Annotated in this window: 67 protein-coding genes, 6 tRNA genes, 1 other RNA gene and 1 pseudogene (1 of these 75 running past the window's edge); 41 read left to right on the top strand and 34 right to left on the bottom strand. The window is 70.6% G+C overall.

Translation table 11 applies throughout. The features are described from left to right. The 7 genes from ACFY0T_RS25710 to ACFY0T_RS25740 form a co-directional block, all read right to left on the bottom strand. Positions 1-310: the start of a LytR C-terminal domain-containing protein gene (locus ACFY0T_RS25710; protein ID WP_388874880.1), read on the bottom strand. The gene continues 356 nt to the left of window position 1, outside the view; the window shows 310 of its 666 coding nt (coding positions 1-310); its start codon is at positions 308-310; its stop codon lies beyond the left edge, outside the window. 103 nt (positions 311-413) lie between these two features. Then, complete coding sequence (locus tag ACFY0T_RS25715) at positions 414-710, bottom strand: type II toxin-antitoxin system VapB family antitoxin (protein WP_003999914.1); 297 nt, start codon at positions 708-710, stop codon at positions 414-416. A 505-nt stretch (positions 711-1,215) separates the two neighbouring features. Further along, the gene (locus tag ACFY0T_RS25720) at positions 1,216-1,398 is read right to left on the bottom strand and encodes a hypothetical protein (protein ID WP_388875184.1); all 183 of its coding nucleotides are present in this window, start codon (positions 1,396-1,398) and stop codon (positions 1,216-1,218) included. 51 nt (positions 1,399-1,449) lie between these two features. Further along, positions 1,450-1,824, bottom strand: coding sequence for a hypothetical protein (locus ACFY0T_RS25725; protein ID WP_388874883.1), 375 nt, complete (start codon positions 1,822-1,824; stop codon positions 1,450-1,452). 101 nt (positions 1,825-1,925) lie between these two features. Further along, positions 1,926-2,588: an HdeD family acid-resistance protein gene (locus ACFY0T_RS25730; protein WP_388874886.1), complete on the bottom strand. Its 663-nt coding sequence runs from the start codon at positions 2,586-2,588 to the stop codon at positions 1,926-1,928. A 263-nt stretch (positions 2,589-2,851) separates the two neighbouring features. Beyond that, positions 2,852-3,445, bottom strand: coding sequence for an HhH-GPD-type base excision DNA repair protein (locus ACFY0T_RS25735; RefSeq protein ID WP_388874889.1), 594 nt, complete (start codon positions 3,443-3,445; stop codon positions 2,852-2,854). A gap of 127 nt (positions 3,446-3,572) precedes the next feature. Continuing rightward, positions 3,573-4,295, bottom strand: coding sequence for a siderophore-interacting protein (locus ACFY0T_RS25740; RefSeq protein ID WP_388874892.1), 723 nt, complete (start codon positions 4,293-4,295; stop codon positions 3,573-3,575). Between the two features lie 77 nt (positions 4,296-4,372). Here ACFY0T_RS25740 and ACFY0T_RS25745 point away from each other — a divergent pair, with 77 nt between their 5' ends. The 8 genes from ACFY0T_RS25745 to ACFY0T_RS25780 all read left to right on the top strand — a co-directional run bounded on the left by ACFY0T_RS25745 (position 4,373) and on the right by ACFY0T_RS25780 (position 16,055). After that, positions 4,373-6,463, top strand: a complete 2,091-nt coding sequence (locus ACFY0T_RS25745; RefSeq protein WP_388874895.1) for a penicillin acylase family protein — start codon at positions 4,373-4,375, stop codon at positions 6,461-6,463. Beyond that, positions 6,456-7,067, top strand: a complete 612-nt coding sequence (locus tag ACFY0T_RS25750; RefSeq protein WP_388875166.1) for a GNAT family N-acetyltransferase — start codon at positions 6,456-6,458, stop codon at positions 7,065-7,067. The genes ACFY0T_RS25745 and ACFY0T_RS25750 overlap by 8 nt, the downstream gene beginning before the upstream one ends. Positions 7,068-7,158: 91 nt before the next feature. Further along, complete coding sequence (locus ACFY0T_RS25755) at positions 7,159-9,087, top strand: copper resistance CopC/CopD family protein (RefSeq protein WP_388874898.1); 1,929 nt, start codon at positions 7,159-7,161, stop codon at positions 9,085-9,087. 373 nt (positions 9,088-9,460) lie between these two features. After that, positions 9,461-10,774: an ABC transporter substrate-binding protein gene (locus ACFY0T_RS25760; protein WP_388874901.1), complete on the top strand. Its 1,314-nt coding sequence runs from the start codon at positions 9,461-9,463 to the stop codon at positions 10,772-10,774. Then, positions 10,771-11,754 carry a carbohydrate ABC transporter permease gene (locus tag ACFY0T_RS25765; protein WP_388874904.1) on the top strand — a complete coding sequence of 328 codons (984 nt, stop codon included), beginning with the start codon at positions 10,771-10,773 and terminating at the stop codon, positions 11,752-11,754. The genes ACFY0T_RS25760 and ACFY0T_RS25765 overlap by 4 nt, the downstream gene beginning before the upstream one ends. After that, positions 11,751-12,638, top strand: coding sequence for a carbohydrate ABC transporter permease (locus ACFY0T_RS25770; RefSeq protein WP_388874907.1), 888 nt, complete (start codon positions 11,751-11,753; stop codon positions 12,636-12,638). The genes ACFY0T_RS25765 and ACFY0T_RS25770 overlap by 4 nt, the downstream gene beginning before the upstream one ends. 28 nt (positions 12,639-12,666) lie before the next feature. Beyond that, the gene (locus tag ACFY0T_RS25775; protein WP_388874910.1) at positions 12,667-14,052 is read left to right on the top strand and encodes a glycoside hydrolase family 36 protein; all 1,386 of its coding nucleotides are present in this window, start codon (positions 12,667-12,669) and stop codon (positions 14,050-14,052) included. Further along, positions 14,049-16,055: a beta-galactosidase gene (locus ACFY0T_RS25780; RefSeq protein ID WP_388874913.1), complete on the top strand. Its 2,007-nt coding sequence runs from the start codon at positions 14,049-14,051 to the stop codon at positions 16,053-16,055. The genes ACFY0T_RS25775 and ACFY0T_RS25780 overlap by 4 nt, the downstream gene beginning before the upstream one ends. Before the next feature lie 105 nt (positions 16,056-16,160). On the opposite strand, the gene ACFY0T_RS25785 is transcribed toward ACFY0T_RS25780, so the two are convergent. Further along, a complete protein-coding gene (locus tag ACFY0T_RS25785) occupies positions 16,161-16,973 on the bottom strand; it encodes a hypothetical protein (protein ID WP_388874916.1) in 813 nt (270 codons plus the stop codon). A 5-nt stretch (positions 16,974-16,978) separates the two neighbouring features. Continuing rightward, positions 16,979-17,365: a hypothetical protein gene (locus ACFY0T_RS25790; protein WP_388874918.1), complete on the bottom strand. Its 387-nt coding sequence runs from the start codon at positions 17,363-17,365 to the stop codon at positions 16,979-16,981. Positions 17,366-17,454: 89 nt separating this feature from the next. Here ACFY0T_RS25790 and ACFY0T_RS25795 point away from each other — a divergent pair, with 89 nt between their 5' ends. The 4 genes from ACFY0T_RS25795 to ACFY0T_RS25810 all read left to right on the top strand — a co-directional run bounded on the left by ACFY0T_RS25795 (position 17,455) and on the right by ACFY0T_RS25810 (position 24,216). Then, the gene (locus ACFY0T_RS25795) at positions 17,455-22,884 is read left to right on the top strand and encodes a CHAT domain-containing protein (RefSeq protein WP_388874921.1); all 5,430 of its coding nucleotides are present in this window, start codon (positions 17,455-17,457) and stop codon (positions 22,882-22,884) included. A 66-nt stretch (positions 22,885-22,950) separates the two neighbouring features. Continuing rightward, complete coding sequence (locus tag ACFY0T_RS25800) at positions 22,951-23,310, top strand: zinc ribbon domain-containing protein YjdM (RefSeq protein ID WP_388874924.1); 360 nt, start codon at positions 22,951-22,953, stop codon at positions 23,308-23,310. A gap of 327 nt (positions 23,311-23,637) precedes the next feature. Next, positions 23,638-23,988 carry an ArsR/SmtB family transcription factor gene (locus tag ACFY0T_RS25805; RefSeq protein ID WP_388874927.1) on the top strand — a complete coding sequence of 117 codons (351 nt, stop codon included), beginning with the start codon at positions 23,638-23,640 and terminating at the stop codon, positions 23,986-23,988. A gap of 69 nt (positions 23,989-24,057) precedes the next feature. Beyond that, positions 24,058-24,216 (top strand): hypothetical protein, encoded by a 159-nt coding sequence (locus ACFY0T_RS25810; protein ID WP_388874930.1) that lies wholly within the window; start codon positions 24,058-24,060, stop codon positions 24,214-24,216. A 355-nt stretch (positions 24,217-24,571) separates the two neighbouring features. Here ACFY0T_RS25810 and ACFY0T_RS25815 read toward each other — a convergent pair whose 3' ends face one another. Then, the gene (locus ACFY0T_RS25815; RefSeq protein ID WP_388874933.1) at positions 24,572-24,859 is read right to left on the bottom strand and encodes an SHOCT domain-containing protein; all 288 of its coding nucleotides are present in this window, start codon (positions 24,857-24,859) and stop codon (positions 24,572-24,574) included. 281 nt (positions 24,860-25,140) lie between these two features. Between ACFY0T_RS25815 and ACFY0T_RS25820 the strand changes: the two genes are divergently transcribed. The 5 genes from ACFY0T_RS25820 to ACFY0T_RS25840 all read left to right on the top strand — a co-directional run bounded on the left by ACFY0T_RS25820 (position 25,141) and on the right by ACFY0T_RS25840 (position 29,682). Then, positions 25,141-25,566, top strand: a complete 426-nt coding sequence (locus ACFY0T_RS25820; protein WP_388874936.1) for a hypothetical protein — start codon at positions 25,141-25,143, stop codon at positions 25,564-25,566. Positions 25,567-25,763: 197 nt separating this feature from the next. Beyond that, a complete protein-coding gene (locus tag ACFY0T_RS25825; protein ID WP_388874939.1) occupies positions 25,764-26,609 on the top strand; it encodes an SDR family oxidoreductase in 846 nt (281 codons plus the stop codon). A 45-nt stretch (positions 26,610-26,654) separates the two neighbouring features. Beyond that, a complete protein-coding gene (locus ACFY0T_RS25830) occupies positions 26,655-28,118 on the top strand; it encodes a cytochrome ubiquinol oxidase subunit I (protein ID WP_388874942.1) in 1,464 nt (487 codons plus the stop codon). Next, complete coding sequence (locus tag ACFY0T_RS25835) at positions 28,115-29,170, top strand: cytochrome d ubiquinol oxidase subunit II (RefSeq protein ID WP_388874945.1); 1,056 nt, start codon at positions 28,115-28,117, stop codon at positions 29,168-29,170. The genes ACFY0T_RS25830 and ACFY0T_RS25835 overlap by 4 nt, the downstream gene beginning before the upstream one ends. After that, entirely contained in the window at positions 29,167-29,682 is a 516-nt protein-coding gene (locus tag ACFY0T_RS25840; RefSeq protein ID WP_388874948.1) for a gluconokinase, read from the top strand. Before ACFY0T_RS25835 ends, ACFY0T_RS25840 begins: the two co-directional genes overlap by 4 nt. Before the next feature lie 15 nt (positions 29,683-29,697). Here the strand turns inward: ACFY0T_RS25840 and ACFY0T_RS25845 are convergent, their stop codons facing one another. Then, positions 29,698-31,443 (bottom strand): cation:proton antiporter, encoded by a 1,746-nt coding sequence (locus ACFY0T_RS25845; protein WP_388874951.1) that lies wholly within the window; start codon positions 31,441-31,443, stop codon positions 29,698-29,700. A gap of 128 nt (positions 31,444-31,571) precedes the next feature. On the opposite strand from ACFY0T_RS25845, the gene ACFY0T_RS25850 reads away from it, so the two are divergent. Beyond that, positions 31,572-31,940, top strand: coding sequence for a hypothetical protein (locus ACFY0T_RS25850; RefSeq protein WP_388874954.1), 369 nt, complete (start codon positions 31,572-31,574; stop codon positions 31,938-31,940). 16 nt (positions 31,941-31,956) lie between these two features. On the opposite strand, the gene ACFY0T_RS25855 is transcribed toward ACFY0T_RS25850, so the two are convergent. Next, positions 31,957-32,379 carry a DUF6325 family protein gene (locus ACFY0T_RS25855; RefSeq protein ID WP_388875169.1) on the bottom strand — a complete coding sequence of 141 codons (423 nt, stop codon included), beginning with the start codon at positions 32,377-32,379 and terminating at the stop codon, positions 31,957-31,959. A gap of 158 nt (positions 32,380-32,537) precedes the next feature. On the opposite strand from ACFY0T_RS25855, the gene ACFY0T_RS25860 reads away from it, so the two are divergent. Next, positions 32,538-33,875, top strand: a complete 1,338-nt coding sequence (locus ACFY0T_RS25860) for a hypothetical protein (RefSeq protein WP_388874957.1) — start codon at positions 32,538-32,540, stop codon at positions 33,873-33,875. A gap of 7 nt (positions 33,876-33,882) precedes the next feature. On the opposite strand, the gene ACFY0T_RS25865 is transcribed toward ACFY0T_RS25860, so the two are convergent. Next, the gene (locus ACFY0T_RS25865) at positions 33,883-34,851 is read right to left on the bottom strand and encodes a DUF389 domain-containing protein (protein ID WP_388874960.1); all 969 of its coding nucleotides are present in this window, start codon (positions 34,849-34,851) and stop codon (positions 33,883-33,885) included. Between the two features lie 124 nt (positions 34,852-34,975). Here ACFY0T_RS25865 and ACFY0T_RS25870 point away from each other — a divergent pair, with 124 nt between their 5' ends. Continuing rightward, positions 34,976-35,905 (top strand): cyclase family protein, encoded by a 930-nt coding sequence (locus ACFY0T_RS25870; protein WP_388874963.1) that lies wholly within the window; start codon positions 34,976-34,978, stop codon positions 35,903-35,905. Between the two features lie 48 nt (positions 35,906-35,953). Here the strand turns inward: ACFY0T_RS25870 and ACFY0T_RS25875 are convergent, their stop codons facing one another. Beyond that, complete coding sequence (locus ACFY0T_RS25875; protein WP_388874966.1) at positions 35,954-36,598, bottom strand: GAP family protein; 645 nt, start codon at positions 36,596-36,598, stop codon at positions 35,954-35,956. Between ACFY0T_RS25875 and ACFY0T_RS25880 the strand changes: the two genes are divergently transcribed. The 4 genes from ACFY0T_RS25880 (at position 36,576) to ACFY0T_RS25895 (ending at position 42,607) form a co-directional block, all read left to right on the top strand. Beyond that, positions 36,576-37,691: a YhjD/YihY/BrkB family envelope integrity protein gene (locus tag ACFY0T_RS25880; protein ID WP_388874969.1), complete on the top strand. Its 1,116-nt coding sequence runs from the start codon at positions 36,576-36,578 to the stop codon at positions 37,689-37,691. The genes ACFY0T_RS25875 and ACFY0T_RS25880 overlap by 23 nt on opposite strands. 84 nt (positions 37,692-37,775) lie before the next feature. Then, positions 37,776-39,356 (top strand): GMC oxidoreductase, encoded by a 1,581-nt coding sequence (locus ACFY0T_RS25885; RefSeq protein WP_388874972.1) that lies wholly within the window; start codon positions 37,776-37,778, stop codon positions 39,354-39,356. Beyond that, a complete protein-coding gene (locus tag ACFY0T_RS25890) occupies positions 39,353-40,771 on the top strand; it encodes a DUF2252 domain-containing protein (RefSeq protein ID WP_388874975.1) in 1,419 nt (472 codons plus the stop codon). The genes ACFY0T_RS25885 and ACFY0T_RS25890 overlap by 4 nt, the downstream gene beginning before the upstream one ends. 12 nt (positions 40,772-40,783) lie before the next feature. Then, entirely contained in the window at positions 40,784-42,607 is a 1,824-nt protein-coding gene (locus ACFY0T_RS25895) for a glycoside hydrolase family 15 protein (protein WP_388874978.1), read from the top strand. Here ACFY0T_RS25895 and ACFY0T_RS25900 read toward each other — a convergent pair. The 3 genes from ACFY0T_RS25900 to ACFY0T_RS25910 all read right to left on the bottom strand — a co-directional run bounded on the left by ACFY0T_RS25900 (position 42,555) and on the right by ACFY0T_RS25910 (position 46,225). Then, a complete protein-coding gene (locus tag ACFY0T_RS25900) occupies positions 42,555-43,862 on the bottom strand; it encodes a chloride channel protein (protein ID WP_388875172.1) in 1,308 nt (435 codons plus the stop codon). The genes ACFY0T_RS25895 and ACFY0T_RS25900 overlap by 53 nt on opposite strands. A 256-nt stretch (positions 43,863-44,118) precedes the next feature. Further along, positions 44,119-45,144 carry an ABC transporter permease gene (locus ACFY0T_RS25905; protein WP_388874981.1) on the bottom strand — a complete coding sequence of 342 codons (1,026 nt, stop codon included), beginning with the start codon at positions 45,142-45,144 and terminating at the stop codon, positions 44,119-44,121. Between the two features lie 40 nt (positions 45,145-45,184). Then, on the bottom strand, positions 45,185-46,225 hold the full coding sequence (locus tag ACFY0T_RS25910) for a substrate-binding domain-containing protein (protein ID WP_388874984.1): 1,041 nt from the start codon (positions 46,223-46,225) through the stop codon (positions 45,185-45,187). 304 nt (positions 46,226-46,529) lie between these two features. Between ACFY0T_RS25910 and ACFY0T_RS25915 the strand changes: the two genes are divergently transcribed. After that, complete coding sequence (locus ACFY0T_RS25915) at positions 46,530-47,291, top strand: ATP-binding cassette domain-containing protein (RefSeq protein ID WP_388874987.1); 762 nt, start codon at positions 46,530-46,532, stop codon at positions 47,289-47,291. Positions 47,292-47,400: 109 nt separating this feature from the next. On the opposite strand, the gene ACFY0T_RS25920 is transcribed toward ACFY0T_RS25915, so the two are convergent. Next, positions 47,401-47,488, bottom strand: a tRNA-Ser gene (locus ACFY0T_RS25920). A gap of 72 nt (positions 47,489-47,560) precedes the next feature. Between ACFY0T_RS25920 and ffs the strand changes: the two genes are divergently transcribed. The 6 genes from ffs to ACFY0T_RS25950 all read left to right on the top strand — a co-directional run bounded on the left by ffs (position 47,561) and on the right by ACFY0T_RS25950 (position 57,632). Beyond that, an RNA gene (gene ffs / locus ACFY0T_RS25925) (signal recognition particle sRNA small type) lies at positions 47,561-47,659 on the top strand. 135 nt (positions 47,660-47,794) lie between these two features. Continuing rightward, positions 47,795-50,065, top strand: coding sequence for a DNA polymerase III subunit gamma and tau (locus tag ACFY0T_RS25930; protein WP_388874990.1), 2,271 nt, complete (start codon positions 47,795-47,797; stop codon positions 50,063-50,065). A 526-nt stretch (positions 50,066-50,591) separates the two neighbouring features. Continuing rightward, positions 50,592-51,845 carry a phosphoribosylamine--glycine ligase gene (gene purD / locus ACFY0T_RS25935; RefSeq protein ID WP_388874993.1) on the top strand — a complete coding sequence of 418 codons (1,254 nt, stop codon included), beginning with the start codon at positions 50,592-50,594 and terminating at the stop codon, positions 51,843-51,845. Positions 51,846-52,245: 400 nt separating this feature from the next. After that, positions 52,246-54,078 carry a hypothetical protein gene (locus tag ACFY0T_RS25940; protein ID WP_388875175.1) on the top strand — a complete coding sequence of 611 codons (1,833 nt, stop codon included), beginning with the start codon at positions 52,246-52,248 and terminating at the stop codon, positions 54,076-54,078. Positions 54,079-55,059: 981 nt separating this feature from the next. Continuing rightward, positions 55,060-56,610 carry a N,N-dimethylformamidase beta subunit family domain-containing protein gene (locus tag ACFY0T_RS25945; protein WP_388874996.1) on the top strand — a complete coding sequence of 517 codons (1,551 nt, stop codon included), beginning with the start codon at positions 55,060-55,062 and terminating at the stop codon, positions 56,608-56,610. Between the two features lie 122 nt (positions 56,611-56,732). Beyond that, a complete protein-coding gene (locus tag ACFY0T_RS25950; RefSeq protein WP_388874999.1) occupies positions 56,733-57,632 on the top strand; it encodes a phosphoribosylaminoimidazolesuccinocarboxamide synthase in 900 nt (299 codons plus the stop codon). A gap of 55 nt (positions 57,633-57,687) precedes the next feature. On the opposite strand, the gene ACFY0T_RS25955 is transcribed toward ACFY0T_RS25950, so the two are convergent. From ACFY0T_RS25955 to ACFY0T_RS25990, 8 genes and pseudogenes are all read right to left on the bottom strand, one after another. Then, positions 57,688-57,763: transfer RNA gene (locus ACFY0T_RS25955), tRNA-Gly, on the bottom strand. Positions 57,764-57,786: 23 nt separating this feature from the next. After that, on the bottom strand, positions 57,787-58,389 hold the full coding sequence (locus ACFY0T_RS25960; RefSeq protein ID WP_388875001.1) for a response regulator: 603 nt from the start codon (positions 58,387-58,389) through the stop codon (positions 57,787-57,789). A 302-nt stretch (positions 58,390-58,691) separates the two neighbouring features. Then, positions 58,692-59,939 (bottom strand): annotated as a pseudogene (locus tag ACFY0T_RS25965) (sensor histidine kinase); the annotation flags it as partial. A 20-nt stretch (positions 59,940-59,959) separates the two neighbouring features. Continuing rightward, complete coding sequence (locus ACFY0T_RS25970; RefSeq protein ID WP_388875004.1) at positions 59,960-60,793, bottom strand: ABC transporter permease; 834 nt, start codon at positions 60,791-60,793, stop codon at positions 59,960-59,962. Continuing rightward, positions 60,790-61,683, bottom strand: coding sequence for an ABC transporter ATP-binding protein (locus ACFY0T_RS25975; protein ID WP_388875007.1), 894 nt, complete (start codon positions 61,681-61,683; stop codon positions 60,790-60,792). The genes ACFY0T_RS25970 and ACFY0T_RS25975 overlap by 4 nt, the downstream gene beginning before the upstream one ends. A gap of 330 nt (positions 61,684-62,013) precedes the next feature. Beyond that, positions 62,014-62,089, bottom strand: a tRNA-Gly gene (locus tag ACFY0T_RS25980). 79 nt (positions 62,090-62,168) lie between these two features. Continuing rightward, positions 62,169-62,240: transfer RNA gene (locus ACFY0T_RS25985), tRNA-Gly, on the bottom strand. 154 nt (positions 62,241-62,394) lie between these two features. Further along, the gene (locus ACFY0T_RS25990; protein ID WP_388875010.1) at positions 62,395-62,712 is read right to left on the bottom strand and encodes an Lsr2 family protein; all 318 of its coding nucleotides are present in this window, start codon (positions 62,710-62,712) and stop codon (positions 62,395-62,397) included. Between the two features lie 359 nt (positions 62,713-63,071). Between ACFY0T_RS25990 and purS the strand changes: the two genes are divergently transcribed. From purS to purL, 3 genes are read left to right on the top strand one after another with little or no spacing between them, the layout of a single operon-like run. Beyond that, the gene (gene purS, locus ACFY0T_RS25995) at positions 63,072-63,335 is read left to right on the top strand and encodes a phosphoribosylformylglycinamidine synthase subunit PurS (protein ID WP_005482678.1); all 264 of its coding nucleotides are present in this window, start codon (positions 63,072-63,074) and stop codon (positions 63,333-63,335) included. Beyond that, on the top strand, positions 63,332-64,012 hold the full coding sequence (gene purQ, locus ACFY0T_RS26000; RefSeq protein ID WP_388875013.1) for a phosphoribosylformylglycinamidine synthase subunit PurQ: 681 nt from the start codon (positions 63,332-63,334) through the stop codon (positions 64,010-64,012). The genes purS and purQ overlap by 4 nt, the downstream gene beginning before the upstream one ends. Then, on the top strand, positions 64,009-66,267 hold the full coding sequence (purL, locus tag ACFY0T_RS26005) for a phosphoribosylformylglycinamidine synthase subunit PurL (protein ID WP_388875016.1): 2,259 nt from the start codon (positions 64,009-64,011) through the stop codon (positions 66,265-66,267). The genes purQ and purL overlap by 4 nt, the downstream gene beginning before the upstream one ends. Positions 66,268-66,397: 130 nt before the next feature. Here the strand turns inward: purL and ACFY0T_RS26010 are convergent, their stop codons facing one another. Further along, a complete protein-coding gene (locus ACFY0T_RS26010; protein WP_388875020.1) occupies positions 66,398-67,888 on the bottom strand; it encodes an MFS transporter in 1,491 nt (496 codons plus the stop codon). A gap of 94 nt (positions 67,889-67,982) precedes the next feature. Here ACFY0T_RS26010 and ACFY0T_RS26015 point away from each other — a divergent pair, with 94 nt between their 5' ends. The 5 genes from ACFY0T_RS26015 (at position 67,983) to purM (ending at position 73,283) form a co-directional block, all read left to right on the top strand. Further along, positions 67,983-68,621 (top strand): TetR/AcrR family transcriptional regulator, encoded by a 639-nt coding sequence (locus ACFY0T_RS26015; protein WP_388875023.1) that lies wholly within the window; start codon positions 67,983-67,985, stop codon positions 68,619-68,621. Positions 68,622-68,702: 81 nt separating this feature from the next. Then, on the top strand, positions 68,703-69,497 hold the full coding sequence (locus ACFY0T_RS26020; RefSeq protein ID WP_388875025.1) for a sterol carrier family protein: 795 nt from the start codon (positions 68,703-68,705) through the stop codon (positions 69,495-69,497). Between the two features lie 250 nt (positions 69,498-69,747). After that, complete coding sequence (locus tag ACFY0T_RS26025) at positions 69,748-70,548, top strand: META domain-containing protein (protein WP_388875029.1); 801 nt, start codon at positions 69,748-69,750, stop codon at positions 70,546-70,548. Between the two features lie 61 nt (positions 70,549-70,609). Beyond that, entirely contained in the window at positions 70,610-72,139 is a 1,530-nt protein-coding gene (gene purF, locus ACFY0T_RS26030; protein ID WP_388875032.1) for an amidophosphoribosyltransferase, read from the top strand. A 43-nt stretch (positions 72,140-72,182) separates the two neighbouring features. Next, positions 72,183-73,283, top strand: coding sequence for a phosphoribosylformylglycinamidine cyclo-ligase (purM, locus tag ACFY0T_RS26035; RefSeq protein ID WP_388875035.1), 1,101 nt, complete (start codon positions 72,183-72,185; stop codon positions 73,281-73,283). A 141-nt stretch (positions 73,284-73,424) separates the two neighbouring features. On the opposite strand, the gene ACFY0T_RS26040 is transcribed toward purM, so the two are convergent. Both ACFY0T_RS26040 and ACFY0T_RS26045 read right to left on the bottom strand, forming a co-directional pair. Continuing rightward, positions 73,425-73,679, bottom strand: a complete 255-nt coding sequence (locus ACFY0T_RS26040) for a DUF3073 domain-containing protein (protein ID WP_095935302.1) — start codon at positions 73,677-73,679, stop codon at positions 73,425-73,427. A gap of 332 nt (positions 73,680-74,011) precedes the next feature. Next, positions 74,012-75,097, bottom strand: coding sequence for a Leu/Phe/Val dehydrogenase (locus ACFY0T_RS26045; RefSeq protein ID WP_388875039.1), 1,086 nt, complete (start codon positions 75,095-75,097; stop codon positions 74,012-74,014). 222 nt (positions 75,098-75,319) lie between these two features. Here ACFY0T_RS26045 and ACFY0T_RS26050 point away from each other — a divergent pair, with 222 nt between their 5' ends. Both ACFY0T_RS26050 and bldC read left to right on the top strand, forming a co-directional pair. Next, positions 75,320-76,168 carry a hypothetical protein gene (locus tag ACFY0T_RS26050; RefSeq protein ID WP_388875042.1) on the top strand — a complete coding sequence of 283 codons (849 nt, stop codon included), beginning with the start codon at positions 75,320-75,322 and terminating at the stop codon, positions 76,166-76,168. 565 nt (positions 76,169-76,733) lie between these two features. Next, positions 76,734-76,940, top strand: coding sequence for a developmental transcriptional regulator BldC (bldC, locus tag ACFY0T_RS26055; RefSeq protein WP_003949541.1), 207 nt, complete (start codon positions 76,734-76,736; stop codon positions 76,938-76,940). A gap of 468 nt (positions 76,941-77,408) precedes the next feature. Here bldC and ACFY0T_RS26060 read toward each other — a convergent pair whose 3' ends face one another. The 5 genes from ACFY0T_RS26060 to ACFY0T_RS26080 form a co-directional block, all read right to left on the bottom strand. Continuing rightward, entirely contained in the window at positions 77,409-77,600 is a 192-nt protein-coding gene (locus ACFY0T_RS26060; RefSeq protein ID WP_388875045.1) for a DUF6274 family protein, read from the bottom strand. Between the two features lie 202 nt (positions 77,601-77,802). Continuing rightward, positions 77,803-77,877: transfer RNA gene (locus ACFY0T_RS26065), tRNA-Asp, on the bottom strand. A gap of 96 nt (positions 77,878-77,973) precedes the next feature. Next, entirely contained in the window at positions 77,974-81,918 is a 3,945-nt protein-coding gene (gene hrpA / locus ACFY0T_RS26070; protein WP_388875047.1) for an ATP-dependent RNA helicase HrpA, read from the bottom strand. A gap of 83 nt (positions 81,919-82,001) precedes the next feature. Then, positions 82,002-82,367, bottom strand: a complete 366-nt coding sequence (locus tag ACFY0T_RS26075) for a hypothetical protein (RefSeq protein WP_388875050.1) — start codon at positions 82,365-82,367, stop codon at positions 82,002-82,004. Positions 82,368-82,662: 295 nt separating this feature from the next. Further along, a tRNA-Phe gene (locus ACFY0T_RS26080) sits at positions 82,663-82,736 on the bottom strand. Positions 82,737-82,810 lie beyond the last annotated feature (74 nt).

Raw genomic sequence — 82,810 nt, forward strand, 5'->3', positions numbered from 1 at the left:
TGATCTGGCCGGGCTTGGGCAGGGCTGTGGCGGCTGCTGCGGCTGCTGCGGCCGCCGTGGACGCCGAGGCCGATGGGGTGACCTTCGACGCGCAGTCCGCCTTGGGGCCCGCCGCCGTGGCCTTGTCGCCGCCGCCCGTGAAGACGTCGATGAGCTGCAGGGTCCCCCACCCGATCAGCCCTAGTGCGGTGACGGAGGCGACGACCAGGAACACGAGCCTGCGGCGCCCCTTGGGTCGGCGCATCCGCGGGTACTTGTCCCCCGTGATCCGGTACTGGCCGCCCATGCCAGGGGGAGTGAGCATGCTCATGGGCGCAGCGTAGTGCGCCTTGACGACGATAACTACTAAATGATCATTGCCCGGCGTGCAGTCCAACCCAAAAGGGTCAACACGACCTGTCGGTCGAGCCGCTTCAGTCGAGTTCGAGTACGCGCGCGTGGAGTACCTGGCGCTGCTGGAGCGCCGCGCGGACGGCGCGGTGCAGGCCGTCTTCCAGGTACAGGTCGCCCTGCCACTTCACGACGTGCGCGAAGAGGTCGCCGTAGAACGTCGAGTCCTCGGCGAGCAGTGTTTCCAGGTCGAGCTGGCCCTTGGTCGTCACGAGCTGATCGAGGCGGACCGGGCGCGGCGCGACGTCCGCCCACTGCCGGGTGCTTTCCCGGCCGTGGTCGGGGTACGGCCGGCCGTTTCCGATGCGCTTGAAGATCACACGGAAAGCCTACCGGTCAAGACCTTCCGGGCGCAGCCATGGCGACGGAGTGCGACGTTGGAAAAGACGCCGTTGGCGCCGTAAATCCGTGCAAATCGGGAACAGGGGCCCGATATGAGTGACAGCGAGAACGTGCCTCCGGCCCCCGATCCCCGGCCGGCCCCGGCCACTGCTTCCGGGCCGGCCCCGGCCACTGCTTCCGGGCCGGCCCCGGCCACTGCTTCCGGGCCGGCCCCGGCCACTGCTTCCGGGCCGGCCCCGGCCGCCGCTTCCGGGACGGCTCCCGCCACCGCTTTCCTCGCCGACATCAAGGGTGATGTTGTCGGGCATTTCTGCGCCGGGCGTGTCGAACGACAAATCCAGGCGCGCGCCCGGCCGGCTCGGCAACCGGGCGGGAGATCACCCGGTCGCTCTTCGGGACGGCTCGGCGTCGGCGGTAGGTGTCGGAGGTAGGTGTCGGAGGTGGGCGACCGCCCCGCCTCCGGGGAGGCGGTCGCCGTCGCGATCAGTCGCGGCCGTTTTCCTTGATGGGCGCCATCGGTTGCTGTCCGCCCGGAAGCTGCCCGTCTGCGCGCGGTCCGTCCGTCTGGTGTCCGTCCGGCTCGGGTCGGGGATCCGGCTTCGGTGCGTTGCGTACGGCCTCTGCGCGCAGGAGGGCGCGCAGGACCGCGTAGGGGTCGTTGGGCATGGGGGTGTCCTTGTGTTCGCTGGTGAGGGACCGGTCCGGAAGCCGGGTCCGTCAGCAGCGCAGGACCACGCAGCGGAGGGAGTGCAGGGTGGGGGAGTACGAGGGCGGCGCGGGTGCCGTTACGGGGCGGGGCCGGGGCTCCCGCTCCGGGTGTTCCGCGTCCGGGCGCAGGGTGGTGAGCGGGCGGTGTCCCTGGCGGGTGGGCGGGCGCAGGGCCGTGTCGAGTACGTCGTGTTCGGCGGTGCCGGATTCGGCGGTGGCCGTGGGGGTGGCGGCGGACGCGGCGAGCGCTTCGGGGTGGGCGCCCGTGGCGAGTATCGCGACGAGCAGCAGGACGAGAATCCGCAGCCAAGCGCGTGAGGGAGCCCCTCCCCGCGATCGCGCGCACCGGCGCAGCGGGTGCGGTGGGCGCGGGGTGGGGCTCATAAGAGGTCATCTCCCCGCCGGAGGCCGGTGGTTCATCGGGTTGGCCGGGAGATCCGCCCTGTTGGCGTACCTGGGGGGCGCGGAGTTGACGCCGGGGGCGGTCACAGCGCGTGGGGAACGCGTCGGGCGCCGGAGCGGATCCGGAACGCCGTGATGATCTCGGCGACGCCGACCGCGAGGAGCCAGCAGCCGCCGACGAGAGTGAGGACGGCGACCGACTCGAACGGGGACACGATCAGCACGATGCCGGCGAGGGAGCTGACGATCCCGAGGAAGACCTGCCAGCCGCGGGCCGGCACGCTCGGGTCGGACGCGGCGGCGAGGGTCTGGGTGATGCCGCGGAACAGCCAGCCGATGCCGATCCACAGCGCGAGCAGCAGGATCGACTGCATCGCGCCGCGGAAGCAGAACAGGCCCAGCAGAATCGACAGGGCGCCGCTGATGAAGGCCATCACGCGGAGGGAGGTCGCGGCGTGGGTGCCGAAGGCGGAGACGAGTTGCAGGACGCCGCTGAAGATCAGGTAGAGCCCGAAGAGCACTCCCGCGGCGAGGAGCGAGGCGCCTGGCCAGACCAGCACCAGTACGCCCAGCGTCAGGGTGGCGATTCCGGCGACCAGGACGGCTTGCCAGGCTGTGCGGGAGAGGAGGTGCAGGGGTCCCTCCGCCTGGGGCTCGCCCATGGGGTCGCGTGGGTCCCTCGCCGCGTGGACGCGACGGTCGTCGTACTCCGGCCCCCGGGGGGAGCCGCTCGGTGGCTCGGTCATGCCCCATGCTGCGAACGCCCCACCTCCGACCGCCACCGGGCAGACCCAAGCGGCGGATGCCCCTGACCCGGCGCACGCCTTGTTTTCTCGCCCCCTCCGCCCCTGCCCGTCCCGTACCAGGCTGTCGGCTGCGGGTGAGTGGGAACTGCGCAATCTTTTAGGGGGGGCTGGGGGCGCAGCCCCCAGGGGACGGGAATGGGTAGGGGCGGAGGGAGCGAGAAAACTTGGTTCGGCACCGATGCCGGGTGCCGGAGCTCGCGGGGCTATCGGCCGGAGGCCTTCGCTGCCTTGGCGGCCGCCTTCATCTCCTGTTTGTGGGCGCGGACCTTGGCCAGGGACTCGGGCCCGGTGATGTCGGCGACGGAGCGGAAGGACTTCGGTTCGCCGTAGGCGCCCGCGGCCTCGCGCCAGCCCTTGGGGCGTACGCCGAGCTGCTTGCCGAGGAGGGCCAGGAAGATCTGGGCCTTCTGCTTGCCGAACCCGGGCAGCTCCTCCAGCCGCTTCAGCAGCTCCTGACCGGTGTCGACGCCTTCCCAGATGGCGCTCGCATCGCCGTCGTAGTGCTCGACGAGGTACTGGCACAGCTGCTGGATCCGTTTGGCCATCGACCCCGGGTAGCGGTGCACGGCCGGCTTCTCCGACAGCAGGTCGGCGAAGGCCTCCGGGGCGTAGGCCGCGATCTCGTGCGCGTCGAGGTCGTCGGCGCCCAGCCGCTTGGCGATGGTCGCCGGCCCCTTGAACGCCCACTCCATGGGAACTTGCTGGTCCAGCAGCATGCCGACCAGAGCGGCGAGGTGACTGCGGCCGAGGAGCTCGTCGGCTTCGGGATCCTGGGCGAGATGAAGAGTGACGTCCATGCCCCGATAATCGCCCGACCCTGCCTTTTCTGCTCGGCCACGGCTCTCGGCGGTGCCGGACCTGCCCGCAGGGCTTCTGCCACGCAGCCCGTCGGTACCCCGGCTACGTCGCCCGCCGGTACCCCGGCTACGTAGCCCGCCAATACCCCAGCGCATGCGTCCGCTGCCGGGGAACGGCCAGCTCCTTGCGGACATATGACGACAGGGCCCGTGTCGTCGCGGTGTCGCAGGCGATCCACACGTACGGATCCGGTTCGCCCTTCAGCAGGTCGGGCAGACCGGCCCGTACTTCCTCGGCCAGGTGTGCGCCGGAGTTCAGCCGTGGCACGTGCCGTACCTCGTGCCGGGCCGGGTCCGCGCGGAAGGGGAGGCCGTCCGTCGTGCCCTCGAACCAGATGGTCGCCGGCGCCGAATCCAGGGCCCCGAGGAGGGAGTTGAGCGCGGGCAGCGACGCCGGGTCGCCGATGGCGAAGATGTGGGAGGGGGCGGGGCTGGGCTGTTCGAAGCCCGTGCCGTGGACCGTCGCCTCGATCGTGTCCCCGGGCTTCGCCGCCCGCGCCCAGTCGCTCGCGCACCCTTCGTGCAGGGCGAACTCCAGGCTGAAGGTCCCGGCCGCCGGGTCGGGGTCGACCAGGGTGTACGCCCGCTGGTGCGGCTTGCCCGCGTTGTCGAACCACAGCCGTACCCACATCGTCGGGTGGACCCCCGTCGCCGTGAGCATGCCGCCGTCGGTGAGGTGCAGCCGCCGGTAGTGCGGGGTGACGTCCTCGGCGCCGGTCACCGTGAACGTGAAGTCCTTGGCGCGCAGCAACTTGAGGACCGCGCCCTCCCAGCCGTGACCCTGGCCCATGCGGTCTTCACCTCTCACGTACGATTTCGCCGAATGAGAGTTAGGTTAGCCTAACCTGAGAAGAGTGGGGATGGATCGTGACCGTCGAGATCTACCGTGACGCCTGGGGCATCCCCCACCTGCGCGCGGACAGCGCACGCGAACTCGCCCACGCCCAGGGCCGTATCACCGCCGTGGACCGGGCCTGGCAGCTGGAGGTCGAACGGCACCGCTCGCAGGGCACCTCGGCCGCCTTCCTCGGCGCCGAGGCCGTCGCCTGGGACCGGTTCGCGCGTCAGGCCCGGCTCTACGACACCGCAAGACGTTGTTTCGCCGCCCTGGAGAGACGGGACCCCGAGACCGCCGCGTGGGTCGTCTCGTATGTGGAAGGGGTCAATGAGGGGCTCGTGGACGGGGCTCGGCGCGCGCCGGAGTTCGCCGCGACCGGGCTCTCCCCCGGCCGGTGGCAGCCCTGGAGTCCGCTCGGCGTATGGCTCGGCACGCACATCCTGTTCGCCGGGTTCCCGGCCAAGCTGTGGCGGGAGGAGGTCGTACGGCGGCTGGGGGCGGACGCGGTCGAGCTGTTCGCCATGGACGGCCCCGGCACCTCGGGGAGCAACGGGTGGCTGGTGAGCGGCGAACGGACCGTCACCGGGCAGGCCGTCATCGCTGGTGATCCGCACCGCTTCATCGAGGACCCCGGCGTCTACCAGCAGATCCGCCTCTCCTGCCCCGAGTTCGACGTCGTCGGCCTCGCCGTCCCCGGCGTCCCGGGCATCGCCCACTTCGCCCACACCGGAACGGTCGCCTGGGCGATCACCAACGCGATGGCCGACTATCAGGACCTGTATCGGGAGCGCCTGAGGCCGAGCGGTGCTTCGCTTGAGGTCCTCGATCCGGACGGCACGTGGCGGCCCGCGGCCCGGCACGTCGAGACCGTCGAGGTCGCCGGGGGCGAGCCCGTCGAGGTCGAGGTGATCGAGACCGGACGGGGGCCCGTGGTCATCGGGGGAGCCGGTGCCGAGGAGGCCGTCAGCCTGCGCTATCCGCCCCGCGTCACCGAGGACCTCGGCTTCAGCGCGCTCCTCCCGCTGCTGCGCGCCCGCCGAGTCGCCGATGTGGACCGGGCGTTCGACCTGTGGGCGGAGCCCGTGAACGTCGTGCAGGCCGCCGATACCGAGGGCGGGCAGCTGCACCGGGTCGCGGGCCGGGTCCCGGTCCGGAGCGAGGACAACCGCACGCGGATCGTGGCCGCCTGGGAGCCCGGGCACGAGTGGCTCGGCTGGCACGAGATGCCGTACGGAACCGTCGAGGACGGCGTCGCCGTGATGGCCAACCAGCGCGGACCGGCCACCCCGCTCGGCGTCGAGTTCGCCCCGCCGCACCGCGCCACCCGCATCCGCCACCTCCTCGACGCACCGCACGAGAAGTGGTCCGCCGATGCCATGCCCGCCCTCCACATGGACACCCATCTCGCCTCGGCGGCAGCCCTGTTGGACCGACTGGCCGCCCTTGAGGAGGCGGGGCTCAGCGCCGAGGCGGTCGCGCTCAGGGAGCAACTCCTGTGCTGGGACCGGCGGATGGACGCCGACAGCACCGACGCGGCGGCGTACGCGGCGGTGCGCGGCGCGGTCGTACGGCGGCTCGCGGCACACCCCGCGCTGGCCGTCCTGGCCGACCCGCCCGCGTACCCGGAGGTCTTCCTGCCCTGGCTCGCCCTCACCCCACGCGTCGGCCTCGCCCTCGAAAACCTGCTGAAGGCCGAGGAGTTGTACGGCATCGACCGCGACGCCGCTGTGCGGGAAGCCGTCGAGGAGGTGGCGGCGGACAGGGCGGATTCGGGTGCGGGCCGCACGCCGACTACCTGGGGCGACACCCACCGGCTCGCCCCCTGGCGTGCGCTCCCCGACCCTTCGTACGAGGCTCCGGGGCTCTCCGGCGACCACGACTGTGTGCTGTGCACCTCGGCGGTGCCCGGCGTGACCGATCTGAGCGCGCGCGGCCCCGCCGCCCGTTACGTCTGGGATCTCGCCGACCGCGACAACAGCCTCTGGGTGGTTCCCCTCGGCGCCGACGGCGTCGCGGGCTCGGACCACCACCGCGACCAACTCGCCTTGTGGCTCAAGGGAGATCTCGCCCCGGTGACCACCGACTGGAACACGCTGACCAAGGAGAACCATGATGAGTGAGCCGTACGCCTCCGACCGCGCGGCCGTCCACGAGCAGCTCGTCGACGGCTTCGGCACCGTCCGGATCCTGCGCCTCGACCCGCACGCCGATCTCGACGTCGTCCACGGCTGGGTGACGCAGGAGCGGGCCGGGTTCTGGGGGATGAACGGGTTCGCGAAGGAGCAGGTCCTTCAGACGTACGTCCATCTCGACTCGCTCGACACCCATCACGCCTTCCTCGCGGTCAAGGACGGCGAACCGGCCGCGCTCTTCCAGACGTACGAGCCCGAGGCCGACCGCGTCAGCGAGTGCTACGACGTCCAGCCGGGCGACATCGGCATCCATGTGCTGATCGGCCCGGCCGGACCCGGTGGCGCGCGGCCGGGTTTCTCCTCTTCACTGCTGGCCGCCATCGCCACGTACGTGCTGAGCGGCCTGGACCGGAAGCGGGTCGTGGTCGATCCCGACGAGCGCAACGAGAAGGCGATCGCCCGCTTCAAGCGGCAGGGCTTCGAAGCGGGACCGGCGGTCGTGCTGCCCGAAATCGACCTTCCTGACGTCTATCTGCCGGAGAAGCGCGCCCAACTCGCCTTCCTCACCAGGGAGGCGGCGTTCCGGGAGTAATCTCCCGCTGCGACGGGTGAGCACGGTGCCGGGTTCGTCCGTACGTATCCAAGACTCTGGAAACGCGGATACCGAGACACGGAGACGGCGTGTGAGCGGACAGCGAGACCGGCGGCGCGTCCTGCGAGGCCTGGGCCTGCTCATCAGTGTCCTGGTCCTTGTCCTCTTCGGCGGCGCGGGCGGCGCGTCCGCGCACGCCGCGCTGACGGGCACCGATCCGCGGGACGGCAGTGTGCTGAAGTCGGCTCCCCGGCAGGTCACGCTGACGTTCAGCGAGTCCGTCGGCCTCCTCGACGACTCCTTCCGCGTGCTCACCCCCGAGAACCGGCGCGTCCACACCGGCAAGCCCGGCCGCGCGGGCGGCCGGTCCTCCACCGCCCGCGTGACCCTGCCGCGGGGCCTGGGCACCGGCACGTTCACCGTGGCCTGGCGGGTCGTCTCGGCGGACAGCCACCCGGTCTCCGGCGCCTTCACCTTCTCCATCGGCAAACCCTCCGCGACCACCGCCGCCCTGCCCGTCGCGCCCGCCGCGGACGCCGCCTCCGCCACCCTCTACGACACCGCCCGCTACGTCGCGTACGGCGGCCTGGCCCTGCTCATCGGCGCGGCCGGCTTCGTGCTGGCCTGCGGCTTCCCGGGCAGCGTGCGGCGTCTGCTGCAGACCGGCTGGTGGACCCTGCTGCTGTCCACGCTCGCGCTGCTGCTCCTGCGCGGCCCCTACGAGCGTGGCACCGGTGTGACCGCGGCCTTCGACCCGGCGGTCCTGCGCGAGACGCTGACGAGCAGGCCGGGAATGGCGCTGGTGGCCCGGCTGGTGCTGCTGGGGGTGGCCGCCTTCCTCCCCGAACGCGTCCGCGTACGGGAGCGGGGGCAGGCGCGGGGTGCGCTCGTGCTCGGCGGGGTGCTCGCCCTCGGGCTCGCGGTCACCTGGGCCGTCGCCGAGCACGCGTCCGCCGGGATCCAGGTCCCCGTGGCGATGGTCTCCGCTGTGCTGCACCTGCTCGCCATGGCGGTCTGGCTCGGCGGTCTGACCGCCCTGCTCACCGCCCTCCACCGCCCGGCCGAGCCCCTTCCCACCGCCGTCGTCACCCGCTTCTCCCGGCTCGCCCTCGCCTCGGTCGCCGTCCTCGCCGCCACCGGCGTCTACCAGTCCTGGCGCGGCCTCGGCTCCTGGGACGCCCTGACCTCGACGTCGTACGGCAGGATCCTCGTCGCCAAGCTGGGCGCGGTGCTGCTCCTGCTGGTGGGGGCGGCGTACTCGCGGCGCTGGACGGGGCGGCTGATGGTGGCGGAGACCGCCACGGAGACCGTCACAAAGAAGGCCGCGGAGACCGTCACGGCGAAGGCCGCGGAGAAGGTGGCGGTGCCTGCTGCGCGGGTGCCCGAGCCGATCGGAGGTCCGGCCGTCAGGGACACGGCCGTCACGGACACGGCCGACAGGGACACGGCAGACGGGGACACGGCCGCCCCCGACGACGTACGCCCTGACGGGGGTGCCGATGCCAGCCCCGAACCCGCTGGCTCCGACGCGTCCGCGTACCGCCGGGCGCTGCGCCGCTCCGTCCTCGCCGAGGTCACCGTCGGCATCGTCGTCCTGGTGATCACCACGGTGCTGACCGGGACCCAGCCGGGGCGGGCGGCCGCGGAGACGGCCGCTTCCGTCGCGTCCGCCGACCGGCCCACGTCGTCGACGACGCTGGTCCCCTTCGACGTCGGTACGCCGGGCGGGCAGGGCAAGGTGCAGATCGAGCTGGCGCCCGGCCGGGTGGGCGAGAACTCCGTGCAGGCCGTGATCCTCGGCCCCGACGGGGGCATCGCGACCGTCCCCGAACTGCGACTCACCTTCACGCTGGCCGCGCAGAAGGTCGGCCCGATCGACGCCGAGCTCACCGACAAGGGCGGCTACTGGGGGACGGACGGCCTCACGCTCCCGCTGGCCGGCACCTGGACCATGAAGGTCACCGTGCGCACCAGCGACATCGACCAGGTCACGGTCTCCAAGACGGTGAAGGTCGGCTAGTCCGCCGCGTACCTGGCCGCGTACCTGGTGGACGCACGCTCTCCCGGGCCGGACATCGGCAACCCGGACCGCACAGGATCACACGATCCCGGACACCACGTCCTCCGACGCCACCGTACTGACCCGGATCTGCGGCGATACAGAGCGCCGAAGGGCCCCACCACCACGGGTGGGGCCCTTCGTTTGTGAGCGGAGTTGATCAGGGCTGTGTCGATTACGTTTCGACAAATGGCCCTGGCAACCCTTGACGTATAACCTGACATGCGGCTGTTATTGCGCCCACGATGTTCGGTCAAGTTGATTTCTGGTCGATTTCGATCTGGCTCAACTCCGCTCTCCCCGCGACCGAACGCATGCCCGTCAGGAGCCGTACATGCCCGACCTCTCCCCCTCCGGTCTCTCCGTCCCGGGTCCCAGCCGTCGCACCCTGCTGCGTGGCATCGGCGGCGCGGCAGCGCTCGGCGGGGCGATACCCCTGCTCAGCGCCTGCGGCGGCAGCACCGCGGCCAGTGACCCGAAGACCGTCACCCTCGGCTCCAACGCGTCGGACGCCGTGCCGAAGAAGGCGTTCGCCGACATCTACGCGGCCTTCAAGAAGCAGTCCGGCGTCACGGTCGACGTGAACACCAAGGACCACAACACGTTCCAGGAGCAGATCAACTCCTATCTGCAGGGCACGCCCGACGACGTGTTCAACTGGTTCGCCGGCTACCGCATGCAGTTCTTCGCGGGCAAGAAGCTCGCCACCCCGATCGACGACGTGTGGAAGACGATCGAGGGCAACTTCCCCGACGCGATGAAGGCGCTCAGCAAGGGCGAGGACGGAAAGTACTACTTCGTCCCGCTCTACACGTACCCCTGGGCGATCTTCTACCGGAAGAGCGTCTTCAAGCAGTACGGCTATGAAGTCCCCACCACCTGGTCCCAGTTCATCGCGCTGTGCAAGCAGATGAAGAAGGACAACCTGGTCCCGATCGCCTTCGGCGACAAGGACGAGTGGCCCGCGCTCGGCACCTTCGACCAGATCAACTTCCGGACGAACGGCTACGACTTCCACGTCGAGCTGATGGCCGGAAAGGCATCCTGGACCGACAAGCGCACCCGCGCCGCCTTCGACAACTGGGCCGAGATCCTCCCGTACCACCAGGACGGCGCCGTGGGTCGCACCTGGCAGGACGCCGCCCAGACGCTGGTGTCGAAGAAGGCCGGTATGTACCTGCTGGGCATGTTCGTGGGCCAGCAGTTCACCAACGCCGCCGACCGCGAGGACCTGGACTTCTTCCCGTTCCCGGAGATCGACCCCACGTACGGGCAGGAGACCGTCGAGGCCCCGACCGACGGCTTCATGCTCAGCAAGGCCCCGAAGAACCACGCCGGTGCCGTCAAGCTTCTGGAGTACCTCGGCAGCCCGGCCGCCGAGCAGATCTACCTCAAGTCGGACCCGAACGTCGTCGCCGCCTCCACCAAGGCCGACACGTCCTCGTACAGCGCGCTGCAGAAGAAGGGCTACGAGCTCATCAGCGGCGCCAAGCACCTCACTCAGTACATGGACCGCGACAGCCGGCCGGACTTCACCTCCACGGTGATGCAGCCCGCGCTGCAGAAGTTCGTCCGCGACCCCAAGAGCATCGACAGCCTGCTCTCGTCGATCGAGCGCCAGAAGAAGACGATCTTCGCGTCCTCATGAGCACCGACACCAGCACTGCTGAGATGCCGGAGGCGGCCGTCGCGCCGCCTCCGGCCCCCGCATCCGACACGAAGAGGAGGCCGCAGGGACACCGGCGCCTCCTCACCCGCCGCGACCGGCTCACCCTGGGCCTGATGGCGGGCGTCCCGACGATCCTGCACATCGCGCTCGTGTGGGTGACCGCGCTCGCCTCGGTCGCCCTCGCCTTCACCACCTGGGACGGCATCGGCTTCGACTCCATCAAGTGGGTCGGGCTGCAGAACTTCCGTGAGCTGTTCACCCAGAACCCGCAGTTCTGGCCCGCCGTCCAGCACAACGTCATCTGGTTCGTGGTCCTGATCCTGATCCCGACCCCGCTCGGCCTGTTCCTGGCCGTGCAGCTGGACAAGAAGATCCGGTTCAGCCGGGTGTACCAGACCGCGTTCTTCCTGCCGGTCGTCGTGTCGATGGCGTGCATCGGCTTCGTCTGGCAGCTCGTCTACAACCCCGACACCGGCCTGATCAACAGCCTCATCGGGGCCAACAAGCCCGGCCACTACATCGACTGGATCGGCGACCCGGACCTCAACCTGTGGGCGATCCTCATCGCCGCCTCCTGGCGGCACACCGGCTACATGATGATCCTCTACCTGGCCGGTCTGAAGGGCGTCGATCCCTCGCTCCGTGAGGCGTCCTCGCTCGACGGCGCCAACGAGTGGCAGACGTTCAAGAACGTCATCTTCCCGACACTGCGCCCCACCAACACCATCGTGCTGGTCGTCACGATCATCGAGTCGCTGCGCGCCTTCGACCTCGTCTACGTCTTCAACGGCGGGGCCCAGGGCACCGAACTGCTCTCGATCCTCGTGACCGACAACATCATCGGCGAGTCGAGCCGCATCGGATACGGCTCGGCCATCGCGGTCGTCCTGCTCCTCATCTCGCTCGTCGTGATCATCCCGTACCTGGTGAGCACCTTCCGGAAGGAGCGGCGAGCGTGAGTACCTCCACCGTCGCGCTCAAGAAGCGCGCGCCCGTCCGGCCCGCCCGCGTGCTGTTGCACGTGTTCCTCGCGGGTGCCGCCCTCGCCTGGCTCGCCCCCCTGCTCTGGGCGCTGTACGCGGCCATGCGCCCGTACGCCGAGACCAGCACCAAGGGCTATGTCTCCTGGCCCGACAAGCTGAGCTTCGACAACTTCACCAACGCCTTCACGCAGTCGGACATGGCGCACTACTTCGGCAACACCCTGCTGATCGCCGTCCCGGCGGTGCTGGTGACGCTGTTCCTGTCGTCGATGGTCGCCTTCTACGTCAGCCGGTTCGACTTCCGCGTCAACCTCGCGCTGCTGCTGGTCTTCACGGCGGGCAACCTGCTGCCGCAGCAGGTCATCATCACCCCGCTCTACCGCATGTTCCTGCTCATCGACCTGCCCGGCATCACGGTCAGCGGCAAGCTGTACGACTCCGCGCTCGGCCTGGTCCTCATCCACGTGGCGTTCCAGTCCGGCTTCTGCGCCTTCGTGCTGAGCAACTACATGCGGATGCTGCCGCACGAGCTGACCGAGGCCGCGCTGGTCGACGGCGCCTCGGTGTGGCGGATGTACTGGCAGATCGTGCTGCCGCTGTGCCGCCCCGCGATGGCGGCCCTGGCGACGCTGCTCTCCATCTGGATCTACAACGACTTCTTCTGGGCCATCGTCCTCATCTCGACCGGCGAGAACATGCCGATCACCTCGGCCCTGAAGAACCTCTCCGGGCAGTACTTCACCGACCCCAACCTGGTCGCCGCCGGCGCCCTGCTCACCGCGATCCCGACGCTGATCGTGTACTTCGTGCTCCAGCGCCAGTTCGTCAGCGGTCTCACGCTCGGCGCCAACAAGGGCTGACTGCCCTTTTCTTGAAAGAGAACTCCCCGTGCACCACCCCTTCACTCCGCTCGCCTCCGTGCCCGTGGACCCGTCCGAGGCCCGGGTCCACGAGGAGGGCTGGCAGTCCTGGAGCCCCAGCGGCGCCTACGCCCTCGGCGACAAGCCTCCCCCAAGCTCTCGGCTTCTCCCCCAGTGCCTTAAGGGCCTGGGAGGGACCCCCAGAGCAGGGGGGCGCCCCCATCGCCCGACGAACGACAACTGGGCGACCGTCTGCTACCGGCCCGGGCACACCGTGCCCGACGGCACCTTCCAGGGCGAGGGGCTGCTGGCGCTCGACCCGGGCGACGGCTCGCCGGTCCGGCTGTGGGCGGCCGCCGACCCGCTGCACACCGTGCCGTCCATCCGCCTCGAGGTGCGCGGTGACCGGGCCGAGGTCAGCGCCGACGGGCCGGTGCGGGAGCTGACCGGTGGGGACATCCAGTCGGTGCTGGCGGACTGGGCGGACGGCCTCGGCCTCGCCGCCCCGCGCCCGGCGCCCACCGTCTGGTGCTCCTGGTACGAGTACTTCACCGCCGTCACCGAGGACGACATCCACGAGAACCTCCGCGCGATGGACACGCTCGACCTGCCCATCGACGTCGTCCAGATCGACGACGGCTACCAGAGCGCGCTGGGCGACTGGTTGACGTTGTCCGGCCGCTTCCGCTCCCGTGCGGGTATCGCCGACGCGATCCGCGCCCGGGGGCGCCGGGCAGGCATCTGGACGGCGCCGTTCCTGGTCGACCCGGCGAGCGATCTGGCCGCCGAGCACCCGGAGTGGCTGGTCAAGGACGCGGCGGGCGGCTTCGCGCACGCCGGCCGCAACTGGAGCCACGACCTGTGCGTCCTGGACACCACGCACCCCGACGCGGCGGCGTATCTGGCGGACGTCTTCAGGACCCTGCGGGCCGAGGGCTACGACTACTTCAAGGTCGACTTCCTGTACGCGGGCGCGCTGGACGGCGTACGGCACTCCTCGGACGACGCGCTGGCGGCGTACCGCGCCGGCATCGGTGTGATCCGCGAGGCGATCGGCCCGGACGCGTATCTGCTGGGCTGCGGTGCGCCGATCCTCCCCTCCATCGGCCTCTTCGACGCGATGCGCGTCAGCCCCGACACGGCCCCGCACCGCCGCCCCGAGGCCGACGACTACTCCCAACCCGGCCAGGATCCGGCCGAGTTCACGGGTGTCGGTCGGCAGTGGCAGCACGGCCGTCTCTGGGTCAACGACCCCGACTGCCTGATGGCCCGCCCCGCCGTCGAGACCCGCGAACGCTGGGCCGCGCACGTCGAGGCCACCGGCGGCCTGATGGCGTCCAGCGACCGACTGCTGTCGCTGGACGAGTGGGGCGTGACCACAACGCGCCGCCTGCTCGGGGGAGTTGCCCGATGAACCGCGCGCTGTCCGTCCCCGGTATCGCCTACGGCGGCGACTACAACCCCGAGCAGTGGCCCGAGGAGGTCTGGGCCGAGGACATGCGCCTGATGCGCGAGGCCGGGGTGACCATGGTCAGCGTCGGCATCTTCTCCTGGGCGCTGCTCGAGCCGTCCGAGGGCGCGTACGACTTCTCGCGCCTGGACCGCCTCCTCGACATGCTCTACACCCACGGCATCGCCGCCGACCTGGCGACGCCGACGGCGGCCCCGCCGGCGTGGTTCTTCCGGGCCCACCCGGAGGCGCTGCCGGTGGACCGGGACGGCAGGAGACTGTCGTACGGCAGCCGCCAGACGTTCTGCTCGAGCAGCCCGGCGTACCGCGAGGCTGCCCTGCGGATCGCGGGAGAGCTGGCGCGGCGGTACGCCGACCACCCGGCCGTGGCGATGTGGCACGTCCACAACGAGTACGGCTGCCACAACGCGGAGTGCTACTGCGACACGAGCGCGGCGGCCTTCCGCGAGTGGCTCCGGGCCAGGTACTCCGATGACCTGGCGGCGCTGAACCACGCCTGGGGCACCACCTTCTGGAGCCAGTGGTACTACGACTGGGACGAGATCCTGCCGCCCCGCGCCACCGGAGCCGTCCCCAACCCGACCCACCAACTGGACTGGCGCCGCTTCTGCTCGGACGAGCTGCTGTCCCTGTACACGGCGGAGCGCGACGTGCTGCGGGAGGCCGCCCCGTCGACCCCCGCCACCACCAACTTCATGGTGATGTACAACTTCGACGCGCTGGACTACTGGCGCTGGGCCCCGGAACTGGATGTGGTCTCGAACGACCACTACCTCCAGTCCACCGACCCGGAGTCGGAGATCGACATCGCGCTCAGCGGCGACCTGACACGCTCGCTGGCCGGCGGCCCCTGGCTGCTGATGGAGCACTCCACGGGCGCGGTGAACTGGCAGCCGGTCAACCGGGCGAAGAATCCCGGAGAGTTGCGCCGCAACGCACTCGCCCACGTGGCGCGCGGCGCCGACGGCATCGCCTACTTCCAGTGGCGGGCGGCGAAGGCGGGCGCCGAGCAGTGGCACTCGGCGATGCTGCCGCACGCGGGCACGGACAGCCGGATCTGGCAGGACGTGGTGGCGCTGGGCGCGGACCTGAAGGCCCTGGCCGAGGTGCGCGGCGCCGCGGGCACGGCGTCCGTGGCCATCGTCTGGGACTGGAACGCCCGCTGGGCCCTGGAACTGCCCTCCCAGCCGAGCGGCGAACTCCGCTTCCAGGACCTGGTCCGGGACTGGTACGAGCCGCTGTGGCGCTCGGGCGTCGCGGTGGACTTCGTACGCCCGGACGCGGACCTGAGCGCGTACCGGCTGGTCCTGGCCCCGAGCCTGTACCTGGTGGACGACGCGGGCGCGGCGAATCTGGTCGGCTTCGCGGAGCGCGGCGGCACGCTGGCGGTGGGCTTCCACAGCGGAGCCGTCGACGAGAACTGCCATGTACGGCTGGGCGGTTACCCCGGCGCCTTCCGGGAGGCCCTCGGCGTACGGTCCGACGAGCTGTTCCCGCTGCTGGTCGGCGAGACGGTGGGCCTGAGCGGGGGCGGCACGGCCACGCTGTGGTCGGAGCGCCTGAGCCTCGCCGGCGCCGAGGCCGTGACCTCGTACACGGAGGGGCCCCTGGCGGGCGTCCCGGCGGTCACCCGCCACACGTACGGCGAGGGCACCACCTGGTACCTGGCCACCCGCCCGGACCCGGCCACCCTGGCCGACCTCCTGACCCGGATCCGTACGGAGGCGGGCGTCGAGCCGGTCGCCGCCGCGCCGCCCGGCGTCGAGGCGGTCCGGCGCCGCGGCCCGCACGCCGACTACCTCTTCCTGATCGACCACGGCGGCCGGGGTGCCGAGATCGCGGTCGCCGCCGACGCGACGGAACTCCTCACCGGGGAGCCGGTCTCGGGGTCGGTCGCCGTGCCGCCGGGCGGCATCGCGGTCGTACGGGAGCCGCACGGGAGCTGAGGCCTTGGGACTGCGTCCGGGCAGCGAGGGCGAGGCTGGGTCCGGGCGGGTCTTAGGGCTGGGGCCGGGCCGGTCTCAGGGCTGGGTCTGGGTCCGGGCAGGGTCTCAGGGCTGCGTGGGGTGGCTGGTGTGCTGCAGGGCGAAGACGGCTTCGGTGGTGCGGCACAGCGCTCCTACCTCGCGGCGCAGCGACCGCCAGGAGGCCAGCCAGACGACGGCCCCGACGGGTGCCGCCGGCCACCACCAGACGCCGAGGAGCGTGAAGGCGATGCTCCAGGCGAGCGCCTCGCACGCCGCGTCGTAGGCGTCGCGGGCCTCGCTCAGCGCGACGCGGGAGGTGTCCGGCACGGCGAGGAGCAGCCGGGTCCACTCGCTTCCGACGTCGATGCCCGTCTCGGCTCTGACCTGCGCCTCGGTGGCCCGGATCCGATCGCCCGACCAGGTAGGGGAGTTGGGCGGGGCCGGTCCGGTACGGGCCCGGCGCGCGTCGAGCCGGTCGGCGCGCAGCTCCCGTCCGGCGGCGCGCGCCCGGACCGCTTCCCTGCCTATCTCCTCTGGAGGCGCCCAGCGCCGTACGCGCCACGCGGTCAGCCGTCGGCCCAGCGGCATCAGCCACCAGGGCCAGGCCCCCGACGCCAGCGCGCCGATCGCGCCGGCGGCGAAGGGCACCGCGAACGCGGCCGCCACCGCCGCCACCGCGACGAGCACGAGGGAGGCGACGGCGTCGGCGGACAGGCCGCCGCTCAGCCGCAGCGCACCGGCGATCCGCTCGCGGGCGAGCCCGAGGTCGTCCCAGTGGTGCTGACCGAGCTGCCCACCGCCCACGGTCGCGACCACCACGAACAGCACGGCGGGCAGCAACCGCCGCAGGAACCATCCGTCGGGTATGCGCTTCTGGAGTTCGACGAGCAGTCCCACTGCCCTCAGCCGTCCACCAGGCGCATCGGCCGGCCGGCCAACGCACACGACGGCGTTTCCGGGACCGCACCCTCGCGCAGGTCCACCCGGGCACAGCGGCCCGTGGGGCAGACCCAGCCGACCGACTGCGGCGTGGGCGCGGACGGCCAGTCGCCCACGCCCATCGTGGAGCTCAGGCCGAGCCCGCCGGGGATCCCCGCCGCCTCGGCCGCGTCGTGCAGCGCGCGCACGGCGTCCCGCCACTCGGCGGTGGAAGGATCGCCGCCCTGGACGACCGCGAAGGGGGCCTCCCAGAGCGCGGAGCCGATCAGAACGCGTACCGCGTCGACGTTGCGGCACAGGTATGCGACGGCATCCTCGTACACCCTGAGCGCTTTCGCCCCGTCCCCCACCGCAGACTCCCTGAAAGTCCGGAGAACCACTGCTCTCTGACGTGCGATCAGATTAGTGTAATCAGGGATGACTGAGCTTCAGGATCGCGATGACTGAGCTTCAGGACCGCGTAGTCGCCCGCCTCGTAGCGGCTCAGAACGCCCGCGATGCCGCGCCGTTGCGCGGGGAGGACGCGGTGGGCGATGCGCTGGCCCTGCTGCGCGAGGCCGCGCCGTCGCCCGAGGAGGCGATCGATCTCGACGCGATCGCCGCCGTCTGCTGGACCTTCTGGCTCCGCCATCAGGGCTCCGAGGACCCGGACGCGCAGCGCAACGTACTGATCGCGCTGAGCACCTTCGGCTTCCTGTGCCCGCGGGCCCCCGCGGGCGCGCTGCTTCCGCAGCCCCTGCGGGACTCCTTCGACCCCGCGGATACGGGGCACGAGGCACGGTTCGCCTACCTCGTCAGCTCGGCGTACGGCGATGCCGTCGGCAGCCTGCCGGATCTCGCGGAGGCCGACCGGCTGACCGCGCTGGACCGCGCGCTCGCCTGGTGCGACACGGCACTTCAGCTCCTGCCGGAGGACCACGAGGGGTTCGTCGAGCTGACGTTCCACGCTCTCGGGCTCGGCGTGACGCGGTTCGAACTCGCGGCGGATCCGGACGCGTTGGCGGAGGCGGCTCGGCACGCGGGGGTGTTGTGCGAGCGGCTGCGGGCCGTCGGGGTGGGGGCGGTTGAGGGGGCTGCGGGGGCCGAGGGTGGTGAGGCGGCTGAGGGGGCTGCGAGTGGTGACGTGGTCGAGGTTGGCGCGATCGCCCTCGGGACCCTTCTGGACGCCGCGCGGCTGCTCGGTGAACCTTCGCTCGCCGAGGTCGAGCGGCTGGTGGCGGCCGCCCCGGAAGGGGCCCTCACGCCGGAGGCCGCCGAAGGGCTGCGCTTCCTGCGCGAGCTGCACGCCGAACCCGTCGCCTGGCCGGGGGAGCAGCACTTGCGCGTCGGCTCGGTCATCGCCGACGCGGGCGTACGTGAGCACGACGCGGGCCGGATCGCCTGCGGTGTCCGGCGGCTGCGCGCGGCGCTCGCCCACACCCCCGCCGACCACCCGGCCCATCCCGTCGCCACCGCCGCCCTGAGCCAGGCGCTCGCGGCCTTCGCCGAGGAGCGGGGCGACGACGCGGCGGCACGCGAGGCGACCCGACTGCTCGCCACCGTCGACGTGACGCGCGTGGTGAACGATTCCGACGCCGAACTCCTGTCCGCTGTCCAGGGGTTGGCGGAGCTGGTCGAGGACGACGATCCGGCCCGACTCCAGAATGCGGGGCCGCTGCTCGGCCACCTCGTGGAGCAGCTCAGGGAGCGGGCCGCGAGCGGCGACGGTGACTCCGCAACCGACGGCGCCTACGTCCCGGACATCGACCTCGAAATCCTCGACATCCTCGGCGCGCTCGTCGGAGAGACGGCCGTGGTCTCCGACGACCGGATCGCGCGGTACCGCGCCGCCCTGGCCGGACTGCCCGCCGACCAGCCGCGTCGCCACGCCTATGTCGCCGTGCTGGCCGCCCTCACGGGAGCGCACGGACAGGCTCTGCAGGAGACCGAACCCGCAAGGTCGGCCCAACTCGCCGCGGATTCAAGGTCGTTGACCGACGAGGTGGCGGCCGACGCACCGGACGGCTTCCTGCCGCTCGGCCTGCTGCGGCGTGGGCTGTTCGACGCCGCGCTGCCGGTCGCCTTGGCGACGGTCCACGCCGACGTGCCGGACGGGTCGACCCACACTGGCGCGTCGACGGGACCGGGCGGGACGATCCACACCGGCGGGCCGACGGGACCAGGCGGACCGGGCGGGGCGGCCGGCGGGGACGACGCGGCGGACCTGCGGGACCTGGCCAAGATGGTCTCCCTCCTGTCCCGCCTCGACGATGTGCGCCTGGACGACCCCGCACACCTCGGCGACGACATCGAAGTCATGCGGGAACTGCTCGCGGACACCGAGGGCGAGGACCCCTCCCTGCGGGCGTACCTCGCCGCGTCGCTCGGCAGCGCGCTCTCTTCGCAGGCCGCCGTGCACGGTGATCCCGCGCGCCTCGACGAGGTCGTATCGCTGCTGCGCTACGCGCGCTCGCACGCGCCCGACCTCCCCGGAGGGCTCGATCAGATTCTCGCCTCCGCACTCACGTCCTCGTCGTTGGGACGCTTCGACCCGGAGGCGGCGCGTGAGGCGGCGGCACTGCTCGCCTCGGCGGCCGCTGAAAGGGCAGCGGCTGAAGGGGCGTCCGTCGAAGGGACCGCCACCGAAGGAGCGCCCGTCGGAGGGACAGCGGCCGAAGGGGCGCCTGTCGAAGGGGCAGTCGGTGATGGGTTGCCCGTCGAAGGGGCAGCCGCTGATGGGTTGGCCGCCGAAGGGGCGCCCGCCGACCTCGACATGGCGGTGCTGTCGGCCCGTACCGAATTCTTCAATGCCATGGGGAACTACGTACTGGGCCACGAACCGGGCCAGCTCGCACGTGCCCGGGACCTTGCGCAGCGGCTCACGGACCTCACAGCTCGAGCGGCCGCGCGGGCCGGGAACCGTCCGCCGGGGCTCGACGTGATGGGCGATGCCCTGACCGGCCTGATCGACAGCATCGGGCCCGGTGGCGGTCCGAGGCCCGGCATCACCGACGACCAGGTCGAGCAGTGCCGGCGAACGTTCGCGGTGTGCCCCGCCGGTCACCCGATGCGGCTCTTCACCGCGTCGACGCTCATGCGGGTGCTCACACAGCGCGCCGTGGCGGTCCGCGCCGCCGACCCGGAGTCCGCGGCGCGTCTCGTGGCCGAGGCCGCCGAAGTGGTCCGCAGCGTCGAGGCGGAGGCACCGGCCGACTGGGCCGACATGATGCGTACCTTCATCGGTGTCATCGGGGCAGGACGCCTGCCTCCGATCTCCTCGGAGCAGCCACCCGCGGCCCCGACGGAGGCCCCGCCCCAGACCGCCGCGAACGCCGTGGACGCCATGATGGCGACCCTCCGCACCCGGCTGTCCGGCAGCGCCGACGCCACCTCGCTGCGCGACCCCATGCTCCCGGTGTGGTTCCGGGCGCACGGCGAAATCGGCGCTGCGGCGGGTGCGGTGGGGCGCGAGCGTCTCGACCTGGCCCTGGACCACCTCGAAGCGGCCGTCGAGGCCATGGCCGACGTGACCGACCGGGGCAGCGACCAGCAGTCCGCCGAGCACGGTCTGACGGCGTTCGAGGGGGACATCCGGTCGATCATCGAGCTGGTCCTCATGGTCGCCCTCGGCCGCGAAGCCGCCGACGGTGCACGCGCCCTCGCGAGCGAGCTCAGGGTGGCGCTGGAGGAGAAGCGCCTGCCCGACACCCTGCCCGAGCCCGGCGCCCTCTTCCGCACCGTCGCCGGGCCCGACGTCGACCGCGCCACCGAACTGCTCGAACGCGGGCGCGGGCTGTTGCTGTCACGGCGGATCGAGGCCCGCGCCGACATCGGTGACCTGCGCTCGGCGCACCCCGCACTGGCCGACGAGTTCGAGCGGCTGACCGACCGGCTCGCCGCCGAGCCCGAGGCGGCCGCCGAGCCCGGCGCGCCCGACCCGGCGGCTGCCCCCGGGCACGCCGAATGGTCCCGCCTCGCCAGGCTCCGCGCCTCCCGCGAACTCGACGACCTGGTCGACCGCATCCGCACCCGGCCAGGCTTCGACGACTTCCTGCGCCCGCTCACCGCGGAACAACTGCGCTCCCTCGCGGCCGACGGCCCGATCGTCGTGCTCAACCATGCGCGACGCCACTGCCACGCCCTCGTCGTGACGGCCCGGTCGATCACCGCACTCCGCCTCGAAGCCGCGTCGGACGAGATCACCGACACGGCCCGGCGGCTGGTCGACGCCGTCGACGCCATCAACGCGCACGGCACGTCGAGGCCGTCCCCGGCGCAGCTCATCGCCGCCGGGGCCACGGTCCGCGAGACACTGGCATGGACGTGGCACAAGATCGTGTGCCCGGTCCTCGACCTCGTCGGCTCCTACGACCCCGTACCCGACGGAGGCCAGTGGCCGCGGATCTGGTGGGTCCCCACCGGAGCCTTCAACGCCCTGCCGCTGCACGCCGCGCAGTGCACGCTCCCCGACTGCCCCCTCAACGGCTGCGGCGCCGCCCTCGACACCGTGGTCTCGTCCTACGTCCCCGGATTCCAGACCCTGGCATACGCCCGCACCCGAGCCGAGTCCCGCGATGACGCCGGGGCGCGCCACCAGACCGAGTCCGGCCGTGACGCCGGGCACCGCGGGGACGCCGGGTCCCGCGATCCCGCTGAGTCCGGCGATGATGCCGGGCACCGCAACGAAGCTGACCACCGCGGCCATGCCGGGCACCGCCCTTCCGCCGACTTCCGCGACGACACCGGGGCCCTCGCCCAGGCCGAGTCCGGCGATCCCGCCGGGTCCCCCTATCCCGCCGGGTCCCGCGAGGACGCCGGGTCCCCCTATCCCGCCGGGTCCCGCGAGGACGCCGGGTCCCCCTGTCCCGCCGGGTCCCACGAGGACGCCGGGTCCCGCGATCCCGCTGAGTCCGGCGATGATGCCGGGCACCGCGACGAAGCTGACCACCGCGGCCATGCCGGGCACCGCCCTTCCGCCGAGTTCCGCGACGACGCCGGGGCCCGCGCCGAGTCCGGCGATCCCGCCGGGTCCCCCTGTCCCGCCGGGTCCCGCGAGGACGCCGGGTCCCGCGATCCCGCTGAGTCCGGCGATGATGTCGGGCACCGCAACGAAGCTGACCACCGCGGCCATGCCGGGCACCGTGATCCCGCGGAGTCCCGCGACGATGCCGAGGGCCGTGATCTTGCCGAGTCCGGCGACGATGTCGAGAGCCGTGATCTTGCCGAGTCCCGTGGCGATGCCGAGCGTCGCGCCCACGCCGACCATCACGCCCACGCCGCGCCCCGCGCACACACAGACCACCGCGACCCCGGCGCCCCCACCAGCCCCCTCCTGGTCGCCGCACCAGAGGACGAACTGCCCGGCGTTGCCGCGGCGGCCTGCTACGTCGCCGGGCTGCTCGGCGCACCCGCGCCGCTGGTCGGCGCTGCCGCGACCCGGGAGGCCGTGTTGGCCGCGCTCGGCGCCACCCCGTGGGCGCACTTCGGTTGCCACGCGGCCACCGACCCGACGGAACCCTCGGGCGCCCTGCTTCACCTGCCGAGCGGTGAGCCGCTGTCCGTTCTCGAGATCTGCCGGGCGCGGCCGCGGTCGGCGCGCCTCGCCTTCCTCGCGGCCTGCGGCACCGCCCGTACCGCAGAACGCCTCTCGGACGAGGCCATCCACATCACCAGCGCCTTCCTCCTCGCCGGCTTCCCCACCGCGGTCGGCACCCTCTGGGAGATCGACAGCACCCACGCGGACCACGTCACCCGGGACTTCTACCGCCGCCTGACCGCCACCCCCACCGCCGGCCCGGCCCACGCCCTCCACCACACCGTCCGTGAGCTGCGCCGCCGTATCCCCGACCGCCCCCACATCTGGGCGGCCTACGTCCACGCGGGGACCTGAGCGGCCGCGACCCGGCCGCGCCTCTTGCCCGCTGGGGCTCACGCCGAGGCCGGATACCCTGACCGGGTGATTGAGAATCTTCCTCCCTGCCCGCAATGCTCCTGTGAGTACACCTACGAGATGAACGCCCTTGTGGTGTGCCCCGAGTGCGGGCACGAATGGGTTCCCGCCGAGAGCGGTGCGGAGACCGGGGACGCCGCGGGGGAGCGGGTCGTCAAGGACGCCGTCGGCAATGTGCTGCAGGACGGCGACACCGTGGTCGTCGTCAAGGCGCTCAAGGTGAAGGGGAGCCCCTCGGGGATCAAGGCCGGCACCAAGGTGCGCAACATCCGGCTGGTCGACGGAGTCGACGGCCACGACATCGACTGCAAGGTCGACGGCTTCGGAGCGATGCAGCTCAAGTCCAGCGTGGTCAAGAAGGCCTGACCCGTCCGTCCCGGGGTTTTCGGCGCAGCAATCGGACACGGAATTGCAAGATTTCGCAATTGCCGCGCCGGTCAGTCGCGGTCGGTGACCCGGGCGGGGGCGGCCGACCTGGCACCGAAGGACAGCTTGAGCATGCGGGTGTCCCCGCATCGCGGGCAGTGACTGTCCGGTCCGACGGCGGTGCGGCGGCCCGGTACCTCGACGCGGGTTCGGCCCGGCCGGAGCCGCAGACGAGGATGGGGCCATGTTCTTGACGAGTGGGTGGATGCGATGCGTCGACGTCCGGCCGGTGGGGCCGGGCTGTTGTGCCGGGGAGGGGACGGCACGATGAGTACGCCGCTGTACCAACTGAAGGCCGAGTTCTTCAAGACGCTCGGCCACCCGGCCCGTATCCGGGTCCTGGAGTTGCTGAGCGAGCGCGAGCACGCGGTCGCCGAGATGCTGCCGGAGGTGGGCATCGAGCCGGCGCACCTGTCCCAGCAGCTGGCCGTGCTGCGCCGGGCGAACCTGGTCGTGACCCGCAAGGAGGGCTCGACCGTGTACTACTCGCTGACCAGCCCGCACGTGGCCGAGCTCCTCCGGGTCGCCCGCACCATCCTGTCCGGCGTGCTGGCCGGCCAGGCCGAACTGCTCGCCGACCTCCAGGCCGCCCAGACGCAGCGGAAGCCGCCGTCGTAGCCGACGGCCCTCACCAGAGCGTCGTGTCGTAACTCCAGCCGCGGGCAGGCGCAAGATCCGCGAGACCGGGTGGGTGGCCGAGCCTCCGCCGCCGCGCCGGAGGGCGAAGTCCCGCCGCGGACACGGGAGTTCGGCGGCCCGGTGCAGGTGCGGTGTGTGGACGCGGGCTCCCGCGACGGCTGCGAGATCGCGATCGCGGCGGCCTTCAACTCGGTGTACGACGCCTAGCGTTACGGCGCCCGCCGGGTGGCCTCGCCCCGGCACGCGGACGTGGCGCCGGTGACGGGCCGATGACACGCACCATGGCCGAATCCGCGCACTGCTCCTGGAACTGGAGCGCACCCACCACCACGTGATCGACCTGCGCACGCTCTGCAAGACGTCGGCCAGGGCATCCTCAACGCCCACGCCCAGCGCGTCCGCGAGCAACTCCTGCGCCTGAACCGGGAGATCACCGGCCACCGCCGCTGCGTGAAAGCAGGTCAACCCGTCGTTCTTCGACTGGCCCGCCCTGCCGCTCCGTTCGCTCTCGTACGCGGGCAACGACCCGTAACAGTCGTGTCCGTGGCAACACGGGGATCGATCAGCCGAGGAGCCTGCGCTTCTGCTCCTCGAACTCGGCCTCGGTGAGCACACCCTGTGCCTTGAGTTCGCCGAGCTGCTTGAGTTGGTCGAGCGTGCTACCCATGTCGTCGGCCGGCGCTGCGGCCTGCTGCGGCTGTGCGGAGGACACGGGCTGCGGCGGGGGTTCCTGGTAGCCCTGTTGGGCGGCCCAGCGCCCCTGCTGGCGGCGCGAAACGCGGTTGGACACCGCGGTCGCCGTTCCGGCGACGACCGCCGTGCGGGCCACTCCGCGAAGAAGACCTGGCATGGCGATGTCCTTTCTCACGCGGAATCGCTGTATGACTCCTCGACTCCTCGAGTCGAATGACTCCTCGAGTGGGCGCGTCAATAGTCGGCATACCGTGCCTCCGCATTGTTTCACCGCTTGCTATCCGCTGCACGTCGGCGCGGGCGCGGCCGACGTGCAGCCTCGCCGAACTGCTTGAACCGCTCCGAACTGCTCGCCGACGGAACTCGTGGCAGGCTGGAAATGTGTGAGCCGTCGGCCGAATCCGTCTCGGCGATGGACCTAGGCAAGAGGAGTCCCAAATGGCCACGCAGAGCACAGGAGTGCAGCAAACCACCACCCGTGGGGGAATGGGCGTAACCGGCTGGACGGTATTCGCCTCGATCATGATGATCTTCGGCGGCATCATGTCGATATTCGAGGGAATAGCCGCCATCGCCGAGGACGACGTGTTCGTCACGACCCGGAATTTCACCTTTCAGTGGAGCCTCGCCGGCTGGGGCTGGCTGCACCTCATCCTCGGCATCGTCGTGACGCTGGCGGGCTTCGCCCTGTTCAGCGGGACCATGTGGGCCCGCATCGTCGGCATCACCGTGGCAGGGCTGTCGATGCTCGCCAACTTCGCGTGGCTGCCTTGGTACCCGTTCTGGGCCATCACGCTGATGGTCGTGGACGCCTTCGTCATCTGGGCCCTGTGCGCCCGCACCGGCCCGGACGTCGCAGCCTAGCCCGCGGAGCTGATGGAGCCGCGGAGCCGTTGGAGCCGTTGGAGTCGCGCGGCGGCGCGTGCTTGCGCCGTTCGGCCCCGGCCATCACCCGCACGGGGCTGACGGGGCACGCGCCGTCGGGCTGTGCTGACCCGCTGGTGCTTTCGTTATGGGGCGGATTCCCCCGGTAACGGGGTTGCACCCATAGGGAGTCATCAGTGGAGACCAGCGGCAGCGACGGCACTCGGCCGGGGCCGATTGCCTTTCCCCTCCTCAAAGGTCAGAAGGCGCTCGTCACAGGCGCGAATTCCGGCATCGGCAAAGCGACCGCCATCGCCCTCGGACGGGTGGGCGCCGATGTCGTGGTGAATTACGTGGCCGGCCAGGACGCCGCTGAAGAGGTGGTGCGCGAGATCGAGGGTTTCGGTGTCCGCGCGTACGCGCATGAAGCGGACGTCTCCCAGGAGGACCAGGTCGTCGAGATGGTCGCCCGGATGGTCAGGGAGTTCGGGACCATCGACGTCATGGTGGCGAACGCGGGCCTTCAGCGGGACGCGCCCATCACCGACATGACGACGGACCAGTGGCACAAGGTGCTGGACGTCAACCTCACCGGCCAGTTCCTGTGCGCTCGCGAGGCGACCAAGGAATTCATGCGCCGGGGCGTCGTGCCGGAGGTGTCACAGTCGGCGGGGAAGATCATCTGCATGAGCTCGGTGCACCAGCTCATCCCCTGGTCCGGGCACGCCAACTACGCGGCGTCCAAGGGCGGTGTACTGATGCTCATGGCGACGCTCTCGCAGGAGCTCGCGCCGTATCGGATCCGGGTCAACGCAGTGGCCCCCGGGGCGATTCGCACGCCCATCAACCGCAGCGCGTGGGACACCCCCGAAGCCGAGGCCGCCTTGCTGCGGCTCATTCCCTACCGCCGTGTCGGCGACCCGGACGACATCGCGAACGCGGTGGCCGTACTGGCCTCCGACCTGCTCGACTACGTCGTGGGCACCACGATCTACGTGGACGGCGGCATGACGCTGTTCCCCGGTTTCGCGACGGGCGGCTGAGAGGTTCCGTTCCCCCGCCCGTCCCGATGACCAGCGAGGCCCCGCGTGACCAACGCGATCGACGTCCTGGCGGCCACCCCGCCCCAACTCCTGCCCGCACGCCAACTGATGGCCTTCACCCTGGCCGCCCACATCCTGCTCGTGCCCTTCGGCGTCGCTCTGCCGGCCCTCACCCTGCTCATGCACCACCGCGGGCTGCGCAAGGGCGACGAGGTCGCGCTGCGCATCGCGCGCCGCTGGTCGGCGGTGATGGCCGTCCAGTTCGCCATCGGCATCGTGACGGGGACCGTGCTGTCCTTCGAGTTCGGGCTGTTGTGGCCAGGCATGATGGGGCGTTGGGGCGACGTCTTCGGACTCGCCTTCGGTATCGAGGGATGGGCCTTCTTCCTCGAGGCGATCCTCATCGCCATCTATCTGTACGGCTGGCGCACCCTCAAACCGTGGCCGCACTTCTGGGTCGGGATTCCGTTGTGCGCGTCCGCCCTGCTGGGGGCGTTCGGGATCATCGCCGCGAACTCGTGGATGAACACCCCCCAGGGCTTCACCCTCGATTCGTCCGGGAACCCGGCGAGCGTCGATGTGCGGCAGGCGATCTTCACTCCGATCTTCGGCCCCGAATACTGGCATTTCCTGGGCGCCGCCTACATGACCGCGGCCTATGCCGTGGCGGGCGTGTACGCGGTCGGCTGGCTGCGCGGCCGCAGGGACCGCTACCACCGGCTCGGCTTCACCCTGCCGTTCACGGTCGCGGCCATCCTCACGCCGATCCAGTTCATGCTCGGTGATTCGCTGGCCCGCGCCGTGTTCCACAAGCAGCCGGTGAAGTTCGCCGCCATGGAGATCGTCTGGAAGACCGGCACCCACGTCCCGGAGTACATGTTCGGGCGGATGCACCCCGACGGGAGCATCTCCGGCGGCGTGAAGATCCCCCAACTCGACTCGATCCTGGCCGGTTTCAGCCCGGCCACCAAGGTGTCGGGACTCACGACGGTCCCCGCGAGCGACCGTCCGACGGCCACTCAGGCCACCATCGTCCACTGGGCGTTCGACATCATGGTGACCATCGGGAGCCTGCTCATCCTGCTGGCGCTCTGGTACGGCTGGTGCTGGCTGCGCCGCCGTGACCTGCCCAGATCACGCTGGTTCTACCGGAGCGCGGCCGTCGCCGGCGCGGCGTGCCTGCTCACCGTCGAGTGCGGCTGGATCACCACGGAGGTGGGCCGCCAGCCCTGGATCGTCTATCAGCACATGCGAGTGTCGGAGGCGGTCACCGGCACCCACGCCTACGGGTTGTGGACGATGCTCGGCATCGTGATCGTCGTGTACGCGTGCGCCTTCGGGGCGTTCCTGACGGTCGTACGGAAAATGAGCGGCAGATGGCGGCAGGCGGACTCGGGCGCGGCCGCGGAAGGCGCGGCGGAGGGTCCGGAGAGCGAGATCCCCTACGGGCCGCGGGCGATGTCCGGCGCCGATGACGGCACAGGGCACGGGAACGGAGGCCGCGCATGACCATCGCGGACCTCGTGGCCTGGGTGCTGCTGATCCTGGTGGCCGCCTACGCCTGCGCCGGCGGCACGGACTACGGTGCCGGATTCTGGGACCTCATGGCCGGTGGCGCCGCGCGCGGCAGACGTCCCCGATGGCTGGTCGACCATGCCATGGCGCCGGTCTGGGAGGCCAACAACGTCTGGCTCATCTTCATCCTGGTCGTCATGTGGACGGGCTTCCCGATCCTGTTCCAAACGATCTTCTCGGCCATGTGGCTCCCGCTGGCCCTCGCGGCGGTGGGACTGGTTCTGCGCGGTGCGGGTTTCGCCCTGCGCAAACCCACGCGGCGGCTCGCCGGGCGCAGGGTCTACGGGGCGCTGTTCGCCGTCTCCTCGCTGCTGACGCCCTTCTTCCTCGGCGCGGCGGTCGGGGGCCTGGCCACCGGGCGGGTGGCTCCGGGGACGCCGGCGTCGGCCGAGGCGTGGTCCAACGGGACGTCCGTCGTCGCGGGCCTGCTCACCGTCGCGGCGACCGCGTTCCTCGGCGCGGTGTTCCTCACCGCCGACGCCCGCCGCTTCGGGGCGACCGACCTCGTCGGCTATTTCCGGCTGCGGGCCTGGTGCAGTCTCGTCGTCATCGCCGTCCTGGCGCTCATCGGTCTCGGCGTGACACATGACGACGCGCGTTATGTGTACGACGGTCTCACCAGCGGAATCGGGCTGGCCCTGGTGCTCCTGGCAGTGGTCGGCGCACTGGCCACCGCAGGGTTGCTGTACCGCCTTGCCACCGGGTGGGCGCGGCTCACGGCGGCCGCTTCCGTGGCCCTCGTCGTCTTCGCGTGGGGGCTGGCCCAGCGTCCGTATCTCATTCCCACCTCGCTGACCGTCTCCCAGGCGGCGGGGGCTTCGACGACGCTGCGCTGGCTCGCCCTGGTCACGGTGATCGCGGTCGTGCTGGTCGGGCCGCCCCTGGTCCTGCTCTACCGGCTCGACACCCGTGGCGCTCTGCAGCCCCTCACCGACGCGGACCTGCGCCAGGCGGCGCCTGGATCCGGTCCCGAAGGCCCCACGTGATCGTCGTGGTGCTGGGCGTGGCGGGCTCCGGGAAGTCCACGGTCGGCGCCGCGATCGCCGACGGGCTCGGCGTGCCGTTCCTGGAGGGCGACGCGGTCCATCCCGGCAGCAATATCGCCAAGATGCGCGCCGGGCATGCCCTGAACGACGCGGACCGCGAGCCATGGCTGCGCATCCTGGCCGACCACATCCGCGGGTCCGCCGTATCCGGCCAGGGGCTGGTGGTGGCCTGCTCGGCGCTCAAGCGCCGCTACCGTGACGAACTGCGGTCCGCCGCAGCCGAGGTCTGGTGCCTGTACCTGGCCCTGGACCGGGACACCGCCCACGGCCGCGTCGCCGCGCGCACCGGGCACTTCATGCCCGCCGGGCTGGTCGACTCGCAGTTCGACGATTTGGAGCCGCTGGAGCCGGACGAGCCAGGCGCCACCATCGACGCCACTGGGGACCGCGAGGTCACCGTCTCCCTGGCCCGTTCCGCCGTCGCGGACTTCGGCGGCCGTGCGGCGCCCTGAGGCGCCGAGCCGTCCTCATCCGAGCAGCACCGCCACGTCCCCGTCCTGCGGCGTCGGGCCGTTCGTCCGCGTCATGGGGAGCAGTCGGCCGTCGCCACGCACCAGGAAGAGCACATCGGTGCCGTCGGGGAGCGGTCCCCTTACGTGGTGCGTCAGGACACGGGCACCTCGGTCGTGGCGGCGCGTCAGCTCGGCTCCGGTCAGCGCCGCGCCGAAGAGCACCTGGCCACCCGAGTACGGGGCGACGACGCCCTCGCTGTCCACGGGCGGCGCCAGCCGGTAGACCGTACCCTCGACGCTGCCCGCCAGATGCGTGGCGGCCAGGGCGTTGAAGTCGTCCTCCTCGGTGAGCAGCAGGACCCCGGTGAGACCTTCCAGCTCGGCACCGGCACCCGTGGCCGCCGCGAACAGCTCCCCGGGGGCGAGTTCGAGGCCTGCGGCGGCGATCCTCTTCCGTTCGTCCTCGTGCCCCGCCCACATGACGACCTCCAGCCCCGCGGACCGCAGCGCCTTCCCCAGATCGACCACCCACGGGGCGCCGCCCACGAGCAGGGGACGGGAGCGTGCCGAGCGCAGCACGCCCAGCCATCGCGCCATCGGCGCGGCGGTCAGCCCGTACAACGTGACCGTCGCCGTGATCACCACGAAGGCGGCGGGCAGGATCTTCGAGGCGCCGCCGATCCCCTTGTCGACGAGCGACACCGAGAAGGTCGAGGCGCTGGAGGCGGCCACGATGCCGCGTGGCGCCATCCACCCGAGGAAGCCCCGCTCCCCGCGCGTCAGATCCGTACGCAGGGACGCCACCAGCGCCGCCACGGGTCTGGTCACCAGGACGAGGACGGCGACGATCCCGAGCGTCGGCAGCACGACGTGCCGCAGCGAGCTCGGGGTGACCGTGGCGGAGATGGAGATGAACAGCAGCCCGATGATCAGCTGGACGAGTGTTTCGAAGAAGGGTTTGCGGGCGGGGACGTCGGCGCCGGGCAGGTTCGCCACGGCCAGACCCATCAGGACGGCCGCGATGAGCCCGGCGTCGTCGCGGATGATGTCGCAGGCGGCGGCGACCCCGACCACCGCCGCCAGCTGCACCGTCGTACCCAGCACCTCGCCCAGCCGAAGCCTGCGCAGCAGCGGGAACAGCACGGCCGACCCGACGGCACCGCCCACCACGCCGACCGCGGCGCTGGCGAGGAAGAACCCGAGCCGACTGCCGAGGCCATGGTGCAGGCCGGCCTCCACCCCGTGGAAGACCAGCGCACCCAGGATGCCGCCCACCGGGTCGATCAGGGACCCCTCCCAGACGAGGATCCGCTGGATGCGGTCGGTGGGGCGTACGAAGTTGAGCAACGGGGCCACCACCGTGGGCCCGGACACGACCACGATCGCCCCCAGCATCACCGCCGCGCTGGATGACATCCCGAGCAGGGGGACGGCGAGCAGCGCCGCCGACGCCCACGTGACCAGCACACCGAACCAGAGCAGCCGCACCACGACCCGCCGGGTGTGGGCGGCGAACCGGCGCAGATCGAGTCCCAGCCCGGCGTCGTACAGGATCACCGCGACGGCCAGCGAGACCAGCGGGGAGAAGGTGCTGCCCAGCAGTCGCTCGGGGTTGACGGTGTCCGTCAGAGCGCCGGCGGTGAAACCGACCGGCAGCAGCACCACCAGTGCCGGGATCCGCAGCCGGCTTGCCAGCACCTGTGAGCCGACCGCCAGGACGACGATCAGGCCGAGGCCCATGAGCACCTGGTCGGTCGTCACCGCGGTGCCTTCCGGAATTCATCCAACTGGTCGCGCATCAGATGACGCGGACCGGCGGTCACGGCAGCGTGGGCCGAAGAGGCCACAGGTCTCCCGCTGACTTCCCGCACAGACGAGGACTCGTCGCCATGATCTGTCGTCGCCAGGCCGGCATCCGGGCCGGAGCCGTCGTTCTCATGCTCGCCGCCGCGGGCTGCACGCACTCCGCCATGGGCACGATCGTCTACACGACGCCGGCCAAGCGGGAGGTGGTGATCCAGAGCCCGGCCGGCAACGCATGCCATCGCCTGCCGGGCGGCGCCTACCGCGTGGTCAACTACACGCTCTACGACATCCGGCTCTACACCAACGCGGACTGTGTGCTGACGTCGGCCGGTAAGGACCAGAGCGGTCAGACCGGCGGCGAGAGCTTCTACCTCGCGACGCAGTCGTCCGTCGGCTTCACGCCCGGCCAGTCCCCGTGGCTGAGCTACTACGTCGTCCCCGGTAGCGGCTGAGTCTGCGGCCGGCACCTCAGGACGCGGCCTCGGCCGCTTCGAGCGAGGCGAGGACGGCCTGGACGGGGAGACGTCCGGAGGCGACCAACTGCGCTCCGCCACGGCGCAGGGCGGCGGCGAAGGGCGCGGCCCACAGGTTCTCGTAGATCAGCAGGCCGGCGGAGTTGCCGGGTTCCACGGCGGCGGCGGCCTCCTCGATGTCGTCCTGGCCCAGCAGGCCGGATTGGACGCCTTCGAAGATGGCGAGGTCGAGGTTGCCGTCACCGGTGAGATCGGCGATCTCCAGGGCGGTCACCGAGCCGTCCTCGTCCTTCCTGATGAACACCAGGTCGAGGATGCGAATGATGCCGCGGTCCACGAGATCGACCAGCAGCGGGAAGCCCTCGCCTGTCATTCGGTTGCCGGGGAACTCCACCACCACGTAGTCGATGGGTCCCATCTCGTCGAATTGCTCGCTCACGGCGTCACCTCTGGTGCTCGTGGGCCCCCTGAATGCCATTGCATCACCGGGCGCCGGTCGTCGCACCCGGTACGGCTTTCACCCCGACGGCCCCTCCTGCCTCGCCCGGTGGCTCCGGCCGGGATCTGCTCGAAGGCATGACGAGCAGCGACATGCCCCCACCGGAACCGGAGCGCCCTCCCGCGACTCCTTCCGACGATCGGCGCCACTCGCAGCAGGAAGGCAGCGAGCTGGACGAACTGCGGCGCCGGGTAAGCCAGTTGGAAGGCACCCGGCGCGAGCCGAGGCACTGGCTGCGGGCGCTGGGCTCGGTCCTGCTGATCATCCTGGCGTCCGTGCTGGCACTGCTCGCCGTGGTCGCGGTCTGGGCGAACAGCATCGTCCGGGACACCGACCGTTATGTCGCGACCGTGGCGCCGCTGGCCTCCAATCCCGACGTCCAGCAGGCGGTCACGACCCGGGTCACCGACGCCGTACTCAAGCAGATCGACGTGGACTCTCTGGTCGCGCAGCTGAGTCAGGCGGCGGCGCAGAAGGGCGTGCCCCCCAGGGCCGCGAGCCTCATCGGCGATCTGAGCGGTCCCATCAACAGCGGTCTGAAGGAGCTGGTGAGCAGCACCGTGATGCGGGTGGTCTCCAGCAGCGCCTTCGAGAAGGCCTGGACGGACGCCAACCGCCGGGCCCACACCGCCGTGGACAAGGCGCTGACGGGCTCGGCCGACACCGCGCTGACGCTGAAGAACAATCAGGTCGCCATCGACGTCGCGCCCATCGTGGCCCAGGTGAAGGACCGACTGGTCAGTTCGGGATTCGGGGCGGCCGCGAAGATCCCGGACGTCCACACGGACTTCGTCGTGGTCGAGGGGAAGGACGTCGGCAAGATCAAGTCGTATCTGAGGGTGCTTCAGATCATCGGCAACTGGCTGCCCATCATCGCGGTGCTGATCGCCGCCGCGGGCGTGTTCCTGGCGTCCCATCGCCGGCGGGCGCTGATCGGGGCCGCGCTCGGGGTGTTCGCCGCCATGGTGGTCCTGGGCCTGTGCCTCACGGTCTTCCGCGCGATCTATCTGGACCATCTGCCGCCGGGAACGAACGCGGACGCCGCGGGCGCCGTCTACGACTCGCTGGTGAAGTTCCTGCGCTCCAGTGTGCGGGCGGTCGGGGCGCTGGCCCTGGTCACGGCCCTGGGCGCGTTCTTCATCGGCCCGTCCCGCGCCGCAGTCTTCACGCGTCACTTCTGCAGCAGGGGCATCGGCGCAGGGCGGGACGTGGCCGCCTCGGCGGGGCTGCGGCTGGGCGCGGTGGGCCGGTTCGTGCACCGCTACAAGCGGTGGATCGGGGCCGCGATCCTGGCGGTGGCCGCGATCGTCCTGTTCACCTGGAGCTACCCGACCACGGCGGTCGTGATCTGGACGGCGGTGATCGTGCTGGTGGCCTTCGCGATCCGCGAGTTCCTGGACACGGCGCCCGCGTGACACGCTGTCAGCCCGGCGGTGACCGCTGTGCCGCGCGCTCGTCCCGACGCTCGCGCACGCGGCGCCAGATCGCCCGCTGGCACTTGAGCGTGGCGGCGCCGACCACGATCAGGATGCCGATGTTGAGCAGCAGTTGCAGAAACGAGCCCCAGGCCTCGTCCCAGTCGGCGAACGCGCACGAGACCCCGATGTCGGCCCCCGCGGGAATGGTGGTGACCGAGATGAAGACACCGAGCAGGGCGCTGGTGCGGGCCTCCGCCAGGGACACGATGCCCACGACGCCGGCCAGCACCGCGACCACCACCGAGAAGAAGTCCGGCGTGTCGATCAGGTGCGACACGGGCCTGATCCCCAGGTCGAACGCCGGTGGCTGCAGGTCGTAACCCCGCACGAGCAGGCCGAACAGGAAGGTGCAGACGATCGCCAGCAGGAACCCGACGAACAGGGCGGCGAGCCCCCGCCGGATCCGGGTGCCGGAGCGCCGGTCGACACCGAGCGCGACGCTGGTGATCGCCCCGTATTCCGGTCCGACGACCATGGCCGCGACGATGAGGATCTGGGAGTTGGTGATGATGCCGACCGCACCGATGATGCCGGCGATTGCCAGGAACAGGTAGAAGCTCGGCGGATAGCGGCCCTCGGCCCGGATCCTGGCCTCCACCTGCTCCCATACCGGCGCCCGCAGCCGGGACCCGAGCTCCTCCGCCCCGGCCGTGGCCGCACGCTCGGAGAAGGCGATGTCGACCGGCGCCAGGACGATGGATCCGCGGTGCTCCAGCTTCAGGTCGCGCAGGCCCCTGAGCACCTCGTTCGCGGCCCCGGTCAGCACGTCGCACTCGATCGCGTCGCCGTCGGGGTTGCGTACGCGGTCGCGGTGCAGGACGAGATTGAGGACACACGGCTCGGTGCTGAGCAGTGCCATCGCCCGTTCCGTGAGATCCGGCGGGGACACCGCCCGGACATGCAGCATGTCCATCGGAACCTCCGAGTCTCGAGGCGCTCATCCATTAACACGGCGACGCCGGGGCCCGGCAAATCGGCACCGCCGATGCCAAGCCGCTCCGCGCGCGGGAACCCGGGCCCTGCCGGAAGGTGGGAGCATGCCGACGTCCCACGAGCTCAGCGAGGCCGGCTTCCGGTCGCTGTACCGGCGTCTGCGCAGCACCGCTCCCGGTGCCGCGTCCCCGCGGGGTGCCCTGGACACCCTCACCTCCGAGCGGTTGCTGGCCGCCGTACGCGAGGTGCGTTCGGGCCGTACGATCTCGCTGGCCGCCCCCGTGAACACCCTCGCCGGGCCTGACGACCCGGAGCCCGCCGAGCACCGGCTCACCGCTCCGCCGGGCGGCGTTCCGGGACGGGGCCTGGACTTCGCCCGGGACCGCTTCGCCATGGACGTCCACAGCGATGTCAACAGCCACATCGACGCCCTGTGCCACGTCATCTACGACGGCACCCTGCACGGCGAAGTCCCGGCCGCCGACGCCCTTTCGCCCGACGGGGCGAGCGCCCTGTCGCTCGACCTGGCCCGGGACGGCATCGTGGGACGCGGCGTGCTGCTGGACATCCCGGGACTGCACGGCCTCCCCTGGCTCGAGCCCGGATCCCACGTCACCGCGGAGGACCTCGCCGCCGCCGAGGCCCGGCAAGGCGTCCGGGTCGGCCCCGGCGACATCCTGCTCGTACGCGTCGGACACCGGCGGCGCCGCGAGGAGCGGGGGCCGTGGGACGCGGCCGGTGCACGGGCCGGGCTGCATCCGGCCGCCCTGGAGTTCCTGGCCGAGCGGGAAGTGGCGGTGCTCGGCAGTGACGGCAACAACGACACGGCGCCCAGCACCACACAGGGCGTGGCCTTTCCTGTGCACGTGCTCGCCGTTCACGCCATGGGGCTGCACCTTCTGGACTACCTGCGATTCGAGGATCTCGTACCGGTCTGCGTCCAAGAAGGGCGCTGGTCGTTCCTGTGTGTGATCGCGCCGCTGCGGCTGCCTCTCGCGACCGGCTCCCCGGTCAATCCGCTCGCCGTGCTGTGAGACCGCTGTGAGACCCCGGCCGCCCCGCGCTCAGGACGTCAGCTGATATCAGGACGTCAGCTGGTAGATGCTCCTGCCCACCAGATACAGCCCCAGCAGCAGCGACAGGCCGACGAGCGCCTGGTCCTGGTGAGTCTGAATCCAGGTGCGCAGCTTTCCGAGCCGTACGCGGGCGGCGTCGGGGGCGAACGTCGCGTAGATCTCCATCGCCAGCAGGCTGCTGGTGGCCAGAAGGCAGTAGCCGAACAGGGCCACGAAGGAGGAGGCATGGGAAAGGTCGGCATGCACCACCGTCGCCGCGCCCGCCGCTACGAACCCCCACGGCTGCAGGAGCGGCGCCAGCCCCGCCGCGGTCCACAGGGAGATCCGGTCGAGCCGCGACATCATCCCGCCGGAGGGCTTGGGCCGGCGGGATGACCGGTGGCGGTGCTCGGCGTACCAGAGCAGCCCCACACCGATGGCGAGCCGGGCAGCGAGCGAGGCCGTGGAGGGCGGGGACTTGGGAGCCGGAGGCTCACCGCCGGTGGTGAGCAGTACCGCGGCGAGAACGGCCACGAAGGAGGCAAGCCAGGCGAGGATGAAGACCAGGCCCTTCCAGATCCCGCGACGCGCCGACAGCACCAGGACGAACGCGGTCACCGGCAGCGGATCGACAGCGATCGCCAGGCCGATGAGCATCAGGTCAAGCACCATCGCTGCCCCCGAGGGTCCGCGCGGGGCCCGCCGCGTGGCCCATCCCGCTCATGGCCTCATCGTCACCGCCCCGCCGGACGCCCACAAATCCTTGGCGCCCGCAGCTGCCGGCCCGGCCGCGCTGTCACTCGTACGGCCCCCGCCGCGCCCGCGCCACGGGCTGGGCAAGGGACCCGGACAGGACGGCCCGCCCTCGCGGGCCGGCCAGGAGCGGCGGCGCCGGGGCGCCTCGGTCCGGGCCCGGCTTCTTGGGCTGCGTGCCCGGGCCGAGGCACGGTTCCCGGTGATCACGCATCTCATGGCGCACCTGATCTCGGTGAACGTGCTGGACTCCGCGACGCGGCTGGCCGCCCAGACGTTCCTCACGGCGGTACCGCTGCTCTTCGTCGTGGCCTCCGTCACCCCGCAGGCGCTGCGCGACCAGTTCGTCAGCTCCGTGCACGACGTCTTCGGACTGACCGGAAGCGCGGACGGCCAGTTGAAGAAGGTCTACCTAGGGGATGAGTCCGAACTGCGCCAGAGCGCCGGCGTCGTCAGCGGGCTGATGGTGCTGATCTCGGCCACCGCGTGCAGCCGTGCCATGCAACGGCTCTGCGAGCGCGCCTGGAGGCTTCCGAGAGCGGGCGCGAGGGTCGCCGCGTGGCGTTGGATCGCCTGGCTCGCCGCGTGGCTGGTCATGATCGGGCTGCAGGGGCCCCTGCGGGACGGCTTCGGCCACGGACTGTGGCTGGGCCTGCCGCTCCTGCTGGCCACCGAGGTCGGCATGTGGTGGTGGACCCAGCACCTGCTGCTGACCGGTCGCGTGCCGTGGCTGCCGCTGCTGCCGGGTGCCCTCCTGACAGGAACGGCCCTGAGCGTCCTCACCTTGGCCGCGCACCTGTACGTGCCCAGAGCGCTCAACCACAGCCTCGACAAGTACGGATCGCTGGGCGCGGTTTTCACCATGCTGTCGTGGCTCATCGCGCTGTGCGTGGTCGTGACCCTCTGCATCACCGCCGGAGCGGTCATCGCACGCGAACCCGCGGTGTCGCGGCGCCTGGGTACACCCAAGTCGCCGGGAGCACCCTCCGGCGATACGTTTGTAGCTGGATAACAGCCCAACAAACGTTTGCAGCTGGACAACAGCCCACCAATTCACCCGGCAGGACCGGAGCGTGCTCCGAGGACGGCGGCCGGCATGAGCGACGCGCAGCACTATGACGTCATCATCATCGGAACCGGCGCGGGCGGTGGCACTCTCGCCCATCGACTGGCGCCCAGCGGCAAAAACATCCTCATTCTCGAACGGGGTGACTATCTCCCCCGTGAACGAGCCAACTGGGATTCCACGGCGGTCTTCGTCAAGGGAAAGTACCGCGCTCCTGAATTCTGGTACGACAAGCACGGAAACCAGTTCCCGCCAGAGGTCAATTACTACGTGGGCGGAAACACCAAGTTCTACGGAGCGGCGCTGTTCCGACTGCGCCCCGAGGATTTCGGTGAACTCCGCCATCACGACGGCGTCTCGCCCGCCTGGCCGCTGCGGTACGAGGACCTGGAGCCGTACTACACACAGGCCGAACACCTCTACCTGGTGCACGGCCGGCACGGCGAGGATCCCACCGAGGGGCCCACGAGCGCGCAGTACGCCTATGAGCCGGTCCAACACGAGCCGCGCATCCAGCAGTTGAGCGACGACCTGGAGAAGCGGGGGCTGCACCCGTTCCATCTCCCGATCGGAGTGAACCTCACCCAGGACGACCGGGGACGGGCGACTCACGACAGCGTGTGCATCCGCTGCGACCGCGTCGACGGCTTCCCCTGCCTGGTGGGCGCGAAGTCCGACGCCCAGGTCATCTGCGTCGACCCCGCGCTGCGGTACGACAACGTCGAGTTGGTCACCGGCGCCGAGGTCCGGCGCCTCGTCACGGACCCGGCCGGCCGGAGTGTCACCTCGGTCGTCGCGGCTCTGCAGGACGGTTCGACGGCGGAGTTCAGCGCCGACATCGTGGTCGTCGCCTGCGGTGCGGTCAACTCGGCGGTCCTGCTGCTGCGTTCGGCCGGCGACGGGCACCCGGACGGCCTGGCCAACAGCTCGGGTGTGGTGGGCCGTTACTACATGCGGCACAACAACCTGGCGCTGATGGCCGTGTCCAAGGAGCCGAACGACACCAAGTTCCAGAAGACGCTGGCCCTGCACGACTGGTACCTGGGATCCGACGACTGGGACTACCCGCTCGGCGGCATCCAGATGCTCGGCAAGTCGGACTCCGACCAGATCCACGGGGAGGCGCCCCGTTGGGCCGGTACCGTCTCCCCCGACATGCCCTTCGAGGTGCTCGCCCACCACGCGGTCGACTTCTGGCTGTGCGGTGAGGATCTGCCCGCGGCCGACAACCGCGTCACCCTCGACCGGGACGACGCCGTGCATCTGGCCCTGGACGAGAAGAACAACATCGCCGGGCTGAAGCGTCTGCGGCACAAGCTGCAGGGGATGCTCAGTCACCTCGGGATGCACGAACACCATCTGCTGTCGCACAGCATCTACCTGCACAAGGGGATGCCCATCGGCGCCACGGCACATCAGGCGGGCACCGTCCGCTTCGGCAGCGACCCGGCAAGCTCCGCGCTCGACGTCAACTGCAAGGCCCACGACCTCGACAACCTCTATGTCGTCGACACGAGCTTCTTCCCGAGCATCGGGGCGGTCAATCCGTCACTGACGGCCATCGCCAACGCTCTGCGTGTGGGCGACCACATCGTGGAGCGCCTGCAATGAGCGAGAACAACCCCACCGGCCACGCCATACGGCACCGCACCCCGAAGGAGCGGGCCGCGCTCGGCAAGGCCGCCCGGTCCGACGCCCCCCGGTCCGCGCACGCCGAGTTCACGCCGCCACCGAAGCGCACCGATCCGGTGGACGTCATCGAGGCGCAGTCGGCGAAGCGCGTCCCGGAGCTCGTACCGATCCGCTACGGCAGGATGAGCGAATCACCGTTCCGCTTCTACCGCGGAGCCGCCGCCATCATGGCCGCGGACCTTGCCGACACCCCACGCACCGGTATCAGGGCGCAGTTGTGCGGCGACGCGCACATGCTGAACTTCCGGCTGCTCGCCTCTCCGGAACGCCGCCTGATGTTCGACATCAACGACTTCGACGAGACACTGCCCGGCCCGTGGGAGTGGGACGTCAAGCGCCTGTCCGCCAGCCTGGTCATCGCGGGCCGGGCGAACGGCTTCAGCTCCAAGGAGCGGGCGTCGGTGGTGCGGGCGGCCGTGCGGTCCTACCGGGAGCGGATGCGGAGCTTCGCGGGGCTGGGCAATCTCGACGTCTGGTACACCCGCTTCGAAGCGGACGAGATGCAGGAGCAGTTCGCCCCGGTGCTCGGCGCCGAGGACCGCGACCGCTGGGAGCGCGCCCGGGAGCGGGCCCGCTCGCACGACACGCTGCAGGTCTTCGACAAACTCACCCGCCTCGTCGACGGAAAGCGCCGGATCGCTCCCGACCCGCCCCTCCTGGTACAGCTGGAGGATCTGCTTCCGGAGACCGAACGCGGCCAGCTGGTGAAGGAGATCAGTCGGCTGATCGAGCGGTACGGCCACTCCCTGCAGTCCGACCGCCGGTTCCTTCTGGAGAGCTACCGCGTCGCCGACATCGCGCGCAAGGTCGTCGGGGTGGGCAGCGTGGGAACCCGCTGCTGGATCGTGCTGCTGCTCGGCAAGGACGACGAGGACCCGCTGTTCCTGCAGGCCAAAGAGGCCGACGAGTCGGTGCTGGCGCCCTACGCCGGCGCCGCCGCCTTCCGCACCCAGGGCGAGCGCGTCGTCGCCGGCCAGCGGCTGATGCAGGCCACCAGTGACATCTTCCTGGGCTGGGAACGCACGCAGGGCATCGACGGCCGGCGCCGGGACTTCTACGTACGGCAGCTGCGGGACTGGAAGGGCATCGCCGTGGCCGAAACCATGTCGCCGCAACAGATGGCCCTGTTCGGTGAGCTGTGCGGCGCCACGCTGGCCCGCGCCCACGCCAGGTCCGGCGACCGGATCGCGATCGCCGCGTACCTGGGCCGCGGCGACGTCTTCGACCGCGCGCTGGCGACGTTCGCGGAGCTGTACGCCGACCAGAACGAGAAGGACCACCAGGCCCTGGTCGATGCCATCCAGGCGGGACGGGTCCCCGCCGAAGCGGCCTGAAGGGAGACTGTCATGGACCGCTACCCGCCCATCGCCGACCACGGACTGATCGGGGACCTGCAGACCGCTGCCCTGGTGACCTCCGAGGGCGTGATCGACTGGTTCGCGGCACCGCGCTTCGACTCACCCAGCATCTTCGCGTCCCTGCTGGACCACGACCGCGGCGGACACTTCCTGTTCGCGCCCACCTCCTCCGAGGTGACGCGCCGACAGCTCTACTATCCCGACACCGCCGTCGTCGTGACCCGCTTCATGTCTCCCGACGGGGTCGGTGAGGTCATCGACCACATGCCGGTCATCCAGTCGCGGACACCGTCCGACCGGCACACCTTGGTGCGCGCCGTACGGACGGTGCGCGGTACCGTCCGTTTCGACCTGGAGTGCCGCCCGCGCTTCGACTACGCCCGGGCCGACCACGCACTCGATCTGACCGACGGGGCCGCCACCTTCCGGGCTCCGGGTACGACCGCGTACCTGCAGACCACCTTCCCGGTGGAACGGGACGGCCGGGACGTCCGGGGCACGATCACACTGCAGGCAGGTCAGGCGGCCGCCGCCGTGTTCACCGTGTGCGGCCCGGACGGTGAGGCACCGCCACCGCCGACCGTCGACGGGATCACCGAGGATCTGTGGAACACCGTCGACTTCTGGCAGCGCTGGGTGCGTACCTCCCGGTACCGCGGCCGCTGGCCGGGCATGGTGAACCGCTCGGCCATCACCCTCAAACTGCTCACCTACGCCCCGAGCGGTGCCCCGGTCGCCGCCGCGACGATGGGTCTGCCCGAGCAGATCGGCGGCGAGCGCAACTGGGACTACCGCTACACATGGGTGCGGGACGGCTCGCTGTCCGTCCGGGCGCTGCTCGACCTGGGTTTCATCGAGGAGGCCTCCCAGTTCATCGGCTGGCTCGGGGACCGGCTGCGGGACCGTGAGGTAGCGGACGGGGAACCGCTGCAGATCATGTACCGGGTCGACGGGGACCCCCATCTGACGGAGGAGATCCTCGAGCACTTCGAGGGCTACCGCGGGTCCAGCCCGGTGCGGGCCGGCAACGCCGCCGCCGACCAACTGCAGCTCGACATCTACGGCGAGGCCCTGTACGCCATGTCCGAGGGCATCGAGGAGATCGGCCAGCAGGCGGGCTACCACGGCTGGAAGGGACTCGCGCAGCTCATGGACTGGCTGGCGGACAACTGGGACCGGCCGGACGAGGGCATCTGGGAGACCCGTGGCGGACGCAAGGACTTCACCTACAGCCGCGTGATGTGCTGGGCGGCCTTCGACAACTGCCTGAAACTCGCCGAGGAGTTCAGGCGGCCGGCCGACACCCAGCGCTGGACCCGGGCCCGCGACACGATCCTCGAACAGGTCATGGAGCGCGGCTGGAGCCAGAAGGAGCAGGCGCTGGTCCAGCACTACGGCGGCGACGTCCTGGACGCCTCACTCCTGCTCGCCCCCCGGGTGCGCTTCATCGCCCCGCGGAGCCCCGGCTGGCTGTCCACCCTCGACGCCATCGACCAACGGCTCGTCTCCGACAGCCTGGTCTACCGCTACGACCCGGCGGCCTCCCCCGACGGACTGCGCGGCTCGGAGGGCACGTTCAGCCTCTGCACGTTCCTGTACGTCGACGCCCTCGCCCGGGCCGGCCGCCTCCCGCAGGCCCGCTACACCTTCGAGAAGATGCACACGTACGCGAACCATGTGGGGCTGTTCGCCGAGGAGATCGGCCCCAGCGGGGAGCAACTGGGCAACTTCCCGCAGGCGTTCACCCATCTGTCGCTCATCATGGCCGCGACGACTCTCGACGACGCGCTCGACCGGCTGGCCGCTCGCTGAACGCGGGGATCCGCGGGCCCTGCGGCAACAGCTGGGTCACGACGAAGGACACGACCGCCGCCAGCACCACGACCGCGACCGTGTCCACGTTGCCCAGCAGAAGGACCACCAGCACCACGCTGCTGACGGGCAGCCGCATGGCCGAGGTCACCGACGCCGCCATCCCGGCCGCCATGGCCGGCACCAGGCCGAAGCCGGGCAGCGGTGCCAGCAGGGCACCGGCCGCTCCGCCCAGGAACAGCGCGGGGAAGATGGGCCCGCCTCGCAGGCTGCCCAGGCAGAGCGCGTAGGCGAGGGCCTTGAACGCCAGTACAGCGACGAGGGCGCCCGCCGACCAGGCATGCGGGTCCTCGGCCAGCCGGGCCAGGGTGTCCTGCCCCGACAGGGCGACCTCGGACGGCGAACGGCCGGTGGCGACCGTGTAGAGGGCGATGCAGCCCGCCGCCCCGAGCGCGCAGAGGGTGGTGTTCCGTACCGTCCACGACGACACGAAGCCGGCCGCGTACCGCCCGCCCACGAACACCCAGTGGATCAGCAGCGCGATAGCCGGCGCCATCAGCAGCGCCCACAGGACGTCGCCCGCGTCGACCAGCGGCGCCTTGGGCAGTCCGATGTCCAGACTCCCGGTCTTCAAGCCGGTCCAGCGGCCGAACCCGGTGAACACCAGGTCCCCGATTCCGCTGGACAGCAGGGCCGGCAGCATCACCGCGAAGAGCTGCGGCCCGCCCACTCCGGCCACCTCCATCAGGAGTACCGCGCCCACCAGCGGGCTCCCGAAGAGCGCCGAGATGGCCGCCGCGGAGCCTGCCGCGCCCAGCAGCGCGGTGCTCGTCTCGGTCTGGGGCGCCCGTGCGAGGCTCGCGAAGAGCAGGGCAAGACTGCCACCCAGGGCGATCAGGGGCGCCTCGGGGCCCAGCACGGCGCCGAGCGGCAGGCTGAACAGGGCGGCGATGACGACACCGGGCAGCGCGTCCTTCGTGACCCCGCCCGAGTGCAGACCGCCCGCCGGGATGTGCCCGCCCCGCCCGGGAAGCCGTGCCACGACCAGGCCGACGACCACTCCGGACACCAGCAGCAGGGGGAACCCCCACCACCAGGGGGCCTGCTTCCAGCCCAGATCCCTGGGCCAGTCCGTCCAGATCAGCCGTTCCAGCTCCTGGAGCGCCACGAGGAACCAGAACGCGATCAACGCCACCGGGATGCCGATCAGCCCGCAGAACACCAGCGTCTTGCGGTACTCGGGCCGACCCAGCATGGTCCGCAGCTGGTCGGCTTCCTGGGGCTGACTCCCCGGCGCGGACACGGCGGCTTCCGACTTCGTCCCGGCGATGGGGCCCTCCTGGGCTCAGCGACTCGACAGGCGATTCATCCCATAACGGGACGAGGTTATCCGGCTTGTCCTCCATCGCCCGTCGCCACGCCGCCGACCCCCGACGGTGGCGAACACCGTGATCCACGCGGCCGACGGACGCCGCTGCGGGTCGCTGGTCGGTGAGTGTCGCACGTCGGTGTCAGCGTGTGCTGCCTCTGCGCAGGACCTTGTCGACGCCGACCGCGACGATGACGAGGGTCCCGGTCGCGACGTCCTGGTAGAGGCTGTCGATACCCGCCTGGGTGAGGCCGGAGCGGAGCACGGTGACGATGAGCGTTCCGATGAGCGTTCCGGCGACGCTTCCCCGGCCCCCGAAGAGGCTGGTCCCGCCGATGACCACCGCGGTGATGCTCTCCAGATTCGCCGTCTGGTAGGAGTTGGGGTCGGCGTTGGGGATGCGACCGAGGGCCTGCCAGGCGGCGATGCCGTAGAGGAGACCGGCGGTGATGTAGACCGACAGGACCGTGCGCCGCACGTTGATGCCGGTCAGGCGCGCGGACTCCGGTGCGTCGCCGACGGCGTAGATGTGCCGGCCCCAGGCCGTCTTGGTGAGCACGTACCAGAAGAACGCGTACAGCCCCACGAGCAGGAGCGTCCCCCAGGTGAACAGGACGCCGCCGAGGTGGACGCCGTTCCCCCAGAAGACAAGCAGATCGTTGGTCACCGGAAAGCTGCGGGAGTCGGAGTAGAGCCTGCCCGCGGCGTAGACGACGGTGAGTGCACCCAGGGTCACGATAAAGGGGGGCAGGCCCAGCCGGGCCACGAGCAGGCCGTTGACGAGCCCGAGGAAGGTCGTCACGACCAGGCCGAGCAGCAGCGCCGCCACGGGGCTGTTCCCCTCGAAGACGAGCTTGGCCATGACGAGCGTACCGAGGACCGCGATGGCCCCGTTCGACAGGTCGATGCCCGCGGTGAGGATGATCAGGGACTGACCCAGTGCCAGCGTGCCGATCACGATGGACTGCTGCAGCACCAGTGAAAGGTTCTCCGGTGCCAGGAACGTGTCCGTGGTGACCGAGAAGACCAGTACGGCGATGGCCAGGGCCGCGAGGGGGCCGACGGTCGGCGTGCGCAGGGCGTCCCGCAGCGCGTCCCGCAGCGCGACCCGCAGCGCGGTGCCCGGCTCGCTGTCGGCGGCGGGAGTGGTGGTGCCGCGAGATCTCATGATCCGTTACTGACCCCTTCGCCCGGTCGGCGTCCGAAGGTCACCCCCAGCAGTGTTGGAGTCCCCACTCCGTGTTCTGGGAGGCCAGTCCCCGCACCGGCTTGTCGGTGATGAGTTCCGTGCCCGTGTCCGTGAAGCCGGACGGTTTCTTCCCGTTCCTGGCGAAGTCGGTGACCGCGGCCACACCCAGGTCGGCCATCCTGACCGGGAACTGCATGACGGTGGCCGCGTACTTACCGGATCTGACGTCGCGCACGCCGTCGCATCCGCCGTCGATGGAGCCGACGGTCACCTGCCGGGTGAGACCGCGTGCCGCGAGGGCCGTGTAGGCGCCGTCGGCCACCGGTTCGTTGATGGTGTAGACCGAGTTCACGTCGCTCGTGCGCTGCAGCAGGTTCTCCATCGCGGTCTGCGCCCGATTGCGGTCGCCGTTGGTGATCGCCCGTCCGCGGATCGCCGGTGAGTCGTCCTTGATCCCGAAGCCGCTGAGGAAGCCGTCGTGACGCTGTTGGCTGACCGTGGAACCCTCCGTGCCGTCGAGCATGAACAGCTTGGGAGCCCGGTCGGCGAGCACGGCCCTGACATAGGCGCCCTGGAGGCGTCCGGCCTTCAAGTTGTCGGTCGCATACGTGGCGTCCGCCGCGTTCGCCGGGTCCGTCGCGGTGTCCAGCGCGATCACCAGGATGCCCTGCCGGCGGGCCTCCGCGATGGCGCCCAGGATCCCCGTCGTGTTCGACGGTGTGATCAGGATTCCCTCCACGTGGCGGGCGATGAGGCTCTCCACGGCGGCGACCTGGCCCTCGTTGTCGCCGTCGAACTTGCCGGACAGCGCGATGAGCTCGGCGTTGTTCTTCTTCGCCGCGTCCGCGGCGGCCTTGCGCAGGGTCACGAAGAACGGATTGGTCTCGGTCTTGGTCACCAGGCCGATCGTGACCTTCCGCGTCCCGTCGCCACCCGTGGAGTCCCGACTCCCGCCGCAGGCGGCGGCGCCGACCAGCAATGTGCCCACCAGAAGGAGCGTCGCCCCCTGTCGGGGGCGCCGTGGCCGGCTGCGCGTACGGACGGTGTGGTGGTGTGCCATCGGTGACACCCTCCTCCGGCCGGGTCCAGCGTCGTGGAAGCCTTAGCCTCTGCGATCTACACCATGTGTCCAGATTGTTGATAAATATCGCGCTGTGCCACTTCAGTCTCCGCTGCGGCGGCCTCATCCGACCTCCCACTCGATGCCGATGTCCCCGTTGCGTCCGTCCCCATGGGGGCGAAAATGGTGATCGGGACAGGGAGAGCCCTGGTCCTGTCACGGGGGTGGCCGGCCTCACCTGTGGTCGGGGCTCCACCGAGGCCGTGCGGCGGCATCGCGGTCGCGCGGAGAAGGTGAGGTTCGCGTGACTGGGCCGCCCCTGCTGGCGCTGCGCGGGATCTCCAAGCGGTTCGGCGCCGTCCAGGCCCTCAAGGACGTCGACCTGGAGGTGCGCGAGGGCGAGGTCGTCGCCCTTCTGGGGGACAACGGTGCCGGCAAGTCCACCCTCATCAAGGTCATCGCGGGTGTCGCCCCCGCCGACAAGGGCGTCATCGAGTGGGAGGGCCGGGTCGTCCAGATCAGGACCCCCCGGATCGCCCAGCGCCTGGGCATCGCGACCGTGTACCAGAACCTGGCGTTGTGCGACGAACTCGATGTCGCCGAGAACCTCTTCCTGGGGCGGGAGCGGCGGTGCCCCGGTGCCCGGGGCCGCCTGTTCCGGTTGATGGACAACGGCGGCATGCGCAGGGAGGCACGCGGGCAGCTCGACGCACTGGGCATCCGCGTCCCCGATGTGCGTGCTCCGGTCGCTTCACTGTCCGCGGGCCAGCGGCAGACCGTCGCGATCTCCCGCGCGCTCCTCGGCCGCCCGAAGGCCGTCCTCCTGGACGAGCCCACCGCGGCGCTCGGCGTCCCACAGGCCAGCCACGTACTCGACCTCGTCGACGAGCTCCGCGAACAGGGCGTCGGGGTGATCCTCATCAGTCACAACCTGGGAGACGTCAAGGCTGTCGCGGACGAGGCGGCGGTGCTGCGGCTCGGCCGCAACAACGGCTTCTTCCATGTGCCGACCACCCCACAGGAGCGGATCTTCTCCGCCATCGTCGGAGTCACGGGCAACGCCTGACTTCCGAGGGGTTCCGGGTTGGCCTTGGCGAGTAGGGAAACTGATTCGGACAACGTCGAAGGCCCCACTGCGAGCAGTGGGGCCTTCGACATCGTGCCCGGTGAGGCACTGGCGGAGGATACGAGATTCGAACTCGTGAGGGGTTGCCCCCAACACGCTTTCCAAGCGTGCGCCCTAGGCCTCTAGGCGAATCCTCCGCCGCAAACAATACAAGACGTTGAGGAGTGCTCGCGAACTCGTTCCCGCCCGCTCGGATCCTGTACTCTGTGCGGAGCCCCTCACGTGGCGCTATCTGACTGAACTCCCCCAGGGCCGGAAGGCAGCAAGGGTAGGTTGGCTCTGGCGGGTGCGTGGGGGGCGCTTGCGTTTGCGGGGGTTGTCGGGGATGTGATCTTCAAGGATCCCGGGGATCCCGGGGATCCCAAGGACGTGATCTTCGGGGATGCCGGGGATGCGCTGTCGGGCGGTCCTTGTTGTCAGTGGGCGCCTATAACCTCGTATGCGTGTCGTCTCTCGCGCTGTACCGCCGCTATCGCCCGGAGTCGTTCGCCGAGGTCATCGGGCAGGAGCATGTCACCGACCCGTTGCAGCAGGCGCTGCGGAACAACCGGGTCAATCACGCGTACCTGTTCAGCGGTCCGCGTGGATGCGGGAAGACCACCAGCGCGCGGATTCTCGCCAGGTGTCTCAACTGCGAGCAGGGGCCCACGCCCACGCCTTGCGGGGAGTGCCAGTCGTGTCGGGATCTCGCTCGGAACGGGCCGGGGTCCATCGACGTCATCGAGATCGACGCCGCCTCGCACGGCGGTGTCGATGACGCCCGTGACCTGCGGGAGAAGGCCTTCTTCGGGCCTGCCGGCAGCCGGTACAAGATCTACATCATCGACGAGGCCCACATGGTCACGTCGGCCGGTTTCAACGCGCTGCTGAAGGTCGTCGAGGAGCCGCCGGAGCACCTCAAGTTCATCTTCGCCACCACCGAGCCCGAGAAGGTCATCGGGACCATTCGGTCGCGGACGCATCACTATCCGTTCCGGCTCGTGCCGCCGGGGACGCTGCGGGAGTATCTGGGCGAGGTCTGTGGGCGCGAGGGCATTCCCGTCGAGGAGGGAGTGCTTCCCCTGGTCGTACGGGCCGGTGCGGGGTCCGTACGTGACTCCATGTCCGTCATGGACCAGCTGCTCGCGGGAGCGGGTGACGCCGGTGTGACGTATGCCATGGCGACCTCGCTGCTCGGGTATACGGACGGGTCGCTGCTCGATTCCGTGGTCGAGGCGTTCGCCGCGGGGGACGGCGCCGCTGCCTTCGAGGTCGTGGACCGGGTCATCGAAGGCGGTAACGATCCTCGGCGGTTCGTCGCCGACCTGCTGGAGCGGCTGCGGGATCTCGTCATCCTGGCCGCCGTTCCCGACGCCGCCGAGAAGGGGCTCATCGATGCCCCGGTCGATGTCGTCGAGCGCATGCAGGCCCAGGCCGGGGTCTTCGGCGCCGCTGAGCTGAGCCGCGCCGCCGACCTCGTCAACGAAGGGCTGACGGAGATGCGCGGCGCCACCTCGCCGCGGCTCCAGCTCGAACTCATCTGCGCGCGCGTGATGCTGCCCGCCGCGTACGGGGACGAGCGGTCCGTCATGGCCCGGCTCGACCGCATCGAGCGCGGGGTGAACTTCTCCGGTGGCGGCGGGGGCGCACCCGTCATGGGGTACGTGCCCGGGCCCGAGGTCCATGCCGCGGCGCCCATGCCGGCGGGTCAGGCGGGCCAGGCGATTCCTCCGGGGGGCGGGGCCGCGGCGGCTCGGGCTGCCGTACGGGGGCCCGGGGGAGGCGGTCCGGGAGCGGCTCCTGAGTCGACCGTGCCTGCGGCTCCTCCGGCGAGTGCGCCCCCTGCCGCTCCGGCGGCCCCACCCGCGGCTGCGCAGGCGCCGGCTCCGGCCGCCGCGCCCGCGCCCAGTGCTCCGGCGGCGGCCGCGCCCGGCGCCTGGCCCACCGCGACGGCCGCGGGCAGTGGCCGCCGACCCGGGGGATGGCCGACGGCGACCCCCGCGGGTGGGGGGCAGCCTCCGGCACCATCGGCTCCTGCTCCGGCGCCCGCGCCCACTCCGGCTGCCGCACCTGCTGCCGCCGCACCCGCACCGGCCGCCGCGCCTGCCCCCGGCGGTCCCGATCCCCGCATGCTGTGGCCGAACATCCTGGAGGCGGTGAAGAACCGCCGCCGGTTCACCTGGATCCTGCTCAGCCAGAACGCGCAGGTCACCGGCTTCGACGGTACGACCCTGCAGATCGGCTTCGTCAACGCGGGCGCGCGGGACAACTTCGCCAGCAGCGGCAGCGAGGACGTGCTGAAGCAGGCGCTGGCCGAGCAGTTCAACGTCCACTGGAAGATCGAGGCGATCGTCGATGCCTCGGGCGGCTCCGGCGGCATGGGCGGCTCCGCACCGTCGGCACCGGCCGGCTCCGGGTACGGCGGCGGTGGCGGTGGATACGGCGGTGGCGGTTACGGCGCGGCTCCGGCCGCCCCGCGCCCCGCGCCCCAGCAGCCACCGGCCCCTGCTCAGCGCCCCGCGGCTCCCCAGGGCGGCCCGTCCGCCGGCCATGCTCCGGCCGCGCCCGCCCCGACGCCCACCCCGCCTCCGGCTCACGAGCCGCCGCCGGTCGCCCCCGAGGACGACATCCCCGAGGACGACGACCCCGACCTCGACGAGTCCGCCCTCTCGGGCCACGACTTGATCGTCCGGGAGTTGGGGGCGACGGTGGTGGAAGAGTTCACGAACGAGTAGCAACGAGTAGCACGAGCAGTGCCGGAGTGGCATCGAGTACCACTCCGGTGAGTGGTGGGTAGCGCGGCTCCGGTGCGCGGTTCCGGTGAGCGGTGCGCGGTGCCTGGTGCCCAGTGCCCGGTGACGGCGGGGTGGCAGTTGCCAGCGGTCGGGGCCGTGCGGAGAGGAGCGCCTTCAGCGGCAGCGGCGTACGACTGCTTCATCGGTGGCCCTCGCGGGCGTACCGCTCCTTTACCGGCACCCCCACCGTCGTACGACCGCGTCCTGGGCGCGCCTCCAGCGACGTACGGCCGCCCCTTTACGAGCCCGCAAGCCCACGCTCCTGAGAGCAGCCTGCGAGCCCACGTGCCTGTGTGGCCGCGCGCCCACATGTCTGCGTGCCCAGGCAGGCCCGCGTACCCCAGCCCCCATCGCCCCATCCCCCCACCTCACCGGCCCCCTCCTCGGAGGATCCCACCAACCTCCCGCACCCCCCGCTTCGGAAGCCCCCACAAAGGCACCCGTCCCCGGCGGTTAGGCTGACCCCGTGAAGGTCCTCGTCATCGGTAGTGGCGCCCGCGAACACGCCCTGTGCCGTTCCCTGTCCCTCGATCCCGACGTCACCGCCCTGCACTGCGCCCCCGGGAACGCAGGCATCGCGGAGGTGGCCGAGCTGCACGCGGTCGACGCCCTCGACGGCGCCGCCGTGGCCGCGCTGGCTGCCGAGCTCGGCGCCGAGCTGGTGATCGTGGGCCCGGAGGCCCCGCTCGTCGCGGGGGTCGCCGACGCCGTGCGCGAGGCTGGCATCCCCTGCTTCGGCCCCTCGAAGGAGGCCGCGCAGCTGGAGGGCTCCAAGGCCTTCGCCAAGGACGTGATGGCGGGTGCGGGCGTCCCGACGGCACGCTCGTACGTCTGCACGACGCCCGAGGAGGTCGAGGAGGCGCTCGACGCCTTCGGAGCCCCGTACGTCGTGAAGGACGACGGCCTGGCGGCCGGCAAGGGCGTCGTCGTGACCGACGACCTCGCGAAGGCCCGCGACCACGCCAACGCCTGCGACCGCGTCGTCATCGAGGAGTTCCTCGACGGCCCCGAGGTCTCCCTCTTCGCGATCACGGACGGCGAGACAGTCGTCCCGCTGCAGCCCGCCCAGGACTTCAAGCGCGCGCTGGACAACGACGAGGGTCCGAACACCGGCGGCATGGGCGCGTACTCGCCCCTTCCCTGGGCGGACCCGAAGCTCGTCGAGGAGGTCATGGGGACCGTCCTCCAGCCGACCGTCGACGAACTGCGCCGCCGTGGCACACCGTTTTCCGGCCTTCTTTACGCGGGTCTGGCGATCACCAGCCGTGGCGTACGGGTCATCGAGTTCAATGCCCGCTTCGGCGACCCGGAGACCCAGGTGGTCCTCGCCCGTCTGAAGACCCCGCTCGCAGGCGTGCTCCTGGCCGCGGCGAAGGGCACCCTCGACGACCTGGCGCCGCTGCGCTGGAGCGACGACGCGGCCGTCACGGTGGTCGTGGCCTCGCACAACTACCCGGGCACCCCGCGTACCGGCGACCCGATCACCGGGCTCGACGAGGTGGCGGCCCAGGACGCCCCGTACGCGTACGTCCTGCACGCAGGGACGAAGCACGACGGCGACGCGGTGGTGAGCGCGGGCGGCCGTGTGCTCTCCGTCACGGCGACCGGCACCGACCTCACCGAGGCCCGCGAGCGTGCGTACGCGGCGGTCGCCCGCATCGGCCTCGACGGTTCGCAGCACCGCACGGACATCGCGGCGAAGGCGGCGGCAGAGGCGTAATCCCGGTCACACGCCGGTCGTACCCCGGTCACACGCCGGTCGCACCCCGGGCGCCGCGCCGGGGAGGCCTTGGTCGCCCGGCAAGCTCCAAGCCCCGGATTCCGTACGGAATCCGGGGCTGCTTTCTGTACGGAACCGGGGGCCTGATCATTGCCCACCGTCATCCACCTTTCCCCAAAGCCATTCCATCGAGTGACCGATGCGCTATCCGGCTGACGGGGGACGGGGCCCCAACTAGGGTGCGGCGAAAGCGTTCCGGCACTTGGCCCACCGGCATTGCGATGTCAGTGGTGGGTGCCACAGTGGGGGAGTGAGCAACGCCAGGGCATCCGTCGGTGCGGGCTGCGAGACAGTCCGGGCCGGGCGGACAAGTAGGGGGTGACCTCCGGTCGTGACCGGTATGGGTGTGGAGGTGGGCGCGCAGGCCGCGCGTTCCCGGGCTCTCGCCGTGCTGCGCATCCGCAGCAGGGCGTTGGCCGTCGCCCTGCTGCCCGCGGCCGTCGCCGTCGTGCTGCTTGTCGGCGGCTCCAGCGGCCACATCACCGGCGGCGGGTGGGGGACCACCCGCTGGATCGTGACCATCCTCGCCGCGCTCGTCCTCCTCGCCGCCGCGGGCATCGCGCTCGTCGTGGCCCGCGCGCGACCCGCCGTGAGCCCCACCGTCCCGATCCCCGAGGAATCGGCGCCCGACCTCTATCGCATGGTCCGCGACCTGGCCGACCGCCTCGACGTCCCGGCCCCCTCGGCGATAGCCCTCACCCCGGACTGCGACAGCTGGCTGGAGGACCGCACGCACCCGGCACACGGCCCGCCCCCGCCCGAGGGCAGGGACGAGATAGCGGGAGTGCGAGGCATACGTGGAGGGCGAGGCATACGGGGGCTGTCGACACAGTCCCGCCGAGCCCCCTCCGCCCCCGTCCTCGTCATCGGCTCCCCCTTCCTGTGGTGGATGCGGGTCGGGGAACTGCGCGCGGTCCTCGCCCCGGTCGTCGCCGGTACGGGCCCCTCGGCGCACCCCGACATAGCAGCGGCCCGTCGCTTCGTACGGGGCCTGGACGCGGCCGTGGCCGTGACCTCGGTGCCGCCGCGCGGACCGCTGTCCCGCACGGTCCTGGGCGCGGTCGGCTGGGTGACCCGCCTCCTGCTGCGCAGCTGTCGCGGCCACGCGGCCGAGATGGAACGAGGCGTGGCGGCCGCCGCCGCCGAACGTGCACAGGCTGTGGACTACGGCCTGCGGATCGTCGCGCAGGAGCAGGTGGGCCTGGCGTACGCGGGCTGGGACCGCCTCCTGACCCGCGTCGCGCTGCCCGCCTGGCGGATGGGCCGCTGGCCGTCCCGGCTGGACGCGGGTGTCGTCGCGGCCCTCACCGAGCTGTCCCGCCGCGACCGGCTGGCCGAGGGGTTCGCCTCCCGCCTCGGCGAGCGCCCCGCCTGCGACCTGCTCGAAGAGCCCGGCACGGTGGATGAGGCGGCCTCCCTCCTCGCCGCCCGCCTCTTCCACGGCGGCCCCGCCGAGGCCGGGCCCGACTGGGCGCCGGTCACCTGGCAGGACTATCCGGACGAGGTCGTCGACCGCAAATGGCGCGCCGACGCGGCCCGCCTCCACCGGGTGCTGGACGCGCTGGGCGTGCGGCACTCCACCGACCCGGCGGCGCCCGACTCGGACGGTCCGACGCTGGCGCGGGTGATGGAGCACCTGTCCGCGCGGCCGGAGGACAGGGATCTGGCCGGCCCGGACTCGGCGGCCCTCGCCGCTCGTCGCGGCGACGCGTACGGGGCGATGGCCGAGGACGAGGACGACACGGACCTCCGCCTCGGGAACGAGCGCACGGCCGCGCTTGCCGCCGGGCTCACCGTGGAGCTGGCCCGCGAGGAGGCGTCGGCACCGGCCGTGCCGCCCGCTCCCGCCGGGGCCACGGAGCAGCAGGGCCCCGACCGGGCCCTCTGGGACGACGGGATGCTCCCTCTCTTCCCCCTCCAGCCGCCCCGCACCGGTCGGGAGCTACTGGCCGACCATGTCACGGCGATGGTGTGCTGCGCCGCGATGGACACCGCCGGGGCGGCGCCCGGGCTCGACTGGCTCGACGGCCCGTCGCTCCTCGTCGAGGGCGAACGTGCCGCCGACCTCGGCCCCCGCGTCCTCTCCCTCGTCGAGACCGGCGACCCCACCCCCCTCCGCGACTGGCTCCGCGACCTCGGCGTCCGCCCAGAAAAGCCAGTCCGCCTGGTCTGACCCACACGGCCCCCGCCCGCGGGTAAGCAGTTTTTCGCCCCCTCCGCCCCTACCCCTCCCGCCCCTGGGGGCTGCCGCCCCCAGACCCCCGCATCGGCCTGAACGGCCTCGTCCTCAAACGCCGGACGGGCTGAAGATGCCCGGCCCGGGGGAGGCGGGACAGCGGGGTGGGTGGGTGAGCTGGGTGGGTGGCGTGTCGCACGTCGCCTCGCCCCCGAACGTCGGCCGGGCCAGATGACGCCGGGCGGAACGCGCCAGCAGAGTGGAGGGGCACCAGAGTGGGGGAAATGCGGCGGGATGGGCGGGTGAACTGAGGTGAGCTGCCTCGGCCGCAAACGCACCACGAGCTGGCCGGTTGGCTGGTCGGTGTCCGCGGAGTGGACGGGGGCAGGCACGGAAAGCGGAACGCACCCGCAGTCGCCGACGCACGGAAGGGGCCGTGCCGGTACATCACATGCCCCGTCGCTTACGTGGTTGCCAGCAAGGGTGAGCCGTGGCAACCCCCCGCACTGCGACCGGCGACGGGGCGGATGTACCGGCACGGCCCCGCCCCACCCACCGGCTGGTGGCCAGCAGGGGGAGCCGGGCGCGCCTCGCACTGCGACCGGCGGCGGCATGGCCCCGCCGCACCCACCGGCTGGTGGCCAGCAGGGGGAGCCGGGCGCGCCTCGCACTGAGACTGGCGACGGCATGGCCCCGACTCACCCTCCGGCCGGTGATCAGCGGGTGAGCCGTGGCAACCCCCCGCACTGCGACCGGCGACGGGGCGGATGGACCGGCACGGCCCCACCCCACCCACCGGCGGAACGCGATCCCCCCGAAGGCCCCCAACCGCACCTCCTAGGCGGAGCCACCCGTTCCACTCGCGTCAATTCACGACGAACGGTGACGGACTGGGTGCGTAATGTGATGTGCTGGGACCGATCGCGCACAAGGCAAGGGCTTACAAGGACGACGGGGGCAAGAGGGAGGGGAGCAGTCATGGGGTCGGAGCAGATTCGCCGCTGGGAGTCGGGAGCACTCGCGCACGCCGTGACGGACCCCTTCGGCCAGGGCCCCGTCCCCTGGCTCCGAGGCGACGAGCACTACTTCGACGACACCGGCCACGTCGTCCCCTGGTACATCGACCACATCGACCCCACCCAGGGCGCCACCCTCGTACGCAACGACCGCGACGACCGTGACACCAAGGCGCAGGACACCAGGTCCCAGGCCAAGCGTGCCATCCCCCACCCCCGAGCCGGAGGCCCCCGCTCCGCCGACGACGTCCGCCGCCAGATCAAGGGTTTCACCTCCACCGGCGCGGCGGCCCCAGGCGAAGCCATCGACTTCCACATCACCGTCGACCCGCCCCAGGAATTCAGCGTCGACATCTACCGGATCGGCCACTACGGAGGCGACGGAGCCAGCAAGATCACCACCAGCCCCCGCCTCTCCGGCATCGTCCAGCCCCCACCCCTCACAGCAGACCGCACCGTCTCCTGCCACCACTGGTGGCTCTCCTGGCGGCTCCAGATCCCCTCCTACTGGAGCATCGGCGCATACGTCGCCGTCCTCACCACCGCCGACGGCTACCGCTCCCACGTCCCGTTCACCATCCGCGACAACCACCCCGCCGACCTGCTCCTCCTGCTCCCGGACATCACCTGGCAGGCGTACAACCTCTACCCGGAGGACGGCCGCACCGGCGCCAGCCTGTATCACGCGTGGGACGACGACGGCCGCCTGCTCGGCGAGGCGGACGCCGCGACGACGGTCTCCTTCGACCGGCCGTACGCGGGCGCAGGCCTCCCCCTCCACGTGGGTCACGCCTACGACTTCATCCGCTGGGCCGAGCGCTATGGCTACGACCTCGCCTACGCCGACGCCCGCGACCTGCACGCCGGCCGCGTCGACCCCACCCGCTACCGCGGCCTCGTCTTCCCGGGCCACGACGAGTACTGGTCGACACAGATGCGCCGCACCGCGGAACTCGCCCGCGAACACGGCACCTCGCTCGTCTTCCTCTCCGCCAACACCATGTACTGGCAGGTGGAGCTGGGCCCATCCCCATCCGGCATCGCCGACCGCCTGCTGACCTGCCGCAAGCGCAAGGGCCCGGGGAAGCCTGCCCTCTGGCGTGAAATCGACCGCCCGGAGCAGCAGCTCATCGGCATCCAGTACGCGGGAAGGGTCCCCGACCCCCACCCCCTCGTCGTCCGCAACGCCGACCACTGGCTGTGGGAGGCGACCGGCGCGCACGAGGGCGACGAGCTGGAGGGCATGGTCGCGGGCGAGGCCGACCGCTACTTCCCGCGCACCCCGCTGCCCGAGCACGAGGGCCGGATCCTGCTCGCCCACTCCCCGTACCGGGACAGCGAGGGTACTGTCCGCCACCAGGAGACGTCCCTCTACCGAGCGCCGTCCGGCGCCCTGGTCTTCGCATCCGGAACGTTCGCGTGGTCCCCGGCCCTCGACCGCCCCGGCCACGTCGACACCCGTATCCAGCGAGCCACGGCCAACCTTCTCGACCGCATCTGCAAACGTGAATGACGAGGCGCCCGTGCGCACCCCGCGCGGCGCCACCCCATAACCTCACCACCCACCCCCTGGCCAAAGTCACTCCCGGCATACGGGAGAATCGAGCCACTTGGACAGAACCACGGGGAGGAACCGTGTCCGGATTCGTCGAAAAGCCCGAGCCTCTCGAGGTTCCGGGTCTGGTGCATCTGCACACCGGCAAGGTGCGCGACCTGTACCAGAACGAGGCGGGCGACCTCGTGATGGTCGCCAGCGACCGCATCTCCGCATTCGACTGGGTGCTCCCCACCGAGATCCCCGACAAGGGCCGCACGCTCACCCAGCTCTCCCTGTGGTGGTTCGACCAGCTCGCCGACCTGGTCCCCAACCACGTCCTGAGCACCGAACTCCCGCCGGGCGCCCCCGCCGACTGGGCCGGCCGCACCCTGATCTGCAAGTCCCTGAAGATGGTCCCGGTCGAGTGCGTCGCGCGCGGCTACCTCACCGGCTCCGGCCTCGTCGAGTACAACGAGTCCCGCACCGTCTGCGGCCTCGCACTCCCCGAAGGCCTCGTCGACGGATCGGAACTCCCCGCGCCGATCTTCACCCCCGCCACCAAGGCCGCCGTCGGCGAGCACGACGAGAACGTGTCGTACGAGGAGGTCGCCCGCCAGGTCGGCGCCGAGACCGCGGCCGAGCTGCGCCAGACGACCCTCGCCGTCTACAGCCGCGCCCGCGACATCGCCCGCGACCGGGGCATCCTCCTCGCGGACACCAAGTTCGAGTTCGGCTACGAGGGGCAGACGCTGGTCCTCGCCGACGAGGTGCTGACCCCGGACTCCTCCCGCTTCTGGCCCGCCGACGCGTGGGAGCCGGGCCACGCCCAGCCGTCCTTCGACAAGCAGTACGTCCGCGACTGGCTGACCTCCGCGGAGTCCGGCTGGGACCGCAAGAGCGAGCAGCCGCCGCCCGCGCTGCCCCCGCATGTCGTGGAGGCCACCCGCGCCAAGTACATCGAGGCGTACGAGCGTCTGACCGGCACCAGCTGGAACTGAGGACGCCAGGAGCACACGAAGAAGCCCCCGACCGCGAGGGTCGGGGGCTTCTCTCTGGAGCGGACGACGAGGCTCGAACTCGCGACCTCAACCTTGGCAAGGTTGCGCTCTACCAACTGAGCTACGTCCGCACTGCGCCGTGGCGCGAGAGCAACTATACCCAACCTCGCTCACGCGCGAGCCGCACCGCCGCGTGACGGTTCTCCGCCCCGAGCTTGGACGCGGCCGACGACAGATAGTTCCGTACGGTCCCCTGGGACAGCGCGGCCCGCTCGGCGATCTCCGCGACGGGCGCCCCATCGGCGGCGAATTCGAGCACCTCGGCCTCGCGCGCGGTCAGCGGCGAGTCCCCGGCGGAGATCGCGTCGGCGGCCAACTCCGGGTCCACATAACGGTTTCCCGCATGCACCGTACGAATGATCTCCGCGAGCCGCTGCGCGCTGACCGTCTTCGGGACGAACCCGCGCACACCCGCAGCAAGCGCCCGCTTCAGATGCCCCGGCCGCCCATGACTCGTCACGATCAGTACCTGACAGCCGGGCAGCTCGGCCCGCAACGATGTGGCCACCCTCACACCGTCCGCCCCCGGCATCTGAAGATCCAGAACGGCGACATCGGGCTCGTGCGCCCGCGCCATCGCCAGCGCCTCGGGCCCGGTCGCCGCCTCCGCCACCACGACCAGGTCGTCCTCCATGGCGAGCAGCGCGGCGAGTGCTCCCCGGATGAGGTGCTCGTCGTCGGCCAACAGGAGACGCACGGGCGGGGCGGAAGGGCCAGGCGGCACAGACGTGATGGGGGATTCGGACGGTCCGGCTGTCATGAGGTGCCCTCGCTCACTGGCTGCGCAACGGATGAGACCGCGTCCGGGACCGAATCCCCAACCGAAGCCGGACCTGAACCCGGATCCCCAACCGAAGCCGAAGCCGGACCTGAACCCGGATCCCCAGCCGAAGCTGGACCCGAACCCGGATCCCCGGCAGAAGCCGAAGCCGGAGCCGAAGTCGGACCTGAACCCGGATCCCCGGCCGAAGCCGGACCTGAACCCGGATCCCCAACCGAAGCCGAAGCCGAAGCCGAATCCCCAACCGGAGCCGTCGGCAGCGGCACCTCCGCCGTCAAACGGAACACCCCCTCCCCAGCGGTCCCAGCCCGCAGCACCCCCTCCACCTCCGTCAGCCGCTCCCGCAGCCCCGCGAGCCCCGACCCACGCCCCGGCTCGGGCGCAGTCCCTGAGCCGGGGGCCCCGTCGTTCTCGACGGTGAGCGTCACCCGGCCCTCCGTCACCCGCAGCGACACCGCACACCGCCCGGCGTCCCCATGCCGCAGCACGTTCGTCGTCGCCTCCCGTACGGCCCAGCCGAGCGCCGACTGGATCGGCGTGGGCAGCCCGGTCGCCGAGCCGGTGACCTCGCAATCGATGCCGGCCGCCGTCAACACCCCCTGCGCACCGGCGAGTTCGACACCCAGGTCGACCTCCCGGTATCCCCGTACGACGTCCCGCACCTCCCGCTGCGACTCCCGCGCTATCCGCTGAACCTCGGTCATCTGCGCCACGGCCTCCGGCCGTCCGCGCCGGGCCAGTTGCACGGCGAGCTCGCTCTTGAGGGCGATCACCGCGAGATTGCGGCCCATCACGTCGTGCAGATCGCGCCCGAAGCGCAGCCGTTCCTCGGCGACGGCGAGGCGGGCGCGGGTTTCGCGGGCCTCGTCGAGTTCGTAGACGGCGTTGAGCAGCCAGACGGAGAAGGCGGCGGTGAAGGTGAGGAACCCGGCGGCCAGCATGACCACACCGGCGGTGATCAGCGCGGAGGGTCCCGGGAAGCCCAGGGGGAACGACACCGCTCCGGCACCCAGGGCCGCACCGGCCACCGCGTGCGTCATCCTTCGAACGTTGCGCGTGCCGAGCGCGAGCGTGCCCGTACCGAACGCTATGACGCCGACGAACAGCGAGGCGGCCACCCGGACCTCGGCAGCGTCCGCCGGGCGCCATGCGGTGCCCGAGAGGATGACCGCCACGATCGCGACCACGGCCGTGCCCACGGCCAGCGCGATCAGCATGCGCCCGGGCTGTTCCCGGGTGCCGCGCGCCCAGTCCAGCGCCTGCGAGGCGGTCACCGCGCACAGCACGGAGTGTCCGCACACCAGCAGGAACAGGCTCCAGGACAGGGGCGGCGACAGGTTCCCGAAAACGGGCAGTCCGATCGACGCGACCTCGATCACGGCGAAGAAGTGGAACGACCAGCGCGTGTACGTCTCGACCTTCGCCGGGGTGCTCTTGCCCCGCCACCAGCCACCCGGCCTGCTCATGCCCACCCCCGCGTCCATGGTCATCGCCGCGGCTCCCAGCGGAACCATCGTCGTACAGCAAACACCGCGAGCACGGTCCAGGCCACCGCCGTCGCGAGGGCGCCCACGGCGTCGTGCGCGGAGAGGCCGCCCGTCCAGCCGCCGCGTATCAGGGTGATCACCGGGGTGAGGGGCAGCAGTTCGCAGAACGAGGCCAGATCGTCGGGCAGGGTCTCCAGGGGGATGAAGGTGCCCGAGCCGAGCAGCGACACCAGCACGAGGGGCATGGCGGCCACCTGGGCGCCCTCCACGCTCCTGCTGAAGTTCGCGGTGACTGCCGCGAGCGGAGGCCACATCGCCAGGCCCAACAGCAGCCCCAAGACGGCGAGATGGGGTGCCTGGGGCGCCCCGACATCCAGCAGCGCGGCGCAGGCGACCGTCAGCACCAGGCACTGCACCAGGCCGATCGCGACCGACGGCAGGGCCGCGCCCGTGAGGATCTCGGCGTCGCGCAGCTCCCCGGTGCGCAGCCGCTTGAGGACGAGCTCCTCGCGCCGGGCCGCGTACACGCTCACCAGCGAGCTGTAGACGGCGAACACGAGTGAAAAGCCGACGGAGGACGGCAGGATGACCGATCCGACCGACAGCCCGGTGCCCTTCAGGTCCATCTGATCGACCGTCGAGCGGAGACTGAGCGGCAAGGTCAGGGGCACGAACACGGCGGCGGCGAGCGTCGCCTTCGTGCGGCCCAGCAGGGTCAGTTCGGCGCGTGCCAGGGCGGCCATCCGCCCCGCGGCCGTAGTCGTACCCCTACCCGTGCCCGCGCTCGTGCCCCCACCGGTGCCGACACCGCCCGTCACTGTCGTGCCGCTCATGCCGCCGTCTCCCTCTCCCGTGCCTCCACGCCTCGCACCGCCGCCTCCCGCGCGATCCGCAGAAACGCCTCCTCCAGCGAGGCCGACCGCACATCGAGCCCCCGCAGTTCGACCCGCGCCCGCTCCGCCCAGAGCAGCAGTGCGGTGGCCGTCCGTTGCAACTCGTCGGTGCGCAGCTTGATGACGCGGCCCGTCGTCTCGTGGTCGCTCACGCCGAGTTCGGCGAGTGGGGGCAGGTCCCCGAGGAAGTAGCCATCGGGCAGTTCGAAGGAGATCCGGGACGGCTGGGAGGCGGTCACCTCGGCCGGGGTGCCGGAGGCCGCGATGTGCCCCTCGTGGAGGATCGCGAGCCGGTCGGCCAGCTCCTCCGCCTCTTCCAGATAGTGGGTGGTCAGCAGCACCGTCGTACCGCCGTCGCGCAGCTCGCGCACCAACTCCCAGGTACTCCGGCGCCCTTCGGCGTCGAGTCCGGTCGTCGGCTCGTCGAGGAAGAGGACCTCGGGGCGGCCGAGGAGCGCGAGCGCCAGGTCCAGGCGCCGCCTCTCGCCTCCGGACAACTGCTTGACCCGTACATCGGACCGCCGCGCAAGGCCGACCAGGTCCAGCGTCTCCGTCGCCGGCCGTGCTCCACTCGTGCAGCCCGCCCACATCCGTACGGTCTCCGCGACCGTCAGCTCGGAGGGGAAGCCACCCTCCTGAAGCATCACGCCGATGCGGGGCCGCACGGCCGCCCGCTCCGCGTACGGATCGTGCCCGAGGACCCGCACTCGTCCGCCGGCCGGGGGCGCGAGGCCCTCCAGCAGTTCTACCGTGGACGTCTTGCCCGCGCCGTTCGTGCCCAGCAGGGCGAAGAGCTCACCGCGGCCCACGGAGAAGGTGACTCCGCGCACGGCCTCGAAAACTCCCCCGGCTCCCCGTACTCCCTGTACTCCCTGTCCTCCCCGTACTCCTCGGACTTGCCCGACTTCCCGGGCTCCTCCGGCTGCCCGTCCTCCTCGGACTCCCCTGTCGCCCCCGTACACACGGCGCAGATCAGTGACCTCAATCACGTCATCGTGCTCGTCGCGCTCGTTCGTGTTCATGAAATCAGCGTCCCCGCGGACGGCACCCCGCAGCAGTGCGCGGTGTCATCACTCCGCATGACAAATGTCAGATGGGGAGGAAGGCGTCCGGAGCGGAGAACAGCAAAAAGCCCCGGTCAGTGACCGGGGCCTTCGTACTGGAGCGGACGACGAGGCTCGAACTCGCGACCTCAACCTTGGCAAGGTTGCGCTCTACCAACTGAGCTACGTCCGCATTGCCTCCGACCGGCTTTCACCGATCGGCGCGAGCACCAGCTTACCTGATCCACAAGAGTGGTTGGTAAGCGATGCAGAGCGGGTGACAGGAATTGCACACTGCGCCTTCCCCCTGGAAGGGGGATGTTCTGCTACTGAACTACACCCGCATGACTCCTTGGGGTTCGGCCTTTCGGCCTTGCCCCTCGGCGTGCTCCAGACTCTAGCTGATCAGCGGGGGGTCAGCGCAAGTCGGCTGTGCACAGGGGCCGATGACCGGCCCCGGAGCGCGATCACCATCCGTGGGTCACCGGGGGTCGGGAGTCACTGCGCCTCGGCGAACGCCTCGTAGACCTTCTTGGGGATTCGCCCGCGCGGCGGCACGTCCATCTTGTTGGAGCGGGCCCAGGCGCGTACGGCGGCCGGGTCGGGGGTCAGCGCGGTGTGCGTGTACGCCTTCCCGGACTTCGACCGCTTGCGGCCGGCCTCGACGTAGGGCGCGAGTGCCTTACGCAGTTTCTTGGCATTGGTTGGATTGAGGTCGATCTCGTACGACTTGCCGTCGAGTCCGAAGGCGATCGTTTCCGCCGCTTCTGAGCCGTCGATGTCGTCAAAGAGAGTGACCACGACACGCTGCGCCACGAATATCGGTCCCTTCGTGCGGCACCTCTGCGATCAAGTCATGACGTGCGCAGACGTCACGGAGTTGTCGGGGAGATGTCGACTGTCCGGCTGTTATTGGGCAAAGTATCGGCTATTGCCATTTCCTTTGTACAGTGCCCGGCATTGCATTGTGAAGCCCGACTAAAACCTTCCGCGTGTCCGCAGGCAATGGGGTCCTGCCGTTCTTCTGTGGTTTTTCCCAGGATTTTCCGTGCGATCCCCCGCGCCGATGCGGGATCGTGATCGGGCTCACGTAGGATTCTACAAATCTACGCGAGTAGAAATTTTGTGCGGGTAGTCTGAAGGGACCTGCTCAGCACCACACACCGGGAGTGCCAGTGGCACGCGTCGTAGTCGACGTCATGCTCAAGCCGGAGATCCTCGACCCCCAGGGCCAGGCGGTGCAGCGTGCACTGCCGCGCCTCGGTTTCGAAGGTGTCTCCGACGTACGTCAGGGAAAGCGATTCGAACTGGAAGTGGATGGACCGGTGGACGACGCCGCGCTCGCCCGCATCCACGAACTCGCGGAATCCTTCCTCGCCAACACCGTGATCGAGGACTTCACCGTCAAGGTCGAGGAAGTCGCGGAGGCAGGAAAGTGACCGCTCGTATTGGAGTCGTCACCTTTCCGGGCAGCCTCGACGACCGGGACACGCAGCGCGCGATCAAGCTCGCCGGCGCCGAACCCGTAGCTCTCTGGCACAAGGACAAGGACCTCAAGCAGGTCGACGCCGTGGTGCTGCCCGGCGGTTTCTCGTACGGCGACTATCTGCGGGCCGGCGCCATCTCGCGCTTCTCGCCGGTGATGGAGACCGTCATCGAGCAGGCGAAGTCCGGAATGCCGGTCCTCGGTATCTGCAACGGCTTCCAGATCCTCACCGAGGCGCACCTCCTCCCGGGCGGGATGCTCGGCAACGACCACCTCCACTTCATCTGCCGCGACCAGAAGCTGCGGGTGGAGAACGCGGACACCTCCTGGACGACCGACTACGAGTCCGGCCAGGAGATCCACATCCCGCTGAAGAACATGGACGGGCGGTACGTCGCCGACGAGCGCACCCTCGACATGCTGGAGGCGGAGGGCCGGGTCGCCTTCCGGTACGTGGACTTCAACCCCAATGGCAGCCTTCGGGACATCGCCGGGATCACGAACGAGGCCGGGAACGTGGTCGGTCTCATGCCGCACCCCGAGCACGCCGTCGAGCCCCTCATCGGGTCCGGCCGCACCGACGGCCTCCCCTTCTTCACCTCGATCCTCAAGAAGCTGGTCAACGCATGAGCCGCACGCCTCTGGACACGGTCGAGCACGCGGCCGCGACCCCCGACGTCGAGCTGCCCTGGGCCGAACTCGGCCTGAAGAAGGACGAGTACGAGCGGGTCGTGGAGATCCTCGGCCGCCGGCCCACCGGTGCCGAGCTCGCCATGTACTCGGTCATGTGGTCCGAGCACTGCAGTTACAAGTCCTCGAAGGTCCACCTCCGCCAGTTCGGCGAGAAGGCCCCGCAGTCCGACGCGCTGCTCGTCGGCATCGGTGAGAACGCCGGTGTCGTCGACGTCGGCCAGGGCTACGCCGTCACCTTCAAGGTCGAGTCGCACAACCACCCGTCGTACGTCGAGCCCTACCAGGGCGCGGCCACCGGCGTCGGCGGCATCGTGCGCGACATCATCGCGATGGGCGCCCGCCCGGTCGCCGTGGTCGACCCGCTGCGGTTCGGCGCGGCGGACCACCCCGACACCAAGCGCGTGCTGCCCGGCGTCGTCGCCGGCATCGGCGGCTACGGCAACTGCCTGGGCCTGCCCAACATCGGCGGCGAGGTCGTCTTCGACGCCTGCTACCAGGGCAACCCGCTGGTCAACGCCGGTGCCATCGGCGTCATGCGCCACGAGGACATCCACCTCGCCAAGGCGTCCGGCGAGGGCAACAAGGTCATCCTGTACGGCGCCCGCACGGGCGGCGACGGCATCGGCGGCGCCTCGATCCTCGCCTCCGAGACCTTCGACGACGCCAAGCCGTCGAAGCGTCCCGCCGTCCAGGTCGGCGACCCCTTCCAGGAGAAGCTCCTCATCGAGTGCACCCTGGAGGCCTTCAAGGAGAAGCTGGTCGTCGGCATCCAGGACCTCGGCGCGGCCGGTCTGTCCTGTGCCACGTCCGAGCTCGCCTCCAACGGCTCAGGCGGTATGCGCGTCATCCTCGACGACGTACCGCTGCGCGACTCGACCCTCTCGCCCGAGGAAATCCTCATGAGCGAGTCGCAGGAACGCATGTGCGCGGTCGTCGAGCCGGGGAAGGCCGACCGGTTCCTGGAGATCTGCGAGAAGTGGGACGTCATCGCCACCGTCATCGGTGAGGTGACGGACGGGGACCGGCTGGAGATCTACTGGCACGGCGGGAAGATCGTCGACGTCGACCCGCGCACGGTCGCGCACGAGGGCCCGGTGTACGAGCGCCCGTACGCCCGTCCGCAGTGGCAGGACGCGCTCCAGGCCGACGACGCGAACAAGCTTTCGCGCCCGGAGACCTCCGAGGAGCTGAAGGACCAGGTCCTGAAGCTGGTGTCCTCTCCCAACCAGGCCTCCAAGAAGTGGATCACCTCCCAGTACGACCACTTCGTGCAGGGCAACACGGTGCTGGCGCAGCCCGAGGACTCGGGCATGATCCGCATCGACGAGGAGACCGGGCTCGGCGTCGCCATCGCCACGGACGGCAACGGCCGCTACGCCAAGCTCGACCCGTACGCGGGTGCGCAGCTCGCGCTCGCCGAGGCCTACCGCAACGTCGCGACGACCGGTGCCAAGCCGCTCGCCGTCTCCGACTGCCTGAACTTCGGCTCGCCCGAGGACCCGGCGGTGATGTGGCAGTTCGCCGAGGCCATCCGCGGACTCGCCGACGCCTGCCAGCAGTTGGGCACCCCGGTGACCGGCGGCAACGTCTCGCTCTACAACCAGACCGGCGAGGCCGCCATCCATCCGACCCCGGTCGTGGCAGTCCTGGGCGTCATCGACGACGTGGCCCGGCGCACCCCGGTCGCCTTCCAGGAGGAAGGGCAGCTGCTCTACCTCCTCGGCGACACCCGTGAGGAGTTCGGCGGTTCGGCCTGGTCACAGGTCGTCCACGACCACCTCGGCGGTCTGCCGCCGCAGGTCGACCTGGAGCGCGAGCGGCTGCTCGGCGAGATCCTCATCTCGGCCTCCCGCGACGGCATGATCGACTCCGCGCACGACCTGTCCGACGGCGGTCTGATCCAGGCCGTGGTCGAGTCGGCGCTGCTCGGCGGCAAGGGCGCGCGGCTGATCGTGCCGGACGGTCTCGACGCGTTCACCTTCCTCTTCTCGGAGTCGGCGGGCCGCGCGGTCGTCGCCGTCCCGCGCTCGGAGGAGCTCCGCTTCAACGACATGTGCGGTGCCCGGGGTCTGCCCGTCACCCGCATCGGTGTCGTGGACGGCGACACGGTGGACGTCCAGGGTGAGTTCGCGCTCTCGCTGGACGAGCTCCGGACGGCGCACGAGGGCACGATCCCGGCGCTGCTCGCGTAGCACTCGGCCGTCGTGCGACGCATTCGTACGACGCATTCGTACGACGATGAAGGCCCCGCCCGGGAAACGGCGGGGCCTTCTCCATGTGACCGTCGGGCAGGGACGTTGCCGTCAGGCTGGGACGTGGCCCTCAGGCCGGTACGGACTCCGGCTGGCGCTCGGGCTGCTCGGTGTCCTCCGGCCGCCCGGGCCTGGGCAGCCGGAGCGCCAGGACGGCGGCCAGCGTCATCAGCGCGGCGCCGCTCCAGAACACCACGTCCGTCGCGGAGACGAAGGCCTGGACTCCGTCGGCGTGGGCCCTTCCGGTCAGCCGGGCGAGGGCGCTGACGTCGCCGCCGGGGCCGTCGGCGGCGTACAGGCGGGCCAGGACGGTGCCGAAGACGGACGCGCCGAGTGCGCTGCCGAGGGTCTGGAAGAAGCGGATGCCCGTGGTGGCGACGCCGAGTTGGTGGCGCGGGGCGGCGAACTGCACGAGCAGGATCAGCTGGCCCGTGAGCTGCCCCAGTCCGAGGCCCATCAGCAGGAGCGCGGCGCGGATCAGCCACAGTGAGCCGGCGGGCCCGGTCATGGCGGCGAGGAGGGCGAAGGCGACGGCGGTGGTGGCCGTGCCGCTGAGGGTGAAGGTCCGCGCCGACCAGCCGCGGGCGGTGAGCCGGCCGGAGAGCAGCCCGGCTGTCGACATGCCGATCGCCATGGGGAGCAGGTAGAGGCCGGCGGAAGAGCTGGCGACACCGCGGGCGATCTGCAGATAGACGAGCACGTAGTAGATGGCGCACATCATCGCGGCGCCCACGATGGCCTGGATCACGAAGCCGAGGCGCAGTTCGCGGACCCGGAACAGGGAGAGCGGGAGGATCGGTTCGGCCGCGCGGGTCTGCCGCCACAGGAAGAGGGCGAGGGTCGCGGCGGCCGTGAGGATCAGTCCGACGACGACCGGGGACGACCAGGCGTACCGGTGACCGCCCCAGTCCGTGACCAGGAGCAGGGCGCTGGAGAACGCGGCCCCGAGCGCGGCGCCCAGATAGTCGAGCGGGCGGCGTACCGGGTGGTCGGGGAGCTTGAGGACGAAGGCGGAGCCGGCCAGGACCGCGAGGCCGATCGGCAGGTTGACGTAGAAGATCCAGCGCCAGCTCGCGTGGTCGGCGAGCAGGCCGCCGATCCACGGGCCGACCGCCATTCCGGCGCCCGCGACGAGTCCGCCGGTGCTGCCGCCCTTGCCGGCGCCTTCCTCGTCCGGGCCCTTGAGGTGGGCGATCACCACCATCGTCACGCTCATCAGCCCGCCGCCGCCCAGGCCCTGCACGGCGCGGGCCGCGATGAGCTGGTCCATCGACTGGGCGGCGCCGCACAGCGCGGAGCCGACGAGGAAGGTGGCGATCGCGCCGGTGAAGACGCGTTTGGCGCCGAGGGTGTCGCAGAGCTTGCCGTACAGCGGCAGCATCGCGGCCGAGGCCAGCGCGAAGGCGCTGACCAGCCAGGGGATCTTGTCGACGCCGTGGTCCGGATCGAGGTCCCGGACGATCGGGACGGTCGCCGCCGACACGATCTGCAGGTCCAGGACGGCCAGCACGATGGTGACGAGACAGATGAGGAAGCCGACTTTGCGCTGGGTCTCGGTCATGGGCATCACCCTGCCCGAGAACTGTGTACCTAGTCAATGTTTCATCTCGGATTAAATTTCATCCAGGTACATCGGCCATTGGTACAGTGGTCCCATGGCTGAGGCGATGGGGCTGCGCGAGCGCAAGAAGCTGCAGACGGCGATGCGGATCTACCGGACCGCGATCGGCCTCTTCGTCGAGCGGGGCTTCGAGAACGTCTCGGTGCAGGAGGTCGCCGACGCGGCCGAGGTCTCCAAGATGACCGTGTTCAACTACTTCGGTACCAAGGAGGACTTGGTCTTCCGGCCGATGGAGGAGCACTTCGGCGACGTGGCCCGCGCCGTACGCGAGCGGAAGCCGGGCGAATCCGCGGTGGAAGCCGTACGGCGGCAGTTTCTGGAGTTGGTCGAGGCCCGCGATCCCTCGGTCGGCCTGCACAGCGAGCCCTTCGCCCGCCAGGTGCGCCGACTCGTCATGGAGACCCCGGCCCTGATGGAACGCGCCTTCCTCGCCGCCCAGAAGGGGACGCGCGATCTGGCCGGCATCCTCGCCGAGGAGACCGGCGACGCGATGCTCGCCACGGTCGTCGCCGCCACGTTGAGCGCCGCCCGCAATGCCTTGGTCGAGGAGCACCACAACCGCATCGAGGCCGGCGAGAGCCCGGACACCGTCGCCGCCGACGCCGCCGAACGCGCCCGGCAGGCCTTCGACCTGATCGAAAAGGGCCTGAGCGGATACGCGGTCAGGCGCTAAGCCCTGTCGTTCGACGACAGGGCCTGGGGCGCACGCGAAAATCCCGGCTGCCACCCGCCCCCACGTCCTAGGCTGACGACCATGCCCCCGGCCAAGCGACGCGCCCGTACATACGACTCCGCCAAGATCCGCGCGGCGGTGCTCGCGCAGTTCGGGAACGTACGGGACGGCGTACGCGCGCTGACCGAGGAGCAGCTGGCGCGGCCCACGGACCTTGGGGACTGGAGCGTGCGGGAGTTGGCCGCGCACATCACGATGGCCGTCGAGACCGTGAGCCGGAACCTCGACCGGGACGAACCGCCGAAGGCCGAACTCGGCCTGCTGGACTGGCCGCTCGCGACCGCCGCGCGGGCCGGGGACATCGCCGACGGCAGCAGCCGGCTCGCCGCGGAGAACCCCGACCTCGACGCGCTCTACGCCCGCACCGGGCAGCGGCTCACCGAGCGCCTGGCCACGGCCCCGGACGACCGGCTGCTCGCCGCGCGCACCGGTGTCATGACCCTGGCCGACTACCTCGTCACCCGCACCGTCGAACTCGTCGTCCACACCGACGACCTGAACCGTGCCGCGGGCACCGAGATCCCCTTCGACCGCCAGGCGCTCGCCGCCTGTACCCGGCTGCTGGCCGACGCGCTCGCCGTGAAGGCGCCCGGTGCGTCCACGGAGGTGCGGATTCCGCCGTACGCCGTCGTGCAGTGTGTGGAGGGGCCGCGGCACACGCGCGGTACGCCGCCGAACGTCGTCGAGACCGATCCGCTGACGTGGATTCGGCTCGCTACGGGGCGGGTGGCCTGGAAAGCGGCGCTGGAGGATGCCAAGGTCAGCGCGAGCGGGGAACGCGCGGACCTCGGAGGCCTCCTCCCCTTGATGGGCTGAGCCTGCGCACTGCGGCCCGCGGGAGGCTGTTTTCGCCCCCTCCGCCCCTACCCGTCCCATCTTTCTGGGGCTCCGCCCCAGACCCCGGGTGCTCCTTCGGCCGCGGGTGGGTGGGGGCTGGTCGCGCAGTTCCCCGCGCCCCTGACGGGGCGCTGGTCGAGTAGGTTCCCGCGCCCCTGACGGGGCGGGTAGGGGCGGAGAGGTGAGAAAACCCGGGAACCGACCACCCCACCCCTCCCGTCACATCGGCATGGACAAGCAGCGACTGACGCTCACCGCCCTGACCCTGCTCCCTCTCGCGGTGGCCTGTGGCACCGAGCCGGGCAGCGCCGGCGGCAGCGGCTCCGTGGGGGCGAACTCGTCACCTGTCACCGGCGTCCACTGGACCGTCGACAGTCTCACCGTGGACGGCAGGACGCGGCAGGCACCGGAGAGCGCGTATCTGCGCATCGACGCGGACGGCCGGGTCAGCGGCAACGCCGGCTGCAACAGCTTCGGCTCGACAGCCACCGTCAAGGGCGACCGCGTCGACTTCGGCGAGTTCCAGATGACCGACATGGGCTGCCAGAAGGCCCCGATGACCTTCGAGCAGAACCTGAGCCGCACCTTCGCCGACGGCACGTTCACCACCAAGGTCAAGGGCGACGAACTGACGCTCACCACCGACGACGGCGACCGCGTCAACCTCACCAAGGAACAGGACGCGCCCCTCTACGGCACCAAGTGGACCGTCACGGCCCTCGGTGACGCGGACGTGGCCCACTCACTCCCGGCCGGAGCCAAGGCGTACCTCGTCCTCGACAAGAAGCGCGGCACCCTCAGCGGCAGCCTCGGCTGCAACCACGTCTCCGCCAAGGCCACCGTCCGCGACGGACACCTCACCCTCGGCACCGCCAAGACCACCCGCATGATGTGCGACAGCTCACTCATGGACACCGAGAAGACCCTGCTCGGCCTCTTCGACAGCACGGTCGTATACGACGTGGATCACCGCACCCTCACGCTGACCAGCGCAAACGGCACCGTCGTCAGCGCCGTCGCCACCAAGTGATCCATTAGGGCTCCGTATCCCCAATTCGGACCAGTGGTCGATCTCGCCTACACTCGGTGGCGTGCCACGTGGTGACGGTCGACTCAATCATGATCTGCTCCCCGGTGAGAAAGGCCCCCAGGACGCTTGCGGCGTCTTCGGTGTCTGGGCTCCGGGCGAAGAGGTCGCCAAGCTCACTTACTTCGGGCTCTACGCCCTCCAGCATCGGGGTCAGGAATCCGCGGGAATCGCGGTCAGCAACGGCTCCCAGATCCTCGTCTTCAAGGACATGGGGCTCGTTTCCCAGGTCTTCGACGAGACCTCGCTCGGTTCGCTCCAGGGTCATATCGCGGTCGGTCACGCCCGCTACTCGACCACTGGCGCCTCCGTGTGGGAGAACGCCCAGCCGACGTTCCGCGCCACCGCGCACGGTTCCATCGCGCTCGGCCACAACGGCAACCTCGTCAACACGGCGCAGCTCGCCGAGATGGTCGCCGACCTGCCCAAGGACAACAACGGCCGCTCCACTCGTGTGGCAGCCACCAACGACACCGACCTCCTCACCGCGCTGCTCGCGGCCCAGGTCGACGCCGACGGGAAGCCGCTGACCATCGAGGAGGCCGCCCACACGGTCCTTCCGCAGGTCAAGGGCGCCTTCTCGCTCGTCTTCATGGACGAGCACACCCTCTACGCCGCCCGCGACCCGCAGGGCATCCGCCCGCTGGTCCTCGGCCGTCTGGAGCGCGGCTGGGTCGTCGCCTCCGAGTCCGCCGCCCTCGACATCTGCGGCGCGAGCTTCGTGCGCGAGATCGAGCCGGGCGAGTTCGTCGCCATCGACGAGAACGGTCTGCGTACGTCGCGATTCGCGGAAGCTAAGCCCAAGGGCTGTGTCTTCGAGTACGTGTATCTGGCCCGCCCGGACACGGACATCGCCGGTCGGAACGTGTACCTCTCGCGCGTCGAGATGGGCCGCAGGCTCGCCAAGGAAGCCCCTGTGGAGGCCGATCTGGTGATAGCGACCCCGGAGTCCGGGACGCCCGCCGCGATCGGTTACGCGGAAGCCTCCGGCATCCCCTTCGGTGCCGGCCTGGTCAAGAACGCATACGTCGGCCGGACCTTCATCCAGCCCTCGCAGACGATCCGCCAGCTCGGCATCCGTCTGAAGCTGAACCCGCTCAAGGAAGTCATCAAGGGCAAGCGTCTGGTCGTCGTCGACGACTCGATCGTGCGCGGCAACACCCAGCGCGCCCTGGTGCGCATGCTCCGCGAGGCGGGCGCCGCCGAGGTCCACATCCGGATCTCGTCCCCGCCCGTGAAGTGGCCCTGCTTCTTCGGCATCGACTTCGCGACCCGCGCCGAGCTGATCGCCAACGGCATGACGATCGAGGAGATCGGCACCTCGCTGGGCGCCGACTCCCTCTCGTACATCTCCATCGACGGCATGATCGAGGCGACCACCATCGCCAAGCCGAACCTGTGCCGCGCCTGCTTCGACGGCGAGTACCCGATGGAGCTCCCGGACCCCGAGCTGCTCGGCAAGCAGCTCCTGGAGACCGAGCTGGCCGCCGGGCCCGCCGCCACGGCCGCGGCTGACGCCATCCGTCGCCCGTAAGCGCCGCAGAGCCCCGTATCACCAACCCGAAAGATCCCAGGCAATGTCTGCTGTATCTGATCGGTCGACTGCGTCGACGGGCACTGCTTCCGGTGCTTCCTACGCGGCTGCCGGCGTCGACATCGAAGCGGGCGACCGCGCCGTAGAGCTGATGAAGGAGTGGGTGAAGAAGACGCAGCGCCCCGAGGTCCTCGGCGGCCTCGGCGGCTTCGCCGGCCTCTTCGACGCCTCCGCCCTCAAGCGCTACGAGCGCCCGCTGCTCGCCTCCGCGACGGACGGCGTGGGCACCAAGGTCGACCTCGCCCGGCAGCTCGGCGTGTACGACACCATCGGCCACGACCTGGTCGCGATGGTCATGGACGACATCGTGGTGTGCGGCGCCGAGCCGCTCTTCATGACCGACTACATCTGCGTCGGCAAGGTCCACCCGGAGCGCGTCGCGGCCATCGTGAAGGGCATCGCCGAGGGCTGCGTCCTCGCGGGCTGTGCCCTCGTCGGCGGCGAGACGGCCGAGCACCCTGGTCTGCTGGGCCCGGACGACTTCGACGTCGCGGGCGCCGGCACCGGTGTGGTCGAGGCCGACCGGCTGCTCGGCCCGGATCGTATCCGTAAGGGTGACGCGGTGATCGCCATGGCGGCCTCCGGTCTTCACTCGAACGGGTACTCGCTGGTCCGGCACGTCCTCTTCGACCGCGCGAACCTCAGCCTGGACCAGCACGTCGAGGATTTCGGCCGCACGCTCGGCGAGGAGCTCCTGGAGCCCACCAAGATCTACTCGCTGGACTGCCTGGCGCTCACCCACACCACCCAGGTGCACGCCTTCAGCCACATCACCGGCGGCGGGCTCGCGGCCAACCTGGCCCGTGTCGTCCCGGACGGCCTGCACGCGATCGTCGACCGCGAGACCTGGACCCCGGCCCCGGTCTTCGACCTCGTCGGCCGGACCGGCGACGTCGAGCGCCTGGAGCTGGAGAAGACGCTGAACATGGGCGTCGGCATGATCGCGATCGTCCCCGAGGAGTCCGCGGACGTGGCGCTCGCCACCCTCGCGGACCGCGGCGTGGACGCCTGGGTCGCCGGTGAGATCACCGAGCGCGGCGAGCACGCGACGGGCGCCGCGCTGATCGGCGACTACGCGGTCTGAGCAAGGCAGCACGAAACCCGGTCCGGCGCTGAGCCCCGGACCGGGCGAAGTGCAGTTGCTACGAGAAATCCGCCAACAGAAACCTGTTACGAGAAGAATCTGTTACGAGAGATCGCGGAAACTGCGAGGGACGCTGATGCGTCAAGCACCGCGACGCTGCGACTGGGGACCGGACTGGTCGTCCTCGTCCTCATCGTCGTCGTTGTAGAGATCCGCGTACTGGGCGTACGGGTCGTCTTCCTCGTCGTCGTCCTCGAACGGCTCGCCATTAGGCGGCTGGTTCGAAGTCGAAGCGCCCAGCTCGTTGGCCAGACGCGACAGGTCAGTCCCGCCGCTGTTGTACTTCAGCTGGCGGGCGACCTTCGTCTGCTTGGCCTTGGCCCGGCCGCGCCCCATGGCTCGACCCCCTCGGTGACGGGGCTCGACGGCCCCAGAGTCTTGACACGCGTTCATGATCTGGAACGGGCTCTCCGTGGAGAGACCGGTCCGTAGGGCTTCCACGGTACCTGAGCCCGCGCCCATACGGTACGTCGCCCGCAGGACGTGCCTTCGCCCAGAACCCGCGAGGCGCCCTGTCCCCGCTGGTCAACCGCGATTTTAACCTGTTCTTGGCCAACGACCCGCCGATCGACGTGAGAGTTCTCTCTAAGCGATCCATCGGCGGGTCCCTGACAAGCGCGGAAGGGGCCGGAACGATTGGTTCCGGCACTTTCGCTCGGGCTCCGCGATCAGCGGCGCCGCGCCTCCGCCATCCGCTGCTCGGCGATCCGGTCGGCCGCGGCAGCCGGCGGAATGCCGTCCTCCTTCGCACGTGCGAATATGGCCAGCGTGGTGTCGAAGATCTTCGCCGCCTTCGCCTTGCAGCGCTGGAAGTCGAAGCCGTGCAGCTCGTCGGCGACCTGGATGACACCGCCCGCGTTCACCACGTAGTCGGGGGCGTACAGGATCCCGCGGTCCGCGAGGTCCTTCTCCACGCCCGGGTGCGCGAGCTGGTTGTTGGCAGCGCCGCACACCACCTTCGCGGTGAGGACGGGCACCGAGTCGTCGTTCAGCGCCCCGCCGAGTGCGCAGGGGGCGTAGATGTCGAGGCCCTCGGTGAGGATGAGTGCCTCGGTGTCCGCGACGGCCGTGACGCCGGCCGGGTGCTTGTCGAGGATCCGGCGCACCGACTCCTCGCGTACGTCCGTGATCACGACCTCGGCGCCGTCGTCGAGCAGGTGCTGCACCAGGTGGTGGCCCACCTTGCCGACGCCCGCGACACCGACCTTGCGGCCGCGCAGCGTCGGGTCGCCCCACAGGTGCTGGGCGGAGGCCCGCATGCCCTGGAAGACACCGAAGGCGGTGAGGACGGAGGAGTCCCCGGCGCCGCCGTTCTCCGGCGAGCGGCCCGTCGTCCAGCGGCACTCGCGCGCCACGACGTCCATGTCGGCGACGTACGTACCGACGTCGCACGCGGTGACGTACCGGCCGCCGAGCGAGGCCACGAAGCGGCCGTACGCGAGGAGCAGCGCCTCGGACTTGATCTGCTCGGGGTCGCCGATGATCACGGCCTTGCCGCCGCCGTGGTCGAGACCGGCCATGGCGTTCTTGTACGACATGCCGCGCGAGAGGTTCAGGGCGTCGGCGACGGCCTCCTCCTCGTTCACGTACGGGTAGAAGCGCGTACCACCGAGGGCCGGGCCCAGGGCGGTGGAGTGAATGGCGATGACGGCCTTGAGGCCGCTGGCGCGGTCCTGGCAGAGCACGACTTGCTCATGACCCCCCTGGTCCGAATGGAACAGGGTGTGCAGGACGCCGTCGGTTACGTCGGTCACTGTGGTGACTCCCAGGTAATAAGCGGCGGTTGGGTGCGGGGCCCGTGCGGATGGCGGGCTCCGTGGGCATGAGACTAGAGCCTGCGCCCACCCGCCTTCGGTGCAGTGTTCAGGATCACCCACCGGTGGCGTACAGCCGTGGTTCGATTTGCATAGATTTCTCGTCAGGTTGTGTGCGGTTTTCGCTGGTTTTCCTGGTGGCCAACGGGGGAGGGAGCAGGCGTGCCCAAGGTGTCGTCGGTGATCGTCCCGTATGCGTCGTATCTGCGCGTGTACGAACCGCTGGCCGCCTTCCCGGAGCCGGAGCGCGGTCACTGGGCGCGCTACGCCCGCCGCACCGACCGCCCCTCGTACCAGGACGAACTGCGCCGCTCGCTGGCGGATTTGCTGCCCACCCCGCCGATCCCGGTGCCGGTGCACGAGAGCAGCGACGCCTTCGTGGCGGAGATCGACGGGGTGCTGTGCGTCTGCCCCTGGCGCACCCGGCTGCGCGGCTGGCAGGCCCTGGGCGAGCTGGCCGAGGAGCTGCCGCCGCCGGTCCTCGACGCGGTCCTGCCGCCGCTGGTACGCCGTCAGGCCGCCCTGGACTACGAGCGCTGGATGGCCCGCAACCCCGACGCCCGCCCGTGGATCCGCACCTCGACCTGGCAGGTGCCGCTGAACTGGTTCGTGCTCGTCGCCGACGAGGAGCGGGAGTACGAGAAGGGGGCCGGGCCGGGCGGAGCCCCGCCGGTGCTGCGCTACCGGACGCCGATGGTGCAGGCGCGGCGGCGGACGGCGCGGGCCCTGAAGACGCTCAAGGACACCCTCGACGAGGGCCCGCTCATCGACGGCCTGGTGGACGTGGGGCGCTGGCTGGAGGAGTTCCATCCGCGCTCGATGGTCGAGCTCGACTACGGCGGGCTCGTGCACGCCCTGCCGGCCGGGCAACTCGAGGGTGACCACTCGGCCGCGGACGTCGCCGAGGGCATCGAGGCGCTGCGCGAGGGGGACGGGGCCGCGGCGGGCGAGGCGTACGGGCGGCTGGTGGAGCGTTGGCGGTCGGTCAGGGACCGGCGCTCGGCGAACTGAGGCCCCTGGGGCGCGTGGGTCACCTGTGCCGTGTGATCTGCTTCTCACCGGTTCGCGTCGAACTCGCGTATGGTCCTCACACACTGAAGAACCCTCACTCCGGGACGTAGGTCCTGATCCGGTCTTTCGTCCCAAGCGGTGTAAGTCGGTGCCAAGCGTGATGGACAGCACTTACCTGACCCTTGCGCCCCTTGCCCCTCCTCATGCCAAAATAGGACAAGGAACCCCGGGGAGGGGTCCGTCCGCCCATATATGGGTGGAATCTCAGCATTGCACGCTATGGGGGGTCTGGTGACTCCTGATCGCCCTGTGACTGATCGTCACAGTGGCGTGACTGTCCGCTATGGCATGGTCCATCGGCTTCCGTCGCTGATGAACACCTGGGAGGGCAATTCCATCGGTTTGGCCGACGCGGCTGGACAGATGGTGTAGTTGTAGTGCCGAGGACAAGCCGTTCGTCCTATAACCGACTCGACTCGCGTCCGCCATTTCGGGCAACGCGGGTCAAGGTGCAGAATTTAGAGGAAAGAACCGAGAAGGTTCGGTTCTCCCGAGGAGGCCGCTCATGACCGCTCGCACCCCTGATGCCGAGCCGCTGCTGACCCCGGCTGAGGTCGCCACGATGTTCCGCGTCGACCCCAAGACGGTCACGCGGTGGGCGAAGGCCGGCAAGCTCACGTCCATCCGCACGCTCGGCGGACACCGCCGCTACCGCGAGGCTGAGGTCCGCGCACTGCTCGCGGGTATCCCGCAGCAGCGCAGCGAGGCCTGAACAACTGCATAACCGGGCAATTCGGTAGGTCCCCCAACTTGCCGAGACGTCCGAACCACAGCTCCAAGCGACGCGGGTTCTGCCCCAACAGAGCCCACGCCCAAGCTTCTTTGGTACGTGACAAGGGTGCGTCGTCGATCGCGCTGGACTCCGCCGGGTCCAGCGCGATCTTTTTTGTGCCCTGTCCGTGCCCGGACGGCCGGCCTGTGAGCGGCCTTGTCGGAGTCTGGGGAGGGGTGTCGGATCTCCTGTGGGCGCCCTCGGTGACCGGTGCAATTGCACATATTAAATTGACCAGTTGTGGGCGGGGTGTAAGTTCCGCACTTCTGAAAACTTATGCGGTGACACCCGTCACATGCCACAGTCCTTGTTGCCTTCGGGGCTTCTGCGCTAGGGGAGTTGAGGTGATGCGCAGGCGGATGTGCGTCCGGACCCCTGCCGCCCGCTGGGCGCGTCCGTAGCCCTTGGTCATGCCTTGGAGGGGCTTTCGCCCTCGGCGGCGCTCCTAGGGTCTTCCTCGCCTCGAGGAGCGGGCTCCATGGCCAGTCGCAGGAGCTGGTGGCAGATCGGGCAGTGCCGCGTCAGATGGCGGTATCCGGAGGCGGCCGACAGGTGGGCACGGAGCAGGGCTCGCGTCTCGTGCCTAGCGATGGCCGCCATACGCACCTCCAGGGGTCGTGGGCCCTGGTTTCTGGGTACCGGCGGAATGTGACGCCGTCAAGGCGCGCAGCCGGCATGAAGGCGGCGGAAGGCGACACGACGAGGGCGGAAGGCGACACGACGAAGGCGGAAGGCGACACGACAAAGGCGGAAGGCGACATGAGAAGGCCCGGAGCCGAAGCTCCGGGCCTTCTCATCCATGCGGTCCTGACGGGATTTGAACCCGCGGCCTCCACCTTGACAGGGTGGCGAGCACTCCAAACTGCTCCACAGGACCAGGTTTCACAGCGACTCATTCTTGCGCTGTGCTGCGAGAAGAGACTGTACAGGAGGGGTGGGCCCGGGGTCGAACTCACCCAACGTACCGGCTCCGTTACGGGACAGCCGCGTCGATCGCCTTCACGATGCGCTTGTCGGAGACCGGGTACGCCGTGCCGAGCGCGTGGGCGAAATAGCTGACCCGGAGCTCCTCGATCATCCAGCGGATGTCCAGGACCTGCTGCGGGACCGGCCGGCCCTGGGGCAGCTGCTCCAGGAGCCACGCGTACTCGTCCTGCATCTCGTGGACCTTCTCCATGCGGGTGGTGTCCCGCTGGACGTTGGTCGGCATCTGCTGCAGGCGCCGGTCGGCGGCGATCAGGTAGCGCATCAGGTCCGGCAGCCGGCGCAGCCCCGTCTCCGTGACGAAGCCAGGCTTCACAAGGGCGTTCAGCTGGCTTCGTACGTCCGTGAGGTTCGCCAGGAGCGTCGGGCTCTGTACGCCCTTCAGACGGCGCTCACAGGCCTGCCAGGCGGCAAGGACCGGCTCCACCTGGCCCACCGTACGGACCGTCGTGTCGACGATCTCGGCGCGCACCTTGTCGTACAGCTTCCGGTACGACTCCTCGTCCCACGCCGGGCCGCCGAAGTCCCCGATCAGCTTGTCCGCGGCCGCCATCGCGCAGTCGTCGAAGAGGGCCTGGATCGAGCCGTGCGGGTTGGCGGAGAGGGCGAGCTTCTGGGCGTTGGTGAGCTTGTCCGAGGCGAACTTGCCCGGGTTCACCGGGATGTTGCGCAGGATCAGCCGCCGCATGCCCTTCCACATCGCCTGCGCCTGCTCGGCCTCCGTGTCGAAGAGGCGTACGGAGACGGTGTCGCCGTCGTCGACCAGGGCCGGGTACGCCTTCACGGGCTGGCCGGCGCGACGGGTCTCGAAGACGCGGGTGAGCGAGCCGATCGTCCAGTCCGTCAGGCCCGTACGTTCCAGGGACTCGCCGCCCTCGCGCTCCGCCGTCGCCGCCGCGGCCTGCGAGAGCGCCTTGCGCGCCTTCGGCTTCAGCCGGAGCTTCAGCGCCTCCAGATCCTTGTCCTCGGCGAGTTTGCGGCGCCGCTCGTCGACGATCCGGAAGGTGATCTTCAGGTGGTCGGGGATCCGCGACCAGTCGAAGTCCTCGGCCGTGAGCGGCACGCCGACCATGCGCTTCAGCTCGCGCGCCATGGTCAGCGTCAGCGGCTCCTGGAGGGGCACGGCCCGCTCCAGGAACTTCTGCGCGAAGTTCGGGGCAGGGACGTAATTCCGCCGGATCGGCTTCGGCAGGGAGCGGATCAGCTCGGTGACGACCTCTTCCCGCAACCCCGGGATCTGCCAGTCGAAGCCCTCGTCCGTGACCTGGTTCAGTACCTGGAGCGGGATGTGCACGGTCACGCCGTCCGCGTCCGCTCCCGGCTCGAACTGGTACGTCACCCGGAACTTCAGCCGTCCCTGGCGCCAGGAGTCGGGGTAGTCGTCCTTGGTGACCGCCCCCGCCTTCTCGTTGATGAGCATCTCGCGCTCGAAGTCGAGGAGCTCGGGCTCCTCGTGGCGCTTGTGCTTCCACCAGGAGTCGAAGTGCGCCCCGGACACGACGTGTTCGGGCACCCGCTGGTCGTAGAAGTCGAACAGCGTCTCGTCGTCGACGAGGATGTCCCGGCGCCGCGCCCGGTGCTCCAACTCCTCGACCTCGGTGAGGAGTTTGCGGTTGTCGGCGAAGAACTTGTGGTGCGTACGCCAGTCGCCCTCGACGAGCGCGTTGCGGATGAACAGCTCGCGGGAGACCTCGGGGTCGATCCGCCCGTAGTTGACCTTCCGCTGCGCGACGATCGGTACGCCGTACAGCGTGACCTTCTCGTACGCCATCACCGCGGCCTGGTCCTTCTCCCAGTGCGGTTCGCTGTACGTGCGCTTCAGCAGATGCTCGGCGAGCGGCTCGACCCACTCGGGCTCGATCTTGGCGTTGACGCGCGCCCAGAGCCGTGAGGTCTCCACCAGCTCGGCGGACATCACGAAACGCGGGGGCTTCTTGAAGAGGGCGGAGCCCGGGAAGATCGCGAACTTCGCGTTGCGCGCGCCCAGGTACTCGTTCTTCGTGCCCTCCTTCACGTCCTTCATGCCGACGTGCGACAGCAGACCGGCGAGCAGCGACACGTGGACGCTCTGCTCGGCCGCGTCCTCCTCGTTCGGATGGATGCCCATCTGCTTGGCGACCGTGCGGAGCTGGGAGTAGATGTCCTGCCATTCGCGAATGCGCAGGAAGTTCAGGTACTCCTGCTTGCACATCCGGCGGAAGGCGGAGGAGCCGCGCTCCTTCTGCTGCTCGCGGACGTACCGCCACAGGTTCAGGAAGGCGAGGAAATCGCTCGACTCGTCCTTGAAGCGGGCGTGCTGCTGATCGGCCTGCGTCTGCTTGTCGGCCGGGCGTTCACGCGGGTCCTGGATGGAGAGCGCGGCCGCGATCACCATGACCTCGCGTACGCAGCCGTTCTTGTCGGCCTCCAGGACCATGCGGGCCAGGCGGGGGTCGACGGGGAGCTGGGCCAGCTTGCGCCCGGTCTGCGTGAGCCGCTTGCGCGGGTCCTTCTGGGCCGGGTCCAACGCGCCCAGTTCCTGAAGGAGTTGGACGCCGTCGCGGATGTTGCGGTGGTCCGGCGGGTCGATGAAGGGGAACTTCTCGATGTCGCCGAGGCCGGCCGCGGTCATCTGCAGGATGACGGAGGCCAGGTTCGTACGGAGGATCTCGGCGTCCGTGAACTCCGGGCGGGCGAGGAAGTCGTCCTCGCTGTACAGCCGGATGCAGATGCCGTCACTCGTACGGCCGCAGCGGCCCTTGCGCTGGTTGGCGCTGGCCTGCGAGACCGGCTCGATGGGCAGGCGCTGCACCTTGGTGCGGTGGCTGTAGCGGGAGATACGGGCGGTGCCCGGGTCGATGACGTACTTGATGCCCGGAACCGTGAGGGAGGTCTCGGCGACGTTGGTCGCCAGGACGATCCTGCGGCCGGTGTGCGGCTGGAAGACGCGGTGCTGCTCCGCGTGGGAGAGGCGGGCGTAGAGGGGGAGGACTTCGGTGAAGCGGTACTGCTTCTTGACCAGCGCGTCGGCGGTGTCGCGGATCTCGCGTTCGCCGGAGAGGAAGACGAGGATGTCGCCCTTGCCCTCGGCCTGGAGCTCCTCGACGGCATCGCAGATCGCGGTGATCTGGTCGCGGTCGGAGTCGTCGGAGTCCTCTTCGAGGAGGGGGCGGTAACGCACCTCGACGGGGTACGTACGGCCGCTGACCTCGACGATCGGCGCGTCGCCGAAGTGGCGGGAGAAGCGCTCGGGATCGATGGTCGCGGAGGTGATCACGACCTTCAGGTCCGGCCGCTTGGGCAGCAGCTGAGCGAGGTAGCCCATCAGGAAGTCGATGTTGAGGGACCGCTCGTGGGCCTCGTCGATGATGATCGTGTCGTACGCGCGCAGCTCGCGGTCCGTCTGGATCTCGGCGAGCAGGATGCCGTCGGTCATGAGCTTGACGAAGGTGGCGTCCTGGTTCACCTGGTCGGTGAAGCGGACCTTCCAGCCGACGGCCTCGCCGAGCGGGGTGTCCAGCTCCTCGGCGACGCGCTCGGCGACGGTACGGGCGGCGATACGGCGGGGCTGGGTGTGCCCGATCATGCCGCGGACACCACGCCCCAGCTCCATGCAGATCTTGGGAATCTGGGTGGTCTTGCCGGACCCGGTCTCACCGGCGACGATGACGACCTGGTGATCGCGGATGGCGTCCGCGATCTGGTCCTTCTTCTGGCTGACCGGGAGCTGCTCGGGATACGTGACGGCGGGCACGCGGTCGCGGCGCTCGGCCATGCGTGCCTCACCCTTGGCGACCTCCGCCTCGATCTCGGCGAGCACGGCGGAGCGGGCCTCGGGCTTGCGGATCTTGCGCGCGCCTTCGAGCCTGCGCCCGAGCCGGTGCGCGTCGCGCAGGGACAGCTCGGCCAGACGGGGGGCGAGATCGCCGAGGACGGGGGCAGGATGCGTAGACATACGCCGTCCAGGATCTCACCTCGCCGAAATTCCTGGCGAACGCTTTTGCGCCCGGCGGCTCCGGGCGCGCCGCCGGCCCTCGGTCAGGGCTGTTCGCGGGGTGATGTGTCGCGCTGGGCCATGGCCTTCGCGGTGTTGGAAACGGCCTTGATGCCCAGATACGCGGTGGTCATCGTGCTGACCGCGGTGAAGGCGGCGCTGATGACGCCGAGGGCGACCGACTTGTCGCCGTTCAGCTGCCAGACGGCGACCCCCGCGATCGCCGCGATCACGACGTTGCTCAGCCCGACGGCGATCAGCCCGAAGAGGGCACGATCCCGCTCCAGCTTCAGCTCGCCGCCCGTGGCTCCCGTGGCTCCGGTGGCCCCCGTGGCTCCGGTCGCTCGCGCGGTCGCCGACTCGCCACCCGCCGGCGATCCGGCTTCCGACCCATCAGGGCTCGTCGTCATGGTCCCCCCACCAGAAAGCGCTGCTTCACCAGGCCGAACGTAGCGCCGTGCCGCGAACATGCCAAGTCGAGCCGGAACTGCCCGACACCCGCCGAGTCCCGGGGTACGACGAAGGCCCCGTCCTACCGGACGGGGCCTTCGGGTTGTGGCTGGGGCCGGGGGGCCGGGGCGAACCGGCGACCGCTGCGCCCGATTGCGGCTGCGCCGCGGGCATGGCGTCCACCTCGGCAGGGTGGCGAGCTGGGGCAGATAAACGATCAAGGGCCCCGTCCGTCTGGACAGGGCCCTTGGGTTGTGGCTGGGGCCGGGGTCGAACCGGCGACCTATGGCTTTTCAGGCGATCGCTGGTACCAACTGAGCTACCCAGCCACGAGGTTTCCAGGAGAAACCTCAGCGGTCCTGACGGGATTTGCTGTACCCGATTGCGGCTGCGCCGCGGGCGC

The sequence above is a fragment of the Streptomyces sp. NPDC001530 genome, assembly GCF_042894545.1.
GTDB lineage: Bacteria > Actinomycetota > Actinomycetes > Streptomycetales > Streptomycetaceae > Streptomyces.

Bases quoted from the DNA above. Each gene is read 5' to 3' on its own strand.
- ACFY0T_RS25720 (WP_388875184.1), bottom strand. From the start codon at position 1,398: ATGCCCAACGACCCCTACGCGGTCCTGCGCGCCCTCCTGCGCGCAGAG.
- ACFY0T_RS25725 (WP_388874883.1), bottom strand. From the start codon at position 1,824: ATGAGCCCCACCCCGCGCCCACCGCACCCGCTGCGCCGGTGCGCGCGA.
- ACFY0T_RS25730 (WP_388874886.1), bottom strand. From the start codon at position 2,588: ATGACCGAGCCACCGAGCGGCTCCCCCCGGGGGCCGGAGTACGACGAC.
- ACFY0T_RS25735 (WP_388874889.1), bottom strand. From the start codon at position 3,445: ATGGACGTCACTCTTCATCTCGCCCAGGATCCCGAAGCCGACGAGCTC.
- ACFY0T_RS25740 (WP_388874892.1), bottom strand. From the start codon at position 4,295: ATGGGCCAGGGTCACGGCTGGGAGGGCGCGGTCCTCAAGTTGCTGCGC.
- ACFY0T_RS25750 (WP_388875166.1), top strand. From the start codon at position 6,456: ATGAGTGAGCCGTACGCCTCCGACCGCGCGGCCGTCCACGAGCAGCTC.
- ACFY0T_RS25760 (WP_388874901.1), top strand. From the start codon at position 9,461: ATGCCCGACCTCTCCCCCTCCGGTCTCTCCGTCCCGGGTCCCAGCCGT.
- ACFY0T_RS25765 (WP_388874904.1), top strand. From the start codon at position 10,771: ATGAGCACCGACACCAGCACTGCTGAGATGCCGGAGGCGGCCGTCGCG.
- ACFY0T_RS25780 (WP_388874913.1), top strand. From the start codon at position 14,049: ATGAACCGCGCGCTGTCCGTCCCCGGTATCGCCTACGGCGGCGACTAC.
- ACFY0T_RS25795 (WP_388874921.1), top strand. From the start codon at position 17,455: ATGACTGAGCTTCAGGACCGCGTAGTCGCCCGCCTCGTAGCGGCTCAG.
- ACFY0T_RS25805 (WP_388874927.1), top strand. From the start codon at position 23,638: ATGAGTACGCCGCTGTACCAACTGAAGGCCGAGTTCTTCAAGACGCTC.
- ACFY0T_RS25815 (WP_388874933.1), bottom strand. From the start codon at position 24,859: ATGCCAGGTCTTCTTCGCGGAGTGGCCCGCACGGCGGTCGTCGCCGGA.
- ACFY0T_RS25820 (WP_388874936.1), top strand. From the start codon at position 25,141: ATGGCCACGCAGAGCACAGGAGTGCAGCAAACCACCACCCGTGGGGGA.
- ACFY0T_RS25835 (WP_388874945.1), top strand. From the start codon at position 28,115: ATGACCATCGCGGACCTCGTGGCCTGGGTGCTGCTGATCCTGGTGGCC.
- ACFY0T_RS25850 (WP_388874954.1), top strand. From the start codon at position 31,572: ATGATCTGTCGTCGCCAGGCCGGCATCCGGGCCGGAGCCGTCGTTCTC.
- ACFY0T_RS25855 (WP_388875169.1), bottom strand. From the start codon at position 32,379: ATGGGACCCATCGACTACGTGGTGGTGGAGTTCCCCGGCAACCGAATG.
- ACFY0T_RS25860 (WP_388874957.1), top strand. From the start codon at position 32,538: ATGACGAGCAGCGACATGCCCCCACCGGAACCGGAGCGCCCTCCCGCG.
- ACFY0T_RS25865 (WP_388874960.1), bottom strand. From the start codon at position 34,851: ATGGACATGCTGCATGTCCGGGCGGTGTCCCCGCCGGATCTCACGGAA.
- ACFY0T_RS25870 (WP_388874963.1), top strand. From the start codon at position 34,976: ATGCCGACGTCCCACGAGCTCAGCGAGGCCGGCTTCCGGTCGCTGTAC.
- ACFY0T_RS25880 (WP_388874969.1), top strand. From the start codon at position 36,576: ATGAGCATCAGGTCAAGCACCATCGCTGCCCCCGAGGGTCCGCGCGGG.
- ACFY0T_RS25875 (WP_388874966.1), bottom strand. From the start codon at position 36,598: ATGGTGCTTGACCTGATGCTCATCGGCCTGGCGATCGCTGTCGATCCG.
- ACFY0T_RS25885 (WP_388874972.1), top strand. From the start codon at position 37,776: ATGAGCGACGCGCAGCACTATGACGTCATCATCATCGGAACCGGCGCG.
- ACFY0T_RS25890 (WP_388874975.1), top strand. From the start codon at position 39,353: ATGAGCGAGAACAACCCCACCGGCCACGCCATACGGCACCGCACCCCG.
- ACFY0T_RS25895 (WP_388874978.1), top strand. From the start codon at position 40,784: ATGGACCGCTACCCGCCCATCGCCGACCACGGACTGATCGGGGACCTG.
- ACFY0T_RS25900 (WP_388875172.1), bottom strand. From the start codon at position 43,862: ATGCTGGGTCGGCCCGAGTACCGCAAGACGCTGGTGTTCTGCGGGCTG.
- ACFY0T_RS25905 (WP_388874981.1), bottom strand. From the start codon at position 45,144: ATGAGATCTCGCGGCACCACCACTCCCGCCGCCGACAGCGAGCCGGGC.
- ACFY0T_RS25910 (WP_388874984.1), bottom strand. From the start codon at position 46,225: ATGGCACACCACCACACCGTCCGTACGCGCAGCCGGCCACGGCGCCCC.
- ACFY0T_RS25940 (WP_388875175.1), top strand. From the start codon at position 52,246: ATGGGTGTGGAGGTGGGCGCGCAGGCCGCGCGTTCCCGGGCTCTCGCC.
- ACFY0T_RS25945 (WP_388874996.1), top strand. From the start codon at position 55,060: ATGGGGTCGGAGCAGATTCGCCGCTGGGAGTCGGGAGCACTCGCGCAC.
- ACFY0T_RS25970 (WP_388875004.1), bottom strand. From the start codon at position 60,793: ATGAGCGGCACGACAGTGACGGGCGGTGTCGGCACCGGTGGGGGCACG.
- purL (WP_388875016.1), top strand. From the start codon at position 64,009: ATGAGCCGCACGCCTCTGGACACGGTCGAGCACGCGGCCGCGACCCCC.
- ACFY0T_RS26010 (WP_388875020.1), bottom strand. From the start codon at position 67,888: ATGACCGAGACCCAGCGCAAAGTCGGCTTCCTCATCTGTCTCGTCACC.
- ACFY0T_RS26015 (WP_388875023.1), top strand. From the start codon at position 67,983: ATGGCTGAGGCGATGGGGCTGCGCGAGCGCAAGAAGCTGCAGACGGCG.
- ACFY0T_RS26020 (WP_388875025.1), top strand. From the start codon at position 68,703: ATGCCCCCGGCCAAGCGACGCGCCCGTACATACGACTCCGCCAAGATC.
- ACFY0T_RS26025 (WP_388875029.1), top strand. From the start codon at position 69,748: ATGGACAAGCAGCGACTGACGCTCACCGCCCTGACCCTGCTCCCTCTC.
- purM (WP_388875035.1), top strand. From the start codon at position 72,183: ATGTCTGCTGTATCTGATCGGTCGACTGCGTCGACGGGCACTGCTTCC.
- ACFY0T_RS26040 (WP_095935302.1), bottom strand. From the start codon at position 73,679: ATGGGGCGCGGCCGGGCCAAGGCCAAGCAGACGAAGGTCGCCCGCCAG.
- bldC (WP_003949541.1), top strand. From the start codon at position 76,734: ATGACCGCTCGCACCCCTGATGCCGAGCCGCTGCTGACCCCGGCTGAG.
- ACFY0T_RS26060 (WP_388875045.1), bottom strand. From the start codon at position 77,600: ATGGCGGCCATCGCTAGGCACGAGACGCGAGCCCTGCTCCGTGCCCAC.
- hrpA (WP_388875047.1), bottom strand. From the start codon at position 81,918: ATGTCTACGCATCCTGCCCCCGTCCTCGGCGATCTCGCCCCCCGTCTG.
- ACFY0T_RS26075 (WP_388875050.1), bottom strand. From the start codon at position 82,367: ATGACGACGAGCCCTGATGGGTCGGAAGCCGGATCGCCGGCGGGTGGC.